The following is a 114,720-nucleotide window of genomic DNA, read 5'->3' as shown; positions in this document are numbered from 1 at the left end:
CCCGTGAAGTACATGGGCCGGCCGTTCCTGGTCAGCAACAAGCTGCAGCGCGTACCCAAAGAGCTCAACGAGGCAGGGGTGAACAAGGGCATCAACTACGAGAACCAGCTGATTCGCTTCGAGTGGGACAAGGCCGGCAAGCGCATCCTGCTGCGTCAGCAACGGATTACACCCGAAGCCCCCGACGGGTCGGCCGTGCTCCAGTCGGTAAGAGACAACTATATCGACCCGCTGATTGCCTCGCTGAAGGTCGAGCAGACGGCCCCCGACTCGTCTACGGTCATCATTAAGGTCAACAATCTGTTCAACGGGCAGCGCAATTGCCTGAACGACGTGTTCAATCTCATCAACATCGGCACCTCGCCCGACAGTGAGCTCTCGCGCATTCTCTCGGTGAAAGCGTTCGACAACAGCGTGGTGGCCACGTCGGAACTCACCACCGTGGTGCACGAGGACAAGTCGAAGGTCAACGTGTCGGTCGTGGTGTCGTCGTCAATCACCCTGCTTCCCGAGCAGGAGATGGCGCGGCGGCAGGAAGACTGGCGCGTGGGCTACTTCACGACAACGCGCACCCAGTTCGACGATCGCCAGCAACAGGTGAAGAAAACCAACTACATCACCCGATGGCGGCTGGAGCCCCGCGACACCGCGGCCTACCTGCGCGGCGAGTTGGTGGAGCCCGTCAAGCCCATCGTGTTCTATATCGACCAGGCCGTGCCGGGCCACCTGCGCCCCTATATCAAGCAGGGCATCACAGATTGGAACGCCGCTTTCGAGCAGGCGGGCTTCAAAAATGCCGTGCAGGCGCGCGACTTCACCGACAGTCTCTACCATGACGGCGACGACCTGAAGTATTCGGTGCTCACCTACGACGCCTCGGAGAAAGCCAATGCCATGGGCCCCTCGGTGCTCGATCCGCGCACGGGCGAGATACTCGAGGCCGACATCATCTGGTGGCACAACGTGCAGTCGCTCATCCGCGAGTGGATTATGGTGCAGACCGCCGCCACCGATCCCCGGGCGCGCACACTGCAACTGCCCGACGAGCTCATTGGCGACGCCGTACGCTTCGTGGCCTGCCACGAGGTGGGACACTCGCTCGGGCTGCGCCACAACATGATTGCCTCGGCGGCCTATCCCACTGATTCGCTGCGCTCGCGTAGCTTTACCGACCGCGTGGGCGGCACGTCGGCCTCCATCATGGACTATGCCCGCTTCAACTATGTGGCCCAGCCCGGCGACGGCGTGCGGGTGATGAGCCCGCACATCGGAGCCTACGACAAGATGGCCATCGAGTGGGGCTACCGCTGGTACCCTGTCGGCACCGATGAACGGGCGGCTCTTGACGCCTATCTGCGCGCCCACAATGGCCGCGAATACCGATACAGCGAGGCTCAGCCGCAGCGCAGCGCCATCGACCCCCGCGCCTTGAGCGAAGACCTTGGCGACGACCCCGTGAAGTCGGCACGCTACGGCATAGCCAACCTGAAACGTGTCATGCCCCATCTGGTAGACTGGACACGCACCGGCGAGCCCGGCCAGACCTACGACGAAGCCTCGGCCTACTATGCGGCTGTGGTGTCGCAATGGCGGTTGTTTCTCTATCACGTGCTGGCCAACGTGGGCGGCATGAACCTTGAACGGCCCACCATCGACGACGGCAAGCCGGCCTATACCTTTGTAAATAAAGGCCGGCAACGCGAGGCCCTGCAGTTCCTGCTCGACGAGGTGCTGGGCTATCCGCGCTGGCTCTTCGACACGCCACTGTCACGAAAGATACTGATTCAGCGCACCACCCCCAACGGCACAGAGGAGCAGGAACCTGCCTACCTGCTGAAAAACCAGCAGAACTACATCCTCTGGGACCTGCTGGACAACGCCCGGCTGGTGAGGATGTACGAGAATGAAATGCAGAACGGCAAGGCCGCTTTCGCTCCTGTGGAGATGATGGACATGCTGCACCGCCATATTTTCCGCACCACAATGGGCGGCAAAAATCCCGACGTGATGGAGCGTAGCCTGCAAAAGAGCTTCGTAGATGCGCTCATCACCGCCGCCAACGCGGGGGAGGGCGTGAAAATCAACAAGCATCTTGACACGCCATCGCTCTCCAGCGGACAGCGCACGGTGGAGCTCACCAGCAGCCAGGTGACCCGCAACAGCGACGCCATCAGCCTCAAACGCGGCGAGCTACTGCGCATACAGCAACTCCTGCGGGCACACAAGGCAGGCGCGGCACTGGATGCACGCATGCACTACGACGACATCCTGCTGCGCATACAGACGGCCCTGAGCCACGAATAAACAACCCTCATTACCCACTCACATCATCAACGACAGATGAAAAAGATACTTTTCTTTCTGCTCCTGCTGATATGCTGCCAGCAGTTGGCAGCCCAGGAACGCACCGTCACCGGCAGGATTTTGGACGGAGGGCTTCAGAATGAGCCGCTCATCGGGGCCACCATTGCCATCGGCGACGGGAAACTGCAGAACGGTACCGTGACCGACTACAATGGCGATTTCACCCTCAAAGTGCCGCAAGGAACCCAGACTCTCACCGTTCGCTACCTGGGATACGAGACGGGCAAACTGACGCTCGTCGACGGTACAGACCACTATCAGCTCACGCTGAAACCCGAGGCCCACAACATTGGCGAGGTGGTGGTGACCGGTTATCAGAAGATAGACCGCCGCAAACTCACCGCAGCCGTCTCCACACTGAGCATTTCGGACGAGGCCGTGGGCGCGGTGAAGAACATCGACCAAGCTCTCGCCGGACAGATTGCGGGCCTCTCCACCCTCTCGACCACGGGGGCCCCGGGTGCCCCGGTCAAGATTCGCATCCGCGGAACAGCCTCCATCAACGGCACGCAGGAGCCGCTGTGGGTGCTCGACGGCATCCCGCTCGAGGGCACAGACATCCCCAATATCGACAACCTGAACGACGTGGATGACATCTATCAGACCTCCATCGCCGGACTCAACCCGTCGGACATCGAAAACATCACCGTGCTGAAAGATGCCGCCGCCACGGCCATCTACGGTGCACGCGCGGCCAATGGCGTCATCGTCATCACGTCCAAGAGAGGCAAGGAGAGCCGCCCCATCGTCAATTTCAACACACGCCTCACCTACAGTCCCAAGGTAAACATTGACCGATTGAACCTGCTCAACGCCACAGAAAAGGTGGACTTGGAGCTCGCCCTCCTGGCCGGCAACTACACTTACCGGCAACACAAGGGCGGTGTGGCCAACATTCTGGATCGGCTGGGCGAGTTCAACGCTTTCCAAAATGGCGGCTGGGATGCGCTGTCGGCCACGGCACAGCAGCAAATCAATAGCCTGCGCAGCATCAATACCGACTGGAACGACATTCTCTTCCGCGACGTTTTCAACCAGGAATACAACACTTCCATATCGGGTGGAAGCGACCGTGCGAGCTACTATGCCTCGGTGGGTTACTACGACGAGCAGGGCATCGTGGAAGGTGTGGAGAACAACCGCTACAACATGACGCTGAAAGGCACCTTCAAAGTGAACAAGATGCTCACCCTCGGAGCCAGTATCTTTGCCAACCAACGCAAGCAGCAGAGCTTCCTGACAGACGCCGGAGGCTTCACCAATCCGATGTACTACTCGCGCGAGGCCAACCCCTACTTCCAGCCTTATGCCGCAGACGGCAGCTACAACTACGACACCAACGTGCAAGGCCGAGAAAGCAACGCTCCCAATTTCAACATTTTCGAGGAACGCGAGAACACCAGCCGCCGTCGCCGCGACCGCTCGCTCATGGGTATTGTCGATGCCGAACTGAAAATCAATTCCGACTTCAAACTGACCTCACAACTGGGTTATCAGTTCGACAACTACAGTCTGCGACGCTACCAGGGGCAGGACAGCTACGCCATGCGCAAGGAGAAAGAATATGCCACCTACATGGCTGCCGACGGCACGCAGAAGACCATCTTCCCTGAAGGAGGGGCCAGCAAGACCACCGACTTCTATCGGCGGCAGTGGCTCTGGAAAGCCATGGCCGAGTACAACCACCGTTTTGCCAAGTACCACGACGTGGAGTTGATGCTCGGTACAGAGATTCGCCACAACAGTTCGGAGTCGGTATCGTCCAACGCCTACGGCTACGATGCCCGCACGCTGACCACACAGCCCGTGGTCTTCCCGTCGGAAAGCATTGCCGAGCAATACCCCCTGCACCAGGAAACACACCAGGAAAACGCCTACGTGAGCTGGTATGCCACTGGCTCCTACACCTATCACTATCGCTATACGCTGGGAGCCAGCGTGCGCTTCGACGGCAGCGACGTGTTCGGTGTGGCCAAGAAGTACCGCTATCTGCCCCTTTACTCCGTCAGCGGATTGTGGCGGGTGTCGGAAGAAACGTGGATGAAGCCCCTTACTTGGGTCAGCGATCTGCGGCTGCGTGCGTCCTACGGCCTGCAGGGCAACATCGACAAGAGCACGTCGCCCTACCTCATCGGCATCATCGACAAGACCTCCATCCTGGGCAAGAGCGAGACTGTCATCGCCGCCGAGACGGCTCCCAACCCCGACCTGAAGTGGGAGAAGACCGACAATGTGAACCTTGGTCTGGAGACCGCTTTCCTCAACGACCGCATCCGGTTCAGCGTGGACTATTACCATCGGCACAGTTCCGACCTCATCGGCATGCGTATGCTACCGCTCGAGACCGGCTTCTCATCGACCACTATCAACTGGGCCAGCATGGAGAACCACGGCTGGGAACTCTCGCTCAACACCCGCAACATTGTCGCAAAGGACTTCAGTTGGACCACCAGTCTGAACTTAGGCTTCAACAGCAACAAGATTATCAACGAGAGTGTAGCCCAGAATGCCACCTACCCCAGCCGCGAGGGGTATCCTGTTGGGGCCCTCTTCGCCTACAAGACGGCAGGTCTCGACAGCGAGGGCTATCCGCTCTTCGTGGCTGCCGACGGTTCCAAAGTGTCGGCCACAGAGTTCCTGAAGCTCAACCGCTACGGGGCCAGCCAGCTCACTGCCGAGGAGCAGCGGGCGCAATATACTTATATGGGCACCACCGATCCCAAGTGTTCCGGCGGCCTCATCAACAATCTGGAGTATAAAAACTGGCAGCTGGGCATCAACTTTATGTTCAATCTGGGCATGAAAGTGCGCGTGCAACCCAGCTACTCGCCCACCTATTTCGACCGCGGTCTCAATACCAACCGCGACATTCTGAACCGCTGGACAGCCGCCAATCCCAACGGCACGCTGGCCGCACTCATGGTGAGCTCTGCCCAGCGCGTGGCCGAATACACACGCTATGCCGAGTACAACACCTACAGCATGCTCGACATCTGGGTGCGCAACAACAGCTATTGTCGTCTGCAAAGTCTGCGGCTGGGCTACAAACTGCCCAAGGCATGGCTGGCAAAACTGGGCATCAGCAGTGCGTCGCTGAGCCTCGAGGGCCGCAACCTGCTGGTTGTAGCCAGCAACTACGACAACTATCTCGACCCGGAAACGATGGGCAACCCTTTCGCACAACCCGTGGCCAAGAGCTATATTTTCGGACTGAACATCAACTTCTGACATACAGCACACATCCAACGACATGCAAAAGATGAAACCATCCATATCTCCACACCAGCTGGCAAACTGCATCCTGCAACTGCTGGGACTGGTTCTCGCGCCGCTGTTGCTCGCTTCGTGCAATGACTTTCTTGACATCACGCCCACCGGACGCGTCATTGCCAAGACGGGTGACGAGTATCGCGCGCTGCTCACCTACGAGTACAAGTACTTCCCTTCCGACCGTGCCATCACTACAGTAAGGAGCGATGAGATGACCTTGACCCCGGGCTTCACCTCCGATCTCGACTATGCCACTTACTTCGATCTGTGGCGTTGGAACGACGACGCCCCGGCCACGACGACGACATACTTCGGTTGGCGTCGGTATTATCACGCCATCTATATTGCCAATTACATCATCGAGCACCAACAAGACATTGCCAATACCACGAAAGAGCAGGTGGAACAACTCGTAGGCGAAAGCTATATGATGCGTGCTTATTGCCACTTCCTGCTGGCCAATCTCTATGCCGCGCCCTACACGCACAGCACTCCTGAAACCACGAGAGGCGTTCCTTTGCTGCTCGAGGCCGATGTGAACGCCGTGCCCCGCAGCAGCAGTCTCAAGGCCGTCTACGACCAGGTTCTAGCCGACATCGCCGAGGCCGGGAAGCATCTCAACGTGCAAACTTGGGAAACTGGCCTCAACTATCGGTTCAATACCACGTCGGCCCAGTGCCTGCTGGCCCGCGTTTGTCTTTACATGGGCGACTGGCAGGGGGCGCTCAACGCCGCCGATTCGGTGGTCAAAGTCCATCCGGCACTCGAGGATCTCACCGGTACCGACGCTACATTGCCCAATCGTTATGACTCCAAGGAAAGCATTGTGGCTCTGGAAACAATGATGGACGGGAAGTATATCCTCATTGGCCGGCCGACCGAGACCCTCATCAGCCTCTACCGCTCGGGCGATCAGCGTCGCACGGCTTTCTATCGTCGTGTCACCACCAGCACCTCAACGCTCCTCAAGGGCGGCAGCGAACAGTTCAATTGCACGTTCCGTTCTTCCGAGTTCTACCTCACGGCCGCCGAGGCTGCAGCCCGCATGGGGCAGCGTGAACTGGCCATCAGCTATCTCTCGCAGCTCATGCAGAAGCGTTACAACACCCGCACTTACGCCACATATCTGGCTAATGCCGAAGCGATGGACAACGAAACGCTGGTCAAGGAAATCGTAGACGAACGCACCCGCGAGCTGGCTTTTGAGGGCCACAGATGGTTCGACCTGCGCCGTACTACGATGCCCGGGCTCTCGAAGACCTATCAGAACGACACCTACAAACTCGACAGCCTGGACGCACGCTATACTCTACGCTTCCCCACCGAGGCCGTCGAAGCCAACCCCGGAATAGAATTGTGGCAATAAGGCCACGGTATCTTCACCACCATATATTCATCATTATTATTTAAAAAGGTAAGAGCTATGAGAAAATTATTACTCGCTGCGGCCGTCTTCACGGCTACTGCCCTCCAGGCCCAGACCTGGAACTCCCCTGCTGCATGGACAAAAAGTCTCACGCCCGTAGACAAAGCCGATCAGCTCGGCGACACCCACACCACCGTTGGTGCCGATGGAGCTGTCTTCACCACAGGCACCTATAACCAGGATCTCACGTTTGGCAAGTCGACACTCGTCAACGATGACAAGATTACATCGGCTTATGTGGCCAAGTACAACGCCGACGGCTCTGAGGCATGGATGGCCGGACTGCTCGGCATGTCGGTCATCCGCACACTCGATACCGACAATGAGGGCAACCTTTACGTAGCCGGCAACCTGGCCGACAAGGTGACTTTCTACTCGGCCGACGGCAACAACCAGGTGGCTCAAGGCATCGAAGGCGTCACCGTTCCCTCTGCAGCGTTCGTCGCCAAATACGACAAGGATGGCAATCTGAAAGCCTTGCGCACCATCATTCCCGTGGCCGACGCCACCGTAAGTGGCTCCGGTCTGTACTCCCCGGAAGCCGGAGACCTGTACTTCACCCCCGCCAAGCTTATAGTTTCGGCTGGTAAAGTGTACATCTCTGCCAGCTACACGGGTGACCTCACCCTCGATAACCTGAAATGGGAAGGCCGTTATCTGAACGTGTTCGACTTCATGTATTCCGACATTGAAAGTGTGGGCATCCTCTCGCTGAACGCCAGCAACCTCGGCGATGCCGCCTCCGTGGCCAACCTGCAGACTAAGGACGACCTCATTTCGGTGCAGCAAAATCCGGAATCGGTATGCTTCACGGTAGACGGCAACACCGTCTACGCCGGTTTTGTAGGCAAGGGCACAGAGACCCTCACCACCCCGACAGGCACCACAGAGCTCGTCATGCAGCTGCCTAATGACGAGACAGGAAATGTGGAGCACGCTTTCATCTTGGCCAAAATCAATGCTGCCGCCACCAATGCCAAGGTATTCCATGTGGCCATGCACGACCGTAGCTATGGCACCGACAAGGTAAGGGCCATGGCTCTCGACGGTGGAAAGCTCTATGTGGCCGGCTCGTTCTACAACCAGCTCGGCTTCGACACCAACAAAACCTCCACAGGCTGCGCCGACCTCTTCGTGGCCAACCTAAACCCGGATGACTTCCATGTGAACTGGGCGGCCGCCGACGGCTACGACGAGGGCGATGTGTCCAAGAACGAAGAAGCCCTCCATGCCATGCTCGTGAACAACGGCAAGGTGTTCCTGGCCGGTGTGGACCGCACCAAGACAGGGCATGTTACCAACCACGCCCTGACCTACAACGTATCGGCCGACGGTGTTCTCACACCGGCCGACAACGTGGAATACATCTCGCTTGACGACAACGGACGCGGCACCGTGGCCGCCATCACTGACAAGGATGCCACCACAACCGTCACCGTCTACACGGCAATTACCGACGGCATCAGCACCGTCGCCACACCGACACTCGCCAACGACCGTATCTATACCCTCAGCGGCCAGTACGTGGGTACCGGCATCAAGCTGCCTCACGGCATCTATATCCAGAACGGCAAGAAGATCATCGTGAAGTAAAAAGCAGTCAACCGCACCCCTTTCATGGGCCCCATCTCAAAGATGGGGCCCTTTTTCGTTTATATACCTGGCTCATCCTTGGCAAAGCATCCGCCCATCTCCTTTCCTCAACCCCATTTTAGCAAAATAAAGAGCACGTATATTAACAAAGATTAAATTATAATTAATATTCCTCTGGAAACTTATCGAATCAAAAGAAAGGCGTTACCTTTGCATAGTTTCCAATGGAATACAAGTTGAAATGGCCTTTGAATCAAGGCAAACACGTCTTCAAATCATTGTAAATACGTCTTCAAATGAGTAACAGAAAGGATTTAAAACGACAGGGCAAATGCTTCGCGGAACACATTGCTGCGCTTGGGCGCGGCATCAGCTGGCAGTTGCCCGTCATTGTGGCAGCAGCGTTGGCAAGTCCAACGGCTACCGTTTCCCAATCGACAGCGGCAGCAACCCTGCTGGAAAAAACCGCCTCCCGGCCAGTTGACTACCTCTCCATAGATGCAGCAGTCGGCGCAGCCGTGCAAAACAGCCCGCAAGTCAAGATTGCCGACTGGGAGCACAAGATTGCATCTGCCAACTATCAGCAGACCCATGCCGTGTATCTGCCACAGGTCAGCGTGGGCTACCAAGCTGTTGCAACCAACAATCCGCTCAACGCCTTTGGCTTCTTGCTGCAACAAGGCACGGTCACCGCACAGGATTTTGCCCCTGACCACCTGAACCATCCAGGAGCGACGCAAAACTTCGGAGCATCGATCGACACCCGTGTGCCCCTCCTCAATCTCGACATGACCTATGCCCGCAAGGGCGCCCGGCTACAGCAGGACGTGCTTTTGCACCGTCTAGCCTACACCAAATCCTACCTCACATTCCAGACCCGCAAGGCCTACACGCAGCTGCAATTCGCTTATCGGCTGCGAAACATCCTACGGTCAACACTGGACGACATCAAGCAGATTCAACAATCCGTCGCCCATTTCTACGAGCAGGGGCTGGCCCAACGCTCCGATCTGCTCAACGCCCAGGTACAAGTCAGTGCCATAGAGAGCGCATTGGCCCAGGCAGATAGCAACATTGAGAATGCCTCACAAGCACTTCACCTGCTCATGGGCCACGACTCCAGCGAGACGCAACTCTACGTCGTGGACTCATTGGCACAAGTTTTCGGGGGCACTGCCCCAACGACACTGTCGTCCCTGCGTCCGGATCTCATGGCCATGGGCACAGCCGTCAGGGCTTCACGCATGATGGAGAAGTCAACTGTCATGGCCCTGCTCCCGAAGATAAATGCCTTTGGAAGCTACCAACTGAACGACTCCAAGGCGTTCGGATTCCACAAAGACTCGTATCTTGCCGGCATCTCCCTCACCTGGAATCTCTTCTCGGGCTATCAGAACATGGGCAAAATTCGGGGCGCCCGTCTCACCACATCCAAGCTGCAGCAAGAGATGAAGCTGCTGACAGACGAAAGCCGGCTGCAAATAGACAAAGCCACCCGCGAGCTCAGGGATCGCCAAATCGAAATCAACAAGCACCAATCCTGCGTTGCACAAGCCGACGAAGCCCTGCGCATCCTCAACAATCGCTATCATGAGGGACTCTCAAGCACCACCGACTGCCTCTCGGCCCAGGCCCAACTTTCGCAACAACGCATGGCCCTCGCCCAGGCCGTCATGGCTTACAACATCACCAAATACCATCTGGAGCTCCTCACCTCCGACCACTAACTCATCAAAAAAGCAACATCCATATGAAATTTCACCATCTCTTCATGGCTGCCACACTCGCCGCGCTGACCTCGTGTTCCGAGCGAAACCCGCAGTCATCCACCGAAACGCCCATCCGTGTACGCACCTATTTCCCCGCCATCAGCCACGAGGGCGAGTTGCTCGTCAGTGGAACGGTGTCGGCCCGACAGACAGCTGTCATCAGTACTAAGGTAATGGGCAGCATCGAGAAAATCCATATCAGGCAGGGCGACCACGTGCGCCAAGGCCAGACCTTGGCCACCATCAACAGCGGCGACCTCAAGGCCAAGGAGGCGCAAGCCCAAGCCATGATTGCCGAGGCAAGGGCCGCGGCCCACGATGCAGAGAAAGACCACCAGCGTTACCAGACCCTCCACACCCAAAAGAGTGTCTCCGACAAGGAGTTGGAGAACGTGGCCCTGCGTGCAGCATCGGCCCGAGCCCGGCTGCAAATGGCACGCCAGGGGCTGAACGAGGTGCGGGCCATGCTCGCTTATGCCCGCATCCGCGCACCTTTTTCGGGCACCGTGACCCAGAAAATGGTAGACGAGGGAACCATTGCCAACCCCGGAATGCCCTTGCTGGCCATCGAGCAATCGGGCGAACTCAACGTTACGGCTGCCATTCCAGAGAGCTACATCACCCGGGTGAAACCAGGCGACAAGGTTCGCGTGGAGGTCAAAGCCGCGGGATTGACGGCAGACGGCACCGTGAGCGAGCTGAGTCCGTCGGCGGCAATGACCGGCGGACAGTATGCCATGAAAGTGTCGATTCCGCAAGTAGACCGACAAAAACTGCGGGCGGGCATGTATGCCGGCGTACGCCTGGCGGGCAAAAGCTCGTCTGACGGCACGGCCCAGATATGGATTAACCGGTCTTCCGTCGTCACGAAAGACCAGCTCACTGGGGTCTATGTCGTGGGCAACGACAATCGGGCCGTGCTCCACTGGGTTCGTCTGGGGCAGGCGTCGGGCGACCGTCAGGCGGTGCTCTCCGGCCTGAAGCCGGACGACCGCATCATCGAAGCCGGCCATGCACGGCTCTACAACGGACAGAAAGTCTCATTTGCCAACTAAACACGCCACTATGGAACAAGGAATTTCTGGAAGAATAGCCAAGGCATTCATCACCTCCAAGCTCAGCGTGCTCTTGGTATTTGCGTTTCTTCTGCTGGGTTTGTTCAGCATTTACTTCATCCCGCGCGAGGAGGAGCCACAGATAGAAGTGCCCATGGCCGACATCATGGTTAGCTATCCCGGTGCCTCGCCCCAGGAGGTGGAGTCGGCTCTGATACGTCCCATGGAGAAGATGCTGTCCAACATCAAGGGCGTGGAGCACGTCTACTCCACCGCCATGAACGGCCAAGGCATGCTCACGGTGCAGTTCTTGGTAGGCGAAGACACCGAACGCTCGCTCGTCAAGCTCTACGATGAGCTCATGAAAAACATGGATCGCATGCCCCAGGGAGCCACGATGCCGCTGGTTAAATCGAGAACCATCGACGACGTGCCGGCCCTCAGCTTCACCCTGTGGAGCGACTCCATGGATGGTTACGCCCTGCGACAGGTCGCCGAAGTGGTGGCCAACGAAATCAAGAAGACACCCGACGTGGCACAGGTCAAGCTGATTGGCGGCCAGAGCCGCCAAATCAGGGTGCTGCCCGACAAGGGCAAGATGGCGGGCAGCGGGGTCGACATGGGTGTCGTGGCCCAAGCCCTGGAGGGTAACAATGTCCAGATGGAGAGCGGCCGGCTGCTCCATGCCGACCAAATCTACACGGTGCAGACCGGCAACTTCCTGGCCAACAAGGACGAGATTGGCCAGCTTATCGTGGGTTCCAACCAAGGGCAGCCCGTCTATCTGCATCAGATTGCCAGCATCGAGGACGGTGCCGAGAATCCCAGACAGTACGTGTCGTTCAGCTACGGAGCGGCCGACAGTCTGCGCACAGCCCACCCTGACGACTATACGGCCGTGACCATCGCCGTGGCCAAGACCCAAGGCGCGGACGCCATGACGCTGGCCGACCAGCTGACCGGCAAGATGGAGCGGCTCAAACAGACCGTCATCACCGATGACATACAGGTGGACGTCACCCGAAACTACGGCGAAACGGCCTCGCACAAGGTGTCCGAACTGCTGCTCCACCTCCTGATAGCCATCGTGGCCGTGACGCTCTTCGTGATGCTGGCCATGGGTTGGCGCGGTGGCCTGGTGGTGTTTCTCTCGGTGCCCGTCACCTTTGCGCTGACACTGTTTGCCTATTATTTCCTGGGCTACACGCTGAACCGCATCACGCTGTTTGCCCTGGTCTTCGTCACGGGCATCGTCGTGGACGACTCCATCGTCATTGCCGAGAACATGCACCGGCACTTCAAGTCGCGCCGCCTGTCGCCTCTCCGGGCAGCCATTTTCGCCATCGACGAGGTGGGCAACCCCACCATTCTGGCCACGCTGACCGTCATTGCCGCCGTGCTGCCCATGGCATTCGTATCGGGCATGATGGGGCCCTACATGAGTCCGATGCCCATTGGCGCCGCCATCGCCATGACTTTCTCGCTGCTCGTCGCCCTGACACTGACACCCTACTTCGGTTACAAGTTCCTGAGATTCAAGGAGCGGGGAGAGGAGCAGCCAGAGGATGCCGATGACACACAGCCGCGCCACACCCGTATCTACGCTCTCTACGGCAAGGTCATCAGTCCTTTTCTCGAGAGCCGCCGCCGCCGATGGGCCTTCATGCTGGTGCTCACAGCCGTACTCTTGGGCTCGTTCGCGCTGTTCTTCACCAAGTCGGTGCCGGTCAAGATGCTGCCTTTCGACAACAAGAACGAGTTCCAGATTGTCGTTGACATGCCCGAGGGCACTACATTGGAGCGCACGGCCGCCGTGGCCCGCGAACTGGGGCTCTGCGTGGGCCGCCATCCCATGGTGCGCAGCTACCAGACCTATGCGGGCACCTCTGCGCCCATCAGCTTCAACGGGCTCATTCGCCACTACGATTACCGGGCCGGAGACAACGTGGCCGACATTCAGGTGAACCTCGTGGACAAGGGCCGCCGCAGCCTGCAAAGCCACGACATTGCCAAGTCCATGCGCCCTTCGCTGCAAGCCATCGGCCGCAAGCATGGAGCAAACGTCAAGGTCGTTGAGGTGCCGCCCGGCCCACCAGTCATGTCCACCCTCGTGGCCGAGATCTACGGCCCCGATCTTCAGCAGCAGATACAGGTGGCCAGCCAGGTGAAAGACCTGCTGCAAGCCACGCCCCATGTGGTCGATGTGGACTGGAGCATAGAGGCCGACCAGCCCGAATACCGCTTCGTGGTGGACAAGGACAAGGCCATGAAGCTGGGCATTGCCGAAGCCCAGGTGGTGCGGCTGCTGCGTGGAGCCCTCTCGGGCATGCCGGCAGGCATCCTGCACCAGCCCTCCAGCGTGGAGCCAGTGGGCATCGTGCTGCAGCTGCCCGAACAGGAGCGGGCCGGCCTTGAAGACCTGCTGGCCCTAAAAGTGACGGGCGCAAGGGGCATGGGCGTGCCTGTTGGCGACCTCGTGAAGGTGGTGCCCACGGTGCGCGACAAGAGCATCTCGCGCAAGGATCAGCGGCAAGTGGTCTACGTCATGGCCGACGTGGCCGGCCCACTGGAAAGTCCCATCTACGCCATGGCCGACGTTTCCGACCGCCTCGCACAGGTGAAGCTGCCCGCGGGCTATGAGCTGCAGGAGACGTACACCAAGGAATTGGGCAACGAAGACCAGTTCTCGCTCAAGTGGGACGGCGAGTGGCAAATCACGCTGGAGGTGTTTCGCGACCTGGGGCTGGCCTTCCTTCTCGTGCTCATCATCATCTACATCCTCATTGTGGCCTGGTTCCAGAGCTTCACCACGCCGCTGGTCCAGCTGTCGGCCATCCCGCTGTCGCTCATCGGCATCGTTTTGGGGCACTGGATGATGGGGGCCTACTTCAGCGCGCCCTCGATGATTGGGTTCATTGCGCTGGCCGGCATCATGGTGCGCAACTCCATTCTGCTCATCGACTTCATCGACCTGCGGCTCGCTGCGGGCGTTGGCTTGAAACAGGCCATCATCGAGGCTGGGGCCGTGCGCACCACGCCCATCCTGCTCACAGCCGGCGGCGTGGTCATCGGGGCCGTCGTCATCCTCTTCGATCCCATCTTCCAAGGGCTGGCCATCTCGCTCATCGGCGGTACGATCACCTCTACCGTGCTCACGCTGATAGTGGTTCCACTGCTCTATTACAAGCAGAAGAAGCGCCACGCATAGCCCCTCCTCCATCTGCATGTGGGCCGTGTCCCAACCACCGGGACACGGCCCTCGTCGTGCCGTTCCACCCCATCCTGCACGCCATTCCACCGCAAACGGCCAAAAAACCACCAAAAGACTTGGCTTTGCAAGTTATTTTATTTAACTTTGCAGACACAAAATCAAAATTCTATTTATGGACGATTATCCGGCGGAAGACCAAGAATGTTAGCGTGAGGATACGGCTCTGCGAGCTCATCTCCACGGAAACTCTTTGATCAAGGAGATGAACAGCAATGAGAACATACTGGAATATTGAGAAGAACCTGAAGGCCATTCCCGAATGGCAACCCAATTGCTGGATTCAGGTGACTTGCCCTACGGACGAAGACCAGCTCGAACTGGTCGAGCGATACAACATCCCCGATTACTTCTTCAGCGACATCAGCGATACCGATGAGCGTGCGCGCTACGAGTACGACGACGGCTGGATGCTCATCATCCTGCGTATTCCCTACGTCAAGGAGATACGCAGCCGCACGCCTTACTCCACCGTTCCGCTGGGCATCATCCACAAACGCGACGTCACCATCACCGTCTGTTTCTACGAAACTAACATGATGATTGATTTCGTGAGCTTCCAGCAGAAGCGCGGCGAGGGCTTCACCGACTATGTGGACATGATTTTCCGCCTCTTTCTCTCCAGCGCCGTATGGTATCTGAAGCGGCTGAAGCAAATCAACGCCCTCATCGAGAAAGCCAAGCACAACCTTGACCACGAGGTGAACAACGAGAGCCTCATCGGCCTCTCACGGCTGCAGGACTCGCTTACCTACTTCATCACCTCCATCCGCGGCAACGAAAACCTGCTCCAAAAACTGAAATTCAAGCTGCAGGTGGACGAGTTGGACGCCGACCTCATCGAGGACGTGAACATTGAAATGACGCAGGCCCGCGAGACGACCAGCATCTACTCCGACATTCTGGAGTCGACAATGGACACCTATTCCAGTATCATCAACAACAACATGAACACCGTGATGCGCACGCTCACCTCGGTGACCATCATCATGATGTCGGCCACATTCATCGCCTCACTCTACGGCATGAACCTCGTGAACGGTATGGAGACCAGTCCGTGGGGCTTCAGCGTGGCCCTCGTCATCTCGTTCCTGGTGAGCGCACTCTGCTGGATCATCCTGCGTCACAAGCGGTTGTTGTAGGCCGCCGACCGTGTGCCACAGTGAATAATCTTGCCGGAAAAACCTAAAAAAACGCCAAATCGTTAGGTCTTTACGTTTTTTTTATCTAAGTTTGCACACTATAATTGAATCAAGCGAACGCCATTTCGGCCTGTTGGAAGCCCCGCAGTACGGCCGACATGGCACAGACAATCCGAATCATCAACTTAAAACAGTGAAATGATGGACTCTCAAGAGAACGCCCTGCAGCAGGGAATGGTAGAAGACGAGCAGAAGGCGGCCGAGCCTACTGCTGAAGTACAGAACGCGCAGACAGAGCCCACGGCACCGACAGAGCCAGTAGCCGAGGAGCCCGCAGCCGAGCCCCGCAAGGTCTACGGCTCCAAGCAGGAAGTGCTCGACCGCGTCAAAGAGATTGCCGCCAGCGTGGACAATCCCGACAAAGAAGAGGTGGAGCACCTCAAGTCGCTGTTCTACAGACTTCACGTGGCCGAGCGCGACCAGCAGCAAAAGGAGTATCTGGAGGCCGGGGGCGACCCCGAACACTACCAGGTGACGCCCGACGAGGCCGAAGAAACATTCAAGGCCGAGATGCAGATCATCAAAGAGAAGCGCGCCAAAGCGTTCCAGGAGCAGGAAGCCGAAAAGGAAGCCAACCTGAAGCGCAAGCTCGAAATCATCGACCAGATCAAGGGCATGGCCACCTCGCCCGAGGAAGCCAACAAGTCGTACAACGAGTTCAAGGCCCTGCAGCAGGAGTTCAAGGAGTTGAAAGCCGTGCCCGCCGAAAAGGCCAACGAGGTGTGGCGCACTTATCAGCTCTACGTGGAGCAGTATTACGACCTGCTCAATCTGAACCGCGAAGCTCGCGAATACGACTTCAAGAAGAATCTGGAATTCAAGACGCACCTGTGCGAAGAGGCCGAGAAACTCGACCAAGAGCAGGATGTCATCAGCGCTTTCCACCGGCTGCAGGAGCTCCACGCACGCTATCGCGAGGCCGGCCCCGTGGCCAAGGAGCTGCGCGAACAGATATGGGCACGCTTCAAAGCGGCCAGCACCGTCATCAACAAGAAACACCAGCAACACTTCGAGGCCCTGCGGGCCCGCGAGGAAGAAAACCTGAACAAGAAGACCGCGCTGTGCGAACAGGTGGAGGCCATCGCCCAGGAAGACAACAAAGGCGCTGCCGACTGGGAGCGCCACACCAAGGCCATCATCGCCATTCAGCAGGAGTGGAAGACCATTGGCTTCGCCCCGCACAAGATGAATGTGAAGATTTTCGAGCGTTTCAGGGCCGCATGCGACGGCTTCTTCAGCCGCAAGGCCGAGTTCTTCAAGGACATGAAGAGCCGCTTCGCAGAGAATGCAGCGAAGAAACGCGACCTCGTGGAGCGGGCCAAGGCCCTGAGCGATTCGACCGACTGGAAACAAACCGGCGACAAACTGGTGGCCTTGCAAAAGGAATGGAAGACCGTCGGCACCGTTCCCAAGAAACTCGGCGACCAGCTTTGGAACGAATTTCTCGCGGCATGCAACCACTTTTTCGAGGCCCGCAACAGTGCGCATGCCGGCACACGCAGCGAGGAGCACGCCAATCTGGACAAGAAACGCGGCATCGTGGCACAGCTGAAACAGCTGGCCGAGGACGCTGTCGAGGACGCCCAGGAGAAGGTGCAACAGCTGGTAGACGAGTACAACAAGGTGGGACACGTGCCTTTCAAGGAGAAAGACAAGATCTATAAAGAGTACCACGACGTGCTCGACAAGATTTACAACGACCTGCATGTCTCCGTGGCCCGCCGCCGTCTGGACAACTTCAAGAACAACCTGAAGAACGTGGCGCGCCGCGGCGAGGAGGCCGTCGACAGCGAGCGCGCCCGTCTGATGCGCCGCTACGAGCAGCTCAAGCAGGAGATTGTCACCTACGAGAACAACCTTGGATTCTTCAATGTCTCCAGCAAAAAGGGCAACAGCCTCGTCGACGAGATGAACCGCAAGGTGCAAAGACTCAAGGACGATGCCGAGTTTGTGCGCCAGAAGATCAAGGCCATCGACAGCCAGCCTACGGCCGAAGACGACCAACCGGAAGCCTAATCCCGCCCCACGGGACGCCACCATCATACGGGGCCGCACCAATCGCAGAGCATTGGTGCGGCCCCGTTGCCGTGATGGATGGCCGCGAACACCGTGTCTTGCCGTAGGGGCCGGCCTCTCGGCAATGCCATCATATACCATTCGGGCAACCTTCATATACCACACGCCCCACCCTGCCGGCGCGACGGCCTTTTCATCACGCCGCAAACGCCGCGCGATTGCACCGTTTTCGCAACGTCTTTGCACCGTTTTCGCAGCGCGTCCACACCGTATTCACAACGCGATTGCGCCGTCGTCGCCGGGCGGCGGCTTTAAACAATATTAACAGCGGGACCCTACCGGAATCGCGGGGGAATGGCTAATTTTGCCAAACAAACGACAAATCACCATGCCACATTCCGCCAAAGCTCCTTTCACGCCGGCCGACATCAGACTCGTGGCCTTCGACGCCGACGACACGCTGTGGGACAACCAGAGCCACTTTGACCAGGTGGAGCGCGAGTATGCCCACATCCTCTCGGCCTACGGAACGCCCGACGACGTGTCGGGCGCACTCTACGACGTGGAGACGGCCAACATGCCCCTGCTGGGTTATGGCTGCAAGGCTTTCACGATTTCGCTCGTGGAGAATGCCGTGCGCTTCAGCCACGGGCAGATTGCAGCCGCCGACATGCTGAAGATTGTGGAGCTGGGCAAGTCGATTCTCGTGCAGCCCGTCCCGCCCCTGCCCGGTGTGGAGGAGACGCTGCAGGCCCTGCGACGGCGCGGGCGGTACAAAATGGTGGTGTTCACCAAGGGCGAATTGCTCGACCAGCAGGCCAAGCTCGTGCGGTCGGGACTGGGCAATTGGTTCGACGACATTGTGGTGGTGAGCGACAAAACACGCAACGAATACACCAAGCTCTGCAACATTTTCGACACCGACATCGGCCATTTGCTCATGGTGGGCAACTCGTTTCGGTCGGACATTGAGCCGGTGTTGCAGCTCGGCGGCTATGCCGTACACATCCCTTTTGAGAAGACATGGCAGCACGAGCAGACGGAGGAATACGACCATCCGCACCTTGTGCGCCTCGGCCGCTTCGCCCAGCTCGCCCGCCTGTTATAACCCAACCGGCCGGACAGACGGGGCACAGACGCGACCGCCCGGCCCATCAATGAATATGGAAGAGAAAGTTTTGAAAGCCCTCGCCCGCTGCCCCCTCTTCGGAGGCATGGGCGCACTCGAGATAGAAATGAGCATGAGCGGCTGCAACTACCGGCTCGTTCGCTTCGACCACCACGACATTTATGCGCTGGCGGGCATGCCCTGCAAGACGGCCGACATCGTGGTGAGCGGCACGCTGGTGTGCCGCATGTCGTCGCTCTCGGGCAAGCAGGTGGAGGTGAGCCGGCTGCAGGCCGGCGAAATCGTGGCCCCGGCCTTCATCTTCGGCAATGACAGCGAATTGCCCGTCAGCGTGGAGACCGAGGAAGAAACGGTGGTGCTGAGAATGCAGAAGCCGGAGTTCCGCACGCTCATCGGCAGCGACGAGCGCATTCTCACCAACTTCGTCCGCGTGCTTTCCAACATCGACATCTTCCTTACCCACCGCATCAAGGTGCTCAGCCTGTTCACCGTGCGCGAGAAAGTGGCCTGGATGCTGCTCGAGCAGGCCGGCGAACAGGGCACAAACACCATTCACCTGACCCGCTCGCGCCAGGAAATCGCCGACTCGTTCGGCATTCAGAAGTTCTCGTTGCTCCGTGTGCTCTCCGACTTTCAGAAGGAAGGGGCCATCCGTGTGGCCGGTCGGGAAATCACCATCCTCGACCGCAGCAAGATGAAGTAACCCGTCAGGGTGTGCTTTCCTTACTTGGCAAGCACGTCGTGCAGCACCTGGGCCAGCACCACGGCATTGTTGTGCTGCTCGTCTCTGGCACTGAACAGGAGGGTCACCACCTCGTGGCGGCCCAGCTCGGCGGCCAGACCGGCGAGGGCGGCATTGCCCCGCAGCTCGGCCGCATAGCGGCGGGCGAACTCGGGAAAGCGGTCGGGCACGTGGGCAAACCACTTGCGCAGCTCCGTGGACGGGGCGAGCTGCTTGTCCCAAAGGTCGATGGCGGCCTCTTCTTTCTTGAGCCCCCGGGGCCACAAACGGTCCACAAGGATGCGGTATCCATCGGTCGCGGCGGCCGGAAGATACACGCGTTTCAGCTTCAACTCTTTCATCTTCCCTGATTTAATGATGACTTTTCGTCGTTGGTATGCTACATGCAAAGTTAGCGGTTTATGGCTAAACGGCAGGGCACAACCGCAGTCTCGGCACGTTAAATATCGCTAAATCTATTTTCGCGGCGGCCACGAGTTTTTCGTGTCAAGGCCCGACGATTGGAGATTTTTTTGCTAACTTTGTAGCCAGATACACCTGAACAGGGATCGCATGAAAGTCATTGATTTAATAAACGACGATAAACATGGGCAGAGTTTCTCCATCGAGGTGTTGCCGCCCCTCAAGGGCAACGGCACCGAGGCGCTGTTTCGCAACCTCGACAAGATGAAGGAACTGAACCCCATTTACATCAATATCACCACACACCACAGCGAATACGTGTACCGCGAACTGGCCAATGGGCAGTTCGAGCGGCTGCGCATCCGCCGTCGTCCGGGCACCATTGCCATCGCCGCCGCCATTCAGCAACGCTACGACATCCCCGTGATACCCCACGTGATATGCAGCGGAGCCACCCGCGAGGACATTGAATACGAACTCATCGACCTGCAATTTCTGGGCATCTCCAACCTGCTCTTGCTGCGCGGCGACAAGGCCAAGGAGGACCGTATGTTCACGCCCACGCCCAACGGCCACGCCCATACCACGGAGCTGATGGAGCAGGTGAACAGGTTCAACGCGGGCTTTTTCGACGACGGCACCCCCATCAGGCACCCGGGCGCGACGTTCCACTACGGCGTGGCGGCCTATCCTGAGAAGCACGAGGAGGCCCCCAACATGGAAATGGACATGGCCTATCTGAAGCAGAAACAGGACATGGGGGCCGACTATGCCGTGACGCAGCTGTTCTACGACAACCGTAAATTCTTCGAGTTTGTGGAGCGCGCACGACAGATGGGCATCACCATACCCATCATTCCGGGCATCAAGCCCTTTGCCAAACTCGACCAAATCAATCAGGTTCCCAAGACCTTCCACTGCGACATGCCGCAGGAACTGGCTGCCGAGGCCGTGAAATGCCGGACCGACGCCGACGCCAAGGCACTGGGCATTGAGTGGACGACGGAGCAGTGCCGCGGACTCTTCGCAGCCGGAGTACGCCATATTCACTTCTACACGGTGTCGGCCGTCGACAGCGTAGTAGCCATAGCCCAACAGCTCATGCCATGCAGTTCAGCGAAGTAATAGGACAACAAGAGGCTGCGGACAGGCTGTTGCAGCTTGTCGAGGAGGGGCGCGTGCCCCACGCCCTGATGCTCACCGGCCCCATGGGCAGCGGCAAGATGGCACTGGCTCTGGCCTTTGCCTCCTACCTGTTGGGCGAGCGGCACGAGGGCAAGTCGCTGTTGCAAAACCCCGCGATGGTGGCTAATGCCGAGGCCATGCTGCGCAAATGGCAGCATCCCGACCTGCACTTCACTTTCCCTGTGATTCGTCCCAAGGGCACGTCGGGCGACCGCAAGATGGTGAGCGACGACTTTGCACGGGAATGGCAGGAGCTGTTGAGCGAGGGCCCCTACTTCACGATGGACCAATGGATGCGGCGCATGAACGCCGAGAATCAGCAGGCAACCATCTACGAAGCCGAGAGCGACGCCCTGAACCACAAGCTCAACATGAAGTCGAGCCAGGGGGGATACAAGGTGAGTGTGGTGTGGCTGCCCGAGCGAATGAACCTGACCAGTGCCAACAAACTGCTGAAACTGCTGGAGGAACCGCCCCGGCAGACGGTGTTCCTGCTGGTTTCCGAGGAGCCCGAACAGCTGCTCGAGACCATCCGCAGCCGCGTGCAGCGGTTCGACATCCACCACATCGACACCGCCGACATCGCCCGCGCACTCGTCGGCCGGCGGGCCATCGGCGAGGAAAATGCCCGCCGCATCGCCCGCGCCGCCGCCGGCAACTGGCTCAAGGCACTCGAAGAACTCGATGCGGGCAACGAGAACAGGCAGTTCTTCGAGCTCTTCGTCATCCTCATGCGCAAGGCTTACATGAGGGACCTGCGCGAGCTGAAACAGTGGACAGAGACGGTCTACGGATTCGGCCGCGAGAAGCAGCGGCGCATGCTCACCTACTTCATGCGCATGGTGCGCGAGAATTTCATGTACAACTTCCGCCAGCCCGGCATCGTGTACATGACGCAGGAGGAGGAGGCGTTCGCCCGGAACTTCGCCCGGTTCATCAATGAGCGCAACGTCGTGGAGATAACCGACATGCTGCAACATGCCATCCGCGACATCATGCAAAACGCCAACGCGAAGATACAACTCTTCAACATGGCGATGAAAATGATTATATATTTAAGACGATAATATGAGAAACGGACAGATATGCACGGGCTGCGGCCGGGGGCTCAGCCATGCCGGCGTGGGCCGGCAGGACAGGCAGCTCAACACCTACGACTGGCTGGCCGACGTGCCCGGCAACGCAGACTCGACCGATCTGGTGGAGGTGCAATTCAAGAATACACGCAAGGGATACTATCACAATGTGAACAACCTCGACCTGAAAAAGGGCGACGTGGTGGCCGTGGAGTCGAATCCGGGACATGACATCGGCGTGGTGACCCTCACGGGGCGGCTGGTAAGGCTGCAAATCAAGAAAGCCAACCTGAAGTCGGCCGACGAAATTCGCCGCATCTACCGCGTGGCCAAGCCCGTGGATGTGGAGAAATACAAAGAGGCCAAAAGCCGTGAACACGGCACGATGATACAGAGCCGGCAGATCGCCAAAGACCTGGGACTGCAAATGAAAATAGGCGATGTGGAGTATCAGGGCGACGGCAACAAGGCCATCTTCTACTATATTGCCGACGAGCGGGTGGACTTTCGCCAGCTCATCAAGGTGCTGGCCGACACGTTCCACGTGCGCATCGAGATGAAGCAAATCGGCGCACGCCAGGAGGCGGGGCGCATTGGCGGCACGGGGCCCTGCGGCCGCGAGCTGTGCTGCGCCACGTGGATGAAAAACTTCTCCAGCGTTTCGACCAATGCCGCACGCATTCAGGACATCTCGCTCAACCCGCAGAAGCTGGCCGGCATGTGCGCCAAGCTGAAGTGCTGCCTGAACTACGAGGTCGACGAATACGTGGAAGCCAACCGCAAGCTGCCGCCGCGCGACATGGTGCTGCAAACGCAAGACAGCGAATACCACCTGTTCAAGACCGACATTCTCGCCGGCATGTGCACCTACTCCACCGACAAGAACCTGGCCGCCAACCTGGAAACCATCACCGCCAAGCGCGCCAAGGAGATTATCGCCATGAACAAACAGGGCGACAAACCCCTCTCGCTGCTCGAAGACGACAAGGCTCGGCCCGTGAAAAAGTCGGTGGACCTGCTGGCCGACGCCGATGTGAGCCGCTTCGACAAGGCCAGGAAAAAGAAAAAAGGCGGCAATGCGCCCAAGCGCGGCGACCGGCGGCCGCACGACGCCCGCCCGCAAGGGCGCGAACAGCGTCGGGACAATAACCATACCGCCGGCGAGGAACGGCGTACCACCTACGGAAACCAGCGGACGGTCGGCGCAGACCATCGGCCTTACAACAGGGACCGTCGGCCTACGGACACGCCCAGACCCACCGCCGTCACCCCGCAAAAGCCGACACCCCAGGCATGAGAAAGCTGGCACTGATGGCTGGGAGCATCGTCGCGCTCTGCGCTGCCTGCACGGGCGGGAAAGTGTACGACAGCTACAACCACACGCCCATCGCCGGATGGGAGAAGACAGACACGCTCGCTTTCAACGTGCCGCGGCTGGCCGAGGGAGGGCTCTACGCCACCGATTTGGGGTTGCGCATCAACAACGCTTTCCCCTTTCTCAGCCTGACGCTCATCGTCGAACAGACCGTCTTCCCCTCCATGCAGCACCGCGCCGACACGCTCAACTGCCGCCTGATGGATGCCAAAGGCAATGCCCGCGGCCAGGGCGTGAGCTACTACCAGTATCATTTCCGCGTCTCGGAGCGTGCCCTCCAACCGGGCGACTCCCTGCACATCACCGTGCGCCACGACATGAAACGCGAAATCATGCCCGGCATCTCAGACGTGGGCATCGCCTTGACGAGGAAATAACAAGAGGAAAACCGAAAAACACCTACTTTATTTTTACATAAGCACAACAAGAGGTGCCCGCTCCGTCATGGCTTCATCGACGAGAGACGGCCACCTCTTTTCACATTTCCCCCACGCTCCCACAAATGCCTCCAAACACCTCTCACCAGCCTTGGCACAATAACAATCACTAACAGATTTACAAAATACAACTCAAAATCCCTACAAGTTATACAATAATAACCTATATTTGCATTATCCTTAAAATTAAGGCACATTATCAATCTTGATTACTCACATAAAAGAAATAGCTATGAACAACCATGAAGACTGTCCCAAAGGAAGCATCAATGCTCCTTACCCTTAAATACAAATACAAAAGGCTGTATGAGTTCCCAAAAGAAGAAGAATGAAAGCATTTACGGCTTAGGCAGAAAATACGGTTATGCAAACTATCGGTGCAGGGCCGTCCCTTGCATGGCAGAGAGACTGGTAAGCTGTTTTATGGTGTGTGAAATGAAACCATTTTGTATTTCATCTTTATAAATATAGGAACAATGAGCAAGAAGAAGAAAGAACAAGGAGTAGCCCACGAAAACGTCAACAGTCCGGGTTACCGAATAGGATTCAACTCTAAAGTCTTCTCGGCAATGAAAAAATATATCAGCATAATGATGATTCTTGCATGCGTGGCCATTCATGCAAAGAACAAAAATGACTTTAACGCATGGCTGTCACTTATGGAAGAAATATCCAATGACAATCTCTCAAGGTTGAATTCTGCTTCTCTTGATGAAAGGGTCGAAACAGAACGGTATGGGCAATTCCTGCCGCAAGCCGATGAAACATGTCCGTGCGACACGGAAAGCATTTGGTGGCTCAGAGGGGTATACAAGCCTGTTGGAGAAACTGTAGTGGCCATATTGCCAAGGGTATGTTTCGATTATCACGACGAAATGCGAAAATTCCAAGTGGAGAATCTTGTCATCGATTTTGTACTTCTCACCTATTCCCCAAGAGGAGAACTCTTGGGGCACAAGGTTATCGGGCATCATGGGGCAGCATATTTCTCACGTCTGCAATACCATCAAGAAGACAGCACTTTCATCTCAGAACAAGGGAGACTGATTGACGGAAGTCTCCTGAAGCAGTTCAAGCCTCTCGTTTTCTCTGTAGCCAAATATAAATACACTATAGATGGTAAAGGGAACGTCAAAGAGAAACAGATAGGGCAAACATGGAATGAGGTCGTCAGAGCCAAGGATACACGATGTGAGGAACTTACTTTTGAACAATTCCATCGACGCTTCAGGAAATGGAACGAAAAACATATCAACGACTCCATTTTCCTCCTTGATGGTAAGCAGGAGGGGATTCTGTCACCCTCCATACATTCCTTTATCCCTGACTCCACAGACTGCCGATGCTGGCCAAGAGACATAGTATGGTGGCCTGGATACTATGTAGAAACAAAGGATTCTCTTTATTACTTCCTCACCAAAGACTGCTCCACGCCCAAAGAGGGGGAACCTTTCTTAGAATACTTCATGCTTGTTTTCAGCAAAGAGGGAGCATTGCTTGAAACACGGAAGATCAACAAGACAACAGATATACCTATACCCTTTCACAACAAATAAAACTAACATGAGGGCAAAATGAAAAATTAGCAATGACCTGCGCATGGCTGTTGTTAAAATGAAATACAGATGTTTTAATCCGAGGCCAACCATCATAGCCATCTTCCCACCCTTGAACCTTGGCTTTCTTTCGTGCGGCACAAAACCACCTGAGACTTTTGCAAGCCTGCAATATTCTCTTTCCATTGTCTTGGACGAATTGACGGCCGTCGATGCTCACTTCCCGTTGTCTTGGACGAATTTCCTGCGGGAAATGTTCACTTCCCATTGTCTTGAGCAAATTTCCTGCGGGAAATGTTCACTTCCCGTTGTCTTGAGCAAATTTCCCGCGAGAAATGTTCACTTTCCATTGTCTTGGGCAAATTTCCTGCGGGAAATGTTCACTTTCCATTGTCTTGGGCAAATTTCCTACGGGAAATGTTCACTTCCCATTGTCTTGGGCAAATTTCCTGCGGGAAATGTTCACTTCCCATTTTTGATGGGTTAGCAAAGACAACGAGAAACAACGGAAACAACAAATAACAACAAGAACGCTGACAAAGACAAACAGGAAACAACGGAAACAATGAATAACAACAGGAACGTTAACATAGGCAACGGGAAATAACAGGAACGTTGGCAAAGATAACGAGAAACAACGAATAACAACGACTATACCGGGACGCAGCGTTGTTTTCTGTTGTTATTGTTGTTTTCTGTTGTTATTGTTGTTTTTAGTTGTCATTGTTGTCTTTAGTTGTTGGCGTTGTCTTTAATCAATGGCGCAGTCTTTCAAATCATTGTGCACCGTGGTTTGGGCGGCCACACACGGGGAACTTGCATTCATAGAAATCAGCTTCTCACGAGGTTGCGGCCGGCATCGATGCGCAGGAAGATGAAGAGCAGAATGGTGAAACCCCAGAGCGAGGAGCCGCCGTAGCTGAAGAATGGCAGCGGGATGCCGATGACCGGTGTGAGGCCCAGCACCATGCCCACATTGATGAAGACGTGGAACAGGAAGATGCTCAACACGCAGTAGCCGTAGACGCGACCGAACTTGAACGGCTGGCGTTCGGCCAGATGGATGAGCCGCAGGATGAGCAGCAGGAAGAGCAACAGCACGCCGGCCGAACCAACAAAGCCCTCCTCCTCGCCCACCGTGCAGAAGATGAAGTCGGTGTCCTGCTCGGGCACGAACTTGAGCTTGGTCTGCGTGCCGTTGAGGAAACCCTTGCCGCGCAGTCCGCCCGAGCCGATGGCGATTTCGCTCTGGTGCACGTTGTAACCCGCGCCGGCCAGGTCTTCGTCGAGTCCCAGCAGCACGTTGATGCGCACCCGCTGGTGGGGTTCCATCACGTCGTTGAGCACATAGTCGGCACTATAGAAGAAGGCGATGGAGCCCACGGCAAACAAGGCGATGAGCATATAGCTGTAAAGACGCGTGGAAAGGCCTTGGAACACGAGGTAGCCGATGAGCGCGGCACTGACCATCAGCTGCACCCAAACGACATCGAACGGAATGACAAACTCGGAGAACAGCAGCATCAGCAGCGTGACACCCACACTGCCGCCCGCCAGCCGCAGGGCCTTGCCCGGCTCGCGGCAGTAGGCATAGACCATGCCCGAGGTGAAGAGCTGCACCAACAGCAACACCACGAACTTGCCCACGGAGGTGGGGGTGTCCCAGAGCAGCACCTGCTCGTACTTGATGCCGATGACAAAATAAAGCACCATCGCCACGCCCGTGAACAGCACACTGCCCGGCATGCCCTCGCGATAGAACATCAGGAAGAACGACAGGTAGACCAGTGCCGAGCCCGTTTCGCGCTGCCCCACGATGAAGAGCATGGGCAACGCAACCACGCCTACGGCTGCGGCCAAGTGCTTGAACTTGAAAATGTTGAACCCATAGGTGCTCATCAGCTTGGCTACAGCCAGGGCCGTGGCGAACTTGGCAAACTCGGCCGGCTGCAGTCTGAGCGGCCCCAGCACCAGCCACGACCGCGAGCCTTTGATTTCGTGGGGGTTGAAAATGGTGACAAAGAGTAGCAGCAGAAAGAGCGCATAGACGACGTAGGCAAAGGTATCGTAGTAGCGGTCGTCCATCATGAGCAGCACAAAGCCCAGCACCAGCGACGTGCCTATCCACACAATCTGCATGCCCGACCGCGTGTCGAGTCCGAAGATGTCGGTCTCGCCATAGGTGTAGCTGGCCCCACACACGCTGATCCAGCCGAATACCAGCAGGGCCACATAGATGCCAATGGTCCACCAGTCCAGGCTGCGGAGCACACTGGGGTGCCTATCTGTTGCTCGAGCCATAAGCAATACGTCGTTTCTGCAAGGTCTCGGCCTCGTGAGCCCGGGCGGGCGAGAGCTTGCCTTTTATATACTGTTCAAAGAGCACGCCGGCGATGGGCACGGCAAAGTCGGCGCCGAAGCCGCCGTTCTCCACGTACACGGCAATGGCGATGCGCGGGTTGTCCATCGGCGCGAAGCCCATGAACACGGAGTGGTCCTGGCCGCGGTTCTGTGCCGTTCCTGTCTTGCCGCAGATGGGGAAGTCGAAAGCTCCCAAGTGCTTGCACGTGCCGCCGAGCACCGACGAGCGCATGCCGGCCACGATGTAGTCGTAGGCCCGCCGGCTGGCCCGCGTGTAATGCCGGCTATAATAAGAGGTGTCGATTTCGCCGCCGCGCACGCTGCGCACCACGTGGGGCGTGTAATAGTAGCCGCGGTTGGCAATGGTGGCGCCGAGATTGGCGATTTGCAGCGGCGTGAGGTTCACCTCGCCCTGGCCGATGGAGATGCTGATGACAGTGAGCCCGTTCCACGAACCACGATAGGCCCGGTCGTAGAACGAGGCATTGGGAATGAGCCCGCGCTTCTCGCCCGGCAGGTCGATGCCCAGCTTGTAGCCGAAGCCCATGCTCACCATATAGTCGCGCCAGGTGTTCATGGCGTCCTGCACGGTTCGGTAACGCCGGCGGTTGCCCATCATGTGGAAGAGCCCCCAGCAGAAGAAACTGTTGCACGAGGTGCTGATGGCCGGGACGATGGAGAGCGGGGAGGCGTGCCCGTGGCAGCCCACGTGGAGGCCGCGGTAGGAGAATCCGTGGTGGCAGGGATACTGTGTGTGGCTGTTGATGATGCCCTCGGTGAGGAATGTGAGGCCCTGCGAAGTCTTGAACGTGGAGCCCGGCGGGTACTGTCCCATGATGGCGCGGTTGAGCAGGGGCTTCCACACGTTCCTGGACAGCACGCGATGGTACTTGCTGCGCTTGCGTCCCTCCAGGCTGCGGGGGTCGTAGCTGGGCGAAGACACGAGGGCGAGCACCTGTCCCGTCTGCGGGTCGAGGGCCACGATGGCCCCTATCTTGCCCTCCATCAAACGTTCGCCGAGAGCTTGCAGGTTGATGTCGATGCCGAGCGTCAGATCCTTGCCAGCACGCGGGCGACGGTCGTACTTGCCGTTCTGGTATTTGCCCTGGATGCGGCCGTGGGCGTCGCGCAGCAGTATCTGCACACCTTTCTCGCCGCGCAGCTCCTTCTCGTAGCTGCGCTCCACACCCAGCTTGCCGATATAGTCGCCGGGCTGATAGTATTCGTCCTCGTCGATGTCGCCCTGCGACACCTCAGCCACATCGCCCAGCACATGGGCGGCATAGGGGTACTGGTACTGGCGGATGCTGCGCTTCTGCACGTAGAAACCGGGAAAACGGAACATCTTCTCCTGAAACACGCTGAAGTCCTTGTCGTCGATCTGGCTCATGAACAGCTGCTGCGTGAAGCGCGAATAGCCGGGATTCTTGCTGCGATCCTTGATTTCGTCCATGCGCTGCACGAAGTATTCCTTGGTGATGCCCAGCGTCTGGCAGAAGTCCATGGTGTCGAGGCGGCCTTTCTCCTCGTTCATCACCACCATGATGTCGTAGGCCGGCTGGTTGTAGACCAGCAGTTTGCCGTTGCGGTCGCGGATGACTCCGCGCGAGGGAAACTCAATTTTCTTGAGAAAAGCATTGGAGTCGGCGCTCTTGCGATAGTCGTCACTGAGCAGCTGCAGGGTGAAAAGCCTCACGATGTAGACCGTCACGATGACGACGGCCACGCCGCCGATGACGAGCTTTCGGTTTTCAAGATCAAAGTCTTTCATGCTGCCGCTTCCTCAGATTTGCAACCACAATGATGAGAATCACCGAGAGCACGGTGCTCGACGACACGGACAAGGCCCACTGCTGCCAGTTGAAGAACGAGAACGTCTCCACCGTGAAAAAGAGCAGACAATAGGCAAACGTGAGCAGAAGCGTGTAGAACAGATAGCGCGTAAAGCCGAAAGTGAAGATGGCGGGCTGCAGGTCGTCGTCGCTGTCGCGCTGGGTGAAGAGCTCGAGCAAATAGGGTTGCAGCAGGCCGATGGCCGTCATCGACGTGGCTGCCACGCCCGGCGTGTTGGAGAAAATGTCGACGCAAAGCCCCATCAGGAAGCTCCACACCAGCACGCCCCAGCGCGGATAGCTGCGCCTGAAGCTGGCCACGAAGTAGACATAGACCAGCGGCGTGGCACAGTCGAACAGGTGAATGTGGTTGAGCACCAGGGCCTGGGCCAGCAACAGCACCACGAAGAGCAGCAGTCGTCTCAGAAAATCTATGTTCATGGGCCTACTTGTCGTCCTTGGGTTTCAGAGAGTCCTGGGCGGCGCGCAGCACGTCCAGACGCTCCTGCATGGGTTTGTTGTCGATGACGCACACGTCGCGCAGCCGGGCAAAATCGGTGGAGAGCACCAGCTGCAGCCGATAGGACAGCCCGTCGGCCGAGTTGTAGACATGGAGAATGCGCCCCACGGCAATGCCGGGAGGGAACACCGAGGAGTAGCCGCTGGTCTCGACCCACTCGTAGAGCTTGAAGTGGGCGTGACGCGGCACGTCGTCTACAAAGGCTTTCCTGGGGTCGCCGCCGTTCCAGTGCAGGTAGCCGAAATAGTCGCGGCCGCGTATGCGGCAGCTGATGTTGGAGGCGGTGTTGAGGGCCGGAATCACCACCGCGTAGTGTGCCGACGCCAGATAGACAATGCCCACCACGCCATTGCCGCACACCACGCCCATGTCCTTGGCCACGCCGTCGGCCGTTCCCTTGTCGATGGTCAGCAGATTGTCGTGCCGGTTCACCGTGTTGCTCACCACCTTGGCCGGTATCAGGTTGTACTGCCTGAGCAGGGCCAGCTGGTCGCGGTGCACCCATCCACTGTCGTGGGTCAGCTCGGCGAGCTTGTCAGAGAGGCTCCTCACATGCTGTTCCAGATAGAGGTTGCGCTGGGTAAGCTCCTGGTTCACCTTCGACATGGAGAAGAACGACTGCACTTCGGCGTTCCATCCGAGCATCCGGCCCGCGACGGCATTGGCCGAAGTGAACCACACACTGCCCTGATAGCTGTTGTATTGGAACAACAGCACCAGGCTCAGCACCTCCAAAACGAGGAAAACGAACCAGTGATTGTACTTGGCAAGGAACTCTAACAGATTACGCATGCTACACACTTTGAACTTTGAAGATTGAACCTTGAACTTAATGAACAGGTGGAAACAGGCGATGCACGTCTGCAACCACCAAGTTCAAAGCTTAATCTTCAAAGGCCGAAGGCCTCGAAGTTCAAAGTTCAATCTTCAAAGTTGACCGTTCAAAGTTGATTGTTCAGCGCATGAGGAACGAGAACCGGTTCACGTTCTTCAGGGCGATGCCGGCACCCTTGGCCACGCTGTGGAGCGGGTCTTCGGCAATGTGGAACGGAATGTTGATCTTGTCTTGCAGGCGCTTGTCGAGGCCGCGCAGCAGCGCACCGCCACCGGTGAGGTAGATGCCGTTCTTCACAATGTCGGCATAGAGCTCGGGCGGAGTGGCCTCCAGGGCCGAGAGCACGGCGTTCTCTATCTTGGCCACCGTCTTGTCCAGGCAGTGTGCAATCTCCTGATAGCACACGGGCACCTCCATGGGCAGGGCCGTGATGCGGTTGGGGCCGTGCACGATGTAGTCTTCAGGAGCCTCGTCGCCCAGGTCGGTGAGGGCCGAGCCCACGTGAATCTTGATGCGTTCGGCCATGCGTTCGGACACCTTCACGTTGTGCTGGCGGCTCATATACTCCTGAATGTCGGCCGTGAGGTCGTCGCCGGCGATGCGGATGGAGTTGTTGCTCACGATGCCGCCCAGCGAGATAACGGCAATCTCCGTGGAGCCGCCGCCGATGTCTACAATCATGTTGCCCTCGGGAGCCTCCACGTCAATGCCGATGCCTATGGCGGCGGCCATGGGCTCGAAGATGAGATACACGTCGCGGCCGTCGGCATGTTCGGCCGAGTCGCGCACGGCACGCAGCTCCACCTCGGTGCTGCCCGAGGGCACGCCGATGACCATTCGCAGCGACGGCGAGAACAGGCGAGAGCCCGTGTGCACCATCTTGATGAGGCCGCGCATCATTTGTTCGCAGGCCGTGAAGTCGGCAATCACGCCGTCGCGCAGGGGGCGGATGGTGCGAATATTGTCGTGTGTCTTCTCATACATCATCTTAGCCTTCTCCCCCACGGCAATCATCTTGTCGGTTCGACGGTCGAGGGCCACCACGGAGGGCTCGTCCACCACAATCTTGTCATCGCTGATGATGATGGTGTTGGCCGTGCCAAGGTCCATGGCTATCTCTTGAATAAACGAAAAAAATCCCATAGTTCTATCTTGATTATTTGGCAAACCAGTTGTGAATGGCCGTATCGTAGTGGCTACTCACGCCGAAAGCACGCTCGGCCAGCAGCCTGCGGTCGGCCAGGTCGGTCTGTGCACCTTTCCTGTTCAGGATGTCGAGCAACACGCCATACTCGGCCTTGCTCGGCACGATGACCACGTCCTTGAAGTTCTTGGCCCCGGCGCGGATGAGCGAAATGCCGCCTATGTCGATCTTCTCGATGATGTCGGCGTCGCTGGCGCCACTGGCCACGGTCTGCTCAAAGGGGTACAGATCGACGATGACGAGGTCGATGGCGGAAATCTCGTACTCCTGCATCTGCTGCCGGTCGCCCTCGTTGTCGCGACGGGCCAGTATGCCGCCGAACACCTTGGGATGGAGCGTCTTCACGCGTCCGCCGAGGATGGAGGGATAGGTGGTCAGGTCTTCCACCTTCCGGCAGACGTAGCCCAGACTCTCGATAAACTGCTGTGTGCCGCCGGTGCTCAGGAATTTCACGCCCTCCTGATGCAGTTTGGCCAAGAGTTCTTCCAGTCCGTCTTTGTGGAAGACCGAGACAAGCGCGGTCTTCATTTGTTTTGTTTCAGCCATAAAAATACGTACGTTTATGAGTTCGGTATATACCTAAGAGTGCGCAAAGTTACTAATTTTTAGGGGAACACGCGCGCAAAAGCCCGAGAATTTCGCCGCGGCGCACGTTAATTTGTCCCAAGTCAAACCGCCCCGAAGCCCTGCCCCGCCGGACGGGCCCGCACGCTCTGCCCGCGATGGCGTTTGGAAGCCGGTGCGATTGCGCCGGAATCGCGCCGCCCCGACGGCGTAAACGCGGGGCGAAAAACCCGCAGACGCAAGGCCGAAAACCCGCAGACGCGGGCCCGAAAAGGCCTTGCCGCAAACACTGCCCGCACCATCGGCCTGGCCTCCTATTATAATAAGAGGTGTGGGGAGGGCACGCATGGCCAAAGATGCGGCAAAAGAAAACAAGCCGAAAAAGGGTGATTATGATATTTTTCCATTAACTTTGCACCGGCTTTGCAAGGCCTGCACCGGCACATGGCGGGCAAGCAGACGCACGACACATGAATTTTCGGATCAAGAAACTCGACATATTTATCATCCGCCAGTTCGGACTCTTATTCGTAGGAACGTTCTTCATCTGCCAGTTTGTGCTGATGATGCAGTTTCTGTGGAGATTCATCGACGAGCTCATCGGCAAGGGACTGTCCATGGAAGTGATGGCGCAGTTCTTCTGGTACATGGCCCTGATGCTCGTTCCCCAGGCTCTTCCGCTGGCCATCCTGCTGAGCGCGCTCATCACTTTCGGCAATCTGGGCGAGAGTTCGGAGCTCACAGCCATCAAGGCGGCCGGCATCTCGCTCATGCAAACCTTTCGGTCGCTCATCGCAGTTACCGTGCTCATCAGCCTGGCCTCGTTCTATTTTCAGAACAATGTGGGGCCCGAGGCCAACATGAAAATCACCCAACTGCTCATCTCGATGAAGCAGAAGAGCCCCGAACTGGAAATTCCCGAGGGCGTGTTCTACGACGGAATCCCCAACAGCAACATCTACGTGCAGAAGAAAGACGTGCACTCGGGCAAGCTGTACGGCATCATGATTTACCGCATGACCCAGAGCTACGAGGACGCCGCCATCATTCTGGCCGACTCGGGCATGATGCAATCGACGGCCGAAAAGAAGCACTTGCTGCTCACGTTGTGGAGCGGAGAGTGGTTCGAGAACATGCAGACGCAGCAGCTGGCCGGCAGCGCGGCCGTGCCCTACCGCCGGGAGACGTTTGTGACCAAGCAGATTGTGCTCGACTTCGACGGCGACTTCAGCATGACAGATGCCGCCTCGCTCTCGAACAATGCCCGCAGCAAGAGCCTGCAGCAGATAGCCCACGACGTGGATTCGCTGAACCATGTCTACGACAGCATCGGGCGCGTGTTCTACGAAGACGCGCGCCGCAGCTACTATGCCCTGCCTCTCATGACCCGCCACGACTCGCTGGCCGCGGCCCGACGGGCCGATGCCCGAAGGGTGGACTTCGACCGGCTGCTCCAGAAACTCACGCCCGACCAGAAGCGGCAGGCGCTGGCCGAGGCCCTGAGCCGCGTGCAGGGCGAGGTGAACGACCTGGAATTCAAGAGCCTGCTCACGGAAGACAACGACCTCGTCATCCGCCAGCACCACATCGAAACCATCAACAAGTTCACGCTGGCACTGCAGTGTCTCATCTTCTTCTTCATCGGCGCGCCGCTGGGCGCCATCATCCGCAAGGGCGGACTGGGCGTTCCGGTCATCATCTCGGTGTTCGTATTCATCGTGTACTACATCCTCGACAACTCGGGTTACCGCATGGCACGGCTGGGCGAGTGGTCGGTGTGGTTCGGCAAAGGCCTGGCTCCGGCCGTGCTCACGCCCGTGGCCGTGTTCGTGACCTACAAGGCCTGCGGCGACTCGATGGTGTTCAATGCCGACGTGTGGCGGCGGTTCTTCATGCGCATGCTGGGCCTGCGTACCAAGCGTCACATCAGTGGCAAGGAGGTGATTATCCGTGAACCCGACTACCGGCACGACGCCGAGGAGCTGCTTCGCATCAGCCATGCCGTGACCGATTACTCGCGCGAGCACAGCCTGGTGTCGCCGCCCAACGTCGTGAAGACCTTTTTCAGGTATCGCCCCGACCACGAAATCGAGCGCATCGGCGAGCAGCTGGAGGCTGTCATCGACGACTTGTCGAACACCCGCGACAAGCAAATCGTACACCTGCTCAACGCCTACCCCGTGATGGCTGTCAGGGCCCACACGCGGCCGTTCGAGCGGCGGTGGCTCAACGTGGCCTCGGCCGTCATCGTGCCGCTGGGCCTGTTTTTCTACTTGCGCATGTGGAGTTTCAGGCTGCGGCTACTGCGCGACCTGCGCACCATCAAGCTCACCAACACCAGCATCATCAACTACACGGAGAAGCATCTCATCAAGGACTGATGCGCCCGTGACCCCATTCATAACACCCAACCCAAGTCAAAAGAAAGGAAAACAAATATGGCAGACTTCAAATTGAGTAGCATCGAGGATGCAGTCAAGGATTTCAAGGAAGGCAAATTCGTCATCGTCGTCGACGATGAAGACCGTGAGAACGAGGGCGACCTGATTGTCGCCGCCGAGAAAATTACGCCCGAGAAAGTGAACTTCATGCTGAAAAACGCACGCGGCGTGCTCTGCGCGCCCATCACAATCTCGCGTGCCGAGGAGCTGGACCTGCCCCACCAGGTGCAGGACAACACGTCGGTGTTGGGCACTCCCTTTACCATTACCGTGGACAAACTGGAGGGATGCACCACCGGCGTGTCCACGCACGACCGGGCCGAGACCATCAAGGCACTGGCCGACCCTGCGTCGACGCCCCAGACTTTCGGCCGCCCGGGCCACATCAACCCGCTCTATGCCCAGGACAACGGCGTGCTGCGCCGCTCGGGCCACACCGAGGCGGCCGTGGATCTGTGCCGGCTGGCCGGCCTCTATCCCGCCGGGGCGCTGATGGAAATCATGAACGACGACGGCTCGATGGCACGCATGCCCGAGCTGCAACAGATGGCACGCGAGTGGGATCTCAAGATCATTACCATCAAAGACCTCATTGCCTACAGGCTCAAAAAGGAGTCGAGCATCGAGGTGGGCGTGGAGGTGGACATGCCAACCGCCTACGGCCACTTCCGCCTGATACCCTTCCGGCAGACCAGCAACGGCCTGGAACACATGGCCGTCATCAAGGGCGAGTGGGCCGAAGACGAGCCCGTGCTCGTGCGCGTACATTCTTCTTGCGCCACGGGCGACATCCTGGGCAGCCAGCGTTGCGACTGTGGAGAGCAGCTGCACAAGGCCATGCAGATGATTGAAAAAGAGGGCAAAGGTGTGGTGATCTACATGCAGCAGGAGGGCCGCGGCATCGGATTGATGAACAAGATTGCCGCCTACAAGCTCCAGGAACAGGGCATGGACACCGTGGAAGCCAACGTGCACCTGGGCTTCAAGCCCGACGAACGAGACTACGGCTGCGGCGCGCAGATGCTGCGGCAGCTGGGCATTCACAAGATGCGCCTCATGACCAACAACCCCACCAAACGCGTGGGACTGGAGGCTTACGGGCTGGAAATCGTCGAGAATGTTCCCATCGAGGTGAAGCCCACCCCCTACGACGTGAAGTATCTGCGCACCAAACGCGACCGCATGGGGCACATCCTGCACCTGAAATAGTCATTTCTGTTACTTTTTCGAGGCGTTTCCCAAAATAACGGAAGCAATCTTTCGTTTTAAGGAATGAAATGTTTAATTTTGCAAGGAAATAACCATTCACAGACAAGCAGTATATGGCACAACTATCAGACCGTCTGAATCGCCTGGCTCCATCGGCCACACTGGCGATGTCGCAGAAGAGCAACGAAATGAAAGCTCAGGGCATCGACGTTATCAACATGAGTGTGGGCGAGCCCGACTTCAACACGCCCGAGCACATCAAAGCCGCCGGCAAGAAAGCCATCGACGACAACTACTCGAAGTATTCGCCCGTGCCGGGCTATCCGGCACTGCGGAAAGCCATCGTGGACAAGCTCAGGCGGGAGAACCAGCTCGAATATACGGACGGGGAAATCCTCGTGGGCACGGGTGGCAAGCAGGGAGTGTGCAACACCGTGCTGGCCTTGGTGAACCCCGGAGACGAGGTGATTATCCCTGCCCCCTACTGGGTGAGCTACCCGCAGATGGTGAAACTGGCCGGCGGAGAACCGGTCGTTGTCAGGGCCGGATTCGAGCAGGACTTCAAAATGACGCCCGAACAGTTGGAGGCTGCCATCACACCTCGCACCAAGATGCTGATTCTCTGCTCCCCCAGCAACCCCACGGGAAGTGTGTATTCACAGGAAGAACTCGACGAGCTGGCCCGGGTCATCCTGCGCCACGAAGACGTGTTCGTGCTCGCCGATGAGATTTACGAGCACATCAACTACGTCGGCAAGCATGCCAGCATAGCCAGTTATCCGGGCATGAAAGAGCGCACCATCATCTGCAATGGCGTGAGCAAGGCCTACGCCATGACCGGCTGGCGCCTTGGCTGGGTGGCTGCGCCCGAGTGGATTGTCAAGGGCATCAACAAGCTGCAAGGCCAGTACACCAGCGGCACTTGCGACGTGTCGCAGATGGCTGCACTCGCTGCCTATGAGAGCAGTCAGGCCTGTGTCGAGGACATGCGCCGGGCTTTCGAGCGCCGACGCAACCTCATCGTGAGTCTGGCCAAAGACATTCCGGGACTTGAGGTCAACGTACCGCAGGGCGCCTTTTACCTCTTTCCCAAGTGCTCCAGCTTCTTCGGCAAGAAAAACGGCAGCCACGTCATCCTCAATTCCACCGACTTTGCCATGTATTTGCTTGAGGTGGGGCGTGTGGCCACAGTAGCCGGCGACGCCTTTGGCGACCCCGATTGTTTCCGCATGAGCTACGCCACCAGCGACGACAACATTCGCGAGGCCATGCGTCGAATTAAAGAGGTGACTGCGCTTTTGAAGTAAAATTTTGTTAAAACTTGGCAAACACACTCGCAATAAACCAAAAGTTGCTATCTTTGCGAATGCTTAAATATCCGTTTTTCGGCCTATCACACGGGCCAGACACGAAAAAATATAGACCAAAAGACACTTTTAGACGCACATCACTAACAAAAAGCAAATAATTCATTATTTATAACTAAAAATTAAATTTCAACATTATGGCAACTACACAAAAAGCCGCAGCCCCCAAGGCTGCAAAGAAGTCGCAGGGCTTCACAGGTATCAGAGGCGCATTCTGGATCATCGTTGTATGCTTCATCGCTGCTGTATGTATCTTCAATCTCGTGCTCGGCAACGAAAGCAACTTCCAGGGAAACAACTCGGAGAACGGGCCTCTCAACATTCTGGGCACTATCTACAAGGGTGGTGTCGTGGTGCCTGTCATCCACACCCTGCTGCTTACCGTGCTCTGTCTTTCCGTTGAGCGTTGGCTGGCTCTGAAGACCGCTTTCGGCAAGGGCAGCCTCACCAAGTTCGTGGCCAATACCAAGGCTGCCTTGAAGGCCAACGATTTCGCCAAGGCTGAGGACCTCTGCAACAAGATGCAAGGCTCTGTAGCAAACGTGGTGGTCGCTTCCCTGCATGCCTACAAGGACATGGAGAGCGGTGCAAATGCCGGTCTGAAGAAGAGCCAGAAAGTGGCCAAGATTCAGCAGGCACACGAGGAGGCTACTCAGCTGGAGATGCCTACGCTGCAGATGAACCTCCCCATCATTGCTACTATCGTGACACTGGGTACACTTACCGGACTGCTCGGTACTGTGACGGGTATGATCAAGTCGTTCCAGGCTCTGGCTGCCGGTGGCGGTGGTGACTCTCTCGCTCTGTCAACTGGTATTTCCGAGGCTCTGATCAACACGGCTTTCGGTATCGCAACTTCTTGGTGCGCTGTTATCTCCTATAACTTCTTCACCAACAAGATCGACAAGCTGACATACGCACTCGACGAGGTAGGTTACTCAATTGCCCAGACTTACGAAGCTAACCACACAGACGAGGCTTAATTTTTGCTGACCCTTTAAAATATTATCACTATGGGTAAAGTAAAAATTAAGAAGAGCGACGTCTGGATCGACATGACTCCTATGTCCGACGTGATGGTGCTTCTGCTGACTTTCTTCATGCTGACGTCCACGTTCGTGAAGCAAGAGCCGGTGAAAGTAAACACGCCAGGATCCGTATCGGAGATAAAGGTGCCAGAGAAAGATGTCTTGAATGTGCTTGTCGGAAATGACGGCAAGATATTCATGAGCATGGATAAAACGACCGACGTTCAGAACGTGCTCAACGATGTGACCAGCCAGTTTGGTCTGCAGTTGAGCGCTGCAGAGCAAAAGAAGTTCCTCGACGACCCCATGTGGGGTGTGCCTATGAGCGAACTCGAAGGTTATCTGAAGCTCGACAAAACACAGATGCCCGAAGCCATTAAAAAGTATGGTATTCCGACCGACTCTGTACCAGGCAAGACCGGTGCCGCCGCAATGAGCGAGTTCCAAATCTGGGTTAAGGCTGCGCATGCCACCAACCCGGATGCCAAGATTGCCATCAAGGCCGATGAAAAGACCCCGTACAAGACCGTGAAGAAAATCATGAGTGAGCTTCAGGACATGAACGAGAACCGTTATTATCTGATTACTCAATACAAGAAAGCGGAGGATTAAGAATGGCTAAGCAAGGAAAAAGCAAACAGAAGAAGATGGATGTCCGCGTGGACTTCACTCCGATGGTTGACATGATGATGCTTCTTATCACATTCTTCATGCTCTGTACATCACTGGCCAAGCCCCAGACGATGGAATTAAGTATGCCGAGTAACGATAAGAACCTGCAGGATCAGGACAAGACCGTGACCAAGGAATCGTACACCGTTACGATTTACTGCACGGCCGACAACCAGATCTATTATGTAGCCGGACTGATTAAACCCGAAACGCCCGACTGTCTGAAAAAGACTACTTGGGGTGTCAAAGGCATTCGTTCCGTGCTTTACAATCACACCACTGAGGACGGCACGAACCCCGTTCAGGACGTGATGAAAGCAAAGGTTGCATTGGACAAGCAGAAAGCTGACCCCAACAAGAAGATGTCTGACGAGGACTACAACAAGCAACTCACCAAGATTAAGGCTGGAGAACTGGACGGCAAGAAGATTCAGACCATGACGGTCATCATCAAAGCCACCGATAACTCCACCTACAAGAACTTGGTGGATGCGCTTGATGAAATGCAAATCTGCAGCATCGGTAAGTATGTAATCGACAAGATGAACGATCAGGACGTGGAGCTTCTCAAGAAGAACAACGTCAAGATGTAAGCATGTCTAAACGATTAAAGAGTTTAAGAAATGGCAAATATTGATTTAACAACCAATGGTTGGGTCGATCTTATCTTCGAGGGTAGGAACCAATCCTACGGAGCTTACAAGCTTCGCAGGAACACCCCAAAGAGAAATATCTACTCCATCATCGTTATAGCATTGCTGGCAGTTCTGTTCATCGGTATCTACGTTGCAAAGTCCGCATACGACCAGTACCAGCTGACTCATCAGAAAAACGAGCAAATCACCGAGCTCTCTGCCCTCAACAAGCCCGAGAAAAAGGCTGAAGTGAAGCGCAAAGACATTCAGATTCCTAAAGAGAAACAGGAGGTAGTGCAAGAGGTGAAATCCTCTATCAAATTCACTGCTCCCGTTATCAAAAAGGACAACGAGGTGAAGCCCGAGGACGAAATGAAGACGCAGGACCAGCTGATGCAGACCAACACCGCCATCGGTGCACTTGATGTTAAAGGTAACAGCGACAATGGCGCAGTGCTGCAAGTTGCTCAACGCGTGGCCGACGAACCTGTAAAACCCGACAAACCCGAAGTGGAGAACAAGGTGTTTGACGTGGTAGAGCAGATGCCTTCATTCCCTGGCGGAAATGCCGCCTTGATGAAGTATCTGGGTGACAACATCAAATATCCGGTTGTTGCCCAAGAGAACGGTGTGCAGGGCCGCGTCGTGGTATCCTTTGTGGTTGAGCGTGACGGTTCCATCACCGACGTGAAGGTTGTCCGTTCCGTAGACCCCTCTCTCGACCGTGAGGCTGTACGCGTGGTGAGTACCATGCCGAAGTGGATTCCCGGCAAGCAGAACGGTTCTGCTGTACGCGTGAAGTATAACGTGCCTGTAGCTTTCAGACTGCAGTAATCCTTTATTTATGAGCAAACTCACATCTTACATCATCGTAGGATTAACACTGACCACCGTCCTTTTCTCTTCTTGCCATAACAACAAGAAAGGAAAGGACGGGCGGACAGATACTTATTCATCAGGGGCGATTCACTTCGTCTCTGATGAAAGTTTTAGTCCCCTCATCGAGGAAGAACGCTTTGTCTTCCAAAACGACTACCCCAAGGCCAAAGTGACTCCCATCTATACCAACGAGTCGGAAGCCATCAACAGACTCCTCAATGGCAAGGCATGGCTGGCCTTTACGGCACGCGACTTCAAGCCATCCGAAATCAAAAGCCTGCAAGCTCAGAGCTACAGACCGGTGTCCCTCAAGCTCGCTTACGACGCATTGGCATTCATCGTGAACAAGGCGAACACTGACACCATTATCTCGGTCAAGAACATTGAACACATCATGACCGGCAAAGCCACCCGGTGGAGCGACCTCTTCAAAGGCTCCCGGCGCGGCACCATCACCGTGGTATTCGACAATGCCAAGTCGAGTACCGTCCATTACGTAGAAGATTCCATCCTCGGCGGCAAAGCCATCTCCAATCCGCATGTGGCCGCTGTCAACAAAACTGCCGAGGTGATCAAATACGTCGAGCAGAATCCGGGGGCCATCGGCATCATCGGCAACAACTGGCTCAACGACAAGCACGACTCCACCAACCTGACATTCAACAAAAACATCCGCGTGATGAGCGTGAGCCGTATCCATCCGGCCACGCCGACGAGCGGCCGAAAACCCTACCAGTATTACATCTATAACGGTGAGTATCCCCTCATCCGTACGGTCTACGCCCTTCTCAACGACCCTCGCCAAGGACTGCCATGGGGCTTTGCCCACTTCATCGAGGGGCCCAAGGGACAGCGTATTGTCATGAAAGCCGGACTGCTTCCCGTATTGGGCAACATCAATATCCGGGATGTTAATGTTAGTCAATAATTGAAACTATTCGCTTCCGGCATCGTCACAAGAGCAGACACCACATCCAAGGGGCCGTGTAGCATACCCCATCCACATGGTGGCAACGAAAGAAATAGAATCAAAGGTCAAAGTTTTAAATACAAAGAATTATGAAAGCAATCAAATATGTATTGATGGGCACGCTGATGTTATCAGCTGTCCCGACGATGGCACAGCAGGACAACAAAGCCATCATTGAACAGGCCACCAAGATTATCAAGAGCAAAGGCGCCGATTACAACAATCAGGTGAAGCAGCTCTACAAGGACAACAAGAAGAATCCAGAGGTGCTTGTGGGTATCGGCAAGGCCATGCTTGCGGAGAAAGATACCGCCAACGCCCTGAAGTTCGCAGACTACGCTTTGGCCAAGGACGGCAAGTACGCCAAGGCTTTCCTGCTCAAGGGCGACATCGCCGTGATGAAAGACGATGCCGGCAGTGCTGCCGAGAACTATCAGCAAGCCAAGTATTTCGATCCGAAAGATCCCGACGGCTACTACAAGTATGCCATGATTCTGCGCGGGCGCAGCCCCGAAGAAGCCGTTGCCAACCTCGAAGAGCTCCGCACCCAGCGTCCCGACTACCCTGTCGATGCACTCTGCGGCCGTGTCTACTACATTGCACAGAAGTATGAGAACGCCGAGAAATACTACGACAAGGTGACCGACAGGAGCAAACTCGAGGACGAAGACATCACCTATTACGCCATGACCACCTGGCTGCTCGGCAAGCGCGAGAAGAGTGTAGACATCTGCAAGATGGGCCTCAGCCGCGACCCGCGCCGCTCGGGCTGGAACCGCATCGCATTTTACAGCTACACTGACCTGAAGAATACCAATGAAGCCCTCGACTATGCCGACCGTCTGTTCAACAAGAGCGACAGCGCACACTACATCGGCGAGGACTACGTGTACTACGGCACGGCCCTGCAACAGGCCGAACGCTGGGACGATGCCATCAAGGCATACGAGCAAGCCATTGAGCTCAGCAAGGACAACAGCAAGCAGGTGGCCATTATCGATAAGAACCTCTCCGACATATATCTGAAGAAAGGCGACTTCAACAATGCCGTAACCTACTTTGAGAAGTCGCTCGCCGGCAAGGACAAGAAGACCGCCGACGACTTCGACAACCTGGCTTCACTCTATACCGAGATTGCCACACAGAAGACCCAGGCAGACGATGCCGCCGGTGCCGCAGAGGCTTATCGGAAAGCCGACCAAGTGTACAGCGAGTACGTACAGGCCTATCCCAACTATCAGAACTGGTGCAACTACATGCGCGGCCAGGTGAATGCCAACCTCGACCCGGACAGCAAGCAGGGATTGGCCAGGCCTTACTACGAGGCACTCGCCAACTCCTTAGAGACAAAGGCTGAGCGCAGCAACAGCGAGAACGCCATGCTGAAGCAGGCTTATCTCTACATGATTGTCTATAACTTCAACGTGAAGCAGGACAAGGAGAACGCCAAGGTCTATGCCAACAAGATGTTGGCCATCGACCCGGAGAACGAGATTGCCAAGCAGGTCGCTGCCATGTAGGTCAATACAACCCATATAACCTTTCAACACAGAGATGAATCCCCCACTCCCAACCATCAAGGGAGAACAGCAAGCAGGGGCACGCCGCAGTTGCGGCGTGCCCCCTTTCATTGCAGCCAGACAAGATTTTACGCACAAGCACGCTCCAAACCCGGTTCCTCACAGCATGTAGACACAAAAATCCTCACTCACGGCCTGTTGCCATAAGTGAGGATAACTTCCAATTACCCTTTAACTACGCCCTCGGACAGAGGGCCTTGTGCCTTACTCGGGCAGACTGATTGCCTCCTGAGGACATACAGAAGCGCAGGTACCGCACTCCGTGCACTCATCGGCATTGATGGAATAGATGTCGCCCTCTGAGATTGCGCCAACGGGGCACTCGTCAATACATGTTCCACATGCTACACAGTCGTTGCTAATTACGTAAGCCATAGTTCTTGTTTTTTATTGTTTATAATGTTTTTGTAAACGTATGTATCACGCAGGCTCATCATGGAATACCTACTTTTGTACACCGCAAAGGTAGGAAAAAGATTCGGAATACCTACTAATGAGGAGCCGTTTTTTTGATATTTAAACTTAATCTAACCTGTTGCAGGGCATTCCCTCTACCCCGTTCCGGCAATAAAAAGCCGTCTGCGCCGTTATCTCCATATATGAGACGACTGCTTATCACGCTTTGCGCCCTGCTCCAGCTCGGCACCACGCTTGCACAGGAACGGACGGTTCAGAACCGTCCTTATACCGACCTGCGTCCTTTCCACTTCGGCATTCTGGTGGGCGGCCACCTGCAAGACCTTGAGTTCAACAACGTGGGGCCACAGCTTGTCACCCTCGACGACGGCTCACAGCAGCAATATCTCATCACCGCCGACCAGGACCGCTGGGACGACGGCTTCCAAGTGGGTGTGCTGGGCGAGCTCCGTCTGAGCAGCACTTTCCAGTTCCGCATGGCCCCCGCTCTCTATTTCGGCTCACGCCACATCTATTTTCACAACATGGACGCCCAGTCCAACGAGTCGCTCATCACCCGCGCGCAGACGCTCAAGACGGCCTATGTCAGTTGCTCCCTGGACCTGATTGTCGGTGCCCAGCGGTTCAACAACCACCGTCCATACGCCATGATAGGCCTCAGCCCCGCCATCAATCTCAGCGGACTGGCCGACGACTACCTCAGACTGAAACGCTACGACCTCTTCTTCGAGGCCGGCTTGGGCTGCGATTTCTACCTGCCTTTCTTCAAAATCCGACCTGAACTGAAATTCATGTTCGGGCTCACCAATGCACTCGACATCGACCACGCCAACCAACTCAAGGACAAGGCCATGATTCCCTACAGCCGGTCGGTGAATCAGGCCAAGTCCAAGATGATTGCGCTGACATTCTATTTCGAGTAGTCCCCCACCCTTTCTACCGCCGGACTTTCGGGGCCGGCATCATCGTAAGCGTCATCTTGCCGATGAAGATGCCGTGCTTGCCGTTCTGGTCCACGGGAATCTCCTTGCCGTCCAGATTCTTCACATAGCGCAGCGTCTTGAAATAGGTGTGCGAATGGCCGCCCAACACCAGATCGATGCCACGCGTGCGGCTCACGAGCAGCGGGTCGCCCATGCCCTGTTCTTCCCATCCCAGATGCGAAATGCAGACCACCAGGTCGCACTTCCGGCGGTGCAGCTCGTCGGCCATGCGCTGTGCCGTCTCCACCGGGTCCAGGTATTTCGTCTCGCCATAGTTCTTGCGATCCACCAGTCCGTCCAGCTCGGGCGAGAGGCCGAACACGCCAATCCTCAGGCCTTCACGCTTCAGGATGATGTAGGGCTTCACCAGTTTGTCCAGCCCGTACTGGCTAAACTGATAGTTGGCACACACGATGGGGAAGTTCAACGCCGCAAAAACGCGGGCCATGTTCTCCAGTCCGAAGTCGAATTCGTGGTTGCCTATCGTGCCGGCATCGTAGTGCATTTGGTTCATCAACCCCACTTCCACATCGCCTTTGAACAGTGTGTAGTAGGCCGATCCTTGGCAAAAGTCGCCGCTGTCGAAGAGCAACAACCCCGGTTCCCGCCGTCGTTCCTCCTCCAACATGGCGATGCGACGCAGGAAACCCGCCCGGCCGGCCAGCATGGTATCGGCCAGATGCTCGCTCAGCGGCATGATGCAGCTGTGCGTATCGTTGGTGTGCAGCACCACCAGCCGCTTCTGCGCCCACACCATCGTGGCCACGAGGCACAGCCCCACGGCCACCATCATTCTCCGAATGCTCTGTATTCTATTGTTCCTCATGAGTTTTCCACCTTGATTCGTCCCTCAATCCTGCTGTCCACCACGATACCTTTCCGGGTCTGTTCCCTGAAAAAATCCATGATGAGAAAGCGCACATTGTTCTTCTCGCCCTTGGGTAGCACCACGTCTGTACCGCTCTTGAAGGCGGTCATCTGGTCGTTGCCGTGCGACAGATAGTCGAGCGTGACCACCCGATACGTCCGTGCCGGGTCTATGGGCTGCCCGTTGAGCCGGGCACTCACCAGCTTGCCACTGCGCGTGATGACCAGCTCCACACCGTGGCTCACACCCTCGCCGCCGCGTGCGGCCATCTGTCCAAAGAGCTCCGTCACCTTGTCTCCGGAGAGCGAGAGGAAGCAGATCTTATTCTCGAACGGGGCCACGTCGAGCACGTTGCCATAGGTCACCTTGCCCTGTGCAAAGGCAGCGCGGATGCCGCCCATGTTGTAAACGGCAAAGTCGGGCCGCTCCTGGAATCGCGGGCCGCACCACATCAGAATGTCGGGCAGCAGGTTCGACAGCTCGCTCTCCGGCTGGTGGGCAGCCATGTAGCGTGCCACCGTGCCAACCACCGGGCTCATGATGCTGTCCACTTGGTGGCGGTATGGAGCCAGAAAGGCCGCCGCCTGGCCGTCGGGATGCGTGTCATAGCGGCTGTCCACCACAATACGCGTCCGTGTAATGCCGCTCATCTCGTAGGGCGTATGGCAGCTGGCCACCATCAGAACCGCGGCAAGCAGCCCCATGGATAATCCTTTTTTCTTCATATAAGCTGTATTTAAATGCGTGCAAATATAAGTTTTTTCAGTGAAAAGAGCAAGTTTTCACCGTGCTTTTCGGCACCGCACGGCAGGAGAACTCACTTTTCGGCCCTCCTTCGCCACATTTTGCACCGACAGCACAGCCATGCCAAGCCGTCGTGCAGGGTGTTGGGAACGAAACATGCGGCGTGCGACGCAAGGATGTACAAATGTTAAAAACCAAAGAAATCGGCGGCCCCATCCCTTTATTCAACCGAAAAGCCGTACCTTTGCACCGCTTTTCGGCCTAACCGCTGGTTGGAGGACGAGTCTCCAGGCCATGTTGGGTTGGAACGACAAACAATTTTTAATAATCAAAGAAATGGATTTAATTAAAGTTGCAGAGGAAGCATTTGCAACCGGCAAGCAGTTCCCTGCCTTCCGTGCAGGTGACACGGTCACTGTCGCTTACAAAATTGTCGAGGGTACCAAGGAGCGCATTCAGCTCTACCGCGGTGTGGTCATCAAGGTTAATGGCCATGGCGACAAGAAGCGCTTCACCGTTCGCAAGATGTCGGGCACCGTGGGCGTGGAGCGTATCTTCCCCATTGAGTCTCCGGCTATCGACAGCATCGAGGTGAACAAGCGTGGCAAGGTGCGTCGCGCCAAGCTGTACTATCTGCGCAAGCTCACTGGCAAGGCTGCCCGCATTCAGGAGAAGCGCACGCTGACTACCAACGCCTGACCCTGCCTCTACCCCTCCCTGCCGGGAGGGCGGCAAGCCAGCCAAGACATAAAAGGCCCGCCTCCATGACTGGAGGCGGGCCTTTTTGTCGGGCGGGCACAGCGCAGAGGCTGCGCGATTGCGGCGAAAACGCCATGCGATTGCACCGCAAACGGCGGGCGATCAGGCCGTAAACGCCAGGCGTTTACGGCGCAACGGCGAGGCCCCGACCCTATAGACGCGCGTCCGCCCCGCCATAACGGCGGGCCGACGGCTCAGGGCTTCGGCTCTCTGTCCTCGTAGTTGATGGAGGCATCGGCATCGCCGCGCAACGCCTCGTTCAGGTCGCGCCAGTCCTGAAAGCCGGCAAAGAGCGCCAGCCGGTCCAGTGTCTCGGCCGAAAGCCGCCGCCGCCCGGTAGTGAACTCCCACAACTTGCGCAGCGAAGCTGCACTCAAGTTCACATGGTGCCGGGCAAGGGCCGTCGACACCCGGTCCAAATCGGCCACCAACTGCCGGGGCTCCTGCCTCATCTTCTTCCCTATTTCTGCGAGAAGGAGTTTCAAATCGTGCTTCATTCTCTATGCTTGCTACCGAAACCGGCGCCCTCGCCCACGGCCCGACCGGCCCGGCGGGCTGCGGTTCCGTCTCCTTTTTCCGGCTGCAAAGTTACGAATAAATTCAGAGAGCCGGCGTCGAATCACGGAATTTTCACTACCTTTGCGGCAGGATTTCTAAACCACGCTATCATGAAAGAATACGCACTCAAGTACGGATGCAATCCGAACCAGAAGCCTGCCCGCATCTATATGGAGCAGGGGGAACTGCCCGTCACGGTCATCAACGGCCGCGCCGGCTACATCAACTTCCTCGATGCCCTGAACAGCTGGCAGCTGGTCAAGGAGCTCAAGGCTGCCACCGGACTGCCCGCCGCCGCCAGTTTCAAGCACGTATCGCCGGCCGGGGCGGCCGTGGGACTGCCCCTCAGCGACACGCTGAAGAAGATTTACTTCGTGGACGACGTAGACTTCGAGCTCACTCCCCTGGCCAATGCCTATGCCCGCGCCCGCGGTGCCGACCGCATGTGCTCGTATGGTGACTTCTGTGCGTTGAGCGACACCTGCGACGAGACCACGGCCCTGCTCATCAAGCGCGAGGTGAGCGACGGCGTCATTGCCCCCGGATACACCCCCGAGGCCCTGAAGATTCTCCGGGAAAAGCGCAAGGGCACCTACTGCGTCATCCAGGTGAATCCCGACTACGTGCCCGCCCCCATCGAGCGGAAGCAGGTGTTTGGCGTAATTTTCGAGCAGGGACGCAACGAGGTGGACCTGAACGACGCGGCCCTTTTCCAGAACATCCCTACGCAAAACAAGACGTTCACGCCCGAGGCCCTGCGCGACCTGAAGATTGCTCTCATCACTCTGAAATACACGCAGAGCAACTCCGTGTGCTACGTCAAGGACGGACAAGCCATCGGCATCGGGGCCGGACAGCAGAGCCGCATCCACTGCACGCGACTGGCGGGCAGCAAGGCCGACGAGTGGTGGATGCGCCAAAGCCCCAAGGTGCTGGCCTTGCCGTTCAAGGATAAGATTCGCCGCGCCGACCGCGACAACACCATCAACGTGTATCTTTCCGAAGAAGCCGACGATGTGCTACGCGATGGGGCCTGGCAACAGTTCTTCACCGAGCAGCCCCAGCCCTTTACCCGCGAGGAGCAGAAAGCCTGGATTGCCCAGAACACGGGGGTGGCCCTCGGCTCGGATGCTTTCTTCCCCTTCGGCGACAACATTGAGCGCGCCCACAAGAGTGGCGTGGAATACATCGCGCAGGCCGGCGGCAGCATCCGCGACGACCATGTGATCGACACCTGTGACAAGTATGGCATCGCCATGGCTTTCACGGGCGTGAGGCTGTTCCACCATTGAGCAATTCAAAATTCAGAATTCAAAATTCAAAATTTGGCCCTCCGGCACCTTGGGCTGTAGCTCTTTTGAACCGATGTACTCTGGATTTTGAATCAAAGGAGTACTGTCAAAGCGAACACCGCACAGCCAATTTTGAATCTCGGGCTATATCTGTAGAGACAAGAAAACCAAAGGGAAGAAAAACGGTGCGACCAATTTTGAATTTTGAATCCTGAATTTTGAATTGAGCTTCACGGAGTGAAGCAAACACCGCGAAGCCAATTTTGAATTTTGAATTATGAATTTTGAATTTAAAAAAAATGGATGATTTCGACAAGATTCTCGAGGGCGGTATCACCTTCAAGGGCGCACCCAAAGACGGGCCCAAGGATGAAAAGGTGAAAACCAAGGCCAAAAAGAAGAAATATATCACCGGGGCCCATGGCTCCGGATCGGCCATGCAGAAAGCCAAGTACCGAAAACAGCGGGCCAACCGCAAGTCGCAGAAAAAATAAAAAACAGCGACAGCAGACAGCTGCAAGCCAAGAAAGAGGAATAAAAACGCTTCCGACGGACGGCTGCAAGCCACAGAAGAGAAACAAAAAACGGCTACAGCAAACAGCTGCAAGCCAAAAAGAGGAATAAAAGTCTGCTTCGGCAGACCACCGCGGACGGGCAGCGTCAGTTCTTTTTGGAACTCACGCTGCCCTTGCTACCAAGTACCAGCATAGTGGCCTGGAGCTTCTTCTTCGCATGATCGAAGAGCACGGCGGGATTGAGCCGGCGGCCTTTGAACTTCACCTCGAAGTGCAGGTGCTCGGTGGTGGCGCGGCCGGTACGGCCGGTGAGCCCGATGACCTGCCCGGCTTTCACCTTGTCGCCCGCCTTGACCAGGTTCTTGCTCTGGTGGCTGTAGAGTGTCTCGAAACCGTAGGCATGGCGAATGGTGATGCAGTTGCCATAGCCGGCAAAGGGGCCGGAGCGCACCACCACCCCGTCGAACGCAGCCAGAACGTTGTCGTTAGGGCGTGTCTTGATGTCCACGCCCGAGTGATGGCGCGCGCCGCCGTAGGGACTGATGACATGACTGCCCGGCAGAGGATAGGCCCAGCGGTCTTTGCCGATGGCCTCCAAGTCGAGCTTGAACGTGGCGCTCTTCAGGAACGGGTCTTCCTCCACCTCGTCGGGATCCAGACTGATGCTCTTGCACTTTTCCGCCTTCACCACCGTCACCTCCACGCGGTTACCCGCCTTGCGGCACTGCACAACGGCACGACGCAGCCGGTGGCTGCCGGGATCGAGAATGATGGACGGGTTGATCCAGCCACCGTTGACCATGAGGGCAAACAGACAGTACACTTTCTCGTCGGTGCCGCCTACGATAGCCACCGTCTGGCCGGCGCGGACGCGCTGCCCCACCTTGACCAGATTCTGCGCATTATAGCCGTAGACCGTCTCCAGTCCGTTGTCGTGACGGATGACGACCACATTGCCATACTGCGGAGTCTTACGCGACATGCGCACCACGCCACCGAACATCGCTTTCACGGCATCGCCCTTGGCGGTGACGATTTCCAGTGCCTGACCGTTCACCACTGCGGCCTTGCCCACAGGCAACGGAAAGGCATACTCATTGTCCTTGAGGATATTAAAATCTATGGTAAACGCCTGACTGCGCTCAAAAAGCCGCGGCGTGACGACACTGATTTGCTGTTGCTCGGCTGCGGTGAATACGGCAGGCTGCTGCGCCAGAGCCTCGGAGCCCATGGCAAGAAAGAGGGAGGTCAGGAGTAGGTTTCGTAAATGTATCATTGTGAAAGGGGTTTAGGTCTTGGCAAATATGTCTTGGGATGTGGGCAGTACGGGGCGTTGCGCCTCAGTGCAGGACGATACCGGTGTAGATGCGCCCCGAAGCCGTACCCAGCCGGCGGGCCGAGAAATAATCGTCCACCCGGTCGTAGGTGCAGATGCCGCTCATCGTGATGTGTTCGGCATGCAGTCCGGCCTGTTCCAGTTGCAGCCGGTTGCAGAGCGGCAGGTCGATGTGCCACTTGTCTTGTCTGCGGGCAATGCGCGCCATGTCGTGGCCGGCCTGTGCAAAAGCGTCGTAAACTTCCTGCCCCACCTCGAAGCGGGCCAGCGAAATGCCGGGGCCGATGACGGCCACGAGGTCTTGCGGCTGCGTGTGGTAGGCCTCGTTCATCCGGCCCACCGCCCGTGCCGCGATGCGCTGCGCGGTGCCCCGCCAGCCGGCGTGGATGGCAGCCGCCGCATGATGGGCGCGGTCATAGAGCAACACGGGGATGCAGTCGGCCGTGGAAACGCCGATGCAGGTGCCGCGGCAGTTGGTGAGCAGCGCGTCGGCCCCCTCCAAAACAGCGGTTCGCGCCTCGGCCGACAGACCGAAAAGCGACTCGTCCACAACCCTGCACACCGTGCCGTGCACCTGATGGGGAACCACCAGCCGCGACTCGGCTACACCCAGCGACTCGGCCAGCAAGCGGCGGTTGGCCGCCACATGCTCGGGCGCGTCGCCGCAGTAGGGATTGATATTCATCCGCCCGTAGGCTCCCCGGCTGTAGCCGGCGCGCCTTGTGGTCGAGAAAGCCGTGACCGCAGGGCCGGCCAAATCATACCTGGTCAGCACGGGACTCATCGCTCCTCCTCCGGGTCGTACACCTCGTAGGCGTCGGAATCGTCAACGTCTTCCAGCTCGTCCTCGTCCAGATATTCGATGTCTTCCTCGTCGGCCCCCTCGTCGTGCAGCTCCGTTTGGAAGCTCGACATGTCCTTGTCGCGGTGCACCAGCGTGTCCTCCGAGGTGATGTTTTGCAGTTTGTTGCTCGCGCTGTTCAGTTCGCGCCAGAGCGTATCCTTGAGTTCGTCGAGTCCATAGCCCGATACCGCGGAGATGAACACCACGGGCAGGTCGGTGGGCAAAGTCTCGCGGAGCATCTCGATAAGCTCTTCATCGAGCAGGTCGCTCTTGGTAACGGCCAGCACGCGGTGCTTGTCGGCCAGCTCAGGATTGAACTCCCGCAACTCGTTGAGCAGCACCTCGTAGTCGTGTTTGATGTCGTGCACGGCCTCATCGGTGTCGCCCGGCACCATGAAGAGCAGCAGCGAGTTGCGCTCGATGTGGCGCAAGAAGCGCAGACCCAGGCCCCGGCCGCCGCTGGCTCCCTCGATGATGCCCGGAATATCGGCCATGACAAACGACTTGCCGTCGCGATAACTCACGATGCCGAGCGAGGGTTCGAGTGTGGTGAAAGGGTAGTTGGCTATCTTGGGACGCGCACTCGACAGGGCCGAGAGCAGCGTGGACTTGCCGGCATTGGGGAAACCCACGAGGCCGACATCGGCCAGGAGCTTCAGCTCCAGTATGACCGTCATCTCCTGCATGGGCTCTCCGGGCTGGGCAAAACGGGGTGCCTGGCGCGTGGCCGTGCGGAACTGGAAATTACCCAGACCGCCGCGGCCGCCCTTGAGCAGCACCACTTCCTGCCCGTCGTAGGTAACATCGCAGACATACTTGCCCGTCTCGGCATTGTAGATCACCGTCCCGCAGGGCACGTCGATGTAGGCGTTCTTGCCGTCGGTGCCGTGGCACTTGTCGCGGCCGCCGTTGCCACCGTGCTCCGCAAAGACGTGCTTCTGGTACTTCAGGTGGAGCAGCGTCCAGTAGTTGTGGTTGCCACGCAGGATGATGTCGCCGCCATGACCGCCGTCGCCACCGTCGGGACCACCGTTGGGCTGGTACTTCACATGGCGCAGGTGCATGGAGCCGCGCCCGCCTTTGCCCGAGCGGCACACGATCTTTACGTAGTCTACGAAGTTGCTTTCCATTCTGTTTTAACTTTGATTTTTGATTTTTGAACTTTGAACTTGATGAAGACGCGGCTGCCAAAGGGCTGCCTACTGATAATGAATGGCTGGTTTTCCGTAGATGTCACGTTGTCAATGTTCAAAGCTCAATGTTCAAATCGAAGCCTTACAGGGCTTCGATGACAGCACTGATGTCGCCAAAAATACGGTCGAGCTCGCCCAGGCCGTCGATGTGATGGTGGATGCCCTCCCGGCGGTACCACTCGATGAGCGGAGCCGTCTGGCTGTGATACACGCCCAAGCGCTTCTTGATGGTCTCCTCGTTGTCGTCGCTGCGACCGCTCTGCTGGCCGCGCAACACGAGCCGTTTCATCAGTTCCTCCTCAGGAACGTCGAGCTCTATCATGGCCGACACTTGGTGGCCACGCTCGGAAAGCATCTGCTTCAAGGCTTCGGCCTGCGGAATTGTACGGGGGAAACCGTCGAAGATGACACCCTTGTGCTCCTTGCCGAAACTGTCGTAAACGCCGGCCAGAATGCTGACCATCAGCTCATCGGGAATCAGCTGGCCGTTGTCAATATAGCCTTTGGCCGTCTTGCCCAGCTCCGTGCCGTTCTTCATCTCGCTGCGCAACACGTCGCCCGTGGAAATATGCTCCAATCCAAACTTAGCGATCATCTTGTCGCTCTGTGTGCCCTTGCCTGAGCCCGGGGCACCGAAAATTACAATATTCTTCATTATCCTTATATAAAACTTGTCTTTCCTCTCGGTGAAGACGGAGAATAGGAGGCTTCGCGCCCGCTACTCCACCACCGCATAGATGTCGCGCAGGTTGCGTCCCTGCTGGTCATAATCCAGTCCATAGCCCACGATGAAGTCGTTGGGAATCTCCATCGCCACGTATTCGATGTTGAGTGGAACCTGCAACTTGCCCGGCTTGAGCAGCAGCGTACAGATGTGCAACGACTCGGGACCGCGTGTGCCCAGCGTCTCGAGCATGCGCTTCATGGTGTTGCCCGTGTCGACAATGTCCTCCACGATAACCACCGTGCGGTCTTTCAGGTCTTCGTTGATGCCTATCACCTCCTTGACTTTGCCCGTGGACACCGTGCCTTGATAAGAAGCCAGCTTGACGAATGAAATCTCACAGGGAATGGTGATGTACCGCATCAGGTCGGCAGCAAACATGAAAGAGCCGTTCAGCACGGCCAAGAGCAAGGGATTCTTGCCGTTCAGGTCGTGATTGATTTTCTCTGCAACCGCCTTGACGCGCCGCTGAATTTCCGACTCGGGAATAAACGTCCTGAACGTCTTGTCCTTGATTTGAACTGTACTCATGGTAAAAACTTTTAATGTAAGCTATGGAAAGGTGTCGTCTGTTCGTTTTTGCAAAATTACGAAAAAGGAACGAAAATGGGCAGACGGCCTCGCATAAATTAAGTAAAATTGCAAAAAACGCTATGCGTCAAACGCTTTATCCAATCTTTTGTTTATCTTTGCAGTGTTATGAAGATACTCACAGCAGCTCAGATTCACGAGCTTGACAAATATACTATAGAGCACGAACCCATCAAGTCGATAGACCTGATGGAGCGCGCTTCCAAGGCCATTACCCATGCCATCATGGAGGAATGGTCGGATCGCACACCGGTCATCGTGTTTGCCGGACCGGGCAACAATGGCGGCGATGCACTGGCCGTGGCCCGAATGCTGGCCGAAGCCAAGTATCAAGTCGGCGTGTTCCTCTTCAACATCCACCGCAAACTGTCCGAAGACTGCGCCGCCAACAAGCAGCGACTCATCGACAGCAAGCGAGGCATCAAGTTCACAGAGATCAGCCTCAACTTCGATCCGCCCGAACTGACAGCCGACACTCTTGTGGTCGACGGGCTCTTCGGGTCGGGCCTCAACAAGCCGCTCATGGGCGGATTTGCCTCGCTGGTGAAATACATCAACCAGAGTCCGGCCCAAGTGGTAAGCATCGACATGCCCTCGGGACTGATGTGCGAGGACAACACCTACAACATACGCACCAACATTATCCGGGCCGACCTGACCCTAACCCTACAACAAAAGAAGCTGGCCATGATGCTGCCCGACTGCCAACCCTACGTGGGGCGGCTCCGGGTGCTCGACATTCGGCTGAGCGAGAAGTATATCCGGCAGGCCGAGGTGTCGTGCCGCATTCTGGAAGAAGAGGAACTGCGTCCCCACCTGCGCCGTCGCGGCGACTTCGTGCACAAGGGTTCCATGGGCAACGCCCTGCTCATTGCCGGCAGCTACGGCATGGCCGGTGCGGCCATTCTGGCCGCCAAGGCCTGCATGCGGGCCGGCGCAGGCAAGGTGACGGTGCACACCCCGAGACGCAACTACGGCATCATGCAGGTTGCCGTGCCCGAAGCCGTGATGCAAATGGACCGCGAAGAGACCATCTTTTCGGACAGTGTGGAGAGCAATGACTTCGATGCTTTGGGCATCGGGCCCGGAATTGGGCAGAGCGAGAACACGGCCATCGCACTCATTGCACAGATTCGACGCACACAGTGCCCCATCGTGGTGGATGCCGATGCGCTGAACATTCTGGCCAGCCATCAAGCCTGGATGCAGCAACTGCCCAAGGGCATCATCATGACTCCACACCCTCGCGAGTTCGACCGCATGGCCGGAAGCGCAAGCAACAGCGACTACGAACGACTCATCCGAGCCCGTCAAATGGCCGAGCATCTGCAGGGATACCTCATCCTGAAAGGGCACTACTCGGCCCTCTGCATGCCCGACGGACACATCATCTTCAACTCCACGGGCAACAGCGGCATGGCAACGGCCGGCAGCGGAGACGTGCTCACGGGCATCATCACCGGACTGCTGGCCCGCGGCTACAACCGCGGCGAGGCCTGTATGCTGGGCATGTACCTGCACGGACTGGCCGGAGACCTGACCGTCAAGGAAGTGGGCAAGGAGAGTCTGGTGGCCGGAGACCTCATCAAGTACCTGCCGCAGGCTTTCAAGAGACTGGAAGACTGACAAGAACCAAGTATTCACAACTCAAAGATTACGATACAGCATGGACATGACAGACAAGAAAACCACCCCCTGTTTCGGTACCCGCGTGCTGGCCGGACTGCTTATACTCTCCGCCAGTACCGTGCCTACCAGCCTCCAGGCACAGTCTGTCGAGGGCACAAGCTACTATCTGCCTAAGACAGCCCTGCGCTACACCATCCAAGTAGAAAAGACCACTTACACTGCCGGACGGCTCGCACCCTACGCCCGCCGCTACCTGAAACAGGACGTGGAGCAGAACTCGGCCACGAGTTACCGCATCATCGGCATCACGACCGACCGGCTGGCCCTGCCCGATACGAGCAAGCGCTTCCAGCTCACCACCGATAAAAAGTACAGCATACACAAGGTGTGCCGTGCCAGCAACGGACAGTTGCTGGCCATCAACGCCGAAGCTGAACCCGCGGCCACCCCGCAGCCCACTTTCACGCCGGCTCCCAAGCCTCAGCCGGTAAACCCCAATGACTTCATGTCCGAGGACATTCTCAATGCCGGCAACCCCGCCAAGATGGCCGAATTGACCGCCCGCGAGATCTACGACATACGCGAGAGCCGGAACCAGCTGAACCGCGGCGAGGCCGACTTCATGCCCAAAGACGGGGCGCAGTTGCGCATCATGCTGGCCAATCTGGACAAGCAAGAGCAGGCGTTGCGCTCGCTTTTCGAGGGCACGGTGACCAAGGACACCACATGGACTTCCATCGACTTCACGCCGACCGCCGAAGGCCGGAGCCTGTTGTTCCGCTTCTCCCAGCACTATGGACTCACCAGCACCGACGACTTGGGCGGCTCACCTTATTATATTCAGGTGGAAGACCTGCACACCGTAGCCCCTCCCACACCCATCGCACCCGGTGAGAAGAAAGAGGACAAGAACGACATCGGTCTGCGTGTATGCCAGCCCGGCAGAATCAGACTGACCGTCAGCGACAGCCAACAACAGATGCTCGCCACAGACGAAGTGCTTGCCCCGCAGTTCGGCACCACCGAATCGCTGAGCGGCGAACTCTTTGGCAAAAAACAATCCACCAGAATTGTTCTTTCGCCACTGACGGGAAGCGTGAAGGCCATCGAGTCTTTCACCCAAAACTAAATGGCAAACGACAGGACGAAATCGCCCGAAAGGATAAACGGATTCTCCCAAACTGCAATGACGCATCCCAATAACAGCCATGCAGTGTCTCCCAAAAGACAATAGAGAATCCAAACAAAGACGATGAAAATCCATAGAAAGGCCGGCCCACTCCTGAGGAGTGGGCCGGCCTTTCTTATTGCGAAGACACACCGTTCGGCGCAGGAACCCCCGCGCCGAACGGGTCTACCTATCAGTCGAGCTGGGCAAGCTTGTTGTCGCTGCCGAGCACATCGGTGATCTTCTCCTTGTACAAGTCGATCATGTAGTTGCGGGCCACCTTGCCATACTGGCGGGGATCGAAGTAGTCAGGGTGCAGGGCCAACGTCTCGCGCACGCCTGCCGTGTAGGCCAGACGGGAGTCGGAGTCGATGTTGATCTTGCAAACCGCACTCTTGGAAGCCTTGCGGAGCTGGTCTTCAGGAATACCAACGGCGTTGGGCAGGTTGCCGCCGTACTTGTTGATGATGTCAACATACTGCTGAGGAACCGAAGAAGAACCGTGGAGCACGATGGGGAATCCGGGGAGTTTCTTCTCAATCTCGGCCAGTACATCGAATGCAAGGGGAGGAGGAACAAGGCGACCGGTCTTCGGGTCACGGGTGCACTGCTCGGGCTTGAACTTGTAAGCGCCGTGGCTGGTACCGATGGAGATGGCCAGAGAATCGCAGCCCGTGCGGGTGGCGAAGTCGATAACCTCCTCGGGTTTGGTATAGTGAGACTCCTCGGCAACCACGTCGTCCTCCACGCCGGCCAGCACGCCGAGCTCGGCTTCAACGGTCACATCAAACTGATGAGCGTACTCCACCACCTTCTTGGTGAGGGCAATGTTCTCCTCATAAGGCAGAGAAGAGCCATCGATCATCACAGAAGAGAAGCCCATGTCCACGCAGCTCTTGCAGAGCTCGAAGCTGTCGCCATGGTCGAGGTGCAGCACAATCTCGGGATGCTTGCAGCCCAGCTCCTTGGCGTAGGCCACGGCGCCCTCTGCGAGATAGCGCAGCAGCGTCTGGTTAGCATAGTTACGGGCACCCTTGGAAACCTGAAGGATAACCGGCGACTTCAGCTCGGAAGAAGCCGAGATGATAGCCTGAAGCTGCTCAAGATTGTTGAAATTGAATGCCGGAATGGCATAACCGCCGCTAACGGCTCTCTTAAACATCTCGCGCGTATTGACGAGACCTAATTCTTTGTAACTAACTGCCATTTTATTATAAGTTTAAAAATGAATAGCCTATACTATTATCCACCTGCAAAAATAACAATTTATTTCCTTACGTCCAAGGCCGCACACGCTTTTTTCGCGCCGTATTCGGGTTAAAAAGGTTAATTCCGTCCCACCGCCGGAAAGCGGCTTCGGGTTTGCCACGTCGGTTTTGCATTTATCCGGCTCCGCCCTGAAAGCGGCTCAATACCGTGGCGCCTTGGCTCCCAGCGTGAACTTATAGGCCACGTGTGCCATCACATAGCGTGTCAGCGTATTGGTCCACACCTCCGCGCGGCCTTGGGAATCGAGCGTGAACGAGGTGTTGCTGAGCTGGCCGAGAATGTCGAAACCGTCTACCGAGAGCGTGAGGCGGTCTTTCAGCAGCCGCTTGGTGAGCCGCGCGTTCCACACCGTTTCGCCGGTGTTCATCCGGGCATCGTTGTAGCCCCGCCGCCTGTAGTCCGTCAAATCCGTGGACAACTGGAGCCCCCACGGCAGTTCGCACGTGCCGCCCAGCCCCACCCGGACGTTCCATGAGCTCACCCGCTGGAAGTCGCTGCGGTCGCTTGTGGCCCGCTGATGGTCGGCATTGGCCGAGAGACGCAGCTGCAAACGGCTGCCGAGCTGGTATTCCAGCGTGAGCTGTTCGGAGAAAACCCAGTTGTGCACCTCGCTCCGCGAGGGCTGCGTGCCCTCCACCGTGGTGAGGTCCACACTGTTGTTGTAGTTGGCCGACAGGTTGCCATGCAGCGAGAGCCGCTTGCGACGGTCGACGGGCAGCCCGAAACCCACGTTGCCGCTCAGGCTCCAGTTGCCGTCTACATTCACCTGCTGCGTGGTGGTGACGCCCGTCTCCTTGTTGTAGAGCATGGAGGTGGCGACGGCATGCTGCACCACACTGTAGTTGACGCCCACGTTGCCATACTCCTGTGAGCGCATGCGGAAGAGCGAAGCCGAGAGCCCCACGCTGTGGGTGCGGGCTTTGTGCAGGCCAGGATTGCCCAGCCTCACCACCAATGGGTCGGCATCGTCGCGCACATCGAGCAGCGAAACAAGCGAGGGCTGCGTCTGGCTGCTGTTGTAAGAGAACGAGACATTGCGCATGCCCGTGGAATCATTGAACAGGTAGTCGGCCCTGACGCTCGGACTGAAGAACGTGGCATTGCGGTCGCGGGCGTAGCTTTTCGCCCGCACATAATCTATCCGCTCGTGCCGGAACTCCACGGGCAGGCTCAGATAGACCGACCATCTCGGCATCTGCACGCCGTCGCCGTGGATATAGGTGGCCTGCAGCCCACCCGTGTGCGACCTGGTGTGCTCGCGGCTGCTGTAGCTGTTGCCGGCATCGCGCACGGAGAGCAGGGCCTCCTGCGTGGAGGGCAGCATGCCCAGCGCATAGGTCTCGTCCACATAATCGGCCAGCCGGTCGAGCCGATAGAGGGAGTAGTCGGAAGCCTGATAGCTCTGGTTGAATCGATAGAAAGGCCTGACAAACATCGTGTTCAGCTTGTCTGAGTCGCGGTTGAAGAAGCGGCTGTAGTCCACATTCACGCTCAGCGCATAGTCCTCGGTGGGGGTGGTGCTGTATTGATGGCGGAGATCCTGCGTGCCCGCACCGGCGGGATAGTCCACCCGGTTCAGCGCATGGCGGTAGTTCTTGCCGTGGTTGTAGCGCAGGTCGCCGGCAACGGAGAGCATGTTGTCGAAGTCACCGGTCTTGCCCAAGCGGTAATTGTCGCGCAGCGAAACGACGCTGCCCAAGCTCTGCCCGTGGTTCTGGTTGTCGTTGCGCACGCGGTTGACGGTCATGGCCAGCAGCCGCCGGCCCGCACCGGGACGAAACAGGCTGTCGAGCAGGGTCGACGACGTCGGGCGTTCGCTGAACCGCCCCGACAGGTTGCTCCCCCACCCCTCGTTGCGGGCATAGGTAAGGCCGAACGAACCACTGATGAAATGGCGGCCGGGCGTGAGTCCGAAGCTGTTGTTCGTGGTCCACGCCGCCGTCTTTGCACGCGACGCGTCGCGGCTCAGCCCGTAATAGTCGCCCCCCGTGAGAAAGGTCTGCAAGGTGGTTTGGGTCAGCGTTTCGTTGTCGGTATGGGCGAAGCCGTTCTCCGACTCCACGTAGGTGTCCTCCGTCTTGCCCTCCCAGCGATAGTTCAGCCCGGCCGTCTTGCGGGCCGAGAGGCCGCCGCCGGTGTCGGGCTGCGGGCTCATGTCGTAGTCGCCGGGCACGCTCTGGCTGTTCAGATTGTTCATCGAGCCCAGCAGCGTGAGCCGCGCATGCTTGGAATAGTGCATGGCAAACAGCTGCCCCGAGTACCGATGGTTGGTGCCGCCGGCCATGTCTGCGTTGGCCAGCAGCCCGCGTTGGTATTGCTTCTTCAGCCCCACGTCGAGCACCAGCTCCTTGTCGCCCATGTCGCGCCCCATCATTCGGCTCTCGCGTCCGCGCTTATCGTAGGCCTTTACCTTGTCTACCGTGTAGGCCGGCAGGTTCTCGAGAGCCTTCTTGGCATCGCCCTTGAAGAAGTCGCGACCGTCTACAAGCAGTGCGCTCACGGTGCGCCCGTTCACCTTGATGACGCCGTTCTCCAGCGTTGTGCCGGGCAACTGGCGTATCAGCGCATCGAGCATGGAGCCCTCGCTCAAGCTGAAGGCCGACGCGTCGTAGACCACTGTGTCGCCCCGCATCACCATTTTGATCTTCGTTGCCTTGACCACCACCTCGTCCAGCAACCGTACATCCTCCACGAGCCGAACCTCGTCGACATACTGTTCGTTCACCCGTTCGGCCATCTTCACGTCCACACGGCGGTACAGTGTGCGGTAGCCCACCATCGAGAAGCGCAGCAGATAGGCAGTGTTGTTGTCCACGTCAATGTCGTAGCCCACGGTCTTCCAGCCGAAGACCGTGCGCTCACTCGTCACCGCCGACCGCACGAGCGTGCTGTCGGCCAGCCTCAACAGCTCCACGGTGACGCCCGGCAACTCCTCACCACTACGGTCGTCGACCACACGCCCCGTCAGGTGGCGGCCCTGCGCAGGGAGCCACAGGCCCAGCAGGAGCAACAGCAGGGAACAGAATCGACAAGACATAGGGCAATCGGCAGGGGCACGCGGCACTCACAGCAGCAGCACCTGGCTTTTGCCCTTGCGCGTCAGCTCGGAAGCAAAAAGCAGCACCACGAAGAATCCGAGGAAAGGAATGATGAACGGCATGCTCATCATGTGGGTGGCATCGGCAATGATTCCCATGAGCAGAAAGCCGCAGCCACCGATCGGCGTCATCATGAGCAGCGACGAAGCACTCTTGGTAAGGTTGCCCAGATGGCGCAGGGCCAGCGAGAAAATGGTGGGGAACATGATGGCCTCAAAGGCATAGTTGCAGATGAGGGCCACCATCGACACGCGCCCCAGGTTGAGCATCACCACGCCGATGCACAGCACACTGCCCGCCGCGCAGAACAGCAGGGCGTGCTCGGCCCGCACTTTGCGCATGATCCAACTGCCTGTAAACCGCCCCACCATGAAGAGAGCCAGGGCCACCGTGAGCACAATGGAGGCCACGTTGTCGGTCATCCAGCCCTTGGCGGTGACGTAGTTGATGAAGTAACTGTTGATGGAGATTTCGGCAATCTCGTAGGCCAGCAGGGCAAAGAGGCCGAAGACGAAGGCGGGGTGATGGCGGAAGAGCTTGTTGATGCGCGTGCCCCGGGTACGGTCTTCCTCGGTTTCGTGGTGCCTGATTTCGGGCAGGTTCACACGAGAGAACACCACAGCGATGCCCAGCACCAGAATGCCCAGCACGGTGTAGGGAATGACGATGTTGCCGCCGCTCTCCGTACCGTTGAAAAGGAACTGGCCGACGAAGAACGTGGCCGAGAGCGAGCCCAGCCCGTTGAACGACTGCGAGAAGTTGAGCCGGCTGGTGGCGCTGGCCGGATTGCCCAGCTCAGTGACATAGGGATTGGCCGACGTCTCCAGAAACACCAGCCCGCAGCCAATGATGAACAGCGCACCTAAGTAGGCATAGAACGTTCCGGCCTCGGCCCCGGGGATGAACAGCAGGGCGCCGATGCCGAAGAGCATCAGCCCGAAGACCACGCCTTTCCGATAGCCGTGCCGGTTGATGAACCACCCGGCCGGGATGGCCATGATGAAATAGCCCAGATAGGTGGTGACCTGTATGAGCGACGACTGCGTGATGGAGATGTCGAGAGCGTTCTGAAAATGCTTGTTCAGCACGTCGAGGATGGCCCGGGCGAAGCCCCACAGGAAGAAGAGCGACGTGACGAGGACGAACGGCAGCAGGTACTGCCGGCTGGTGAGAGCTGTGTGTGGTTCTTTCATGAAATGTGAATGCGTACTATTCTGCGGTGTCGATAAACGTTACGGATGCCGGCCGTCGCCACCGCGAACCGTTCGTGATGCCCTCTGTCTTCTTGACTTGGGCACCCGCACGGACTCCCGCGAACGCCAGTGCATACTCCTTACAACGGCGCAAATATAGGCAAAATATTCATGAACTGCAAGCCTTTGCCCCCCTTTTTTGCCGTTGCGCCCGTCTCCCCCCGCTGCAAAACCCTTGAAACGGCCCTGCCGTCACGCCGTAATCGCGTCGCGTTCACGCCGCAATCGCCCGGCCGTTGCGCCGCAATCGCATCGCGATTACGGCGTGGAGGTTGGGTGAAGAAAGGGAAACGGAGGGACGGCCGAGCGTGGATGAGGTTTAGCGTAGGGGCCGGCCTCCATGCCGACCCGCACGTTTGGAACAAAGGTTAAGGCGAGTACTGGGTGCAGTGAGCGCGGGGCCCGTATGCCCTGACGGGCATACGGGCCGGCCTCTGTGCCGGCCCCTACGGCAATACTCGACAAATGGACATACGAACACCGTGCCACGGCCAGCCATTCCCTCGCTTACGCTCCCGCCTCCGCTTCGCCCAATATCTGGCGAAGCAGGAACGTGGCATTCTGATTGCGGGCCACGCCGGGCGTTATCCTATAAGAATAGGTGACGCGTGTGCCCAGGTCGATCTCGAAACAATAGTTGTGAAAGCGCGCGCTTTCCAGCTTGGAGAGTTCCAGGTCGTGGGTGGCGACGATGCCGCTCACGGGCTGACGCGACACATAGTCGAGGAACATGCGCGAGCCGTTGAGCTTGTCGAGCGAGTTGGTGCCCTTGAGTATCTCGTCGAGGATGAGCAAAGTGGGCTCGCCCCGCAGGCAGTCCTTGAGCTGTTGCAGCCGCAACAGCTCGGCATTGAAGTAGGAAATGCCATGGGCCAGGTCGTCGCTGGTGCGCATGCTGCTGAACAATCTGAAACGCGACACGCGCAATCGGCGGGCAAACACTGGCATGCCCACCCGACCCAACACATAGTTCACGCCCACTGCCCGCAGGAAAGTGGACTTGCCGGCCATGTTGGCGCCAGTGATGATATAGAAGTGACGGTCGTCGATGCGGAAGTCGTTGCGCACGGCCCGCTCGCCCAAGAAGGGGTGGTACAGGCCTTCAGCCTCCATGCGCACGCCCGGCTCGCCCGTCACCTCGGGCCAGCACGTAGCCGGATGGTTGTACAGAAAGGTGGCCACGGTCACGTCCTGGTCCATCTGTACGACGCGCGCCATCCATGCTTCCATCTCCCAGCGGTCGGTCTCCACCCATCGCAGGAACCTGCGCAGCAGGAGGAGGTCGTAGAGTCCGAGCACATCGACCAGCACCAATCCCATGATGTTGCCCCGCTTGTCCAGGCCGTCGAGCAGTGCGCTGAGCCGTGCGAAGACGTCGGCCCGCCCCTCGTCCATCAGCCTCGCCACGTCCACCAGCTGCCGCAACTGCCCGTGCAGCCAGTTGACGGCCTTGCCCACCTCGCGCAACGGACGCATGCAGAGCAGGTAAACGACAAAAAATTGCAGCATGCCCCACCACAGGGGCACAAGCCCGTTGGCGCGTCCCAGGACGGCCAGCACGATGCAGACGTAGAACGCCGTCAGGTCGGCCGCCATCAGCATTTGCAGCCATCGGCTGCCAAGGGCGCGTGGCACACGCACCGTAGCGGCCGTTTCCAAGGCCCGGCCGATGGCGTCGGTGTTGATACGACCGCGCACGCCGTGGGCCATGAACGCCGCGCGGAATGGCTCGTCGGCGGCCAACGCGCCGATACGGGCCTGATAGCCGGCCCCGTAGGCTTCGTCCAAGGGTTTGGCAGAGGCAGGCATGCTGGCTGTCACGGCCGTCTGCCCGTCCAGACTGCCCAGTCGGGCGGCCAGCGCGTCGCTGCCTCCCGTGGTCACAGTGCGGCACAGCCGCTGATAGAGACTGCCGGGGCCGAAGATGTCCAGGTCGTAAGTGTAGGCATGATGCGGGTCTGCATAGCGCCGTCCGTCGTCGAAGCACGCATAGTCGCCACGCTGTGCGCACAGCTCGTTGTCGTACACCTGCTTTAGGTTTTCCAGCCTGCCGATACGCGCATCGTTGCGGGTATCGGCCCAGCGAATGGCCACATAGGCCACAAGGCACGCCGCAGCCACACCGGCTCCGAGCAGCCGCACAGCAGTGTCGGCCGTCATCGTCACACAGGCCAAGGCCACCACGGCTCCCGTAAACGTGGCTATCTCGCCCAGTACAAAACTGTGGCCGCGCTGCCGCAGGTGCTTGATCTGTCGGGCCAGCCCTGCCGACCGCACTCCATAAAAGTCCTGAAAATCCATCTTTTTGCTCTTTTGCTGTATTTGTTCTTTGCTGTTCATCTTTCTATCACGCCCTCCTGCTTCTTGCCGTCCATCATGATCTTGAGCGGACGGTCGAAGCGCACATGGCGCACATAGGGTGTTTCTTCCACGGCGGGCAGGGCGTCGAGCACGTCCTTGCGCAGCAAACCGCCCTCGCCGGGCCGGTTGGTGTCGATGGTGAAGTAGCCCACGCCGAACGAGGTGAGGTTCTGGAAGAAGTGGGTGCCCTGACTTGGGTCCACCCTGTAGTTGCGGAGGGCCACCTCCACAATGACGCGCGCAGCCGAAATGTGGGGCCACTTCACCGGCACGCCCAGCCAAGGGTCGCTCGATCCCCACCTGCCCGGGCCTACAAGCACGTAGTTGCGCCCGGAGTCGAGGAACTTGCGGTTGATGCGTTCGATGTCGTCGGCCACGTAGTGGTTGTTGGCTGCCGAGAAGTTGTCGTCGTATTTCACGTAGACCACGTCGACCACGTCTTCCGAAATGCCGTGTCCCAGCGAGTTGTGGCTGCGCAGCAGACAGGCCTCGTCGGGCACGGCGGCTACGTCTTCGTCGAGCATCTGCTTGGAGTCGACGATGGGACGAATCTGCAACAGGTAGAAGTCGCCCGTCTTGTCGGGCCGCAGGTTGCAGGCAAACTCTATCTCCACGGGCCGCCGCATGGCCTCGGCCCCGTATTTCATGGCCATCTGCAATATCTCGGGCAGGGGGAACACACCCTGCTGCAGCACGCCCGAGAACGAGACAATCTTGCGCCCACCCTCGTAGAGACCGTCGCGAATCACCTGGTCGCTGGGGTCGTAGGTGGAGGCAATGTAGTGCAGCGAGCCGTCGCGGTCGGCCTCCTTCACCTTAAGGTGCAGCAGGTTGAAGCCGTCGTCCACGCAGAAGTCGTTGCCCACGCGGGTTGTGTCGAGCGCGTAGAAACGCGTCTGCGTGTCGCGCAGGGCCGTCTCCAGTTCCGACATCTGCATCACCTGGTCGGGATGGTAGGGCGACACGCGCAGCGTCTGCCCGCCGTCCACGATGTACTTGCCCAGACCGAGGGCCAGCGAGGCGATGCCATCCTCGGCCCGCTCGTCGCCGATGGGGTAATAGTTGATGGAGCGCAGCACACCCGATATGTTGGGATAGAAGCGGTCGCCATAGGCCGTGCCCACCACCTCCTGCAGGATGACGGCCATCTTTTCCTGGTCTATCACGTTGGATGTGGCCGTCATGTAGGCCTTGGAGTCGCGGTAGAACACCGAGGCATAGACCCCCTTGATGGCCGCGGCCAGCATCTGGAGCATGGCCGTCTTGTCGGTCAGACAGGGTATCATGTAGGTGCTGTAGATACCCGCGAACGGCTGATAGTGGCTGTCTTCGAGCAGCGAACTGGAGCGGATGGCCACCGGACTGTGGGTAGCTTCAAAGAAAGTAAAGAAGTCGGCAATGTAGCTGTCGGGCAGCTGTGCCTGGAGAAAACGCTGCAGAATCTCCTCGTCGGGGGCGTCGCTCAGGGCAATGTCGTAGAGGTTGTTCTGCTCCATGAACTGGTCGAAGACGTCTGTGCACAGCACCACCGTCTTGGGTATCTGCACCGTGGCCCCGGCAAACTTGTTGAAGTCGGGGTGGGTCTTGACGACGTGGTCCAGAAAGGCCAGGCCCCGTCCCTTGCCGCCCAGCGACCCTTCGCCTATGCGTGCAAAGTGTGCATAGCGGTCGAACTTGCCACGGTCGAACACGGCCACCACGCCGATGTTCTTCATATGGCGGTACTGCACGATGGCGTCGAAGATGATTTTCCGATGGGCGTCCACGTCTTGCAGCTTGTGCCAGGTCACGTGCTTCAGAAAGTTGCTCACGGGGAAGATGGCGCGGGCGCAGAGCCAGCGGCTCATGTGGTTGCGCGACACGTGGTAGAGCATGGAGTCGCGCGGTATCTTGAAGATGTTGTCCTGCAGTTCTTTCAGCGTGTGGATGCGCATTACCTCCTGCCCCGTGGCGGGGTCGCGGAAGATAAAGTCGCCAAAACCCATGTGCTCCTCCATGAGATGGCGCAGGTCCACACTGAGCATCTTCGAGTTCTTGTCCACGAAACGGAATCCCTCGGCCTCGGCCCGGCTGCGGTTGGTGGCTTCGGAGCTCTCCATGATGAGGGGCACGTATTCGTCTTCGCGGCGGATGGCCTCCAGCAGTTTGAAGCCGGCCTCGGGGTCTTTAGTGTCTCCACCGGCCCCTTTCTGGTTGGGCAGCGGCGTGGAGCGGCCGGAGGGCAGCCCGCTTTTCATCGGGAACCGCACGTCGCTGATGACGCCCAGGCAGTTGTCTTTGTAGCGGCTGTACACCTGCATGGCCTCCTCATAGGTGCGGGCCAGCACCACCTTGGGCCGCCCGCGCATGCGCAGCGTGGCGGCATGGCGGTTCAGGGCCTCGGTGGCGAAGTTCTGGCTCTGCTGCAAAATGTAGCTGTACAGGTTGGGAAGAATGCTGCTGTAGAAGCGGATGGAGTCTTCCACGAGCAGAATCATCTGCACGCCGGCCTCGCGAATGTCGTTCTCAAGGTTCATCTTGTCCTCTATCAACTTGATGATAGAGAGTATCAGGTTGGTGTTGCCCAGCCAGCAAAACACGTAGTCGAATATGCTAAGGTCCTCGTCCTGCATGCGGCGCGTGATGCCGTGAGAGAACGGAGTAAGCACCACGCAGTGCATTTCGGGGTGCTTTTCCTTGATGGCACGGGCCACCGTAAAGGCGTCGTTGTCGGCATTGCCCGGCATGCAGATGACGAGATCTATCTTCATTGTGGCCAGCACACGCTCGGCTTCGTCGGTTGTGGACACCTGCGTGAACGTGGGCGGATAGCGAAGGCCGAGCTGCATATACTCGTTGTAGATCTTCTCTTCCACGCGCCCATCGTCCTCGAGCATGAAGGCATCGTAGGGGTTGGCCACGATGAGCACGTTGTAGATGCGGCGCAGCATCAGGTTGACGAACGTCACATCTTTTAATATAAACTTATTCCATTCCTGGGGTATCTGGTTGTCCATAAATAGGTGGTATGGGTTATGACAATGTGGAGAGGGGGCGCAGGCACTCCTCTGACAGCCTGAACTCGCTGGGACTCATCCCTGTCTTGCGCTTAAAGAAGCGGCTGAGCGTGCTGATGGAGTTGAAGTTGAACTCGCCAACCAACTCTTTCAGCGACTTGTCGCTATTCTTAAGTTCCATCTGCAACAGGGTAATCAGCGAGCGGTCTATCCATTCCTTGGCCGTCTCGCCCGTCTCGGCCTTGACGACATCGCCCAGATAGTGGGGCGAAATGCAGAGCTCCCGGGCATAGAACAGCACGCTGTGCTCGCACTTGATATGCTTGATGAGAGCCCCGTTAAACGCGCGTAGCAGGGTTTTACCCCCCCCTATGGTACCCCCCTCTTGCTCCCGATAAAGGGCCGCTACAAAGTCGAGCAGCGAAACAAAGAGGGCATTCACGGGCTCCACGACAGGAGTAGGAAGCCGCACGAGCGAGAGCAGGGAGTCGATGTAGTCGCTGAATACGGCGCGTTCCCGCTTGGTCAGTCGCAGCTTGAAAGCCTGGGCGGGCTGCAAGAACAGGTCGGGCAGCCGTCCGCCATAAATCACACGCATGTACTCTTCGGTCAGGCTCACGCCGTCATAGCACAGTGCAGAGACCTCGCTGCCCCTGCCAATGATGCCTCCCCAGCTGGCGCAAAACAAGTCGCCCTCGTCCACCCGCAGCTTCCTGAAATTGACAACCGGCTCGCTCCAGCCCTTGGTCAACACGGCCAGTTGCAGAAAACTCAGTCGTAGGGGCGGTTTGCGTTCCAGCAACTGCCCCATGGAAAACGCACGTCCACGGGCTACCGAGAAATACGGGCACGCAAAATGATTATCGGTTTCGACGGGTTGAATAGGGCTCACATCGTTTTTAACCTCTTTATAGAAACTCACAGATACAGGGTCGTCTACATGTTTTTCTTCCATATCCTGCATGGCTTGATTCTACCGCAAATTTAAGTAAAAAAAAGAAAAACAGTTCCAAATCAACCATTTATTTTGTCCAAATGGCCGCTTTTTGCGGCTTCAGGGGGTGCTGCTGCGCCTTTTAAGGGACTTTTCAATTGCCAAATTCGTGCCAATTCTCCCTTAAACCACCTTTTGGCAAACTTTGTCCGCGCTTTTGTCAACCGCTTTCCAGCCCTTTCTACCTACCTTTGCACCCAAAATAAGAGAATATAAATACATTTCATTTTCATCAAACCTCAAAGTCAGTATGAAGAAGAATTACAAAGAGGGGCCGTGCGCCGAAATTATCTACATCTGTTCCGACGAGATCATGCAGATAGCAGGGGCCTCCGAGTTCGACAACGACGGTGACGGAATAACCGACCAGTTTCCTGTGGAGAAAGGCGATCCTGATGGCGGCATCGGTGCCAAGCGGTTCAACGCTTGGGAAGACACACCATCATCCAGCCCCTGGAGCGACTAAACCATCCCCGCAAACGATGAATCCTGAACTCAAAAAAAGACAACAATCATGACAAGACATTCCTTTTTCTCCACACTGCTGATCGCCCTTACAGGACTCTTCAACGGACAGACCGCACGCGCCCAGGGCCAAGACTCCCAGCACCGGTGGAACGGTAATCCCGTGAGCAGCGTAGCCGACAATACCAACGAAGACAACGGCACCGTCTACCTCTACAACGTGGGCACCGGCGAATACCTCAACACCGGCAGCTACTGGGGCACAGTGGTCATCGGTTTCAACGTGGGTATGCCGGTTCATATCCAGAACACTACCACCCCTGGCGTGTACCGTATGACGGGTCCGCTGGTGACCACCGAGGGCAAGAACATTGCCTTTGGCCGTAAGCAGGACACGCCAGGACCAGATAGCATCATCAACTACAACCGCGTCTACGTAGATCGCGGTGTCGCTTGGCCAGGCAGCAACACCGGCGTCAATGGCATTCTCGACTGGAAGTTCACCGAGACAAATCCCAATTCCAAGACCTATTACATCCACTGCTACAATGATGAGAACACGGCCGGCATGCAGGGAGAAATCTATCTCACCATGAACACCACCCCCATCGGAAAGACTTACGACATCAGCTATCCCCGCTATTCCGCCGGCAAGTATAGTCAGTGGAAGTTGGTAACCAAGGCCGACCTCAAGGCGGCGTTCAAGGAGCAGTACGCCTCAGACGAGGATCCGGCCGACGCTACTTTCCTGGTCTACGACCAGCAGTTCGAGCGCGGCAACACTTACGTGGATCATTGGGTGCCCACCGGCGTCGTCGGCACACACAACGCGCAGTATCTCTACAACCCCTCCAACGTGGGCGAAACCTATTACGTTGGCAATGGCTCCATCAAGAGCGACTACTATATGGCACACTACGCAGGCTACACCACGGCCAACGTGCGCAACATCGGCTACAACTCCAAAGCCAACGGCTCGGTGCTCCAGACTGTCACCACGCTGAAAGCCGGCTGGTACAAGGTGAGCTGCAACGGCTTCTACCATCCCGCCGCCGGCAGCAGACTCAAGTCCAAGCTCGTGGCCAAGGTGCAGGGCACCACGAATTCCTTATCGAACGTGGAGACTACGCTTCAGCGACTCGCCGCGGCAGACCAGTTTTCCTACACCAAGGCCGACATGACCCACGTCTACGGAAAAGATGATCTGGAGCCGCTCAACGAGAGTCCCTACGTCAAGGCCGGCAAGTTGTTCACCCAAGAAAAGTATGTCAACACGCTGATGGTCTACGTACCCAACAACGGCGACAAGCTCGACATCGGCATACGCATCAGTGGTTCCACCGAAGATCTCGACTGGACGTCGTGGGACAACTTCCAGTTGCAATACTGCGGCAACCGCGACCTGGTGCTCGACGAGGCGCAGACCTCGCTCGGCTACATGGCGCAGCAGGTGGATCCGGCGACAGCCAACACGCTGATTCTGAAGCGATCGCTGAACATCGACAAGTGGAACTCCATCATACTGCCCGTGGAACTCACGGCCGGACAGGTGAAGACGGCTTTCGGCGAGCAGTGCAAGCTCTCGCAGCTGCCCCATCAGTCGACCACAAACCTCAAACGCATAGACTTCACCAAGGTGGATCTCTCCAACGACAACGCCGTGGCCATCAAGCCCAACACGCTCTACATCATCAGGCCCACCAAGGAACCCACCGGCACCCAAGGCAGTTCCTACCAGAAATTGCTCAAGGATGGTACCACCATCACCGTGCTCACACCGTTCTATATCATCAACAACGTGACGCTGGCCACCGACCCGACGACCGCCCATCCCAACGGCATCGTCAAGGAAGCATCCACACCATCGAGCACCACCGACAGCCACCTCAAGTTCTGCGGCTCGCTCATCAAGCAGACTTCGCCCGTGGTTCCGGCCTACTCCTACGCCCTGGGGGCCAAGGACGGCCTGTGGCACTACACGCATAGCGACCTCACCACCCTGGGTTTCCGCTGCTGGATTGCCACGGGAACGGAGGCTTTGGCCCGCAGCCTAAAGTTCTACATCGACGGCCAGGAGGAGGGCAACGTCACCGGAATTGTGAGTCCCGCCATGCCGGGCACGGCCTCTCCCGCCACCCTGCTGCCTGCCGACGTCTACACGCTCAGCGGCCAGCTCGTCAGGCGCCATGCCGACACGCTCGACGGTCTGCCCCGCGGCGTCTACATTGTTAACCGCCAGAAAATTATCATCCGATAAAATTCTACAGGCCGCAACAAGCCACACGGAGCCACCGCCTCCGGCGCATCACGGGTGTTCTGCACCTCTCGATGCCGCCGGGAGCGGTGGCTCCGGCGTTTGCAGACGGTGGCAGTCCGGGAAACGGCCCTGCCGACAAATGCCGTTTGCCGGGCCAACGCAAGAAATATACACCGTAAACGCGCAAGATTATCCGAAAAATATTTGGAACGTATGGAATAAACGCCTATATTTGCAAGGACAATATTGAAACAATACCGATTGGAGGCAGCTCCAATCACACTAACCTTTAAGGCATAAAAAAGTATTACTGCTATGGAAGTTGAACAAGTGATGAAAGGCCTGATGTGGAAACATGCAGGCGAGCCTGAGTTCTTGCAGGCTGTGAAAGAAGTGCTCATCTCAATTCAGGATGCCTACAACCTGCATCCGGAATTTGAAAAAGCAAAACTCATCGAGCGGCTCATCGAGCCCGAACGCGTCTATATGTTCCGCGTGCCTTGGACCGACGACAAGGGCGACGTGCACGTGAACACGGGCTACCGCGTGCAATTCAACAGTGCCATCGGCCCCTACAAGGGCGGGCTGCGCTTCCACCCCTCGGTAACGCTAAGCATCATGAAGTTCCTGGGCTTTGAACAGACGTTCAAGAACGCCCTCACCACCCTGCCCATGGGCGGCGGCAAGGGCGGCGCCGACTTCTCCATCCGCGGGCGTTCGGACGCCGAGGTGATGCGTTTCTGCCAGGCTTTCATGCAGGAACTCTACCGACACATCGGCCCCGACGAGGATGTGCCGGCTGGAGACATCGGTGTGGGCGGCCGCGAGATAGGCTATCTCTTCGGCGAATACAAGAAACTCACCCACCAGTTCCAGGGTGTACTCACCGGCAAGGGCATGGAATGGGGCGGCTCCATCCTGCGCCCCGAGGCCACGGGCTACGGCGCGCTCTACTTCGTGAACCAGATGTTGCAGACCCGAGACATCGACATCAAGGGCAAGACGGTGGTCATTTCGGGATTCGGCAACGTGGCTTGGGGAGCGGCCAAAAAGGCTACCCAGCTGGGGGCCAAGGTCATCACCATCAGCGGGCCCGACGGCTACATCTACGACCCCGACGGCATTTGCGGCGAGAAGATAGACTTCATGCTCGAGCTGCGCGGCAGCGGCGAGGACATCTGCCAGCCTTATGCCGAGCAGTTTGCCGGGGCGCAGTTCTTCGAGGGACGCAAGCCCTGGGAGCAGAAAGCCGACATCTACCTGACCTGCGCCACACAGAACGAGCTCAACGGCCAGGATGCCGACCGCATCATTGCGCATGCTCCCTGCTGCGTGGCCGAGGTGAGCAACATGGGATGCACGGCCGAAGCCGTGGAAAAATTCGTGCGCGCCGAGACGCTCTTTGCGCCGGGAAAGGCCGTGAACGCGGGCGGCGTGGCCACTTCGGGACTGGAAATGACGCAAAATTCCATGCGACTGCACTGGAGCGCCGACGAGGTGGACGACAAACTGCACTATATCATGCACTCCATACACGGGCAGTGCGTGAAGTACGGCACACAAGCCGACGGCTACATCGACTACGTCAAGGGAGCCAACGTGGCCGGATTCATGAAGGTGGCCAATGCCATGATGGCGCAGGGCATCGTATAAAAACAACCCAAATACGTGAACTATAGAAGACAACTGATTATAACCCTCATCTGGACATCAGGCTTTACCTCTATGACGGCTCAAACGTATAGAGGCAAAGCTTCTTATTATTCCAAGCGGGCCACCGGGGCACGGGCGGCCAGCGGGGAGCGGCTGCACCATGACAGCCTGACCTGCGCCCACCGCACCTACCCTTTCGGCACCACGCTGAGAGTGAAAAACCTGTCGAACGGCAAGGAAATTCTGGTGCGCGTGACCGACCGCGGGCCCTATGGCCGCGGCCGCATCATCGACCTGAGCTATGGTGCGGCGCGCGAATTGGGCATGCTAGCCCAAGGTGTCGCCATGGTAGAAGTGGAGCGTGTGGACGGCGTGAAGCCTCCTTATCGCATCAGTGAACGGGAGACGGGACTGCCCGATTTCGAGTTCGACGTCACCAAGGCGGGCTACAGCTTCATTGATGAGTGGACGAGAGAGCGGAGCGTGAACAAGGAGGTGGTGCAGGATGCCGGCCGAAGCATCGCCAATACGAAAAAGACGGAGGAGCCGGCGCAGAGACCCAAACCGGCGGGCAAGCATGCCGAAACGGTTCCCAAAACGGCCGAGGCAGGGTTGAAGAAGCCGGAAAACATGCCGAAGAAACCCGAAACGCCCCTTAAAAAGACAGAAAACCCGGTGAAGAAAACGGCAGACCCGATAGGCAAGATGCCCGAAACGCCTGGAAAGAAAGCGGTGGAACCGGCGGGAAAGAAGCCTGAGCCGGCGGCAAAAAAGCCGGAACCAACGGCCAAGAAGCCGGAAACGACGGGAAAGAAGCCGGAGAATCCGGGTAAAAAGCCCGAGCCACAACCCAAGAAAGCCGAACCGCAGAAGAAAACCGACGACCCCTCCGTATGGGGCAACGTGTTCGACAAGGTGAAAAACTGGTTTGAAAAATAGGTTTCATGCCGTGCCATCGCTTTGAACGGGCACTATGAAACCTCGATTATTTTTCTTCCTCCTATACCTGCTCCCTCTATTGTCACAGCGCAAACGCGTTGTGATAGCGGTGTGGACGCGTCGTGATTACGGCGTGAACGCATTGCGATAGCGGTGCAGACGCGGTGCGATTACGGCGCAACGGGAACGCGATCGCCCGGGCGTTGCGATGTGACAAGGCTCTTCAAAAAGTGTCCGTTACTGACAAACACCGATTTTCTACTGGGAATTGCCGTAAGGACCGGCCCTTGCATCAATGCCATTTCACACCACGTGCCCACGCGCCAACCCGACTCCCGAGGCACTCCTACTTGCGCGTGGGGATGTTGAACTCGCTCACCTTGGAGATGGACTGCGTGCCCTGCAACACACTCACACAGAACTTGGCACTGCCAGCTTTCAGTCGATTGTCAGCCTTGACCAGAGCCGTGTAGCGAATGCCCTTGCCCGGCATAATCTTTTCGATGTGCATGCTGGGCGAGATGAAGAGGTGGCGGTTGCCTGTGGCCTCGATCACCGTGGGCTGCACATCATAGAGCGGCTGGTCGCCGCGGTTCATTACCTCGAAGATAATCTTGCAGAGCTCGCCGCGTTGGATTTGTCCATCCTGGTTGTCGTCCACGAAACGGGCATTGCGAATCTCGATGGTCGGGGCATATTTCAGCCCCTCGGCCAGACCCTCCATGCTCGACTGCATGGGCAAAGTGGTCTGAGGCTGCTGGGCGCTGTAGTCGCCCGTGTAGTCGCTGGAGCTGAAATCGTAGATGCGGTCGTCGCCGCTGTTGGACGAGTCGAAGCCGCTGTCGTAGGCGGGAGAATCCTGCACGGGCGATTGTGAACCGTAGGGAGCAGACTGCCGACGCTCTGCACGGTCGGCCGCACGCTCGGCGCGGTCGGCAGCGCGCTCCGCCCGCTCCCGCTCATAAGCATTCGCCTCCTGCTGGCATTGCTCGTCCTGGGCCGCACCAATCATGCCGCCGATGATGGCTCCGCCGGCCATGCCCACTATCGTGCCGATGTCCGACCCGCGCGGACCATCGGAAAGACCTCCGACGGCCGAGCCCAAAATGGCGCCCAGCGAGCCGCCCATATAAGCACCCGAACCGGCGTAAGTGCCACAACCCGTAAGCAAAAGCGAAGCCGTGACAGCAAGGATCCAAATCTTTTTCATTTTCAACGTCTTTTAAACTATAGACAAAGATAAGCCAAAAATGGCTGGCAACGAAGTCCTTTTTCCCTACACGAGGATAGGGAAAACCCTAATAAACACCCCGGCAGAGAGCAAGCCGATGGCATAAAAAAGGTCTGCACCCGCTCGCGGATGCAGACCTCATAAGTGGATTCTATGAATAAAAGAAATTATTCAGCCTTGGGAGCTTCCTCGGCAGGAGCCTCGGCTGCGGGTGCCTCTGCGGCAGTTGCCTCTACAGCCTCTGCTGTTTCGGCAACCTCGGCAGCCTTGTTGCTACGACGGCTGCGGCGCGTCTTCTTCTCTGCCTTGGGAGCCTTGGCCATGTTCTCATCGAAATCGACAAGCTCGATGAAAGCGATGGAAGCGGCGTCACCCTGACGGGTGCCGAGCTTAATCACACGGGTGTAGCCACCGGGACGGTCGGCCACCTTGGCAGCCACCTCTCCGAAGAGCTCCTTCACTGCATACTTGTCCTGCAGATAACGGAAAACCACACGACGGCTGGTCGTTGTGTCGCTCTTGGAGCGTGTGATGAGGGGCTCCACATACGTCTTCAGAGCCTTGGCCTTGGCGAGGGTCGTAGTGATTCTTTTGTGCATAATCAGGCTAGATGCCATGTTTGCAAGCATGCTAGCACGATGAGATGCAGTACGACCCAGATGGTTGAATTTCTTATTGTGTCTCATTTTCTTTTCTTGTTGCGGATTTACTCCTTATCCAATTTATACTTTGAAATGTCGGTTCCAAACGAAAGATTCAGACTCTCGAGCAAATCATCAAGCTCTGAGAGCGATTTCTTACCGAAGTTGCGGAACTTCAACAGATCCGTCTTGTTGTACTGTACGAGATCGCCGAGGGTCTCCACGTCGGCAGCTTTCAGGCAGTTGAGCGCACGAACACTGAGGTTCAGGTCGAGCAGCTTGGTCTTAAGCAGCTGGCGCATGTGCAACACCTCCTCATCAAACTCCTGATTGCCGTCCTGGTCGGGGCTCTCAAGCGTGATCTTCTCATCGGAGAAGAGCATGAAGTGATAGATGAGAATCTTGGCGGCCTCTTTGAGCGCGTCCTTCGGGTGAATGGAACCATCCGTCGTGACTTCAAGGGTGAGCTTGTCGTAGTCGGTCTTCTGCTCGACACGAGTGGGCTCCACACTGTAGCGCACGTTGCGGATCGGGGTGTAGATGGAATCGATGGGCAGCACATTGACATCCGTGCAGAACTCGCGGTTCTCCTCGGCGGGCACATAGCCGCGGCCTTTGTTGACCGTAAGATCAATCTGCATAGAAGCATGGGCATCTAAATTGCAAATCACCAAATCAGGGTTTAACACTTCAAATCCAGTCAGATACTTACCGATATCACCTGCTTTGAATTCGGTGGAATTCTCTACGGTGATACTAACTTTCTCGTTCTCGAATTCTTCTACTACTTGTTTGAATCGAACTTGCTTGAGATTCAAAATGATGTTGGTAACATCTTCCTTTACACCGGGGACCGAAGAGAACTCATGCTCAACACCGCCAATACGGACGGTGTTGATGGCATAGCCCTCCAGCGATGAAAGGAGGATGCGGCGCAGGGCATTACCAATGGTAACACCGAAGCCAGGCTCAAGAGGGGAAAACTCGAATTTTCCGTTGGTCTCCGAAGCCTCCAGCATCACAACTTTATCAGGTTTTTGAAATGCTAATATCGCCATTAATTTAATGATTTATTGTTTAGAGTACAACTCAACGATTAACTGCTCCTTGATATTCTCGGGGATGTCGGCACGCTCCGGCCTATGGAGGAACTTGCCACTCTTACTGTTCTGATCCCACTCCAACCAAGGATACTTGCTGTGATTGAATCCTGCAAGAGCAGTTTCCACCACCTCGAGCGACTTGGATTTCTCACGAACACCAATCACCTGACCGGCCTTCACAGAGAACGAAGCGATATTGACCACCTGGCCATCGACGGTGATGTGTCTGTGGCTCACCAGCTGGCGGGCTGCCGCACGCGTGGGGGCAATGCCAAGACGGAACACCACATTGTCAAGGCGGCACTCAAGAAGTTGAAGCAGCACCTCACCGGTGATACCATCGCTCTTGGCAGCCTTGTCGAACAGATTGCGGAACTGACGCTCCAGCACACCATAGGTGTACTTGGCTTTCTGCTTCTCTGCCAGCTGGGAGCCGTACTCCGACTGCTTGCGGCGACGATCATTGCCGTGCTGCCCTGGAGGGAAATTACGCTTTGCCAGTACCTTGTCTGCACCGAAAATGGGCTCTCCAAAACGGCGTGCAATTCTTGATTTAGGACCTATATATCTTGCCATAATTTATTAAATGCTTTTAATCAATTGTATCTGTTTAATACTCACTTTATACACGACGGCGCTTGGGAGGACGGCAACCGTTGTGCGGCAGCGGAGTAACGTCTACAATCTCGGTCACCTCAATACCGGCACCGTGGATGGCACGAATAGCGCTCTCACGACCGTTACCCGGACCCTTGACATAAGCCTTTACCTTACGCAGGCCAAGACCATAAGCCACCTTGGCACAGTCCTCTGCTGCCATCTGGGCAGCATAAGGCGTGTTCTTCTTGGAACCACGGAAACCCATCTTACCGGCCGAAGACCAAGAAATCACCTGGCCCTCGCCGTTAGCGAGCGATACAATGATATTGTTGAAAGAGCTATGAACATGGAGCTGTCCGATAGCATCAACTCTTACATTTCTCTTCTTGGATGTTGCTTTTGTTTTTGCCATAATTAATTTCCTCCTCTAAATTACTTAGTAGCTTTCTTCTTGTTAGCAACAGTCTTCTTCTTTCCCTTACGGGTACGAGCATTATTCTTAGTACTCTGACCGCGAACCGGAAGACCATTACGATGACGTACACCACGATAGCAACCAATATCCATCAGGCGCTTGATATTCATCTGGATCTCTGAACGAAGATCACCTTCTACTTTGAATTCAGCACCGATAATTTCGCGGATCTTAGCTGCCTGGTCGTCAGACCACTCGCTGACCTTCAGGTCACGGCTCACGCCGGCTTTATCCAATATCTTTGCTGAACTACTTCGACCTATGCCATAAACATAAGTCAATGCGATTTCGCCACGCTTATTCTGGGGCAAATCTACTCCAACAATTCTTATTGCCATTTGTTGATTGAATAAATGAATTTAATGATTAAATGCGTTAAATGTGCTAAAAAGCATGCAAAGATACAAATTAAAACGGGCAATTTGAATCAATTGCTGTTTTTTAACATTAACCCTGGCGCAATTTAAATTTGGGGTTCTTCTTGTTGATGACGAACAGACGACCCTTACGACGAACGATCTGGCAGTCGGCTGTACGCTTCTTTAATGATGCTCTTGTCTTCATATCTGAAAGATATCTAATTGATTGGTTATTTGTATCTGAATTCAATTCTGCCCTTTGTGAGATCGTAGGGGCTCATGGCCACTTTTACCTTGTCGCCAGGAAGAATCTTGATGTAATGCAAACGCATCTTTCCAGAAATGTTTGCAATAATCTGTACTCCATTCTCGAGTTCAACGCGGAACATGGCATTAGAGAGACTCTCGATAACCGTTCCGTCTTGTTCAATTGCAGACTGCTTTGACATATTTAATAAATAACTCTTTCTTGATGTTCTATTTCTTCAAACGTTGATAAAATCTCTGCCCCACCCTTTCGTATGGCGATGGTGTGCTCGAAATGCGCAGCCGGCTTGCCGTCGCGGGTGACAATGCTCCATTTGTCTGGCAACATCCATATACGCCGGTCGCCCATGGTTATCATAGGCTCGATAGCGATGCACATTCCAGACTTGAGCATAGTCCCCTGCCCGCGGGAGCCATAGTTGGGAACAGGAGGATCCTCATGCATTTCTCGGCCTATTCCATGGCCGGTCAACTCGCGGACAACCCCATACCCCTGGGCTTCGCAATAGTCCTGCACCGCTGCACTTATATCGCCAATGTGCTTTCCCGGCAGTGCCTGTTCAATGGCTCTATACAGACTTTCCTTGGTTGTCTTGAGAAGATGCCTCACCTCCTCACTGACCTTGCCCACACAGAAAGTGTAGCAACTGTCACCATTGAAACCATCCAGAAGTGCACCACAATCCACAGATATGATGTCGCCTTCCTTCAGAACGGCATCTGCACTCGGTATGCCATGTACGACGACATGGTTGACCGAGGTACAGATAGAGCCGGGAAAAGGTCCTCCGTAAAGATTGGGGAAGTTCTTGAACGTTGGTGTGGCACCGTGGTCGCGAATGAACTCCTCCGCAATCTGATCCAACTGGAGGGTCGTTACACCTGATTTGATATGTCTGCCCACCTCTGCAAGGGTTGCACCAACAAGTTGGTTGGCCTTGCGCATGAGCTCGATTTCATCCTCTGTCTTCAGAAATATCTTCATTTCCAAAAGACGAAATTAGTAAGCGCTTACAGTTCCGCTATTGCGAGTGTGACCAGAGTTCAGCAAGCCATCATAGTGGCGCATGAGCAAGTAGCTTTCTATCTGCTGGAGCGTGTCAATGACCACACCTACAGTAATCAGCAGCGAGGTGCCGCCAAAGAACTGCGAGAAAGCAGTCTGGACATCGAGCAGTCCGGCAAAAGCCGGCATCACGGCGATGAAGGCAATAAAGAGCGAACCAGGCAACGTGATGCGGGACATCACGGTGTCGATGTACTCGGCGGTATCATGACCAGGCTTGACACCAGGGATGAAACCATTATTACGCTTCATGTCTTCAGCCATCTGCTGAGGATTCAGTGTAATAGCCGTATAGAAGTACGTAAATGCTATGATGAGAATGACATAAACAACGTTGTAGAGCAAGCTACGGTTGTCCATCATGTCATGAACCCACCAAGACGCGCCATCACTTTGGAACTGAACGATAAGCAGGGGAATGAACATCAGTGCTTGAGCAAAGATGATAGGCATGACGTTGGCTGCAAAAAGCTTGAGGGGGATGTACTGGCGTGCACCTCCGTACTGCTTGTTGCCGACCAGCCGCTTGGCATACTGCACAGGTACCTTGCGCGTTCCTTGCACCAAGAGAATTGATGCACAAACAACTGCATAAAGAATGAGAATCTCAGCGATAAACATCACAAGTCCACCACCAGAAATGGCGGTGAACCTGGAACTTACCTCCTGCACGAATGCCTGAGGCAAGCGGGCAATAATACCCAACATGATGATTAATGAGATACCATTCCCTACTCCCTTGTCCGTGATACGCTCACCCAGCCAAAGAATGAACATACTGCCTGCTGCAAGGATGATTGTGGCCGGAATCATGAACACACTCCAAGAGATGCCGCTGGCCAGTGCAGAAGTGGCCTGCATCTTCAGGTTGATCAGGTAACTCGGAGCCTGAAACAGCAGAATGGCTACTGTCAGGACTCGAGTGTACCATTGGATTCGTTTATGACCACTTTCGCCTTCACGCTGCATCTTCTGAAAATAAGGTACAGCAACGGCAAGCAGCTGCATAACAATGGAAGCTGAGATGTAAGGCATAATTCCAAGCGCAAAGATTGACGCATTGGAAAAAGCTCCACCAGAGAACATGTCCAACAGTGACATCAAGCCACCGGCGGTCTGCGACTGAAGCTGATCAAGCTTGGCCGGATCTATACCTGGCAAAACCACGAACGACCCAAAGCGATAGATAGCCGTAAACAGAAGAGTGACGAGGAGACGCTGACGCAAGTCCTCGACCTTCCAACAGTTCTTTAGTGTCTCAATAAACTTTTTCATTGTTAGATTATTGTTGCGTTACCACCAACAGCTTTAATTGCCTCTTCTGCTGTCTTGGAGAAAGCATGAGCTTCCACTTCGACCTTAGCTTTAAGCTCGCCGTTACCAAGAATCTTCACCAACTCCTTGCCATTGGTCAGGCCAGCAGCAACGAGTTCGGCAATTCCAATCTTGGTAAAGTTCTTTTCCTCAGCCAGCTTCTGCAACGTAGACAGATTGACAGCGAAATACTCCTTATGGTTAATATTCTTGAAACCAGCCTTCGGAACACGACGCTGCAGTGGCATCTGACCACCCTCGAAGCCAATCTTGCGCTTATAACCAGAGCGAGCCTTGGCACCCTTGTGACCACGAGTAGAAGTGCCGCCCAGACCTGAACCCGGACCACGACCAATGCGACGACGAGAATGTGTAGAACCCTTTGCTGGCTTCAAATTATTTAATTTCATGATTACGTCTGAATTTAAAAAGAATTATTACTTAACTACCTCAACCAGGTGGTGAACCTTGCGAATCATGCCCTGGATGCTCGGAGTGTCTTCAACCTCAACAACCTGGGAGATCTTGCGGAGGCCCAGAGAAAGAAGTGTTCTCTTCTGGTCTACGGGAGCACCGATACGGCTCTTAATCTGCTTAACTTTAATTGTTGCCATGTTGTGTATCTCCTAATTAACCGTTAAATACTTTATCCATAGAAATACCGCGCTCACCAGCAATCTGATAAGCATCACGCATCTCAGACAAGGCGGCGATAGTGGCCTTTACCAAGTTGTGGGCATTGGAAGAGCCCTTGGACTTGGCAATCACGTCAGAAACACCGGCACTCTCCAGCACGGCACGCATGGCACCACCAGCTTTCAGGCCTGTACCTGCTGCTGCCGGCTTCAGCAAAACCCGAGCTCCACCGAATTTTACTTCTACTTCGTGGGGAATAGTACCCTTGAGCACAGGAACCTTCACCAGATTCTTCTTGGCAGCCTCCGTACCCTTGGCAATGGCTGCTGTAACCTCGCCGGCCTTTCCCAGGCCATAACCGATTACGCCCTTGCCGTCACCAACAACAATGATGGCAGCGAATGTGAATGTACGACCACCCTTGGTAACCTTAGTTACGCGGTTGATGGCAACCAAGCGATCCTTTAATTCAGCGTCACTATTTACTTTTACTTTATTCATTGCCATAAATGTTTAAAATTTGAGACCACCTTTACGAGCCGCATCAGCCAAAGCCTGAACGCGGCCATGATAGAGGTAACCGTTGCGGTCGAACACTACAGACTCCACACCAGCAGCCTTGGCTTTCTCTGCAACGAGCTCGCCAACTTTCTCTGCCTGCTGAATCTTAGGCATCTTCTCAAGACCAAGTGAGGAAGCTGCGGCAAGTGTCCGGCCTTCTTTATCGTTGATAATCTGAGCGTAAATCTGCTTGTTAGAGCGGAATACACTGAGACGGGGACGCTCAGCCGTTCCATTCACACTCTTGCGAATGCGGAACTTTATCTTAATTCGTCTTTCTACTTTCTTTGTTGTCATAATCGTAAATCCTAATTAAAATTACTTCGCTGCAGCGGTCTTACCAGACTTTCTGCGAATAACCTCGCCCTTAAACAGGATACCCTTACCCTTGTAAGGCTCAGGCTTACGGAAAGAACGAATCTTAGCACAAATGAGACCCAGCAACTGCTTGTCTGCACTCTCCAGTGTAATGATAGGGTTCTGGTTTCTCTCAGACTTGGTCTCCACTTTTACCTCGCTCGGAAGCTCAAGGAAGATCGGATGTGTATAACCCAGCGAAAGCTCAAGGAGATTGCCTTGGTTGGAAACACGATAACCGACACCGACAAGCTCAAGCGTCTTGGTATAGCCTTCGCTCACGCCAACAACCATGTTATTGACCAACGAACGATAAAGGCCATGGAAAGCCTGCTTCTGCTTGGTTTCAACAGGACTGTTCTCATCTATTTCGAGAATGAGTTCGGCATCCTGGCGATTCAACTTGATAGAAGGATTGATATACTGTGAAAGTTCACCCTTAGGGCCCTTTACTGTAACAACATTGGTCTTCTCGTCAAAGTTTACAGTAACACCTGACGGAATACTAATTGGCAATTTTCCTATTCTTGACATGCTCAAATCCTCCAATTAATAAATGTAGCAAAGAACTTCGCCGCCGATCTTCAAGTCAGCAGCCTCCTTGTTGGTCATCACACCCTGGGACGTGGATAAGATGGCGATACCCAGTCCATTAATAACTCTCGGCATGTCCTTGTAACCAGTGTAACGGCGGAGACCTGGTGTAGACACACGCTTCAAATTCTTGATAGCGTTTTGCTTGGTTTCGGGATCATACTTCAAGGCAACCTTGATTGTTCCCTGAGGACCATCCTCAATGAACTTGTAGTTCAGAATGTAACCTTTCTCAAAGAGAATCTTTGTAATCGACTTCTTCAAGTTAGACGCAGGAACCTCTACCACACGGTGATGAGCCATGATTGCGTTTCTGAGTCTTGTCAGATAATCTGCTATTGGATCTGTCATAAAATATAAAAGTTTAATTAATCGGGACTACCCCGACAATATTAAAAAATCGTTGGACGGTGATAGGAGATAGTGAAAAGTGCTCGACGAAACGGTATATGGCCCTTGCAGCCAAGTTAACTGTCACCAGCCACTATTCACTATAACCACGTTCACACTTCCTATTACCAGCTGGCTTTCTTCACGCCCGGAATAAGACCTTGAGAGGCCATCTCACGGAACTGGATACGGGAAATACCGAACTGACGGATGTAACCCTTAGGACGACCCGTTATCTTGCAGCGGTTGTGCAGACGAATAGGGTTGGCGTTCTTGGGGATAACCTGCAACTTGCGGGCAGCCTCGTAAGCCTCGGCAGGATCCTGTGCAGTAGCGATAATCTTCTTCAGAGCTGCGCGCTTCTCAGCGTAACGAGCAACAAGTTTCGCACGTTTTACCTCGCGAGCTTTCATTGATTCTTTTGCCATATCTCTTAATCGTTTTTAGCGTTCTTGAAAGGAAGTCCGAAAGCCTTGAGAAGAGCATAGCCTTCTTCGTCAGTCTTTGCAGAGGTCACGAAAGTGATGTTCATACCCTGAATGCGATCCACTTGGTCGATGTTAATTTCTGGGAAAATAATCTGCTCCGTCACACCGAGCGTATAGTTGCCACGGCCGTCAAACTTGCTGTTGATACCCTTGAAATCGCGGATACGGGGCAAAGCCACACGCACGAGTTTTTCGAGGAACTCATACATGCGCTCACGGCGCAGTGTAACCATCACGCCAATCGGCATCTTCTTACGAAGCTTGAAGTTGGCAATATCCTTTTTGGAGAATGTGGCTACGGCTTTCTGTCCGGTAATGGCAGAAATCTCGTTCACGGCTACATCAACAATCTTCTTGTCCTGAGTAGCATCGCCAAGACCCTGATTGATCACGATCTTCTGCAAAACAGGAACCTGCATTGACGAAGTATAGTTGAACTGCTCTTTCAAAGCAGGGGCAATCTGCTCGTTATATTGTTTCTTTAACTGTGCTGTATCCATTATTTAATCTCCTCCCCTGACTTTTTAGCAATACGAATAATCTTCTTACCCTCGCGCTTGATGGCAATACGAGTTGCCTTGCCGCTCTTGGGATCGATCAGACTCAAATTCGAGATGTGAATAGGAGCCTCCATCTTCACAATACCTCCCTGAGGATGCTTGGCAGAAGGCTTTGCGCTCTTTGAAACCACATTGACTCCTTCGACGATAGCGCGGTTCTCAGCAACCAGCACCTTGAGCACTTTACCGCTTTTGCCCTTGTCTGCACCAGCAAGCACAATTACGGTATCGTCTTTCTTTATATGTAACTTACTCATTACTTTAAATGTTTAATGATTAAAGGACCTCAGGTGCCAAGGAAACGACTTTCATGTTCACAGCACGCAACTCGCGAGCCACAGGACCAAAAATACGGCTACCACGGAGCTCACCGGCATTGTTAAGCAACACACAGGCGTTGTCGTCGAAACGGATGTAGGAACCGTCCTGACGACGGATCTCTTTCTTGGTGCGTACAACCAAAGCCTTAGATACTGCACCCTTCTTCAAATCACTGGATGGAATGACATTTCTGACTGCAACAACAATCACGTCACCAACACTAGCATAACGGCGGCCGGTACCACCAAGTACCCGGATGCACATAGCCTCACGTGCTCCGCTGTTATCACAAACTGTAAGTTTAGATAATGCCTGTATCATAATTACTTAGCCTTTTCTACGATTTGTACTAATCTCCATCTCTTCGTCTTGGACAGAGGACGAGTCTCCATAATCTGAACGGTATCACCTACGTGAGCCTCATTCTTCTCGTCATGAGCATGGTACTTCTTTGTCTTCTGGACAAACTTACCATAAATAGGGTGCATCTCCTTGAACTTGCTTGCAATAACAATGGTTTTATCCATCTTGTCACTGACAACAACACCCTGTCTTACCTTTCTTAAATTTCTTGTTTCCATCTGGACCATTATTATTTTCCAAGTTCTCTCTGACGAAGTTCTGTCTTCATGCGCGCGATATCACGACGGGTAGCCCTAATCTGCATAGGATTCTCAAGCGGAGTGACCTGGTGGTTGAGCTTCATATTGTTCAGAGCTTCCACTGTCTGCTCCAGCTTCTCGCGCAAGTCCTTGTCGGCGAGTTCTTTCAATTCTTTACTCTTCATAATTAAGCATTTTTATCGTAATCACGTCTTACCACAAACTTGGTCTTCACTGGGAGCTTCTGCGCAGCGAGGCGAAGGGCCTCCTTGGCAATATCAAAGCTCACACCCTCTACTTCAAAGAGGATACGTCCCGGAGTAACCGGTGCAACCCATCCAGCGGGATCACCCTTACCCTTACCCATTCGGACATCGGCAGGCTTGCGGGTGATGGGCTTGTCCGGGAAGATGCGAATCCAGACCTGACCTTCACGGTTCATATAACGGTTGACAGCGACACGTGCTGCCTCAATCTGACGGCTGTCGATCCATTTGGCTTCAAGGGTCTTGATACCGAATGATCCGAAAGCCAGCTGTGTACCCCTATGGGCGTTGCCCTTATTGCCACGTCCGTCTTGAGGTCTTCTATATTTTACTCTTTTTGGCTGTAACATTGTAGCTTCTTACTTTTAACGGTTATTACTTCTTCTACGACCACCGCGGCCCTGGCGACCATTGCTACGACTGCCGCCCTGCTTCTCCTGCGAGAAGTTAGGAGCGAGGTCACGCTTGCCGTAAACCTCACCTCGGCAAATCCATACCTTGATGCCCAGAAGTCCCACCTTGGTCAGAGCCTCTGTCTGGCAGAAGTCGACGTCTGCACGGAATGTATGCAACGGAGTACGACCCTCCTTGTACATTTCCTTACGAGCAATTTCCGCACCGTTCAGACGGCCGGAGATCTGAATCTTAATACCCTCAGCACCAGCACGCATAGTGTTCTGGACAGCCATTTTGATTGCACGGCGATAAGCCATCATGTGCTCAATCTGACTGGCAACGTTCTTGCCAACGATCGTAGCATCAAGTTCAGGCTTCTTCACCTCGAAGATATTAATCTGAATATCTTTCTTGTAGAGTTTCTTCAGCTCCTCTTTCAGTTTGTCTACATCCTGACCACCTTTACCAATGACGATCCCCGGACGGGCTGTGCAAATAGTGATGGTGACGAGTTTCAGAGTACGCTCGATGACAATGCGCGAAACGCTGGCTTTCTCCAGACGCTTGTTCAGATACTTGCGGATTTCACGATCCTCCACGAGGTTCTCTCCGAAGCTCTTGCCACCGAACCAATTTGAATCCCAACCACGGATAATACCAAGACGGTTGCTTATTGGATTTACTTTCTGTCCCATTCTATTTCTTATTTTTCATCGTTAGTTTTGGCATCAACAAACAAAGTCACGTGGTTTGAACGCTTGCGGATTCTGTAACCACGGCCCTGAGGAGCCGGTCTCATACGTTTCATTGTGACGCCTTCGTCAACGAAGACTTTGCTTATAAAGAGTTCTCCATCCTCTGCCTTGCGGTCATTCTTAACCTCCCAGTTGGCAATGGCCGAGCGCAGCAGCTTCTCAACGTCGGCAGCTGCCTTTTTCTTGGAGAACTTCAGTACTGCGAGGGCACGGTTCACCTCAAGGCCACGAATCAAGTCTACGACATAGCGCATCTTACGTGGGGAAGAGGGGACACCCTTCAGTTTGGCGAAGTACAGATTCTTGCGGGCTTCTTTCATCTTTTCAGCCGCATTATGTTTTCTTGCTCCCATTATTATTCTAATTTAAAATGGTTTTGTCCCCTTACTTCTTGTTATTGCCGGAGTGGCCGCCGAAACGACGGGTCGGAGAGAACTCTCCGAGCTTGTGACCCACCATGTTCTCGGTAATGTATACAGGGATAAATTTGTTTCCGTTATGAACTGCAACAGTATGACCCACGAAATCCGGGGAAATCATTGATGCTCTGGCCCAAGTCTTCACAACACTCTTCTTTCCACTCTCGTTCATGGCGAGAATCTTCTTTTCGAGTGATACGTTGATATAAGGACCCTTTTTAAGTGAACGACTCATAATCTTCTACTCTAATTAACTTGGTTACTTCTTGTTAGCTCTTTCAATGATATACTTGTTAGAGAGCTTCTTAGGTGCACGTGTCTTGAGACCCTTTGCATACAAGCCCTTGCGCGAACGCGGGTGACCACCTGACTGACGGCCTTCACCACCACCCATGGGGTGATCGACAGGGTTCATAACGACACCGCGGTTGTGAGGACGACGGCCCAGCCAACGGGAACGTCCAGCCTTACCAGACTGTTCCAGAGCGTGGTCAGAGTTGCCGACACTACCAACGGTAGCCTTGCAGGCAGAGAGAATCTGGCGAGTCTCTCCTGAAGGGAGCTTAATCACACAATAAGCACCATCACGTGAAGTTAACTGAGCAAAGTTACCAGCCGAACGAACGAGCAGAGCACCTTGTCCGGGACGCAATTCGATGTTGTGAATCACGGTACCCACGGGGATGTTGGCCAACGGGAGAGCATTACCGACCTCGGGTGCTGCCTCAGCACCCGACATCAGTGTTGCGCCCACCTTCAGTCCGTTAGGAGCAATAATGTAACGTTTCTCACCATCTGCATAGAATAAGAGGGCAATACGAGCAGACCGGTTAGGGTCATACTCGATTGTCTTTACTACAGCAGGAACACCATCTTTCTCTCGTTTGAAGTCGATCAGACGAAACTTCCTCTTGTGACCACCGCCGATGTAGCGGACAGTCATCTTACCGGTGTTGTTTCGACCACCGGTAGAACGTTTACCGTAAACGAGAGACTTTTCTGGCACGGATGCAGTAATCTCCTCGAACGTGCCAATAACCTTGTGTCTTTGTCCCGGGGTGACCGGGCTGAATTTACGTACTGCCATTTTTAATCTATATTGCTGTAAAAATCAATTGTCTCACCATCTTTCAAGGTGACGATAGCCTTCTTGAACGCGTTCTTCTGGCCTTTCACAAGACCTGCCTTGGTATAGCGGCTGGAGCGCTTGCCGGCATAGCGAAGCGTGTTCACATCAACGACTGTAACATGATACAGACCCTCGACCTCTTTCTTAATCTGGAGCTTGTTAGCTTCTGGGCGGACAACAAAGCCGTAACGGTTCGGTTGTTTGTCTGTAATCTTGGTCATCTTCTCAGTGACCAGGGGTTTGATGATAAATGCCATAATTCTAATTCTACTCTAATTACTTGTTTAAGATGCTGTCGATTGTCTTCAAAGAACTCTCGGCTACAACCAGCACGTCAGCGTTCAAAACTTTGTACGTATTCAGCGCGCTGGCCGTCATCACCTCTGCCTTCTGGATATTACGAGCGGACAAATATACATTTTTATTTATACCCGGCAAAACAACGAGTGTCTTCTTACCCTCGACTTTAAGATTTTTAGTGATATTTACAAAATCTTTAGTCTTCGGAGCCTGGAGATCAAAGTCCTCCACCACAATGATGGCGTTGTCCTGAGCCTTGTAAGACAGTGCGGATTTGCGAGCAAGAATCTTTACTTTCTTGTTCAATTTGAAACGATAGTCGCGGGGCTTGGGGCCAAATGCGCGACCACCACCCACGAGCACCGGCGACTTGATGTCACCACGACGTGCACCGCCACCGCCTTTCTGGCGGCCAAGCTTCCGGGTAGAACCGCTGTGCTCACTTCTTTCCTTTGCCTTGGCAGTGCCCTGACGCTGGTCGGCAAGATACTGCTTTACATCCAGATAAAGAACGTGATCGTTAGGCTCAATCCCAAAGATAGCATCATTCAGAGTTACCTTTCTTCCGGTCTCTTGACCGTTGATATTTAAAACGCTAACTTCCATTACTTCTCAATTAAAACAGTTGAACCATTGCAACCGGCGAAAGAACCTTTCACAATCAGGAGGTTCTGCTCCGGAATTACCTTTAATACCTTGAGGTTCTGTGTGGTTACACGGTCGCCTCCCATCTGGCCACCCATGCGCATGCCCTTGAAGACCTTTGCAGGGTAAGAGCAGGCACCGATTGCACCCGGCTTGCGTGCGCGGTCGTCCTGACCGTGGGTGCTCTGGCCTACACCGCCGAAACCATGACGCTTGACAACGCCCTGGAAACCTTTACCCTTGGAGGTGCCGACAACGTCCACATACTCTGTGCCGTTGAACAGCTCCACCGTGATGGTGTCACCGAGGTTATATTCCTCATCAAACTTGAACTCGGCCAAGTGCTTTTTTGGTGTTGTACCTGCCTTCTTGAAGATTCCGGCCATAGGCTTGTTGGTTCTATTCTCCTTAGCCTCGCCGTAAGCCAACTGTACAGCTTTGTAGCCGTCTTTCTCAACGGTCTTTACCTGAGTAACAACACAAGGACCAGCTTCGATAACAGTGCACGGTGTATTCTTACCGTCGGCACTGAAAACGGATGTCATTCCGATTTTTCTTCCAATTAATCCTGGCATTTCAATAAATGTTTAATATATATAATTCTTTATTATCTTTGAACTTTCAGATGTCGTGGCAGAGTGTTACACCTTGATCTCCACCTCAACGCCAGAGGGCAACTCGAGCTTCATCAGTGCGTCCACAGTCTTGCCCGTAGCACTGTAGATGTCGATAAGGCGCTTGTAGTCCGAGAGCTGGAACTGCTCGCGCGACTTCTTGTTGACGAATGTAGAACGGTTGACGGTGTAGATGCGCTTGTGGGTGGGCAAGGGGATGGGACCGCTCACGATAGCATCCGTAGCCTTCACTGCCTTCACAATCTGCTCTGCCGACTTGTCCACCAGCTGGTGGTCATAGCTTTTCAGCTTGATACGAATTTTCTGACTCATGTCTTTTACTTTTGTTTGATTGTTGTCGTATATATAATAAGAAAGGTATGCTGCTTAAGAGTCGTTCGCTAAGCAGCACCTTTCCTATCTTCCTGTTTACTTCTTCAGCTCCTCAAGAACGGCATCGGCCAGATTCTGGGACAGCGGGGCGTGATGGTCATACTCCATCGAGCTGGTGGCACGGCCGGAAGTTATGGTACGCAGAGCCGTCACGTAACCGAACATCTCTGCCAAGGGAACCATAGCTTTCACGATGCGTGCACCGCTACGAGCCTCGTCCATGCCCTGTACCATACCGCGACGCTTGTTCAGGTCGCCAATTACGTCACCCATATTCTCCTCGGGTGTCACCACCTCTACCTTCATGATAGGCTCCATGAGCACAGGAGCAGCTTTCGGACAAACGTTCTTGAAAGCAGCGTGGGCTGCGAGCTCGAACGAGAGCTGGTCTGAGTCCACGGGGTGGAAGCTGCCGTCCACGAGGGTCACTTTCATACCTGTCATGGGGAAGCCACCGAGCACACCGTTCTTCAGGCAGTCGGTGAAGCCTTTCTGAACAGCAGGGATGAACTCCTTGGGCACGTTTCCACCTTTCACCTCGTTGACGAACTGCAGGTCACCCTCAGTGTAGTCCTCGTCCTTCGGACCCACATTGACAATGATATCAGCAAACTTACCACGGCCACCCGACTGCTTCTTGTAAACCTCACGCCAGCCTTCAACCGTCTTGGTGATGGCTTCCTTATAGTTCACCTGGGGTTTGCCCTGGTTGCATTCCACCTTGAACTCACGCTTCAGACGATCGATAATGATGTCAAGGTGAAGTTCACCCATACCCGAGATAATGGTCTGGCCACTCTGCTCGTCGGTATGCACGGTGAAAGTCGGATCCTCTTCGGCCAGTTTGGCCAGACCGTTGTCCAGCTTGGCCACGTCGGCCTGGCTCTTCGGCTCCACGGCAATAGAAATCACAGTGTCGGGAAAAGTCATGGACTCCAGCACGATGGGATGGTTCTCATCGCAGAGGGTATCGCCGGTGCGGATGTCCTTGAAGCCTACGCCTGCGCCGATGTCGCCGGCATCAATGCTCTCCATGGGAATCTCCTGATGAGAGTTCATCTGGAACAGGCGGCTGATGCGCTCGCGCTTGCTCGTGCGGGGATTGTAGACATAAGAGCCGGCAACCACCTTGCCGGAATAGACGCGGAAGTAAACCAGACGGCCCATGAACGGGTCGGTGGCAATCTTGAACGCAAGAGCGGCCGTGGGCTCAGCCTCGTCCGGCTTGCGATCTTCCTCCTCGTCGGTCGAGGGGTTGGTACCCACGATGTTCGGCGTGTCCAAGGGAGAGGGCAGGAAAGCGCAGACATAGTCGAGCAGGGGCTGCACGCCCTTGTTCTTATAGGAAGAACCGAGCAGCACAGGGCAGCACTCCATGGCCACGCAACCCTTGCGGATGGCGGCAATCAGCTCCTCCTCGGTGATGGCCTCGGGGGCTTCCAGATACTTCTCCATCAGGTCGTCGTCGAAGTTGGCAGCACCGTCGAGCAACTTCTCACGCCACTCCTCGGCCTCGTCGGTCAAGTCGGCGGGAATATCTTCCACGCTGTATTCGGCACCCATGGTCTCGTCGTGCCACAGGATGGCTTTCATTTTAATCAGGTCAACAACACCCTTGAAGTTCTCCTCCGCACCGATAGGAATCTGGACGGCGATAGGATTGGCACCCAGAATTTCCTTCATCTGGCGAACGGTCTCGAAGAAGTCGGCGCCCGAACGGTCCATCTTGTTCACGTAGCCGATACGCGGCACGTTGTACTTGTCGGCCTGGCGCCACACCGTCTCACTCTGGGGCTGCACGCCGTCAGCAGCAGAATAAGTGGCCACGGCACCGTCGAGCACACGCAGCGAACGCTCCACCTCGGCCGTGAAGTCCACGTGTCCCGGAGTGTCGATCAGGTTAATCTTATATGAGTGGCCGTTCCAGTTCCAGTTGCAGGTTGTTGCAGCAGACGTGATTGTGATGCCACGCTCCTGCTCTTGGGCCATCCAGTCCATTGTGGCTGCACCATCGTGTACCTCGCCAATCTTGTGCGTCTTGCCCGTATAGAACAGGATACGCTCAGAAGTCGTTGTCTTACCGGCATCAATATGAGCCATAATACCGATGTTGCGAGTCAAATGTAAATCGCGATTTGCCATTTTCTTATTATCCTTTGTGTGTTGTTAGTTAGAACCTGAAGTGAGCGAATGCGCGGTTAGCCTCTGCCATGCGGTGCATGTCCTCCTTACGCTTGAAAGCACCGCCCTGGTTGTTGTAGGCATCCACAATCTCGGCCGCCAGTTTGTCGGCCATGCTCTTGCCACCCCGCTTGCGGGCGAAAGCGATCATATTCTTCATCGACACGCTCTCCTTGCGGTCGGGACGAATCTCGGTCGGCACCTGGAACGTGGCGCCACCGATACGGCGACTCTTCACCTCCACCTGCGGAGTGATGTTGTCAAGGGCCTGCTTCCATACCTCCAGCGGAGCCTTCTCTTCCTTGGCAGTCTTGTCCTTCACAATGTCAAGGGCCTTGTAGAAGATTTCGTACGAAACATTCTTCTTGCCATCATACATCAGATGATTAACGAACTTGGAGACCTTCCGGTCATTGAACACGGGATCCGGAAGGACCACACGCTTCTTGGGTTTTGCTTTTCTCATGATTATAATAAATATATTCTGCTTGGGGCTGTCATTTCTGTTCTTCAACGTCCACACCTGGGCATTTACTCAACCTGGTCTAACTTCTCCAGCAAAACAAAAATAAATCGGATTTCCTAAAAATAGGCCTTGAGCCCTTGGCCTTGAGCATTGCTCTCGGCCCTCGGCTCTCGGCGTTGATTCTTACTTCTTGGCTTTCGGCCGCTTGGCCCCGTACTTTGAACGGCGCTGTGTGCGGTTGGCCACACCGGCAGTATCCAGCGTGCCACGCACGATGTGATAGCGCACACCGGGAAGGTCTTTCACGCGACCGCCACGCACCAGCACGATGGAGTGCTCCTGCAGGTTGTGTCCCTCTCCGGGAATGTAGGAGTTCACTTCCTTCTGATTGGTCAAACGAACACGGGCAACCTTACGCATTGCCGAGTTAGGCTTCTTCGGGGTGGTGGTGTAAACACGGACACAAACGCCACGGCGCTGGGGACATCCGTCCAAAGCCGGCGACTTGCTCTTGTCTTCAAGCACCCTTCTGCCCTTACGTACTAATTGTTGAATAGTAGGCATAATTTTACTTTTTTAAATTATATATTTATTTTATTCGTAATCAACGTCTTACGGATGGGGCTCCGACAACCCCCTGTACCACGCGGGTACAATAAACCGTTTCGGGGTGCAAAGGTACAAAGATTATCGCAAAATGCCTACTTAACAAGAGAACAAAAAGTGTCCACGGGATGTGAATTTTGGATTTTTAACTATCGTTCTAACTTATTACAGATTATGCAGCCCCGAAATCTTACTTCAGTTCACCAAGCAAATCTCCAAAAACTGATGTGGCTCAACACATGGAATCTCCGAAAAAACAAAATCTTTGGTATTTCGGCTGACTATTACATCAGCTTTACAACGTTTGGCCGACACGTACTGCATACCATCTTCAAAGTCGCTAAATGATGATGCTAAGGCTTCTTCTATCGTGCGTTCATCAATCACAACAGCACGACACCAGCCCATAAACTTTAGTATAACGCGCTTGACAATGGAAAGATCATTATTATAATGCTTCTCAAGAATATAGCTTGCTGCGGCAAAAGACATGGAGGCGACATACAACCTTATCTTTTTATGCTTTGCCAAACTTACGATAATGGCAGCCTCTTCAAAGAATGGCTCACGATGTGCCAAGTAGTCTATCAGCACATTCGTATCCAGAAACACCCTTTTCATTGGTATTTCTCCACTATATAACGTCTGTATGCTTCCTGTTCATTCAGGTCGGGCCCGCCCTTCACACCAATCACAGCCGACATAACTTCAGGATCAACTACGAGATCTTTACGAGATATGCCACTCCTGCCAAGCATCCCCATGCTGCGATTCACGTAAGCACTGATTTTCCGAATCAGCTCCGCGTCGTCTATTTCACTGATGGTCTGCAAAAGCGAACTCTTCATTTCCAAAGCCGTCATGTCTTTCCTCCTATTATTATATAAGCTGTTTGCAAATATAGAACTTTTTATTCATTCCTGCAAGTTTAGGACAGGAGAATAAGAAAATGCCGCAACAAATGTTGCGGCATTTCGTTATATTTTGTTTTTCTGTCCCTATCAAGCGTTCCCCGTGCCGAAAGGCGCGATGGTATCGCCCTGGGGCATCTGGGGAGCCTGGGGGAGTTTGATTTCGCCGAACTCCTTTTCGTAGCGGCCAATGTTCTCCTGCAGGGCGAAGAGCAGACGCTTGGTGTGCTCGGGTGCCATGATGACACGGCTGAAAATCTGGGGAGGAGCGATGGGAAGCATGTGGGCAAAGTCGATCACGAACTCGCTGGACGAGTGGTTAATCATGGCCAGGTTGCTGTATTCGCCCTGGGCCACCTCGGGTTTCAACTCTATTTTTACCTGCTGGTTAATGTTTTCTTCTGCCATAATTCAATAAGTTTGTTATAAAGGTTTAATAATATTGTTGTATCTGCAAAGGTAGGGAAAAGATTCGTCCCGGCCAAATTTTGCCCTCGCTTTTTGCGTGCGGACACCGCCATGACAGGTTGGCGCCCCTGCGACAACGGCGCAACGGCATGGCCGTTACGCCGTAAACGCCGCGCGATTACACCGTCATCGCACCGCGAAAAAGCCGCAAACGCAGGGCGGTAAACCTACAATCGCCAGCCCACGTTCAGATAGAACGCCGTGGGGCGGGGCCACGAGCGGTCGCCATCGGCCGTCAGAATGGGTACAAAGCCCGACTCCGCGCCCAGCGTGGCCTGGAAACGGCGGTACTCATAGGTCGCCTCCAATCCCACCCCCACGTCGCAACGGCGAAAGCAATAGTCGGAACCGAACGACCGGTACGACCGCCCCTCGTGGGTCACCTCGCCGCCCACACCCACGCCCACATAGGGCCCCATGGCCAGCTTGAGGGCATGACGCTCGTTGAAAGGCAGGTGCATGTACACGTTCAGCGGCACTTCCACATAGTTCATCCGGGCTGTGGTGTTGTTGGGGTCGCCGTCGTCCCATGGCACCTTACCGCCCTTCATGACATAACGCAGGGCGGGCTGCAAGCCGAAGAGGCTGCGGCGGAAAGGAATTTCCAGGCCCACCTCGGCCATGGCGCCGGCAAGGGAGCCCGACTCCGTGCGTTCCTTGCCCATCAGACTGGCCACGGCGAGGCCGCCGCGAACATAGACGTGCACGCCGGGCTCCAGATAGTCGAGGGCCTCCTCACGCCAGGAATAACCCGAAGGACGCTCCGCCCTGTCGAACACGCGCTGGGCGTCAGCGCAGAGCACAGCCAGCAACAGACTGGCTGTCAACAGTATTTTCCTCATGTTTCTCGATGGTTTTCAGTTGGTTCAACGGGAGCCGCCAGAGCCCCGTGCCGGAGAGCACGTAGAGCGTCTGGCCTTGCAGATACATCGACTGCACGGGCACGTCCACGTGGGCAATGGCCCTGCCGTCGGCATGGACGAGCCAGAAGTCGCTGTTGCCCCTGTCGTCCTCCGCCGACACCACCACCACGTCGTCCACGCGGCACCGCTGCCGGTAGACGTTGCGGGCCAGATAGTCGTCGGTTATCTGCAGCTGACGGTCCACCACGAGCAGTTTGCCTTTGGCCGTCACCACGATGCAGCGGTTGTCGTCGTAGTGGAGCGGCGTGAGCCGTTCGTCGTTCCGGCGGAAAGTGTAGAGGGTGTCGTTGGGCATGTTCACCAGTTCGCCGTAGGCCTCCACGTTCCAAGGCCGGATGTGCACCACGGAGTCGGCGGACTGCTGAAAGGCCAGTCCGTCGTTGAACATCAGGAAAGCCCCGTCGCGGGTGAGGGCCGATCCCACCACCATGTCCTTGTCCATCGACAGCCAGGTGATGCCCAGCGGCTCGCCTGTATCGGCCCGGAACGAGGCCATGAACGGCCGTCCGCACGGCTTCATCAGGGTGCCGCCGGCCAGGGCAAACCCGTAGTTGACCATCATGATGGTGTCGCCGCGGCCCGTAATCTCGGCCGCACCCACCGTCTTGGGCGGGAACTCATAGCTCCACAGCTCGCGGGCTGAGGCGTCGAGACAGCGCAGGCGGCGGCGGTCGGACACATAATAGCGCTGCCCCCGCCGGTACACGTTGGAACAGGTGTGCGACATCACGTCCGCATTGACATAGGGCACGTAGCCACAGTAGACCCCGCCCGTCAGGCCGCACACCACTCCACCGGCCAGTCCGGCCACCAAACCCTTGAGCAACATGTTGCCCGTGCGGATGTATCCGGTGCGTGCCTCGCACACGCGCACGCTGCCCGTGAGCGGGTTGATGAAGTTCACGTCGTCGGCCACGACGAGCATCATCGTGTCGTTCACCGTCTGGCAGTCGTCCCATCCCCAGTTGGTGGCGTGGGACACCTTGCGTTCCCAGAGCTGTTCGCCCGTGCTTAGCCGCACGGCCCGCAGCTTGGACGACGAGCTCGAAGCGTAGCCCAGCATGAGGTCGAGCGAGTCGACCACGGCCACGGGAAAGATTCTCGCCGTCCAGCGCACGGTCTGTCCGTCGCCGCTGTCGAGCATGGTGTACTTCCGGCCGTCGGTCATGAGCACGCCATGACTTGTAAGGCGGGAGTCGCCGGCCGAGGAGACGAGCCTGCGCTCATAGCCCTGCGCCCCCACGGGCACCGAGCGCAGTCGGTAGTCGAAGCCGCGGCTCCACAGCATGCTGCGGCTGTCAAAGTCGTAGAGGCCCATCTCGCCCGTGGGCTGCCACTGCCCGTTGCTCAACGGGTAGCGGAAGAAGAGCAACGCCCTCCGGCCGTCGGCCGAGGGCGAAACCATGTAGCAAGGCTTGCGAAAATCGGTGTAGGGAACCTCCACGGCAGTGCCGTCGGGGCGTGTGGCCAGGCTGCGCAGCGTGTCGGCGGCAGTGGCGCGGGCCGCCGCCGCAAAGGCTGTCAGGACGGCCAGCAGGGTCAAGGCTGTTGTTCTTGGGTACATGATGCTTGTCAATAGGGTTGCCGGTGCCGCGCGCTGTCCGCACATGGCAGACCCGCCGCAGCGTTTCCGGCAGGACGGTTGGCTGCAAAAGTATAAACTTTTTCGGCTCCGTCCAAGCGTTTGGCGGATATTTTCCGTAACTTTGCGGCATCAACTTATTGCTCATTCAACAATCAAGACAAGTATGAATTTAACCAAATGGCTATCGGCCGCCTCTTTGTCGGCCCTCCTGCTGTTCTGTCCCGCCACAGTCCAGGCGGCTGCACGCCCGGGCGACTTCACAACTGGCAAGGGCACATTCCTGCTCAACGGCAAACCTTTCGTGGTCAAGGCCGCCGAGGTGCACTACCCCCGCATTCCCCGCCCCTACTGGGAACAGCGCATCAAGATGTGCAAGGCCCTGGGCATGAACACCCTGTGCCTCTACGTGTTCTGGAACATCCACGAGCAGCGGGAGGGGCAGTTCGACTTCACGGGGCAGAACGACGTGGCCGCTTTCTGCCGGCTGGCCCAGCAGAACGGCATGTATGTCATCGTGCGACCCGGCCCCTATGTGTGTGCCGAGTGGGAAATGGGCGGACTGCCCTGGTGGCTTCTGAAGAAGAAGGACATCCGGCTGCGCGAGCAAGATCCCTACTTCATGGAGCGCGTGGAGCTGTTCGAGCAGAAAGTGGCCGAGCAACTGGCCCCGCTCACCATCCGGCGCGGCGGCCCCATCATCATGGTACAGGTGGAAAACGAATACGGATCGTATGGTGAGGACAAGGCCTACGTGTCGCAGATAAGGGATGTGTTGCGCCGCTATTGGTCTCTCTCCCCTACCGGTGAGGGCCGGGGAGAGGCTGCTTCTCCCCTCATGTTCCAGTGCGACTGGTCGAGCAACTTCACGCGCAACGGCCTCGACGACCTGGTGTGGACCATGAACTTCGGCACGGGCGCCAACATCAACGACCAGTTCCGACGCCTCGGCGAGCTGCGTCCCGACGCTCCGAAGATGTGCTCCGAGTTCTGGAGCGGCTGGTTCGACAAGTGGGGCGCACGCCACGAGACGCGTCCGGCCCGCGACATGGTGGCCGGCATCGATGAGATGCTGTCCAAGGGCATCTCCTTTTCACTCTATATGACCCACGGCGGAACCTCGTTCGGGCACTGGGCCGGCGCCAATTCGCCGGGCTTCGCCCCCGACGTGACCTCCTACGATTACGACGCGCCCATCAACGAGTACGGCCAGGCCACGCCGAAATTCTGGGAGTTGCGCAAGACGATGGAGAAATACAACGACGGCCGCAAGCTGCCCGCCGTACCCAAGGCCGCCGCGCCCTTGGTGAGCTTCCCCAAGGTGACGCTCCAGCCAGCCCTGACGCTGCGCCACTTTGCCACGCGCACGGTGAAGAGCCTCGACGTGAAGAGCTTCGAGGAGATGGGCATGGGCTGGGGCTCGGCTTTCTATTCCACCACCCTGCCCGAGGTTCCGCAGCCCAGCCTGCTCACGCTGAACGATGCGCACGACTTTGCCCAAGTATTCATCAACCGCGAGTACATCGGCAAGATAGACCGCGTAAAGAATGAGAAGACACTCATGCTGCCCGCCGTGAAAGCCGGCGACAAGCTCACCATCCTCGTGGAGGCCATGGGGCGCATCAACTTCGGGCGCGCCATCAAGGACTACAAAGGCATCACCCAGAATGTCACCATCAGCACCGAGGCCGACGGGCACGAGCTCAGCTACGACCTGAAGAACTGGACCATCGACCTGGTGCCCGACGATCCCGACACTATCGCAGCCCGCTCCATCCTACCCTATAATGACATGGGCTTCTTCACCGACGTGAAGCATGGCACGAGCTACCCCGGCGTACACATCGGCACTTTCAACCTCCGGAAAGTAGGCGACACCTTTATTAATATGGAAAACTTCGGCAAGGGACAGGTCTATGTCAACGGCCACGCCCTCGGCCGCTTCTGGCGCATCGGCCCGCAACAGACGCTCTACTGCCCCGGCTGCTGGCTGCGCAAGGGCCGGAACGAGATTATTGTGCTCGACGTAGTGGGCACCGACAACCCTACACTCTGGGGACAGGACCATCCCGAACTGGACAAGCTGCAGCTGGAAAAGAGCAACAAGCACAACAATCCCGGCGACCGGCCCGACTTGAACTCCCGGACTCCGGCCTTTGCCGGCAGCACCAAGGGCGGCAACGGCTGGCAGACCGTCACGTTTGACAAGCCTGCCACGGGCCGCTGGCTGGCCATCGAGATTGCGGGCAACCACGACGGCAAGGACGCCACGGCCATTGCCGAGCTCTATCTGCAGGATGCGGCCGGCAAGCGCATCAGCCGCGAGCCCTGGACCGTGAAGTATGCCGACAGCGAGAACGAGGTGGGCAACCACACGGGCGACAAGGTCTTCGACCTACAGGAGTCCACCTACTGGCAGACCACGACCGGCACAGGCTTCCCCCACCTGCTCGTCATCGACCTGGGCAGCCGGCAGACCATTTCCGCCCTCGACTATCTGCCCCGCGCCGAACAGGGTGCCCCGGGCAGCGCCAAGGACATCAAGGTGTTTGTGTATTGAGCCGTATCAAGCCTACCGCCTTGTAGGGGGCAACTACAAAAACAACAAGGGCTGCATGGCTGCGCTTGGCGCGCAGGGTGCAGCCCTTGTCATGTTCTATAAGTAACTCCTAATCCTCCCAAGGATTATAGTTGGCTGGGAGGAAGAAGCCACCGTCATCCCAACGATCGAATGAGCCACGCTTGGCGTTGAAGTCGTCGTCGCTAATCTCGTCGTCCGTCACGGGAGTGCTCACCCAATCCATCACGCCCTCTTCATAATCCACGCAGATTATCTCGGCCAGAGGCTGTATATATTGCTTTTTCATGTCTGTACTTGTTTACTTGATAACTATTTTCCTGCCGTTGCGAATGTAGATGCCACGCTGCGGCTGCTCCACATGCGCACCGTTCAGGTTGTAATAAGCTGCGTCGCCGTCGGCTGCTTCGGCCGTCGTTGGCCCGTCGATGCCCGTGGGCAAACTCTCGCCCTCCATCAGGAAAACGATGCTCTTGGCACCAGCCGGGATAGCCGAATTGGCTATCTTCAGATAGGCCTTGAACCACGTCACATGGTTGCCGGCAGTAGCAACCTTTTTGAACACGCCCGACTTGGACAATCCGAACAGCGTGTAGCCGCCCTCATTCTTCAGCTCCGTATCTTCTACGGTACCCAGCATGTAATCGGTGTAACCCGTCTTGTCGATGGCTGGATGGTCTTGCACCTCTTTCATCTGGCACCAAGAGGTCACACTGGTGGTGCCCTTGCTCACCAACAGCACCGGCTGATAGGCGGGCACTGTAAAGTCGTCCACGCTGCGCGACCACACATAGGCCGTGCCGTCGTGCAGGTGACTCTGCGTCAGATTTTCGTCCAGCTTCAACGTCAGGTAGGGCTTCAGATCGGCAACCGTGTTGTACACTACGTCAAACGGATAGCAGGCCGAGGCCCGCTTGCCCAGTGTCTTGGCCGGAATCTGCCAGCCCAAGCTCAGCGTGTGGCCGCTCACGTTCCATGCTGTTTTATAGTCTTGGAGCTTCGACTGCTTGACATACACTTTCAGGTCGACGTTGTTATTGAACGGATAATTGGCCGGGAGGTTATAAATGGTGGAGCTCAGCGGGGCGGGCACGTCTCCCACGAAGTAGAGTTCTTTCAGCGTGGGGGCTTTAAAAGCATCCAGACCGATGTTGTTGATGTCGGCCAGCACGGTAATCATCTTCACATTGGGGGTCGAAGCCTCGAAAGCATGGTCGAGTACGGCGGCCACCTCGTAGGTCTTCGTTGGCCATTGCACGCCAAATTTATCTTTATAAGCCGTCTCTGTAGCGCGGGTGCCGATGATGGCCGAGGTACGCGGCGTATAGAAGCTCACTACACCCACGGCCCCGTCCGACGTGGGGAAGAATTCCACGCCGCGGTCATAGCCCTTGGCACTGACAAACGAGGGATGCACCTCCTTGAAGGTGTTACGGTAATTGCGCACCGTAGCTTCGTTGGGCGAAGCCTCATACCACTTCTTGCGCACGTAGATGGTCACTTTCTTGGGGTCGGGTGAACTGAATAGAATACCTGCCGTGAGCGTGGGCACATTATCGGTACCCATGAAGCTGAGCGACGTCAGGTTGTCGCACAGGGCAAAGGCACGGGTCTTGATCTCGGTCACACTGCGCGGAATGGTCACGTTGGTGATTTTCTTGCTGCTGTAGAAAGCATACGGTCCGATAGCCTTGAAATAAGGCAGCGAAGTGTATCTGGAGTCGGCCTTGCCGGCAGGGAAGGTCACGAGCGTGTCCTTGTTATTGGAACAGAGTATGCCGTCCACGGCAGAATACTTGGTGTTGGCGGCATCCACCTCGAACTTTTTCATCTTCTCTGTGAAGTTGAAGGCACCCGTTTCAATCTTGGTCACATTCTTGGGAATAGTGATTGTCTGCAGCTCCTTGCAGTTGTCGAAAGCCTGTTTCTTGATGGTGGTCACACTGGCGGGCAGCGTGATGGCCGTGATGCCGCTGTTGCCGAATGCGCCCTCGCCGATAACCTTGATGCTGGCAGGCTGTTTAAAGGTAACGGTCTTCAGGGCGGGCGTGTTCACGAAAGCTCCTTTGTAAATGTCTGTCACGCCAGATGGAATCTCAAAACTCTCCAACTTGGGATCGTCGGCAAAGGCATTCTCGCCGATACTCTTCACGCTGTTGGTGCCTTGGAAGACAAAAGTCTTCAGTTCGGGCATCCCATCGAAGCCCAGCTGTTCGATCTTCTCCAGCTTGGAGCTGCTGGCAATGCGAATGTGGGCTATTTTCGTGTCGTAGAACACACGGCCTTGCATATCCTTTACACTGGCAGGAATGGTGATGGTGCCCGCGAGTTTTGACCCCGAGAAAGCCGAATTCATGATGGTTTCAAGCCCAGGGTTTGTGCCGAAATCAATGGCAGCAATCTGACTGAAGCGGAAACTTTCTCTGCCCACCGACTTTAAGGAAGATGGAAAGGTTATCTTCGTGAGTTTTGATCCATAGAAAGCCTTATTTTCTACAGAGACTGTTCCATTATGAATGGTATATTCTCCTCTCTTGCCCGTAGGACAGACTACAAGCTTCGTTTTGTTCTTGGAATAGATCATGTCGTCCTGCGCGCTGTAGGTGCCATTGTTACCAGACACTGTAAACTTCACCAGCTTGCTGCAGTACAGGAACGCACCGGGCACTATATTATTGACTTGGCGGCCGATATGCACCGATTCCAAGCCATTGGTCCAGTTGAAAGCTTCTTCCTTGATGGTCTTGGCATTCATCAGATCCACTGTCTTGAGATAATCCTCGGTCTGGCAGAAAGCCTGACTTCCCACTTGCTCGACGGCAGTTGGCAGGGTGTACTTGCCGTTCGAGAGCTTATTCTTGTCATAGCGGGGCGGGAAAGCGATGAGCCTTTTCCCGTCTCTTGAGCAGAGCACGCCATTAACAGCCTTAAAAGCCTGGTTGCCGGAATGCACCTCGAAGCTACTTCCCACGGCATAGAACGAGGCATTCATCGATTCGTCTATCGTGGTGAGTGATTTAGGGAGCTTCACCTTGTTCACCTTGCGGCACACCTTGAAAGCAGTCGTGGCAAGTGTGGTGATGCCCTCGTCGATGTCCACGTCGCCCGCAATACCCGAGGGGAACGACACCAGCGTCTTCTGGTTCTTGCTAAGAAGCCAGCCCTTGGAGTTGTGGGTAAAGTCGTTGTTGCCGCTCTTCACCTCATATCTCGTAAATGCCGGGCAGTTTTCAAAGCAGCTGTGTCCTATCTCCTTGAAGCTTTTCGGGAGGATCACTTTGGTCACGCCGTCGGCAAAGCGGTAGCAGCCGTTGCCCATCTTCTCGTAGCCCTCCGAAAAGGTCAGGCTGGTAATGGTCTTGCTACAGTCGGTCCAGCCCACCGACTCCGTAACCTTGTAGGTTTCGTCGCTCTGCGGATGCTTGACCGTTGAGGGAACTGTCACGGCACCCGAGCCGCCAATATAGCTGACGGCCACCCGGTTGTCCGTGTGGTGTACCAAGTCGTTGTTGGTAATGGTGTACACGATTTCGTTCACTGTGAAACCGGAACCCACGGCCTGAGCGAAAGCGCATGTCGCTGTCGCCATGAAAACCAACAGCAAGAGAAAGTGTTTGGTGTGTTTCATCTCTTTTTGTACTTACATTATTATTACTTGTTTCTATGATTGATTGCTCCTACATTTTCATCAAACGACACACAACGATTCCCTTCCTGAACACTGGTGGGTGCTCAGAATACCGCAAAGAAAGCCCTAAGAAGTGCAACGAAAGCCCGCGCCTCAGAAAGACTAGTTGAGAGAGAGTTGTGTGTGTGTGTGTGTGTGTGTGTGTGTGTGTTAAGAAAATATCCGAACCCGCCAAACATTCACCGTTAAAAGGTGTAAAACCTTTCAAAGATTTTTGCACAACAGGGAAAAGGGCCCGATGTCTCATATTAACTAACACTGACTACAGATTTGAATAATTGATAATTTGGGTGCAAAAGTAGGAAAAAAGTCGCATACGGCAAAGCAGGGACATCGCTTTAACTATGCTTAACCCTATTTAATGAAAAAAATCTTGCAGTCACAGAGATAACGATGACGCGTCGAAAGTCCCATTGTAGTGACTTTTGGCACGTCATTGTTTGAGTATAAAGGCCCGGCGGGACTATTCGTCCTCCTCGGACTCATCGTCCCAGATGCTGGAGGGCTTAGCGCCGACACCATCAGAAGTGGAGATGGGGGTGGAGCTGACATTCACCTGCGAAGACGGCTGGCCGGGGTCGAACGAGGCGGCGAGCATGGACTGCTCGGCGGCCATCTCTTTCACGCTGATACGGGGACTGATATATGACTTTTTCATTGCTCTGTATGGTTTAATGATGAATAAATGTTCGGTTTGCAACGGGCTTACTTCACGATGAACTTCTTGCCGCCCTTGATGACGATGCCCTTGTAGGCGGAATCCACCTGTTGGCCGGAGAGGTTGTAGACAGACTCTTCGCCGGCATGCGCCTTGGCCTGTACCTTGTCGAGGCCCGTGGTCTGGCCAAAGTCAACGGTCAGCTTGGCACCGGCCGCAGCAGCGATGTAGGCCTTGTTGGCGGGAATCTCCACATCGGCGGCCACCTTGGCAAAGCTCTGCTCACCCTTGACGAGGGCGTACTCGGCACCCGAAGCCTTGACGGCAACGGCAGCCGTGGCCTTGAGTTGGTTGGCCGAGAAATCGGCCACGGCCTCGCCACCAAAGGCCAGCGTCTTCTCGCCAGCCTCGGCACTGTATAGAATCACACCCGTGTTGGCCGGAACCACCTTGCCCTCGACCTTGACCAGCGTCACGCTGTTCTCGTCGATGGCCGTGGCGATGTAAATGGTCACGTCCTCAGGAACGGTCACTGCCTGGGCATTGCTGTAGGAAGCGAGCTTGGAAGCGGCAGGAATGGCGACCGTGGGAGCGGGCGTCTTGGCCAGGACCACATAGTCCATATAGACATTGGAGTTGTACTCCGTCGTGTTGTTCAGCACCAAGGAGCAGCCGGCAGGAATGACGATGCCCTCGGCGGTCATCACGCCGCTGCTGCGCGCAGCCCCCACGAGGCTCAGACCCGTTTCGGAAAGGTTGCCCTCGGCATCACGCGTGCAAATCTGGATGGTGCCGTCCGTGGAGTTCTGGTTCATGTAGGGCACGGCCAGGCTGTACACGCCCGCCGACTCAAATGCCGGTGTGCAGCAATAGGAATGGGCTCCCAGACGGGCGGCAGAGCCCGCAGAATACTTGGCATCGTTCAGGGTGGCCACGGGAGCTCCGGCCGACCATGTCAGGGCAGAGCTCTCCACAAAGCATGCGATGTCTGCCTTTTCCGAATAAGCCACGGTCTTGTCCACCTCGCCCGAAACCGCCATGCTGTAGCTCGTTTCGTCGCATGCGTACCACTCGCCGTCGTGCTGCACATACTTGCTCCAGGCCACGGTGACGGCATCGTCGCCCTCGGTATAGCTGCCCGATGCTATGATGTCGCCAAAGCTGTTCTTGACAACGTAGGGAGAAACTTTGGGCAGACGGAGCTCCACGTTCAGCACGTTCTCGCCCTCGGCCAGCACCAAAGAGGTAGCGGCATCGTCGACGGCATAATATTTCTGCTCGCCTATCACCACGGGATTCTCGGCCGTCACCGTTGCTCCAACGGCGGCAGTGCCGTCCACATGGTTCAGCGTGGCGCCATTGTAGTTGTAGTTGATGGTATAGTTCACGGTCGTGACGCTCTGCGTCCGCTCGCTCACCAAGATGCTGCGCAGCGAATTGTTGCTCGTAACCGTGCGTCCGCCACGCGTAAAGCCGATGCCCACCACGGTATAGCTGCCGTCGGGCTTGCTGAGCGTGCCGGCATCCGACTTACCCGACGTGGACGCAATGGCATAGTCGATGGCTCCCGTGGCTTGATTGACGGTGACGTTCACTTTCCACCAGTAGTTGGAGCGGGTCTCCGCAGACAGGTGGGGCAGCTTGGTGAGATTGGCCGCAACGCCGTCATCGCCAAGAGCAATGTACGCGGCCTTATCCTGGCCGCGCGACTCAATCTTGACGTCGCCCAGCTGCAGGAAGTTCCTGTTGCCCGAGCGGCCTGTCGAAGCTCCGGGAGCCCACACGGCCTCGAACGTCAGGATGGAATTGGCCGTAGGCGCAATGGTCACGGTGGAAGAGCCACTGCCGTTTTTGGGAGAGGTGTACTTGATGGCCTTGCCCTCCTCGGCCCAGGTCTCCAAACCGTCCGAGCTGCTGATGGCCCCAACCTCTTCGGTCGTGAGCGTGCTGCCCTCGCTGGTTGTCCATGTCTCGGTCTCAAGTGCAGTGCCCGTGGGTGTGCCATAATCCAGAAGCACCGTTTGGGCAAACGACGAAGCGCTTAGCGTCAGGCCCGCAGCCACGAGCAGACTTTTCATGTAAATCTTTCTCATTTTGTTTAAGTTTTAGTTATGATTAGGGTTAATTCTCCATTCTGGTTTGCAAAGCAACGGAATGCTTTCATTTTGTTGCCTTTTTCATATATTCCGTAAATGTTTTGTAGATTGTGGTTTGTCCGCAAAGATAAGTAAAAGGAGGCAAACACAAAAGCGCATGCCTCCATTTTGGCAAAAAACGAATGGGAATACCAAAAAACAAAGTACAATCCATCTCTTAAGAGTGGACAAACGAACGCGATTACATTTACTGTCCCCCTACCAATTTCTCACACCTGATGGCGCGCCCATCGGGGGTGATGCCCTCGGCATATACCCGTATTTCCCTGCAAGTTGAGTTGTTATAGAACTCCACGGTTGCATTGCCCTCTGCATCTGTAGTCACTTGGGGATTCCAATAAAGTGTTCTGCGATTATCTTCCAAGGGATGATTCTCGGAATAGTCCGGAACAACAAAAGAGCGAGGATAGTCATAGCCATGTATTTTGGTATAACGAACGTCGGGGCTTTTATTGACGAAAGGAATTTTATTTTCCTCGTAGGGAATGACACACCAAATCATGGAGGGCACACGTTCACCTTGTTTGAACATGCCATGGTATGTCGCCCACTGAGTTCCATCCATATTATTATTGCGACCTTGCGTCTCGGCTGGCCTGTTGGCATAACTGAACGAATTGCAGATTTCCTTATCCGTGCGTATGACCAGCTCTTTATACTTCCCTATGAATTTAAAGAGAGGATGATCCTGCAGGGAATATTTCTTGGGAAGAGACGAGTCGCCCCCATACGGCTCATGCAGAAAGAGTAGACGAAAGGCCGTAAAAGGCAAGTGATAATGCTCAAGCACCCCCGTCACCAGACTAAAATACTCCTTCCCCGTCACGTAACTGGTTGCTGCTTCTTCGAGGTTGTCTATCTGCCACTCCATCTCTTCCAACAGGTCAATGTGCCGCAAGCTCCGATAAAGCGGCTTCCAACCGTAGTTGCGTTTTTTTTCTTTTACGACTACCTTGTCCATAAAATGTGTACTGTCATCCCATGACGTTTCAGAAGTTCCGGCATCAGGATGGCTGTGCAAAAGAAGATCATAGTCTTCTTGCCCGTACTCCTTGGGCTTGGGGCTGAACCATTTGTCTATGCGCATGGCCCGAGGCTCGTTGCGATTGTACTGACAGCGAAGCCGGGCTACCCCGTCTCCGTACACCTCTCCGAAATTATATGCAAAGCCTCCCTGCTCACTGGTGAAGCAGACATTCTGAGCTGTAACACTGTCATTGACGAAATCCATGAGTACATTTTCGTTGGCAACAGGTATGACCTTATTTTCAAGACAGGGCTCGTATGATTCCGCTTTCATCAGAGTCCCACGCAGGGAAATTCCGTATTCGGGCAGCATCATCTTGTCGGGACGTTTCTGTTCGCTGATTCGTTCCGACAAAATCCATTGCGTGTTTTGAATAAAGTCCTTGGCAATGTCCGCATGCCGATTCGTCATCACCCGCCCTGCACCATCACTTACCGACAAAGAGAATGTCTGATGGGGTTCTCCATGAAAATGCAATCTCACCCTATCGAATGGATTTACACGCGAAGGCGCACTGTCGAGAGCCATCATGACAGGTGCATTTGCTTTGGCCTCTTTCAGCAAGACTTCTCTATCCTCCTTGGTCTCTATCTCTGCCTGCGCTTTTTTGGCCTCTCTCTGCTTGCGCACTTTCTTTTTGATGTCCCATGCCGGTCTTGTCCGCTTGTTGATGACCCGGTTTTCATAGTTTCCGCCAACCACTTGGTCAAAGATGGGTATCACCCGCGAATAGTAGTTCTCCTCCCAGTTGCACATGAATCTGGTGTAAGCCCTGACCTCAAACAGCCCGGACAGCATGGCAGGATCCAACGCCATGCACCCCGAAGCTCTTCCGTCCTCAATCTTGCATACCACTGTCTTGAGCACACTTCCCTCCGGCTCGAGCAATTCCACATACAGCACCTTGCTGAGCTTAGAGGGCCGATTGGTTCTTGCATCACTGACGTAAGCTGCAAACCACATCGTCTCTCCCAAGAAGTAGGCATCCTGGTCTATATGAAGATACACTTTCTCGTTGGCCATGCCTGGAACCACGCCAAGCATGGCCAGCAAAGCCAGAAACACCGTTTTTCTCCAGCATTCGCGCAACACGCTTTGTGGCAAATGTTTTAAAACAGATATTTTACTATTATGTTTCATTGACTGGCCATTCCCATTCAGGTTTGCAAAGTAACAGGAATCTTTCATTTTATTGCCTTTTTCGTTTATTCAGTAAATGTCTTGTAGATTATAGTTTGTTTCTTAAAATGTGACATCGCACATCCAACATGGAAACAAATCATTGGCTATTATATGTATGGATGCTTGCGCCCTGCGCAGAAGGCAGATAATTGATGCCCCACCAGCACATTTGCAGCAAACAAAAAGAGAGGATGAGGATGCAAAGGGACAGGCGACGGCTATGATGGGGAATGAAACGATGGTGCATATAGAGCAGATAGGCAAACCATGTGATGGCAGCCCAAGTTTCTTTGGGATCCCATGCCCAGTAATGTCCCCACGCATCTTTGGCCCACAAAGCACCAAAAATCATGCCACACGAGAGGAATGCCCAACCTACAACCACCAAACCATCGATGGTTTTAAACGCCTCAGTGCAATTAATCCGCCCTGCCCAGCCCTGCTTTTTGGCACGATGGCCACGCCAAAGCAGCACGATGGCCATGAGCGTGGCCGCGCCAAACAGCGCATAGGCAAACATATAGACAATGACATGGGGGGCAAACCAGGCACTCTGCAACGCGGGCATCATGGCTTTCGTGTGGATTTCGGGTTTCAACAAATTGATGACAACAAACACTGTACTCATAATCGTGGAGAGCCCTACCATCCAACGATAGCGTGTGCGGGCATAAACGATGATGCCCGACAGTGCCAAGAAGAACGAATACCACAGGCGTGTTTCTCCCATGGTGCGCATGGGCGGGCGTGACAAGGTAATCCACATGAACACAATATACGTGAAAAACACGCACAAGCCAACAGCGGTCATCACCAAGGTGGGCACATATCGCTGTTTCCATGCCAAGAAAGCGCCACACACCCAACAGAAAATGGCCGACAAAGCAAAATAAGCAAACCAATCCCAAATCATAGCCAGTCCTCCCCTTTTTGACGATTCCCCAGTTGCTTTTCAAAGCGAAACAACATCAGGACAGCCCCCACGAGCAACACACCGATACCCACATAAACCACAGGCAGCCACGGTTCTTTCACCAACTGAAAAATACTCACATGGTAATTGTTGCCCATGCTGCCGTCATAACTATATTGATAAATCTTCCATCCCGCAATCGTGGCGGGCTTGTTCACTTCGATTGTGGTCTGCAGGGATTCGCCTTCTTGGGTATAAATGTCCACCTTGCTGGCATAACGCTTCGGCGTCGGCATCTTCATGAGTTCCGTCTTGCCGCTATCAACCCTTACTTTTTGCAGTTCGGCTGGATATTCTTCGAGAATAAACTGGTTGAGCTGAATGGCTATGGGCAGTTCTACCACATGGCCTTGCGCATCGACTGCGCGCCACTCGGGCGTGTCTTTCACACAATACATCTTCAGTTCCTGCACATCGGCCGCCCCCAATGTGCCGCAGAGCAGCACTACAAAGAGCCCCAAATGGCAAAGCAAGCTCGGCAGCTTGCCACCTTTGAACGTAGCGACTTGCTGCAAGGCAGCGAGTCCAACGATGGTGGTGAGCCACAAATAAGCCAACACAAAAGGCCACGACGAGAGCATTTGCGTGAGGCCCAAGGAATCGACATGAGGAACATCGCCCGTGGTTTGACGCGTGACACCCATCAAAATCGTCAGCACAACCACATAGAAAAAGGCACTGGCAGCGGCTTTTGCGGTGAGGAGAAAGCGAATGGGATAGCTCTTTTGACGAAGCAGAAAGAGCAAAACAAGGAAACAGAGATAAACAATCAATGCGACAGCATTAACAGGAAAGGCAAACAGCACCCACCGAATTCCTCCCGTGGCAAGCTGAAGGAGCAGGCCGGTAACGACAAGACCAAGGCCGATGAACAGCCCTTCACGAAAGGTCCATGGTTGAGTCCACATTGGCGTTTTGTTCATAGGGTATCGCTCTCCAAACAAAAATATGAATTGCGGCAGAAAGTAGTGCGTCTTTGTATCAACACGTACCATTTATATAGGAATATGGCACAACTCGCTGATCCACTTCTACGGCAACGGTCAAGATTGTTTTGTTATAGTAAACTCCGCTGCTAAAGTTTGTAGAGCTAACATAACCCTGCGTGCTTCAGTCAGCGGAATTAATTTAAACCTATTAATATAAAGAGAAATATTATATAGGCTGGGTGATAAATCGCTTGTTTTCTTTGGCCTTTTTTACCCATTGGGGCACGACGGTGTCAAGGAAGCGCTCTTTCTTATCATGTAAAGCCTTCGGGTCAAGACCAATATAGCGCTGTGCTTTCTCCTTGGTAGATACGTCTGGGATAGGAATTTGCCCGGTAAATCCATGTTTGGCTACCACACGTGTTATCTCTACCTGTGCATCCTTGGCATAGTTCATGGCATTGGCCAATAGCCGCATTACCTCTTGGGGTGCATGGAATGCTGCACCGTGGCTGGCCAACGAGTAGTCCCAACGCCACTGTGCCTTGCGAATATCACTAAGGGCCTTAGCCATCTCCTTCTCTGCGGCGCCATGCTTCCAGGCAAACTCGGCCTGCAAATGGCTCAGTGCCAGCTCGCGGTTCACTTTCACTGCGAAGTCGTAAACTTTCTTCTGGCGGTCGTAAACATTCTGCCGAAGCGTCTCGGCATCCTGGCGATGGCAGGTCTGGCATGTGCGATCAATCTTGGCCAATGGACTCTGCACATGGTGATCGGTGAATTTGATGCCACCCTGCTGCATGTAAGGCATGTGGCAGTCGGCGCAACTCAATCCGCGCTGCCCATGAATGCCTTGCTTGAAAAGTTCGTAACCGGGATGCTGTGCCTTAAGGATTTTAGCCTTTGACAGCGGGTGGATGTAGTCATAGAAGCCGATGCTGTCATAATAAGCCTCGGCAGCCTCACAGGTGAGTCCTTTGTCTTGCGGAAACTTGAGATACTGATGGTTGTCTTTTTCAAAATAATACTCGGTGTGGCATTGCGCGCAAACCAACGACCGCATCTCTTGATGGCTGGCCTTGGTTACATCTTTCCCTGCACGTTTCCAAGCCTCATAGAGTGCCGGACGTGCAGGCTTCAAATCCATTGTGCGTGCATCGTGGCAGTCTGAGCAACCCACGGTATTCATCACTTCGGGTCCCCAGTCGCTCCATTTTGCACCATAGAAAGCAGCCAATCCTTTCTCACGCATGAGCCTTGGCACATCAGGGCCCTTGCAAGTCCAGCAGGTTCCGGGCTGAATGTCGCCCTCGCCATCAATGCCGGGGTTGCCTGTACGCAAGATTCTGCGTAAATCTTCGATGGCATGTCGGTGGCCTCGTGGCGTGTTATAGCCTCTTGAGAAAGCATACCCCGCCCAAATAATCACGATGTCGGGATAGGCTTCAAGAATATCCCGTTCCTGCGAGCTGTTATACATGCTCCTGAAAGTCGTGTCTTCGGTTTGCGCCCAAGTCTCATATTCATGCGGGAAGTCGTCTTTAAACTTCTCGTTTTGGGCGACTATCGAGTCGGTCATCGGCGTGCGTCGGTTGTTAAATACACTGGCAACCTCTGCCCTGCGCTCCAAAAGCGAGAAGCACACAAGGCCCAACACAAACACAATCACCATGGAACCGCCAAAGAGCATCCATCCTTTCCATTTGCCTAATTGCTTTGCCATATTCTTTGGATTTAAAATTTTGCAATATTGTTGTTGAATTGAATCCTAATGCCCCAAGGCCTTTTGCAACCACTCCGGCACAGGGTTTGGTGGGAGCGGCACTTGGCTTTCGGCATTTGGAGTCTTGGCCAATCCGTTCATTCCACCATGAGGTACATTGCGATGACAGTCCCAACAAGCCAAGCCTTCGCCACGTTTAGCCTGCATATAAGTGATGCGCCCGGTCTTGACAAACTCCTGATTGAGCTGCGCATGACACCGGATGCAGTTGTCCATGATGACATTGGCCGATCCGCTTTCAGCCATAATGGCCTGACTTTCGGAATTGGTCACAAAATAAGCCACATGCTTCATCCCATCCATCCCCTTGAAGAAATACTTCTTGAAGATGTTCTGATGGGGCACGTGGCAATCATTACAGGTGGCATCCCGTCCATGTGACGAATGTGCCCATGTGGCATAATAGGGCGACATGATATGGCAATTCACACAAGCTCCCGGATCGTCACCCGCAACATAGGTGTGCAAACGCAACATATAGGCAAACAACAAACCCAAGCCCATTATCATTCCGCCCACGACAACTCCTGTAACCTTCTGCCGATAGGTTAGCGTTATTTTCCAATGCAACAGCTTACGTAAATTCATATGTTTGATGAATAGATGTGTTGCAAAATTAACCATTTTCAAGAAACAACATGTCACGAAATTAGAAAAGCTCCTCATTTGTGAGGAGCTTTATACTTTTTCTACTTCACGCCGCCCGGCTTGCCGGCCCCGGCCACGTAGTCGACCTTGGCCAGCCGGTCGCCGTCGATCTTCACCCAGACGAAGTTGTCGGCGTTGCCGTTCAGGTAGAGCAGGTAGAGCTTCGTGCCGTCGAGCAGCTTGGCCGTGTGGCCGGCATACGAGAGCGTGCCGGCGGCGAGGCCCTGCGCCGTCTCGAAAGCGGGGATGAGGCGGGCGAGCTGCCCCTTGGCCGACGAGGGGCCGGGAGCCGGCTTCTTGCCGGAGGCCAGCACTTCCTGCTTGTAGCGGGTGATGAGCTCGTTCATGAAGTCGATGAACGCGTCGTAGTCGGGCGTGGCGCTGAGCAGGGCCAGTGCGTTCACCGTCTTGACCACCATGCGGTAGGTCTCGTCCGTGGCCGTGCGGGCCTTTCGCAGGGCGCCGAGCACCTGCTCGGCCTTGTGCTCGGTGCGCTCCACCAGCAGGCTCTCCACCTTGGCGTTGGCCGCTTTTAGGGCGGTGATGTAGGGTGTCAGCCCGAGCTTCGTCACCTGCGCCGCGTATTTTTTCTCACAGTCCTGCACCAGGTT

107 protein-coding genes (2 of these 107 cut by a window edge) are annotated in these 114,720 nt (G+C 55.7%); 36 read left to right on the top strand and 71 right to left on the bottom strand.

What is annotated here, in order from left to right; translation table 11 throughout:
- The 11 genes from PREDE_RS01620 to PREDE_RS01570 all read left to right on the top strand — a co-directional run.
- Positions 1-2,304, top strand: partial view of a zinc-dependent metalloprotease gene (locus tag PREDE_RS01620; RefSeq protein ID WP_005843968.1) — the 3' portion only. 255 nt of this gene lie to the left of the window's left edge; only the last 2,304 of its 2,559 coding nucleotides appear in the window; its start codon lies beyond the left edge, outside the window; its stop codon occupies positions 2,302-2,304.
- A 36-nt stretch (positions 2,305-2,340) separates the two neighbouring features.
- Positions 2,341-5,592 carry a SusC/RagA family TonB-linked outer membrane protein gene (locus PREDE_RS01615; RefSeq protein ID WP_005843970.1) on the top strand — a complete coding sequence of 1,084 codons (3,252 nt, stop codon included), beginning with the start codon at positions 2,341-2,343 and terminating at the stop codon, positions 5,590-5,592.
- A gap of 31 nt (positions 5,593-5,623) precedes the next feature.
- Positions 5,624-7,000 (top strand): RagB/SusD family nutrient uptake outer membrane protein, encoded by a 1,377-nt coding sequence (locus PREDE_RS01610; protein WP_407635996.1) that lies wholly within the window; start codon positions 5,624-5,626, stop codon positions 6,998-7,000.
- Positions 7,001-7,057: 57 nt separating this feature from the next.
- Positions 7,058-8,653, top strand: coding sequence for a hypothetical protein (locus tag PREDE_RS01605; protein WP_005843975.1), 1,596 nt, complete (start codon positions 7,058-7,060; stop codon positions 8,651-8,653).
- A 296-nt stretch (positions 8,654-8,949) separates the two neighbouring features.
- On the top strand, positions 8,950-10,380 hold the full coding sequence (locus tag PREDE_RS01600; protein ID WP_005843976.1) for a TolC family protein: 1,431 nt from the start codon (positions 8,950-8,952) through the stop codon (positions 10,378-10,380).
- Positions 10,381-10,403: 23 nt separating this feature from the next.
- On the top strand, positions 10,404-11,477 hold the full coding sequence (locus tag PREDE_RS01595; RefSeq protein ID WP_005843978.1) for an efflux RND transporter periplasmic adaptor subunit: 1,074 nt from the start codon (positions 10,404-10,406) through the stop codon (positions 11,475-11,477).
- A 10-nt stretch (positions 11,478-11,487) separates the two neighbouring features.
- Positions 11,488-14,685, top strand: coding sequence for an efflux RND transporter permease subunit (locus PREDE_RS01590; protein ID WP_005843979.1), 3,198 nt, complete (start codon positions 11,488-11,490; stop codon positions 14,683-14,685).
- Between the two features lie 275 nt (positions 14,686-14,960).
- Positions 14,961-15,887 (top strand): magnesium transporter CorA family protein, encoded by a 927-nt coding sequence (locus PREDE_RS01585; protein ID WP_005843982.1) that lies wholly within the window; start codon positions 14,961-14,963, stop codon positions 15,885-15,887.
- A gap of 198 nt (positions 15,888-16,085) precedes the next feature.
- A complete protein-coding gene (locus PREDE_RS01580) occupies positions 16,086-17,963 on the top strand; it encodes a DUF349 domain-containing protein (protein WP_005843983.1) in 1,878 nt (625 codons plus the stop codon).
- Positions 17,964-18,351: 388 nt separating this feature from the next.
- Positions 18,352-19,071 (top strand): HAD family hydrolase, encoded by a 720-nt coding sequence (locus tag PREDE_RS01575; protein WP_005843985.1) that lies wholly within the window; start codon positions 18,352-18,354, stop codon positions 19,069-19,071.
- 49 nt (positions 19,072-19,120) lie between these two features.
- The gene (locus tag PREDE_RS01570) at positions 19,121-19,795 is read left to right on the top strand and encodes a Crp/Fnr family transcriptional regulator (RefSeq protein ID WP_005843987.1); all 675 of its coding nucleotides are present in this window, start codon (positions 19,121-19,123) and stop codon (positions 19,793-19,795) included.
- A 20-nt stretch (positions 19,796-19,815) separates the two neighbouring features.
- Here the strand turns inward: PREDE_RS01570 and PREDE_RS01565 are convergent, their stop codons facing one another.
- On the bottom strand, positions 19,816-20,175 hold the full coding sequence (locus PREDE_RS01565) for a DUF488 domain-containing protein (RefSeq protein ID WP_005843989.1): 360 nt from the start codon (positions 20,173-20,175) through the stop codon (positions 19,816-19,818).
- A 211-nt stretch (positions 20,176-20,386) separates the two neighbouring features.
- Here PREDE_RS01565 and PREDE_RS01560 point away from each other — a divergent pair, with 211 nt between their 5' ends.
- The 5 genes from PREDE_RS01560 to PREDE_RS01540 all read left to right on the top strand — a co-directional run bounded on the left by PREDE_RS01560 (position 20,387) and on the right by PREDE_RS01540 (position 25,865).
- The gene (locus PREDE_RS01560) at positions 20,387-21,361 is read left to right on the top strand and encodes a methylenetetrahydrofolate reductase (RefSeq protein WP_005843991.1); all 975 of its coding nucleotides are present in this window, start codon (positions 20,387-20,389) and stop codon (positions 21,359-21,361) included.
- Positions 21,343-22,488 (top strand): DNA polymerase III subunit, encoded by a 1,146-nt coding sequence (locus PREDE_RS01555; protein ID WP_005843993.1) that lies wholly within the window; start codon positions 21,343-21,345, stop codon positions 22,486-22,488. The genes PREDE_RS01560 and PREDE_RS01555 overlap by 19 nt, the downstream gene beginning before the upstream one ends.
- Before the next feature lies 1 nt (position 22,489).
- A complete protein-coding gene (gene ricT / locus PREDE_RS01550) occupies positions 22,490-23,794 on the top strand; it encodes a PSP1 domain-containing protein (RefSeq protein ID WP_005843995.1) in 1,305 nt (434 codons plus the stop codon).
- Complete coding sequence (locus tag PREDE_RS01545; RefSeq protein ID WP_005843996.1) at positions 23,791-24,249, top strand: gliding motility lipoprotein GldH; 459 nt, start codon at positions 23,791-23,793, stop codon at positions 24,247-24,249. The genes ricT and PREDE_RS01545 overlap by 4 nt, the downstream gene beginning before the upstream one ends.
- 536 nt (positions 24,250-24,785) lie before the next feature.
- Positions 24,786-25,865 carry a hypothetical protein gene (locus PREDE_RS01540; RefSeq protein ID WP_005843999.1) on the top strand — a complete coding sequence of 360 codons (1,080 nt, stop codon included), beginning with the start codon at positions 24,786-24,788 and terminating at the stop codon, positions 25,863-25,865.
- Positions 25,866-26,696: 831 nt separating this feature from the next.
- Here PREDE_RS01540 and rodA read toward each other — a convergent pair.
- From rodA to PREDE_RS01510, 6 genes are all read right to left on the bottom strand, one after another.
- Positions 26,697-28,166: a rod shape-determining protein RodA gene (rodA, locus tag PREDE_RS01535; protein WP_005844003.1), complete on the bottom strand. Its 1,470-nt coding sequence runs from the start codon at positions 28,164-28,166 to the stop codon at positions 26,697-26,699.
- On the bottom strand, positions 28,147-29,997 hold the full coding sequence (locus tag PREDE_RS01530; RefSeq protein WP_005844006.1) for a penicillin-binding transpeptidase domain-containing protein: 1,851 nt from the start codon (positions 29,995-29,997) through the stop codon (positions 28,147-28,149). The genes rodA and PREDE_RS01530 overlap by 20 nt, the downstream gene beginning before the upstream one ends.
- Complete coding sequence (mreD, locus tag PREDE_RS01525; RefSeq protein ID WP_005844008.1) at positions 29,984-30,499, bottom strand: rod shape-determining protein MreD; 516 nt, start codon at positions 30,497-30,499, stop codon at positions 29,984-29,986. Before mreD ends, PREDE_RS01530 begins: the two co-directional genes overlap by 14 nt.
- Before the next feature lie 4 nt (positions 30,500-30,503).
- Positions 30,504-31,370, bottom strand: a complete 867-nt coding sequence (mreC, locus tag PREDE_RS01520; RefSeq protein ID WP_015298368.1) for a rod shape-determining protein MreC — start codon at positions 31,368-31,370, stop codon at positions 30,504-30,506.
- A gap of 163 nt (positions 31,371-31,533) precedes the next feature.
- Positions 31,534-32,556 (bottom strand): rod shape-determining protein, encoded by a 1,023-nt coding sequence (locus PREDE_RS01515; protein WP_005844012.1) that lies wholly within the window; start codon positions 32,554-32,556, stop codon positions 31,534-31,536.
- Positions 32,557-32,569: 13 nt separating this feature from the next.
- Entirely contained in the window at positions 32,570-33,163 is a 594-nt protein-coding gene (locus PREDE_RS01510; protein WP_005844014.1) for a bifunctional phosphoribosylaminoimidazolecarboxamide formyltransferase/IMP cyclohydrolase PurH, read from the bottom strand.
- Positions 33,164-33,651: 488 nt separating this feature from the next.
- Here PREDE_RS01510 and PREDE_RS01505 point away from each other — a divergent pair, with 488 nt between their 5' ends.
- The 9 genes from PREDE_RS01505 to PREDE_RS01465 all read left to right on the top strand — a co-directional run bounded on the left by PREDE_RS01505 (position 33,652) and on the right by PREDE_RS01465 (position 43,902).
- Positions 33,652-35,562 carry an LptF/LptG family permease gene (locus PREDE_RS01505; RefSeq protein ID WP_005844016.1) on the top strand — a complete coding sequence of 637 codons (1,911 nt, stop codon included), beginning with the start codon at positions 33,652-33,654 and terminating at the stop codon, positions 35,560-35,562.
- Positions 35,563-35,619: 57 nt separating this feature from the next.
- Positions 35,620-36,831, top strand: coding sequence for a bifunctional 3,4-dihydroxy-2-butanone-4-phosphate synthase/GTP cyclohydrolase II (locus tag PREDE_RS01500; RefSeq protein ID WP_005844018.1), 1,212 nt, complete (start codon positions 35,620-35,622; stop codon positions 36,829-36,831).
- Between the two features lie 113 nt (positions 36,832-36,944).
- A complete protein-coding gene (locus tag PREDE_RS01495; RefSeq protein WP_005844020.1) occupies positions 36,945-38,138 on the top strand; it encodes a pyridoxal phosphate-dependent aminotransferase in 1,194 nt (397 codons plus the stop codon).
- 197 nt (positions 38,139-38,335) lie between these two features.
- Positions 38,336-39,181: a MotA/TolQ/ExbB proton channel family protein gene (locus PREDE_RS01490; RefSeq protein WP_005844024.1), complete on the top strand. Its 846-nt coding sequence runs from the start codon at positions 38,336-38,338 to the stop codon at positions 39,179-39,181.
- Between the two features lie 30 nt (positions 39,182-39,211).
- On the top strand, positions 39,212-39,838 hold the full coding sequence (locus PREDE_RS01485; protein WP_005844026.1) for an ExbD/TolR family protein: 627 nt from the start codon (positions 39,212-39,214) through the stop codon (positions 39,836-39,838).
- A 2-nt stretch (positions 39,839-39,840) separates the two neighbouring features.
- Entirely contained in the window at positions 39,841-40,491 is a 651-nt protein-coding gene (locus PREDE_RS01480; protein ID WP_005844028.1) for an ExbD/TolR family protein, read from the top strand.
- 30 nt (positions 40,492-40,521) lie between these two features.
- A complete protein-coding gene (locus PREDE_RS01475; protein WP_005844030.1) occupies positions 40,522-41,367 on the top strand; it encodes an energy transducer TonB in 846 nt (281 codons plus the stop codon).
- Positions 41,368-41,377: 10 nt separating this feature from the next.
- Positions 41,378-42,340, top strand: coding sequence for a PstS family phosphate ABC transporter substrate-binding protein (locus PREDE_RS01470; protein ID WP_005844032.1), 963 nt, complete (start codon positions 41,378-41,380; stop codon positions 42,338-42,340).
- A gap of 131 nt (positions 42,341-42,471) precedes the next feature.
- Entirely contained in the window at positions 42,472-43,902 is a 1,431-nt protein-coding gene (locus PREDE_RS01465) for a tetratricopeptide repeat protein (RefSeq protein WP_005844034.1), read from the top strand.
- Between the two features lie 264 nt (positions 43,903-44,166).
- Here the strand turns inward: PREDE_RS01465 and PREDE_RS13365 are convergent, their stop codons facing one another.
- Positions 44,167-44,337: a DUF362 domain-containing protein gene (locus tag PREDE_RS13365; protein WP_005844036.1), complete on the bottom strand. Its 171-nt coding sequence runs from the start codon at positions 44,335-44,337 to the stop codon at positions 44,167-44,169.
- Between the two features lie 224 nt (positions 44,338-44,561).
- On the opposite strand from PREDE_RS13365, the gene porT reads away from it, so the two are divergent.
- A complete protein-coding gene (porT, locus tag PREDE_RS01460; RefSeq protein WP_005844038.1) occupies positions 44,562-45,302 on the top strand; it encodes a type IX secretion/gliding motility protein PorT/SprT in 741 nt (246 codons plus the stop codon).
- 13 nt (positions 45,303-45,315) lie between these two features.
- Here the strand turns inward: porT and PREDE_RS01455 are convergent, their stop codons facing one another.
- On the bottom strand, positions 45,316-46,188 hold the full coding sequence (locus tag PREDE_RS01455; RefSeq protein WP_005844040.1) for a bifunctional metallophosphatase/5'-nucleotidase: 873 nt from the start codon (positions 46,186-46,188) through the stop codon (positions 45,316-45,318).
- Positions 46,185-46,955: a 5'-nucleotidase C-terminal domain-containing protein gene (locus tag PREDE_RS01450; protein WP_005844042.1), complete on the bottom strand. Its 771-nt coding sequence runs from the start codon at positions 46,953-46,955 to the stop codon at positions 46,185-46,187. The genes PREDE_RS01455 and PREDE_RS01450 overlap by 4 nt, the downstream gene beginning before the upstream one ends.
- 313 nt (positions 46,956-47,268) lie before the next feature.
- On the opposite strand from PREDE_RS01450, the gene rplS reads away from it, so the two are divergent.
- On the top strand, positions 47,269-47,673 hold the full coding sequence (rplS, locus tag PREDE_RS01445) for a 50S ribosomal protein L19 (protein WP_005844044.1): 405 nt from the start codon (positions 47,269-47,271) through the stop codon (positions 47,671-47,673).
- 254 nt (positions 47,674-47,927) lie between these two features.
- On the opposite strand, the gene PREDE_RS01440 is transcribed toward rplS, so the two are convergent.
- Positions 47,928-48,230 carry a hypothetical protein gene (locus tag PREDE_RS01440; protein ID WP_005844046.1) on the bottom strand — a complete coding sequence of 101 codons (303 nt, stop codon included), beginning with the start codon at positions 48,228-48,230 and terminating at the stop codon, positions 47,928-47,930.
- Between PREDE_RS01440 and PREDE_RS01435 the strand changes: the two genes are divergently transcribed.
- Together PREDE_RS01435 and PREDE_RS01430 are read left to right on the top strand one after the other, a co-directional pair.
- The gene (locus PREDE_RS01435; protein ID WP_262498061.1) at positions 48,117-49,583 is read left to right on the top strand and encodes a phosphoribosylaminoimidazolecarboxamide formyltransferase; all 1,467 of its coding nucleotides are present in this window, start codon (positions 48,117-48,119) and stop codon (positions 49,581-49,583) included. The genes PREDE_RS01440 and PREDE_RS01435 overlap by 114 nt on opposite strands.
- Before the next feature lie 299 nt (positions 49,584-49,882).
- On the top strand, positions 49,883-50,077 hold the full coding sequence (locus PREDE_RS01430; protein WP_015298365.1) for a hypothetical protein: 195 nt from the start codon (positions 49,883-49,885) through the stop codon (positions 50,075-50,077).
- 166 nt (positions 50,078-50,243) lie between these two features.
- Here PREDE_RS01430 and PREDE_RS01425 read toward each other — a convergent pair whose 3' ends face one another.
- From PREDE_RS01425 to hpt, 5 genes are all read right to left on the bottom strand, one after another.
- Positions 50,244-51,374, bottom strand: coding sequence for a M23 family metallopeptidase (locus PREDE_RS01425; RefSeq protein ID WP_005844054.1), 1,131 nt, complete (start codon positions 51,372-51,374; stop codon positions 50,244-50,246).
- Between the two features lie 64 nt (positions 51,375-51,438).
- Positions 51,439-52,218, bottom strand: coding sequence for a peptidoglycan editing factor PgeF (gene pgeF / locus PREDE_RS01420; RefSeq protein ID WP_005844056.1), 780 nt, complete (start codon positions 52,216-52,218; stop codon positions 51,439-51,441).
- On the bottom strand, positions 52,215-53,408 hold the full coding sequence (obgE, locus tag PREDE_RS01415) for a GTPase ObgE (protein WP_005844058.1): 1,194 nt from the start codon (positions 53,406-53,408) through the stop codon (positions 52,215-52,217). Before obgE ends, pgeF begins: the two co-directional genes overlap by 4 nt.
- A 145-nt stretch (positions 53,409-53,553) precedes the next feature.
- On the bottom strand, positions 53,554-54,126 hold the full coding sequence (locus tag PREDE_RS01410; protein ID WP_005844061.1) for an adenylate kinase: 573 nt from the start codon (positions 54,124-54,126) through the stop codon (positions 53,554-53,556).
- A gap of 63 nt (positions 54,127-54,189) precedes the next feature.
- Positions 54,190-54,726, bottom strand: coding sequence for a hypoxanthine phosphoribosyltransferase (gene hpt / locus PREDE_RS01405; protein WP_005844063.1), 537 nt, complete (start codon positions 54,724-54,726; stop codon positions 54,190-54,192).
- A gap of 168 nt (positions 54,727-54,894) precedes the next feature.
- Between hpt and PREDE_RS01400 the strand changes: the two genes are divergently transcribed.
- Positions 54,895-56,412, top strand: a complete 1,518-nt coding sequence (locus tag PREDE_RS01400) for a bifunctional ADP-dependent NAD(P)H-hydrate dehydratase/NAD(P)H-hydrate epimerase (RefSeq protein ID WP_005844065.1) — start codon at positions 54,895-54,897, stop codon at positions 56,410-56,412.
- A gap of 40 nt (positions 56,413-56,452) precedes the next feature.
- Positions 56,453-57,544, top strand: a complete 1,092-nt coding sequence (locus tag PREDE_RS01395; protein ID WP_005844067.1) for a DUF4831 family protein — start codon at positions 56,453-56,455, stop codon at positions 57,542-57,544.
- Between the two features lie 232 nt (positions 57,545-57,776).
- On the opposite strand, the gene PREDE_RS01390 is transcribed toward PREDE_RS01395, so the two are convergent.
- The 6 genes from PREDE_RS01390 to PREDE_RS01365 form a co-directional block, all read right to left on the bottom strand.
- Positions 57,777-58,790: a class II fructose-bisphosphate aldolase gene (locus PREDE_RS01390; RefSeq protein ID WP_005844069.1), complete on the bottom strand. Its 1,014-nt coding sequence runs from the start codon at positions 58,788-58,790 to the stop codon at positions 57,777-57,779.
- 201 nt (positions 58,791-58,991) lie between these two features.
- The gene (locus PREDE_RS01385) at positions 58,992-61,889 is read right to left on the bottom strand and encodes an outer membrane beta-barrel protein (protein ID WP_005844071.1); all 2,898 of its coding nucleotides are present in this window, start codon (positions 61,887-61,889) and stop codon (positions 58,992-58,994) included.
- A 27-nt stretch (positions 61,890-61,916) separates the two neighbouring features.
- The gene (locus PREDE_RS01380; RefSeq protein WP_005844073.1) at positions 61,917-63,143 is read right to left on the bottom strand and encodes a sugar MFS transporter; all 1,227 of its coding nucleotides are present in this window, start codon (positions 63,141-63,143) and stop codon (positions 61,917-61,919) included.
- A 567-nt stretch (positions 63,144-63,710) separates the two neighbouring features.
- On the bottom strand, positions 63,711-65,543 hold the full coding sequence (locus PREDE_RS01375) for a MutS-related protein (protein WP_005844075.1): 1,833 nt from the start codon (positions 65,541-65,543) through the stop codon (positions 63,711-63,713).
- Positions 65,540-68,560 carry a PEP/pyruvate-binding domain-containing protein gene (locus PREDE_RS01370; RefSeq protein WP_005844077.1) on the bottom strand — a complete coding sequence of 1,007 codons (3,021 nt, stop codon included), beginning with the start codon at positions 68,558-68,560 and terminating at the stop codon, positions 65,540-65,542. Before PREDE_RS01370 ends, PREDE_RS01375 begins: the two co-directional genes overlap by 4 nt.
- A gap of 16 nt (positions 68,561-68,576) precedes the next feature.
- Entirely contained in the window at positions 68,577-69,515 is a 939-nt protein-coding gene (locus PREDE_RS01365; RefSeq protein WP_169315862.1) for a helix-turn-helix domain-containing protein, read from the bottom strand.
- A gap of 289 nt (positions 69,516-69,804) precedes the next feature.
- On the opposite strand from PREDE_RS01365, the gene PREDE_RS01360 reads away from it, so the two are divergent.
- From PREDE_RS01360 to PREDE_RS01345, 4 genes are all read left to right on the top strand, one after another.
- A complete protein-coding gene (locus tag PREDE_RS01360) occupies positions 69,805-70,020 on the top strand; it encodes a hypothetical protein (protein WP_005844083.1) in 216 nt (71 codons plus the stop codon).
- A 48-nt stretch (positions 70,021-70,068) separates the two neighbouring features.
- Entirely contained in the window at positions 70,069-72,276 is a 2,208-nt protein-coding gene (locus tag PREDE_RS01355; protein ID WP_005844085.1) for a hypothetical protein, read from the top strand.
- A 315-nt stretch (positions 72,277-72,591) separates the two neighbouring features.
- Entirely contained in the window at positions 72,592-73,929 is a 1,338-nt protein-coding gene (gdhA, locus tag PREDE_RS01350; protein ID WP_005844087.1) for an NADP-specific glutamate dehydrogenase, read from the top strand.
- Positions 73,930-74,001: 72 nt separating this feature from the next.
- Positions 74,002-74,868 carry a septal ring lytic transglycosylase RlpA family protein gene (locus PREDE_RS01345; RefSeq protein WP_244879146.1) on the top strand — a complete coding sequence of 289 codons (867 nt, stop codon included), beginning with the start codon at positions 74,002-74,004 and terminating at the stop codon, positions 74,866-74,868.
- Positions 74,869-75,214: 346 nt separating this feature from the next.
- On the opposite strand, the gene PREDE_RS01340 is transcribed toward PREDE_RS01345, so the two are convergent.
- The 39 genes from PREDE_RS01340 to PREDE_RS01155 all read right to left on the bottom strand — a co-directional run bounded on the left by PREDE_RS01340 (position 75,215) and on the right by PREDE_RS01155 (position 98,469).
- Complete coding sequence (locus tag PREDE_RS01340; RefSeq protein WP_005844091.1) at positions 75,215-76,078, bottom strand: hypothetical protein; 864 nt, start codon at positions 76,076-76,078, stop codon at positions 75,215-75,217.
- 188 nt (positions 76,079-76,266) lie between these two features.
- Positions 76,267-76,785, bottom strand: a complete 519-nt coding sequence (rplQ, locus tag PREDE_RS01335; protein WP_015298362.1) for a 50S ribosomal protein L17 — start codon at positions 76,783-76,785, stop codon at positions 76,267-76,269.
- 20 nt (positions 76,786-76,805) lie between these two features.
- Positions 76,806-77,798 (bottom strand): DNA-directed RNA polymerase subunit alpha, encoded by a 993-nt coding sequence (locus PREDE_RS01330; protein ID WP_005844095.1) that lies wholly within the window; start codon positions 77,796-77,798, stop codon positions 76,806-76,808.
- A gap of 12 nt (positions 77,799-77,810) precedes the next feature.
- Positions 77,811-78,419, bottom strand: a complete 609-nt coding sequence (rpsD, locus tag PREDE_RS01325; protein ID WP_005844097.1) for a 30S ribosomal protein S4 — start codon at positions 78,417-78,419, stop codon at positions 77,811-77,813.
- A gap of 46 nt (positions 78,420-78,465) precedes the next feature.
- Positions 78,466-78,855: a 30S ribosomal protein S11 gene (gene rpsK / locus PREDE_RS01320; RefSeq protein ID WP_005844098.1), complete on the bottom strand. Its 390-nt coding sequence runs from the start codon at positions 78,853-78,855 to the stop codon at positions 78,466-78,468.
- A gap of 20 nt (positions 78,856-78,875) precedes the next feature.
- Entirely contained in the window at positions 78,876-79,256 is a 381-nt protein-coding gene (rpsM, locus tag PREDE_RS01315; protein ID WP_005844100.1) for a 30S ribosomal protein S13, read from the bottom strand.
- A gap of 109 nt (positions 79,257-79,365) precedes the next feature.
- Positions 79,366-79,482 carry a type B 50S ribosomal protein L36 gene (gene ykgO, locus PREDE_RS13360; protein WP_015298361.1) on the bottom strand — a complete coding sequence of 39 codons (117 nt, stop codon included), beginning with the start codon at positions 79,480-79,482 and terminating at the stop codon, positions 79,366-79,368.
- Positions 79,483-79,507: 25 nt separating this feature from the next.
- Positions 79,508-79,726: a translation initiation factor IF-1 gene (gene infA / locus PREDE_RS01310; protein ID WP_005844106.1), complete on the bottom strand. Its 219-nt coding sequence runs from the start codon at positions 79,724-79,726 to the stop codon at positions 79,508-79,510.
- Between the two features lie 2 nt (positions 79,727-79,728).
- Complete coding sequence (gene map / locus PREDE_RS01305) at positions 79,729-80,529, bottom strand: type I methionyl aminopeptidase (protein WP_015298360.1); 801 nt, start codon at positions 80,527-80,529, stop codon at positions 79,729-79,731.
- A gap of 15 nt (positions 80,530-80,544) precedes the next feature.
- Positions 80,545-81,885 (bottom strand): preprotein translocase subunit SecY, encoded by a 1,341-nt coding sequence (secY, locus tag PREDE_RS01300; RefSeq protein WP_005844110.1) that lies wholly within the window; start codon positions 81,883-81,885, stop codon positions 80,545-80,547.
- Between the two features lie 2 nt (positions 81,886-81,887).
- Positions 81,888-82,334, bottom strand: a complete 447-nt coding sequence (rplO, locus tag PREDE_RS01295; protein ID WP_015298359.1) for a 50S ribosomal protein L15 — start codon at positions 82,332-82,334, stop codon at positions 81,888-81,890.
- Between the two features lie 27 nt (positions 82,335-82,361).
- Entirely contained in the window at positions 82,362-82,538 is a 177-nt protein-coding gene (rpmD, locus tag PREDE_RS01290) for a 50S ribosomal protein L30 (protein ID WP_005844114.1), read from the bottom strand.
- Positions 82,539-82,554: 16 nt separating this feature from the next.
- The gene (rpsE, locus tag PREDE_RS01285) at positions 82,555-83,067 is read right to left on the bottom strand and encodes a 30S ribosomal protein S5 (protein ID WP_005844115.1); all 513 of its coding nucleotides are present in this window, start codon (positions 83,065-83,067) and stop codon (positions 82,555-82,557) included.
- Between the two features lie 6 nt (positions 83,068-83,073).
- Positions 83,074-83,418, bottom strand: a complete 345-nt coding sequence (rplR, locus tag PREDE_RS01280; RefSeq protein WP_005844117.1) for a 50S ribosomal protein L18 — start codon at positions 83,416-83,418, stop codon at positions 83,074-83,076.
- Positions 83,419-83,439: 21 nt separating this feature from the next.
- Positions 83,440-84,012, bottom strand: coding sequence for a 50S ribosomal protein L6 (gene rplF / locus PREDE_RS01275; protein ID WP_015298357.1), 573 nt, complete (start codon positions 84,010-84,012; stop codon positions 83,440-83,442).
- Between the two features lie 15 nt (positions 84,013-84,027).
- Entirely contained in the window at positions 84,028-84,423 is a 396-nt protein-coding gene (gene rpsH, locus PREDE_RS01270) for a 30S ribosomal protein S8 (protein WP_005844121.1), read from the bottom strand.
- Between the two features lie 164 nt (positions 84,424-84,587).
- Positions 84,588-84,890, bottom strand: a complete 303-nt coding sequence (gene rpsN, locus PREDE_RS01265; protein ID WP_005844123.1) for a 30S ribosomal protein S14 — start codon at positions 84,888-84,890, stop codon at positions 84,588-84,590.
- A 5-nt stretch (positions 84,891-84,895) separates the two neighbouring features.
- Positions 84,896-85,450, bottom strand: a complete 555-nt coding sequence (gene rplE, locus PREDE_RS01260) for a 50S ribosomal protein L5 (protein WP_005844125.1) — start codon at positions 85,448-85,450, stop codon at positions 84,896-84,898.
- Complete coding sequence (gene rplX, locus PREDE_RS01255; RefSeq protein ID WP_005844127.1) at positions 85,450-85,767, bottom strand: 50S ribosomal protein L24; 318 nt, start codon at positions 85,765-85,767, stop codon at positions 85,450-85,452. Before rplX ends, rplE begins: the two co-directional genes overlap by 1 nt.
- Positions 85,768-85,786: 19 nt before the next feature.
- A complete protein-coding gene (gene rplN, locus PREDE_RS01250; protein ID WP_015298356.1) occupies positions 85,787-86,152 on the bottom strand; it encodes a 50S ribosomal protein L14 in 366 nt (121 codons plus the stop codon).
- Positions 86,153-86,154: 2 nt separating this feature from the next.
- Positions 86,155-86,412: a 30S ribosomal protein S17 gene (gene rpsQ, locus PREDE_RS01245; protein ID WP_015298355.1), complete on the bottom strand. Its 258-nt coding sequence runs from the start codon at positions 86,410-86,412 to the stop codon at positions 86,155-86,157.
- 11 nt (positions 86,413-86,423) lie between these two features.
- The gene (gene rpmC / locus PREDE_RS01240) at positions 86,424-86,618 is read right to left on the bottom strand and encodes a 50S ribosomal protein L29 (RefSeq protein WP_005844133.1); all 195 of its coding nucleotides are present in this window, start codon (positions 86,616-86,618) and stop codon (positions 86,424-86,426) included.
- Between the two features lie 2 nt (positions 86,619-86,620).
- On the bottom strand, positions 86,621-87,049 hold the full coding sequence (gene rplP, locus PREDE_RS01235; protein ID WP_005844135.1) for a 50S ribosomal protein L16: 429 nt from the start codon (positions 87,047-87,049) through the stop codon (positions 86,621-86,623).
- A gap of 15 nt (positions 87,050-87,064) precedes the next feature.
- Positions 87,065-87,790: a 30S ribosomal protein S3 gene (gene rpsC, locus PREDE_RS01230; protein WP_005844137.1), complete on the bottom strand. Its 726-nt coding sequence runs from the start codon at positions 87,788-87,790 to the stop codon at positions 87,065-87,067.
- An 8-nt stretch (positions 87,791-87,798) separates the two neighbouring features.
- Entirely contained in the window at positions 87,799-88,203 is a 405-nt protein-coding gene (rplV, locus tag PREDE_RS01225) for a 50S ribosomal protein L22 (RefSeq protein ID WP_005844138.1), read from the bottom strand.
- A 31-nt stretch (positions 88,204-88,234) separates the two neighbouring features.
- Complete coding sequence (gene rpsS / locus PREDE_RS01220) at positions 88,235-88,504, bottom strand: 30S ribosomal protein S19 (RefSeq protein ID WP_005844140.1); 270 nt, start codon at positions 88,502-88,504, stop codon at positions 88,235-88,237.
- A 24-nt stretch (positions 88,505-88,528) separates the two neighbouring features.
- Positions 88,529-89,356 (bottom strand): 50S ribosomal protein L2, encoded by an 828-nt coding sequence (rplB, locus tag PREDE_RS01215; RefSeq protein WP_005844142.1) that lies wholly within the window; start codon positions 89,354-89,356, stop codon positions 88,529-88,531.
- A 2-nt stretch (positions 89,357-89,358) separates the two neighbouring features.
- Positions 89,359-89,655: a 50S ribosomal protein L23 gene (gene rplW, locus PREDE_RS01210; RefSeq protein WP_005844144.1), complete on the bottom strand. Its 297-nt coding sequence runs from the start codon at positions 89,653-89,655 to the stop codon at positions 89,359-89,361.
- Positions 89,656-89,674: 19 nt separating this feature from the next.
- Complete coding sequence (gene rplD / locus PREDE_RS01205; RefSeq protein WP_005844146.1) at positions 89,675-90,304, bottom strand: 50S ribosomal protein L4; 630 nt, start codon at positions 90,302-90,304, stop codon at positions 89,675-89,677.
- Entirely contained in the window at positions 90,304-90,918 is a 615-nt protein-coding gene (gene rplC / locus PREDE_RS01200) for a 50S ribosomal protein L3 (protein WP_005844148.1), read from the bottom strand. The genes rplD and rplC overlap by 1 nt, the downstream gene beginning before the upstream one ends.
- 66 nt (positions 90,919-90,984) lie before the next feature.
- The gene (rpsJ, locus tag PREDE_RS01195; protein ID WP_005844150.1) at positions 90,985-91,290 is read right to left on the bottom strand and encodes a 30S ribosomal protein S10; all 306 of its coding nucleotides are present in this window, start codon (positions 91,288-91,290) and stop codon (positions 90,985-90,987) included.
- A gap of 96 nt (positions 91,291-91,386) precedes the next feature.
- Entirely contained in the window at positions 91,387-93,492 is a 2,106-nt protein-coding gene (fusA, locus tag PREDE_RS01190; protein WP_005844152.1) for an elongation factor G, read from the bottom strand.
- 28 nt (positions 93,493-93,520) lie between these two features.
- Entirely contained in the window at positions 93,521-93,997 is a 477-nt protein-coding gene (rpsG, locus tag PREDE_RS01185) for a 30S ribosomal protein S7 (RefSeq protein WP_015298354.1), read from the bottom strand.
- A 183-nt stretch (positions 93,998-94,180) separates the two neighbouring features.
- Positions 94,181-94,561, bottom strand: coding sequence for a 30S ribosomal protein S12 (gene rpsL / locus PREDE_RS01180; protein WP_005844156.1), 381 nt, complete (start codon positions 94,559-94,561; stop codon positions 94,181-94,183).
- Between the two features lie 237 nt (positions 94,562-94,798).
- Complete coding sequence (locus PREDE_RS01175; RefSeq protein ID WP_005844158.1) at positions 94,799-95,224, bottom strand: type II toxin-antitoxin system VapC family toxin; 426 nt, start codon at positions 95,222-95,224, stop codon at positions 94,799-94,801.
- Entirely contained in the window at positions 95,221-95,466 is a 246-nt protein-coding gene (locus PREDE_RS01170; protein WP_005844160.1) for a hypothetical protein, read from the bottom strand. Before PREDE_RS01170 ends, PREDE_RS01175 begins: the two co-directional genes overlap by 4 nt.
- A 138-nt stretch (positions 95,467-95,604) precedes the next feature.
- Positions 95,605-95,922 carry a DUF3467 domain-containing protein gene (locus tag PREDE_RS01165; RefSeq protein WP_005844164.1) on the bottom strand — a complete coding sequence of 106 codons (318 nt, stop codon included), beginning with the start codon at positions 95,920-95,922 and terminating at the stop codon, positions 95,605-95,607.
- A gap of 227 nt (positions 95,923-96,149) precedes the next feature.
- Positions 96,150-96,824 carry a porin family protein gene (locus PREDE_RS01160; RefSeq protein ID WP_015298353.1) on the bottom strand — a complete coding sequence of 225 codons (675 nt, stop codon included), beginning with the start codon at positions 96,822-96,824 and terminating at the stop codon, positions 96,150-96,152.
- The gene (locus PREDE_RS01155; protein ID WP_005844170.1) at positions 96,772-98,469 is read right to left on the bottom strand and encodes an outer membrane protein assembly factor BamB family protein; all 1,698 of its coding nucleotides are present in this window, start codon (positions 98,467-98,469) and stop codon (positions 96,772-96,774) included. The genes PREDE_RS01160 and PREDE_RS01155 overlap by 53 nt, the downstream gene beginning before the upstream one ends.
- Before the next feature lie 184 nt (positions 98,470-98,653).
- Here PREDE_RS01155 and PREDE_RS01150 point away from each other — a divergent pair, with 184 nt between their 5' ends.
- Entirely contained in the window at positions 98,654-101,047 is a 2,394-nt protein-coding gene (locus tag PREDE_RS01150; protein WP_015298351.1) for a beta-galactosidase, read from the top strand.
- Positions 101,048-101,156: 109 nt separating this feature from the next.
- Here the strand turns inward: PREDE_RS01150 and PREDE_RS01145 are convergent, their stop codons facing one another.
- From PREDE_RS01145 to PREDE_RS01100, 10 genes are all read right to left on the bottom strand, one after another.
- Positions 101,157-101,354 carry a hypothetical protein gene (locus PREDE_RS01145; protein WP_005844175.1) on the bottom strand — a complete coding sequence of 66 codons (198 nt, stop codon included), beginning with the start codon at positions 101,352-101,354 and terminating at the stop codon, positions 101,157-101,159.
- 12 nt (positions 101,355-101,366) lie between these two features.
- Positions 101,367-104,693, bottom strand: coding sequence for a leucine-rich repeat domain-containing protein (locus PREDE_RS01140; protein WP_005844177.1), 3,327 nt, complete (start codon positions 104,691-104,693; stop codon positions 101,367-101,369).
- A gap of 523 nt (positions 104,694-105,216) precedes the next feature.
- A complete protein-coding gene (locus tag PREDE_RS01135) occupies positions 105,217-105,411 on the bottom strand; it encodes a hypothetical protein (RefSeq protein WP_005844179.1) in 195 nt (64 codons plus the stop codon).
- A gap of 47 nt (positions 105,412-105,458) precedes the next feature.
- Positions 105,459-107,504 (bottom strand): hypothetical protein, encoded by a 2,046-nt coding sequence (locus tag PREDE_RS01130; RefSeq protein WP_005844180.1) that lies wholly within the window; start codon positions 107,502-107,504, stop codon positions 105,459-105,461.
- Between the two features lie 250 nt (positions 107,505-107,754).
- The gene (locus tag PREDE_RS01125) at positions 107,755-109,782 is read right to left on the bottom strand and encodes a hypothetical protein (protein WP_005844185.1); all 2,028 of its coding nucleotides are present in this window, start codon (positions 109,780-109,782) and stop codon (positions 107,755-107,757) included.
- A 91-nt stretch (positions 109,783-109,873) separates the two neighbouring features.
- Complete coding sequence (gene ccsA / locus PREDE_RS01120) at positions 109,874-110,689, bottom strand: cytochrome c biogenesis protein CcsA (RefSeq protein WP_005844187.1); 816 nt, start codon at positions 110,687-110,689, stop codon at positions 109,874-109,876.
- The gene (locus PREDE_RS01115) at positions 110,686-111,672 is read right to left on the bottom strand and encodes a cytochrome c biogenesis protein ResB (RefSeq protein WP_407635995.1); all 987 of its coding nucleotides are present in this window, start codon (positions 111,670-111,672) and stop codon (positions 110,686-110,688) included. Before PREDE_RS01115 ends, ccsA begins: the two co-directional genes overlap by 4 nt.
- A 232-nt stretch (positions 111,673-111,904) precedes the next feature.
- Entirely contained in the window at positions 111,905-113,401 is a 1,497-nt protein-coding gene (nrfA, locus tag PREDE_RS01110; RefSeq protein WP_005844191.1) for an ammonia-forming cytochrome c nitrite reductase, read from the bottom strand.
- 45 nt (positions 113,402-113,446) lie between these two features.
- Complete coding sequence (gene nrfH, locus PREDE_RS01105) at positions 113,447-114,049, bottom strand: cytochrome c nitrite reductase small subunit (RefSeq protein ID WP_015298349.1); 603 nt, start codon at positions 114,047-114,049, stop codon at positions 113,447-113,449.
- Positions 114,050-114,150: 101 nt separating this feature from the next.
- On the bottom strand, positions 114,151-114,720 hold the 3' portion of the coding sequence (locus tag PREDE_RS01100) for a DUF6261 family protein (RefSeq protein WP_005844194.1). Its footprint extends 387 nt past the window's final position; only the last 570 of its 957 coding nucleotides appear in the window; the start codon falls outside the window, past its right edge; its stop codon occupies positions 114,151-114,153.

This window comes from Prevotella dentalis DSM 3688, assembly GCF_000242335.1.
Taxonomy (GTDB): Bacteria; Bacteroidota; Bacteroidia; order Bacteroidales; family Bacteroidaceae; genus Prevotella; species Prevotella seregens.
The sequence above is the reverse complement of the archived record's forward strand: the minus strand, read 5'-3'. Positions and strand labels throughout refer to the sequence as shown.

What these genes read in the sequence shown, in the direction of transcription:
- PREDE_RS01615 (WP_005843970.1), top strand. Translation starts at nt 2,341, where the DNA reads ATGAAAAAGATACTTTTCTTTCTGCTCCTGCTGATATGCTGCCAGCAG.
- PREDE_RS01610 (WP_407635996.1), top strand. Translation starts at nt 5,624, where the DNA reads ATGAAACCATCCATATCTCCACACCAGCTGGCAAACTGCATCCTGCAA.
- PREDE_RS01605 (WP_005843975.1), top strand. Translation starts at nt 7,058, where the DNA reads ATGAGAAAATTATTACTCGCTGCGGCCGTCTTCACGGCTACTGCCCTC.
- PREDE_RS01600 (WP_005843976.1), top strand. Translation starts at nt 8,950, where the DNA reads ATGAGTAACAGAAAGGATTTAAAACGACAGGGCAAATGCTTCGCGGAA.
- PREDE_RS01595 (WP_005843978.1), top strand. Translation starts at nt 10,404, where the DNA reads ATGAAATTTCACCATCTCTTCATGGCTGCCACACTCGCCGCGCTGACC.
- PREDE_RS01590 (WP_005843979.1), top strand. Translation starts at nt 11,488, where the DNA reads ATGGAACAAGGAATTTCTGGAAGAATAGCCAAGGCATTCATCACCTCC.
- PREDE_RS01585 (WP_005843982.1), top strand. Translation starts at nt 14,961, where the DNA reads ATGAGAACATACTGGAATATTGAGAAGAACCTGAAGGCCATTCCCGAA.
- PREDE_RS01580 (WP_005843983.1), top strand. Translation starts at nt 16,086, where the DNA reads ATGATGGACTCTCAAGAGAACGCCCTGCAGCAGGGAATGGTAGAAGAC.
- PREDE_RS01575 (WP_005843985.1), top strand. Translation starts at nt 18,352, where the DNA reads ATGCCACATTCCGCCAAAGCTCCTTTCACGCCGGCCGACATCAGACTC.
- PREDE_RS01570 (WP_005843987.1), top strand. Translation starts at nt 19,121, where the DNA reads ATGAATATGGAAGAGAAAGTTTTGAAAGCCCTCGCCCGCTGCCCCCTC.
- PREDE_RS01565 (WP_005843989.1), bottom strand. Translation starts at nt 20,175, where the DNA reads ATGAAAGAGTTGAAGCTGAAACGCGTGTATCTTCCGGCCGCCGCGACC.
- PREDE_RS01560 (WP_005843991.1), top strand. Translation starts at nt 20,387, where the DNA reads ATGAAAGTCATTGATTTAATAAACGACGATAAACATGGGCAGAGTTTC.
- PREDE_RS01555 (WP_005843993.1), top strand. Translation starts at nt 21,343, where the DNA reads ATGCAGTTCAGCGAAGTAATAGGACAACAAGAGGCTGCGGACAGGCTG.
- ricT (WP_005843995.1), top strand. Translation starts at nt 22,490, where the DNA reads ATGAGAAACGGACAGATATGCACGGGCTGCGGCCGGGGGCTCAGCCAT.
- PREDE_RS01545 (WP_005843996.1), top strand. Translation starts at nt 23,791, where the DNA reads ATGAGAAAGCTGGCACTGATGGCTGGGAGCATCGTCGCGCTCTGCGCT.
- PREDE_RS01540 (WP_005843999.1), top strand. Translation starts at nt 24,786, where the DNA reads ATGAGCAAGAAGAAGAAAGAACAAGGAGTAGCCCACGAAAACGTCAAC.
- rodA (WP_005844003.1), bottom strand. Translation starts at nt 28,166, where the DNA reads ATGGCTCGAGCAACAGATAGGCACCCCAGTGTGCTCCGCAGCCTGGAC.
- PREDE_RS01530 (WP_005844006.1), bottom strand. Translation starts at nt 29,997, where the DNA reads ATGAAAGACTTTGATCTTGAAAACCGAAAGCTCGTCATCGGCGGCGTG.
- mreD (WP_005844008.1), bottom strand. Translation starts at nt 30,499, where the DNA reads ATGAACATAGATTTTCTGAGACGACTGCTGCTCTTCGTGGTGCTGTTG.
- mreC (WP_015298368.1), bottom strand. Translation starts at nt 31,370, where the DNA reads ATGCGTAATCTGTTAGAGTTCCTTGCCAAGTACAATCACTGGTTCGTT.
- PREDE_RS01515 (WP_005844012.1), bottom strand. Translation starts at nt 32,556, where the DNA reads ATGGGATTTTTTTCGTTTATTCAAGAGATAGCCATGGACCTTGGCACG.
- PREDE_RS01510 (WP_005844014.1), bottom strand. Translation starts at nt 33,163, where the DNA reads ATGGCTGAAACAAAACAAATGAAGACCGCGCTTGTCTCGGTCTTCCAC.
- PREDE_RS01505 (WP_005844016.1), top strand. Translation starts at nt 33,652, where the DNA reads ATGAATTTTCGGATCAAGAAACTCGACATATTTATCATCCGCCAGTTC.
- PREDE_RS01500 (WP_005844018.1), top strand. Translation starts at nt 35,620, where the DNA reads ATGGCAGACTTCAAATTGAGTAGCATCGAGGATGCAGTCAAGGATTTC.
- PREDE_RS01495 (WP_005844020.1), top strand. Translation starts at nt 36,945, where the DNA reads ATGGCACAACTATCAGACCGTCTGAATCGCCTGGCTCCATCGGCCACA.
- PREDE_RS01490 (WP_005844024.1), top strand. Translation starts at nt 38,336, where the DNA reads ATGGCAACTACACAAAAAGCCGCAGCCCCCAAGGCTGCAAAGAAGTCG.
- PREDE_RS01485 (WP_005844026.1), top strand. Translation starts at nt 39,212, where the DNA reads ATGGGTAAAGTAAAAATTAAGAAGAGCGACGTCTGGATCGACATGACT.
- PREDE_RS01480 (WP_005844028.1), top strand. Translation starts at nt 39,841, where the DNA reads ATGGCTAAGCAAGGAAAAAGCAAACAGAAGAAGATGGATGTCCGCGTG.
- PREDE_RS01475 (WP_005844030.1), top strand. Translation starts at nt 40,522, where the DNA reads ATGGCAAATATTGATTTAACAACCAATGGTTGGGTCGATCTTATCTTC.
- PREDE_RS01470 (WP_005844032.1), top strand. Translation starts at nt 41,378, where the DNA reads ATGAGCAAACTCACATCTTACATCATCGTAGGATTAACACTGACCACC.
- PREDE_RS01465 (WP_005844034.1), top strand. Translation starts at nt 42,472, where the DNA reads ATGAAAGCAATCAAATATGTATTGATGGGCACGCTGATGTTATCAGCT.
- PREDE_RS13365 (WP_005844036.1), bottom strand. Translation starts at nt 44,337, where the DNA reads ATGGCTTACGTAATTAGCAACGACTGTGTAGCATGTGGAACATGTATT.
- porT (WP_005844038.1), top strand. Translation starts at nt 44,562, where the DNA reads ATGAGACGACTGCTTATCACGCTTTGCGCCCTGCTCCAGCTCGGCACC.
- PREDE_RS01455 (WP_005844040.1), bottom strand. Translation starts at nt 46,188, where the DNA reads ATGAGGAACAATAGAATACAGAGCATTCGGAGAATGATGGTGGCCGTG.
- PREDE_RS01450 (WP_005844042.1), bottom strand. Translation starts at nt 46,955, where the DNA reads ATGAAGAAAAAAGGATTATCCATGGGGCTGCTTGCCGCGGTTCTGATG.
- rplS (WP_005844044.1), top strand. Translation starts at nt 47,269, where the DNA reads ATGTTGGGTTGGAACGACAAACAATTTTTAATAATCAAAGAAATGGAT.
- PREDE_RS01435 (WP_262498061.1), top strand. Translation starts at nt 48,117, where the DNA reads ATGGTGCCGGGCAAGGGCCGTCGACACCCGGTCCAAATCGGCCACCAA.
- PREDE_RS01440 (WP_005844046.1), bottom strand. Translation starts at nt 48,230, where the DNA reads ATGAAGCACGATTTGAAACTCCTTCTCGCAGAAATAGGGAAGAAGATG.
- PREDE_RS01430 (WP_015298365.1), top strand. Translation starts at nt 49,883, where the DNA reads ATGGATGATTTCGACAAGATTCTCGAGGGCGGTATCACCTTCAAGGGC.
- PREDE_RS01425 (WP_005844054.1), bottom strand. Translation starts at nt 51,374, where the DNA reads ATGATACATTTACGAAACCTACTCCTGACCTCCCTCTTTCTTGCCATG.
- pgeF (WP_005844056.1), bottom strand. Translation starts at nt 52,218, where the DNA reads ATGAGTCCCGTGCTGACCAGGTATGATTTGGCCGGCCCTGCGGTCACG.
- obgE (WP_005844058.1), bottom strand. Translation starts at nt 53,408, where the DNA reads ATGGAAAGCAACTTCGTAGACTACGTAAAGATCGTGTGCCGCTCGGGC.
- PREDE_RS01410 (WP_005844061.1), bottom strand. Translation starts at nt 54,126, where the DNA reads ATGAAGAATATTGTAATTTTCGGTGCCCCGGGCTCAGGCAAGGGCACA.
- hpt (WP_005844063.1), bottom strand. Translation starts at nt 54,726, where the DNA reads ATGAGTACAGTTCAAATCAAGGACAAGACGTTCAGGACGTTTATTCCC.
- PREDE_RS01400 (WP_005844065.1), top strand. Translation starts at nt 54,895, where the DNA reads ATGAAGATACTCACAGCAGCTCAGATTCACGAGCTTGACAAATATACT.
- PREDE_RS01395 (WP_005844067.1), top strand. Translation starts at nt 56,453, where the DNA reads ATGGACATGACAGACAAGAAAACCACCCCCTGTTTCGGTACCCGCGTG.
- PREDE_RS01390 (WP_005844069.1), bottom strand. Translation starts at nt 58,790, where the DNA reads ATGGCAGTTAGTTACAAAGAATTAGGTCTCGTCAATACGCGCGAGATG.
- PREDE_RS01385 (WP_005844071.1), bottom strand. Translation starts at nt 61,889, where the DNA reads ATGTCTTGTCGATTCTGTTCCCTGCTGTTGCTCCTGCTGGGCCTGTGG.
- PREDE_RS01380 (WP_005844073.1), bottom strand. Translation starts at nt 63,143, where the DNA reads ATGAAAGAACCACACACAGCTCTCACCAGCCGGCAGTACCTGCTGCCG.
- PREDE_RS01375 (WP_005844075.1), bottom strand. Translation starts at nt 65,543, where the DNA reads ATGAACAGCAAAGAACAAATACAGCAAAAGAGCAAAAAGATGGATTTT.
- PREDE_RS01370 (WP_005844077.1), bottom strand. Translation starts at nt 68,560, where the DNA reads ATGGACAACCAGATACCCCAGGAATGGAATAAGTTTATATTAAAAGAT.
- PREDE_RS01365 (WP_169315862.1), bottom strand. Translation starts at nt 69,515, where the DNA reads ATGGAAGAAAAACATGTAGACGACCCTGTATCTGTGAGTTTCTATAAA.
- PREDE_RS01360 (WP_005844083.1), top strand. Translation starts at nt 69,805, where the DNA reads ATGAAGAAGAATTACAAAGAGGGGCCGTGCGCCGAAATTATCTACATC.
- PREDE_RS01355 (WP_005844085.1), top strand. Translation starts at nt 70,069, where the DNA reads ATGACAAGACATTCCTTTTTCTCCACACTGCTGATCGCCCTTACAGGA.
- gdhA (WP_005844087.1), top strand. Translation starts at nt 72,592, where the DNA reads ATGGAAGTTGAACAAGTGATGAAAGGCCTGATGTGGAAACATGCAGGC.
- PREDE_RS01345 (WP_244879146.1), top strand. Translation starts at nt 74,002, where the DNA reads ATGACGGCTCAAACGTATAGAGGCAAAGCTTCTTATTATTCCAAGCGG.
- PREDE_RS01340 (WP_005844091.1), bottom strand. Translation starts at nt 76,078, where the DNA reads ATGAAAAAGATTTGGATCCTTGCTGTCACGGCTTCGCTTTTGCTTACG.
- rplQ (WP_015298362.1), bottom strand. Translation starts at nt 76,785, where the DNA reads ATGAGACACAATAAGAAATTCAACCATCTGGGTCGTACTGCATCTCAT.
- PREDE_RS01330 (WP_005844095.1), bottom strand. Translation starts at nt 77,798, where the DNA reads ATGGCGATATTAGCATTTCAAAAACCTGATAAAGTTGTGATGCTGGAG.
- rpsD (WP_005844097.1), bottom strand. Translation starts at nt 78,419, where the DNA reads ATGGCAAGATATATAGGTCCTAAATCAAGAATTGCACGCCGTTTTGGA.
- rpsK (WP_005844098.1), bottom strand. Translation starts at nt 78,855, where the DNA reads ATGGCAAAAACAAAAGCAACATCCAAGAAGAGAAATGTAAGAGTTGAT.
- rpsM (WP_005844100.1), bottom strand. Translation starts at nt 79,256, where the DNA reads ATGGCAATAAGAATTGTTGGAGTAGATTTGCCCCAGAATAAGCGTGGC.
- ykgO (WP_015298361.1), bottom strand. Translation starts at nt 79,482, where the DNA reads ATGAAGACAAGAGCATCATTAAAGAAGCGTACAGCCGACTGCCAGATC.
- infA (WP_005844106.1), bottom strand. Translation starts at nt 79,726, where the DNA reads ATGTCAAAGCAGTCTGCAATTGAACAAGACGGAACGGTTATCGAGAGT.
- map (WP_015298360.1), bottom strand. Translation starts at nt 80,529, where the DNA reads ATGAAGATATTTCTGAAGACAGAGGATGAAATCGAGCTCATGCGCAAG.
- secY (WP_005844110.1), bottom strand. Translation starts at nt 81,885, where the DNA reads ATGAAAAAGTTTATTGAGACACTAAAGAACTGTTGGAAGGTCGAGGAC.
- rplO (WP_015298359.1), bottom strand. Translation starts at nt 82,334, where the DNA reads ATGAAATTAAATAATTTGAAGCCAGCAAAGGGTTCTACACATTCTCGT.
- rpmD (WP_005844114.1), bottom strand. Translation starts at nt 82,538, where the DNA reads ATGGCAACAATTAAAGTTAAGCAGATTAAGAGCCGTATCGGTGCTCCC.
- rpsE (WP_005844115.1), bottom strand. Translation starts at nt 83,067, where the DNA reads ATGGCAATGAATAAAGTAAAAGTAAATAGTGACGCTGAATTAAAGGAT.
- rplR (WP_005844117.1), bottom strand. Translation starts at nt 83,418, where the DNA reads ATGACAACAAAGAAAGTAGAAAGACGAATTAAGATAAAGTTCCGCATT.
- rplF (WP_015298357.1), bottom strand. Translation starts at nt 84,012, where the DNA reads ATGTCAAGAATAGGAAAATTGCCAATTAGTATTCCGTCAGGTGTTACT.
- rpsH (WP_005844121.1), bottom strand. Translation starts at nt 84,423, where the DNA reads ATGACAGATCCAATAGCAGATTATCTGACAAGACTCAGAAACGCAATC.
- rpsN (WP_005844123.1), bottom strand. Translation starts at nt 84,890, where the DNA reads ATGGCAAAAGAATCAATGAAAGCTCGCGAGGTAAAACGTGCGAAACTT.
- rplE (WP_005844125.1), bottom strand. Translation starts at nt 85,450, where the DNA reads ATGGATACAGCACAGTTAAAGAAACAATATAACGAGCAGATTGCCCCT.
- rplX (WP_005844127.1), bottom strand. Translation starts at nt 85,767, where the DNA reads ATGAGTAAGTTACATATAAAGAAAGACGATACCGTAATTGTGCTTGCT.
- rplN (WP_015298356.1), bottom strand. Translation starts at nt 86,152, where the DNA reads ATGATACAGGCATTATCTAAACTTACAGTTTGTGATAACAGCGGAGCA.
- rpsQ (WP_015298355.1), bottom strand. Translation starts at nt 86,412, where the DNA reads ATGGAAACAAGAAATTTAAGAAAGGTAAGACAGGGTGTTGTTGTCAGT.
- rpmC (WP_005844133.1), bottom strand. Translation starts at nt 86,618, where the DNA reads ATGAAGAGTAAAGAATTGAAAGAACTCGCCGACAAGGACTTGCGCGAG.
- rplP (WP_005844135.1), bottom strand. Translation starts at nt 87,049, where the DNA reads ATGTTACAGCCAAAAAGAGTAAAATATAGAAGACCTCAAGACGGACGT.
- rpsC (WP_005844137.1), bottom strand. Translation starts at nt 87,790, where the DNA reads ATGGGACAGAAAGTAAATCCAATAAGCAACCGTCTTGGTATTATCCGT.
- rplV (WP_005844138.1), bottom strand. Translation starts at nt 88,203, where the DNA reads ATGGGAGCAAGAAAACATAATGCGGCTGAAAAGATGAAAGAAGCCCGC.
- rpsS (WP_005844140.1), bottom strand. Translation starts at nt 88,504, where the DNA reads ATGAGTCGTTCACTTAAAAAGGGTCCTTATATCAACGTATCACTCGAA.
- rplB (WP_005844142.1), bottom strand. Translation starts at nt 89,356, where the DNA reads ATGGCAGTACGTAAATTCAGCCCGGTCACCCCGGGACAAAGACACAAG.
- rplW (WP_005844144.1), bottom strand. Translation starts at nt 89,655, where the DNA reads ATGGCATTTATCATCAAACCCCTGGTCACTGAGAAGATGACCAAGATT.
- rplD (WP_005844146.1), bottom strand. Translation starts at nt 90,304, where the DNA reads ATGGAAGTTAGCGTTTTAAATATCAACGGTCAAGAGACCGGAAGAAAG.
- rplC (WP_005844148.1), bottom strand. Translation starts at nt 90,918, where the DNA reads ATGCCAGGATTAATTGGAAGAAAAATCGGAATGACATCCGTTTTCAGT.
- rpsJ (WP_005844150.1), bottom strand. Translation starts at nt 91,290, where the DNA reads ATGAGTCAGAAAATTCGTATCAAGCTGAAAAGCTATGACCACCAGCTG.
- fusA (WP_005844152.1), bottom strand. Translation starts at nt 93,492, where the DNA reads ATGGCAAATCGCGATTTACATTTGACTCGCAACATCGGTATTATGGCT.
- rpsG (WP_015298354.1), bottom strand. Translation starts at nt 93,997, where the DNA reads ATGAGAAAAGCAAAACCCAAGAAGCGTGTGGTCCTTCCGGATCCCGTG.
- rpsL (WP_005844156.1), bottom strand. Translation starts at nt 94,561, where the DNA reads ATGCCTACTATTCAACAATTAGTACGTAAGGGCAGAAGGGTGCTTGAA.
- PREDE_RS01175 (WP_005844158.1), bottom strand. Translation starts at nt 95,224, where the DNA reads ATGAAAAGGGTGTTTCTGGATACGAATGTGCTGATAGACTACTTGGCA.
- PREDE_RS01170 (WP_005844160.1), bottom strand. Translation starts at nt 95,466, where the DNA reads ATGACGGCTTTGGAAATGAAGAGTTCGCTTTTGCAGACCATCAGTGAA.
- PREDE_RS01165 (WP_005844164.1), bottom strand. Translation starts at nt 95,922, where the DNA reads ATGGCAGAAGAAAACATTAACCAGCAGGTAAAAATAGAGTTGAAACCC.
- PREDE_RS01160 (WP_015298353.1), bottom strand. Translation starts at nt 96,824, where the DNA reads ATGAGGAAAATACTGTTGACAGCCAGTCTGTTGCTGGCTGTGCTCTGC.
- PREDE_RS01155 (WP_005844170.1), bottom strand. Translation starts at nt 98,469, where the DNA reads ATGTACCCAAGAACAACAGCCTTGACCCTGCTGGCCGTCCTGACAGCC.
- PREDE_RS01150 (WP_015298351.1), top strand. Translation starts at nt 98,654, where the DNA reads ATGAATTTAACCAAATGGCTATCGGCCGCCTCTTTGTCGGCCCTCCTG.
- PREDE_RS01145 (WP_005844175.1), bottom strand. Translation starts at nt 101,354, where the DNA reads ATGAAAAAGCAATATATACAGCCTCTGGCCGAGATAATCTGCGTGGAT.
- PREDE_RS01140 (WP_005844177.1), bottom strand. Translation starts at nt 104,693, where the DNA reads ATGAAACACACCAAACACTTTCTCTTGCTGTTGGTTTTCATGGCGACA.
- PREDE_RS01135 (WP_005844179.1), bottom strand. Translation starts at nt 105,411, where the DNA reads ATGAAAAAGTCATATATCAGTCCCCGTATCAGCGTGAAAGAGATGGCC.
- PREDE_RS01130 (WP_005844180.1), bottom strand. Translation starts at nt 107,504, where the DNA reads ATGAGAAAGATTTACATGAAAAGTCTGCTCGTGGCTGCGGGCCTGACG.
- PREDE_RS01125 (WP_005844185.1), bottom strand. Translation starts at nt 109,782, where the DNA reads ATGAAAGATTCCTGTTACTTTGCAAACCTGAATGGGAATGGCCAGTCA.
- ccsA (WP_005844187.1), bottom strand. Translation starts at nt 110,689, where the DNA reads ATGATTTGGGATTGGTTTGCTTATTTTGCTTTGTCGGCCATTTTCTGT.
- PREDE_RS01115 (WP_407635995.1), bottom strand. Translation starts at nt 111,672, where the DNA reads ATGAACAAAACGCCAATGTGGACTCAACCATGGACCTTTCGTGAAGGG.
- nrfA (WP_005844191.1), bottom strand. Translation starts at nt 113,401, where the DNA reads ATGGCAAAGCAATTAGGCAAATGGAAAGGATGGATGCTCTTTGGCGGT.
- nrfH (WP_015298349.1), bottom strand. Translation starts at nt 114,049, where the DNA reads ATGAATTTACGTAAGCTGTTGCATTGGAAAATAACGCTAACCTATCGG.